At 55.5% G+C, this 114,491-nt stretch carries 109 protein-coding genes (1 of these 109 cut by a window edge); 52 read left to right on the forward strand and 57 right to left on the reverse strand.

What is annotated here, in order from left to right; all coding sequences use genetic code 11:
* The 13 genes from L1F30_RS10770 to L1F30_RS10830 all read left to right on the forward strand — a co-directional run.
* Positions 1-92 carry the final stretch of a hypothetical protein gene (locus L1F30_RS10770; protein WP_253356086.1) on the forward strand. 1,144 nt of this gene lie to the left of the window's left edge, so the window shows 92 of its 1,236 coding nt (coding positions 1,145-1,236); the start codon falls outside the window, past its left edge; its stop codon occupies positions 90-92.
* On the forward strand, positions 89-1,264 hold the full coding sequence (locus L1F30_RS10775) for a hypothetical protein (protein ID WP_253356087.1): 1,176 nt from the start codon (positions 89-91) through the stop codon (positions 1,262-1,264). The genes L1F30_RS10770 and L1F30_RS10775 overlap by 4 nt, the downstream gene beginning before the upstream one ends.
* A 108-nt stretch (positions 1,265-1,372) precedes the next feature.
* Complete coding sequence (locus tag L1F30_RS10780) at positions 1,373-2,818, forward strand: tetratricopeptide repeat protein (protein WP_253356088.1); 1,446 nt, start codon at positions 1,373-1,375, stop codon at positions 2,816-2,818.
* 23 nt (positions 2,819-2,841) lie between these two features.
* Entirely contained in the window at positions 2,842-4,959 is a 2,118-nt protein-coding gene (locus L1F30_RS10785; protein WP_253356089.1) for a PEGA domain-containing protein, read from the forward strand.
* Positions 4,959-5,252 (forward strand): hypothetical protein, encoded by a 294-nt coding sequence (locus L1F30_RS10790; RefSeq protein WP_253356090.1) that lies wholly within the window; start codon positions 4,959-4,961, stop codon positions 5,250-5,252. Before L1F30_RS10785 ends, L1F30_RS10790 begins: the two co-directional genes overlap by 1 nt.
* 15 nt (positions 5,253-5,267) lie before the next feature.
* Positions 5,268-6,065, forward strand: a complete 798-nt coding sequence (locus tag L1F30_RS10795; protein ID WP_253356091.1) for a MotA/TolQ/ExbB proton channel family protein — start codon at positions 5,268-5,270, stop codon at positions 6,063-6,065.
* A gap of 3 nt (positions 6,066-6,068) precedes the next feature.
* Entirely contained in the window at positions 6,069-7,358 is a 1,290-nt protein-coding gene (locus L1F30_RS10800) for a hypothetical protein (RefSeq protein WP_253356092.1), read from the forward strand.
* Positions 7,348-8,427, forward strand: coding sequence for a vWA domain-containing protein (locus tag L1F30_RS10805; RefSeq protein ID WP_253356093.1), 1,080 nt, complete (start codon positions 7,348-7,350; stop codon positions 8,425-8,427). The genes L1F30_RS10800 and L1F30_RS10805 overlap by 11 nt, the downstream gene beginning before the upstream one ends.
* Positions 8,427-9,434, forward strand: coding sequence for a vWA domain-containing protein (locus L1F30_RS10810; protein ID WP_253356094.1), 1,008 nt, complete (start codon positions 8,427-8,429; stop codon positions 9,432-9,434). The genes L1F30_RS10805 and L1F30_RS10810 overlap by 1 nt, the downstream gene beginning before the upstream one ends.
* A 77-nt stretch (positions 9,435-9,511) precedes the next feature.
* On the forward strand, positions 9,512-10,150 hold the full coding sequence (locus tag L1F30_RS10815; protein WP_253356095.1) for a hypothetical protein: 639 nt from the start codon (positions 9,512-9,514) through the stop codon (positions 10,148-10,150).
* Complete coding sequence (locus L1F30_RS10820) at positions 10,147-10,803, forward strand: hypothetical protein (RefSeq protein WP_253356096.1); 657 nt, start codon at positions 10,147-10,149, stop codon at positions 10,801-10,803. Before L1F30_RS10815 ends, L1F30_RS10820 begins: the two co-directional genes overlap by 4 nt.
* A 10-nt stretch (positions 10,804-10,813) precedes the next feature.
* A complete protein-coding gene (locus L1F30_RS10825; protein ID WP_253356097.1) occupies positions 10,814-12,256 on the forward strand; it encodes a M48 family metalloprotease in 1,443 nt (480 codons plus the stop codon).
* 216 nt (positions 12,257-12,472) lie between these two features.
* A complete protein-coding gene (locus L1F30_RS10830; protein ID WP_253356098.1) occupies positions 12,473-14,101 on the forward strand; it encodes a 3-(methylthio)propionyl-CoA ligase in 1,629 nt (542 codons plus the stop codon).
* A gap of 119 nt (positions 14,102-14,220) precedes the next feature.
* Here L1F30_RS10830 and L1F30_RS10835 read toward each other — a convergent pair whose 3' ends face one another.
* The 4 genes from L1F30_RS10835 to L1F30_RS17575 form a co-directional block, all read right to left on the reverse strand.
* Positions 14,221-14,664: a hypothetical protein gene (locus L1F30_RS10835; protein ID WP_253356099.1), complete on the reverse strand. Its 444-nt coding sequence runs from the start codon at positions 14,662-14,664 to the stop codon at positions 14,221-14,223.
* A gap of 177 nt (positions 14,665-14,841) precedes the next feature.
* On the reverse strand, positions 14,842-16,200 hold the full coding sequence (locus L1F30_RS10840; RefSeq protein WP_253356100.1) for a DUF4397 domain-containing protein: 1,359 nt from the start codon (positions 16,198-16,200) through the stop codon (positions 14,842-14,844).
* Positions 16,201-16,639: 439 nt separating this feature from the next.
* Positions 16,640-18,355, reverse strand: coding sequence for a lysophospholipid acyltransferase family protein (locus L1F30_RS10845; RefSeq protein ID WP_253356101.1), 1,716 nt, complete (start codon positions 18,353-18,355; stop codon positions 16,640-16,642).
* A 134-nt stretch (positions 18,356-18,489) separates the two neighbouring features.
* Positions 18,490-20,055: a S8 family serine peptidase gene (locus L1F30_RS17575; RefSeq protein ID WP_305879905.1), complete on the reverse strand. Its 1,566-nt coding sequence runs from the start codon at positions 20,053-20,055 to the stop codon at positions 18,490-18,492.
* 307 nt (positions 20,056-20,362) lie between these two features.
* On the opposite strand from L1F30_RS17575, the gene L1F30_RS10860 reads away from it, so the two are divergent.
* Positions 20,363-21,409: a methyltransferase domain-containing protein gene (locus L1F30_RS10860; protein ID WP_253356102.1), complete on the forward strand. Its 1,047-nt coding sequence runs from the start codon at positions 20,363-20,365 to the stop codon at positions 21,407-21,409.
* A gap of 88 nt (positions 21,410-21,497) precedes the next feature.
* Positions 21,498-22,004: a transcription elongation factor GreB gene (gene greB, locus L1F30_RS10865; protein ID WP_253356103.1), complete on the forward strand. Its 507-nt coding sequence runs from the start codon at positions 21,498-21,500 to the stop codon at positions 22,002-22,004.
* A 27-nt stretch (positions 22,005-22,031) separates the two neighbouring features.
* Here greB and L1F30_RS10870 read toward each other — a convergent pair whose 3' ends face one another.
* From L1F30_RS10870 to L1F30_RS10890, 5 genes are all read right to left on the reverse strand, one after another.
* The gene (locus tag L1F30_RS10870) at positions 22,032-22,802 is read right to left on the reverse strand and encodes an EAL domain-containing protein (RefSeq protein ID WP_253356104.1); all 771 of its coding nucleotides are present in this window, start codon (positions 22,800-22,802) and stop codon (positions 22,032-22,034) included.
* 157 nt (positions 22,803-22,959) lie between these two features.
* Positions 22,960-23,382 carry a hypothetical protein gene (locus L1F30_RS10875; protein WP_253356105.1) on the reverse strand — a complete coding sequence of 141 codons (423 nt, stop codon included), beginning with the start codon at positions 23,380-23,382 and terminating at the stop codon, positions 22,960-22,962.
* Positions 23,383-23,450: 68 nt separating this feature from the next.
* Positions 23,451-24,914, reverse strand: coding sequence for an NAD-dependent succinate-semialdehyde dehydrogenase (locus tag L1F30_RS10880; protein WP_253356106.1), 1,464 nt, complete (start codon positions 24,912-24,914; stop codon positions 23,451-23,453).
* 111 nt (positions 24,915-25,025) lie between these two features.
* Positions 25,026-26,528 (reverse strand): AMP-binding protein, encoded by a 1,503-nt coding sequence (locus L1F30_RS10885; protein WP_253356107.1) that lies wholly within the window; start codon positions 26,526-26,528, stop codon positions 25,026-25,028.
* A 27-nt stretch (positions 26,529-26,555) separates the two neighbouring features.
* The gene (locus tag L1F30_RS10890) at positions 26,556-27,455 is read right to left on the reverse strand and encodes a LysR family transcriptional regulator (protein ID WP_253356108.1); all 900 of its coding nucleotides are present in this window, start codon (positions 27,453-27,455) and stop codon (positions 26,556-26,558) included.
* A 173-nt stretch (positions 27,456-27,628) separates the two neighbouring features.
* On the opposite strand from L1F30_RS10890, the gene L1F30_RS10895 reads away from it, so the two are divergent.
* Both L1F30_RS10895 and L1F30_RS10900 read left to right on the forward strand, forming a co-directional pair.
* Positions 27,629-28,330, forward strand: coding sequence for a CoA transferase subunit A (locus L1F30_RS10895; protein ID WP_253356109.1), 702 nt, complete (start codon positions 27,629-27,631; stop codon positions 28,328-28,330).
* Between the two features lie 11 nt (positions 28,331-28,341).
* A complete protein-coding gene (locus L1F30_RS10900; protein WP_253356110.1) occupies positions 28,342-28,998 on the forward strand; it encodes a CoA transferase subunit B in 657 nt (218 codons plus the stop codon).
* A gap of 311 nt (positions 28,999-29,309) precedes the next feature.
* Here the strand turns inward: L1F30_RS10900 and L1F30_RS10905 are convergent, their stop codons facing one another.
* Positions 29,310-29,849: a dihydrofolate reductase family protein gene (locus L1F30_RS10905; protein WP_253356111.1), complete on the reverse strand. Its 540-nt coding sequence runs from the start codon at positions 29,847-29,849 to the stop codon at positions 29,310-29,312.
* A gap of 294 nt (positions 29,850-30,143) precedes the next feature.
* Here L1F30_RS10905 and L1F30_RS10910 point away from each other — a divergent pair, with 294 nt between their 5' ends.
* Positions 30,144-31,532: an L-serine ammonia-lyase gene (locus tag L1F30_RS10910; RefSeq protein WP_253356112.1), complete on the forward strand. Its 1,389-nt coding sequence runs from the start codon at positions 30,144-30,146 to the stop codon at positions 31,530-31,532.
* 4 nt (positions 31,533-31,536) lie between these two features.
* On the opposite strand, the gene L1F30_RS10915 is transcribed toward L1F30_RS10910, so the two are convergent.
* Entirely contained in the window at positions 31,537-32,943 is a 1,407-nt protein-coding gene (locus L1F30_RS10915) for a deoxyribodipyrimidine photo-lyase (protein WP_253356113.1), read from the reverse strand.
* A gap of 21 nt (positions 32,944-32,964) precedes the next feature.
* On the reverse strand, positions 32,965-33,927 hold the full coding sequence (locus tag L1F30_RS10920) for a DUF523 and DUF1722 domain-containing protein (RefSeq protein WP_253356114.1): 963 nt from the start codon (positions 33,925-33,927) through the stop codon (positions 32,965-32,967).
* Positions 33,928-34,016: 89 nt separating this feature from the next.
* Between L1F30_RS10920 and L1F30_RS10925 the strand changes: the two genes are divergently transcribed.
* Positions 34,017-34,391 carry a hypothetical protein gene (locus L1F30_RS10925; RefSeq protein WP_253356115.1) on the forward strand — a complete coding sequence of 125 codons (375 nt, stop codon included), beginning with the start codon at positions 34,017-34,019 and terminating at the stop codon, positions 34,389-34,391.
* Positions 34,392-34,405: 14 nt separating this feature from the next.
* Here L1F30_RS10925 and L1F30_RS10930 read toward each other — a convergent pair whose 3' ends face one another.
* Both L1F30_RS10930 and L1F30_RS10935 read right to left on the reverse strand, forming a co-directional pair.
* Complete coding sequence (locus L1F30_RS10930; protein ID WP_253356116.1) at positions 34,406-35,200, reverse strand: class I SAM-dependent methyltransferase; 795 nt, start codon at positions 35,198-35,200, stop codon at positions 34,406-34,408.
* 43 nt (positions 35,201-35,243) lie between these two features.
* Positions 35,244-36,458, reverse strand: a complete 1,215-nt coding sequence (locus tag L1F30_RS10935; RefSeq protein ID WP_253356117.1) for a Xaa-Pro peptidase family protein — start codon at positions 36,456-36,458, stop codon at positions 35,244-35,246.
* A gap of 183 nt (positions 36,459-36,641) precedes the next feature.
* On the opposite strand from L1F30_RS10935, the gene L1F30_RS10940 reads away from it, so the two are divergent.
* Complete coding sequence (locus L1F30_RS10940; protein WP_253356118.1) at positions 36,642-38,012, forward strand: substrate-binding domain-containing protein; 1,371 nt, start codon at positions 36,642-36,644, stop codon at positions 38,010-38,012.
* A gap of 98 nt (positions 38,013-38,110) precedes the next feature.
* Here L1F30_RS10940 and L1F30_RS10945 read toward each other — a convergent pair whose 3' ends face one another.
* Positions 38,111-38,527, reverse strand: a complete 417-nt coding sequence (locus tag L1F30_RS10945) for a hypothetical protein (RefSeq protein WP_253356119.1) — start codon at positions 38,525-38,527, stop codon at positions 38,111-38,113.
* 36 nt (positions 38,528-38,563) lie between these two features.
* Positions 38,564-39,217: an OmpA family protein gene (locus L1F30_RS10950; protein WP_253356120.1), complete on the reverse strand. Its 654-nt coding sequence runs from the start codon at positions 39,215-39,217 to the stop codon at positions 38,564-38,566.
* Positions 39,218-39,409: 192 nt separating this feature from the next.
* Here L1F30_RS10950 and L1F30_RS10955 point away from each other — a divergent pair, with 192 nt between their 5' ends.
* Positions 39,410-39,856 carry a protein phosphatase 1 regulatory subunit 42 gene (locus tag L1F30_RS10955; RefSeq protein ID WP_253356121.1) on the forward strand — a complete coding sequence of 149 codons (447 nt, stop codon included), beginning with the start codon at positions 39,410-39,412 and terminating at the stop codon, positions 39,854-39,856.
* Between the two features lie 34 nt (positions 39,857-39,890).
* Here L1F30_RS10955 and L1F30_RS10960 read toward each other — a convergent pair whose 3' ends face one another.
* On the reverse strand, positions 39,891-40,163 hold the full coding sequence (locus L1F30_RS10960; RefSeq protein ID WP_253356122.1) for a PilZ domain-containing protein: 273 nt from the start codon (positions 40,161-40,163) through the stop codon (positions 39,891-39,893).
* Between the two features lie 617 nt (positions 40,164-40,780).
* Positions 40,781-41,383, reverse strand: coding sequence for a peroxiredoxin (locus L1F30_RS10965; RefSeq protein WP_253356123.1), 603 nt, complete (start codon positions 41,381-41,383; stop codon positions 40,781-40,783).
* Positions 41,384-41,664: 281 nt separating this feature from the next.
* On the opposite strand from L1F30_RS10965, the gene L1F30_RS10970 reads away from it, so the two are divergent.
* Positions 41,665-41,871 carry a bacterioferritin-associated ferredoxin gene (locus tag L1F30_RS10970; RefSeq protein WP_253356124.1) on the forward strand — a complete coding sequence of 69 codons (207 nt, stop codon included), beginning with the start codon at positions 41,665-41,667 and terminating at the stop codon, positions 41,869-41,871.
* A gap of 163 nt (positions 41,872-42,034) precedes the next feature.
* Complete coding sequence (gene bfr / locus L1F30_RS10975) at positions 42,035-42,502, forward strand: bacterioferritin (RefSeq protein WP_253356125.1); 468 nt, start codon at positions 42,035-42,037, stop codon at positions 42,500-42,502.
* Between the two features lie 9 nt (positions 42,503-42,511).
* Here the strand turns inward: bfr and L1F30_RS10980 are convergent, their stop codons facing one another.
* Positions 42,512-42,937 carry an HIT family protein gene (locus tag L1F30_RS10980; protein WP_253356126.1) on the reverse strand — a complete coding sequence of 142 codons (426 nt, stop codon included), beginning with the start codon at positions 42,935-42,937 and terminating at the stop codon, positions 42,512-42,514.
* Positions 42,938-43,016: 79 nt separating this feature from the next.
* Between L1F30_RS10980 and L1F30_RS10985 the strand changes: the two genes are divergently transcribed.
* Positions 43,017-44,753, forward strand: a complete 1,737-nt coding sequence (locus tag L1F30_RS10985) for a proline--tRNA ligase (protein WP_253356127.1) — start codon at positions 43,017-43,019, stop codon at positions 44,751-44,753.
* 41 nt (positions 44,754-44,794) lie between these two features.
* Positions 44,795-45,340 (forward strand): lytic transglycosylase domain-containing protein, encoded by a 546-nt coding sequence (locus L1F30_RS10990; protein ID WP_371922631.1) that lies wholly within the window; start codon positions 44,795-44,797, stop codon positions 45,338-45,340.
* On the opposite strand, the gene L1F30_RS10995 is transcribed toward L1F30_RS10990, so the two are convergent.
* The 4 genes from L1F30_RS10995 to L1F30_RS11010 all read right to left on the reverse strand — a co-directional run bounded on the left by L1F30_RS10995 (position 45,337) and on the right by L1F30_RS11010 (position 49,459).
* Positions 45,337-45,795: a BLUF domain-containing protein gene (locus L1F30_RS10995; protein WP_253356129.1), complete on the reverse strand. Its 459-nt coding sequence runs from the start codon at positions 45,793-45,795 to the stop codon at positions 45,337-45,339. The two genes, L1F30_RS10990 and L1F30_RS10995, sit on opposite strands and share 4 nt — an antisense overlap.
* Before the next feature lie 113 nt (positions 45,796-45,908).
* Positions 45,909-47,195 carry an NAD(P)/FAD-dependent oxidoreductase gene (locus L1F30_RS11000; RefSeq protein WP_253356130.1) on the reverse strand — a complete coding sequence of 429 codons (1,287 nt, stop codon included), beginning with the start codon at positions 47,193-47,195 and terminating at the stop codon, positions 45,909-45,911.
* A gap of 83 nt (positions 47,196-47,278) precedes the next feature.
* Positions 47,279-48,535, reverse strand: coding sequence for a valine--pyruvate transaminase (locus tag L1F30_RS11005; protein ID WP_253356131.1), 1,257 nt, complete (start codon positions 48,533-48,535; stop codon positions 47,279-47,281).
* Positions 48,536-48,553: 18 nt separating this feature from the next.
* A complete protein-coding gene (locus L1F30_RS11010; RefSeq protein WP_253356132.1) occupies positions 48,554-49,459 on the reverse strand; it encodes a LysR family transcriptional regulator in 906 nt (301 codons plus the stop codon).
* A gap of 92 nt (positions 49,460-49,551) precedes the next feature.
* Between L1F30_RS11010 and L1F30_RS11015 the strand changes: the two genes are divergently transcribed.
* On the forward strand, positions 49,552-50,229 hold the full coding sequence (locus L1F30_RS11015) for a histidine phosphatase family protein (RefSeq protein WP_253356133.1): 678 nt from the start codon (positions 49,552-49,554) through the stop codon (positions 50,227-50,229).
* 32 nt (positions 50,230-50,261) lie between these two features.
* On the opposite strand, the gene L1F30_RS11020 is transcribed toward L1F30_RS11015, so the two are convergent.
* The 4 genes from L1F30_RS11020 to L1F30_RS11035 all read right to left on the reverse strand — a co-directional run bounded on the left by L1F30_RS11020 (position 50,262) and on the right by L1F30_RS11035 (position 53,084).
* Positions 50,262-50,873 (reverse strand): hypothetical protein, encoded by a 612-nt coding sequence (locus tag L1F30_RS11020; RefSeq protein ID WP_253356134.1) that lies wholly within the window; start codon positions 50,871-50,873, stop codon positions 50,262-50,264.
* Positions 50,870-51,235 carry a response regulator gene (locus L1F30_RS11025; RefSeq protein WP_253356135.1) on the reverse strand — a complete coding sequence of 122 codons (366 nt, stop codon included), beginning with the start codon at positions 51,233-51,235 and terminating at the stop codon, positions 50,870-50,872. The genes L1F30_RS11020 and L1F30_RS11025 overlap by 4 nt, the downstream gene beginning before the upstream one ends.
* Positions 51,236-51,339: 104 nt before the next feature.
* Positions 51,340-51,828 (reverse strand): TlpA disulfide reductase family protein, encoded by a 489-nt coding sequence (locus L1F30_RS11030; RefSeq protein WP_253356136.1) that lies wholly within the window; start codon positions 51,826-51,828, stop codon positions 51,340-51,342.
* Entirely contained in the window at positions 51,828-53,084 is a 1,257-nt protein-coding gene (locus tag L1F30_RS11035; RefSeq protein ID WP_253356137.1) for a YihY family inner membrane protein, read from the reverse strand. The genes L1F30_RS11030 and L1F30_RS11035 overlap by 1 nt, the downstream gene beginning before the upstream one ends.
* 210 nt (positions 53,085-53,294) lie before the next feature.
* Here L1F30_RS11035 and arsC point away from each other — a divergent pair, with 210 nt between their 5' ends.
* From arsC to L1F30_RS11065, 7 genes are all read left to right on the forward strand, one after another.
* Positions 53,295-53,639, forward strand: coding sequence for an arsenate reductase (glutaredoxin) (gene arsC, locus L1F30_RS11040; RefSeq protein WP_253356138.1), 345 nt, complete (start codon positions 53,295-53,297; stop codon positions 53,637-53,639).
* The gene (wrbA, locus tag L1F30_RS11045) at positions 53,639-54,229 is read left to right on the forward strand and encodes an NAD(P)H:quinone oxidoreductase (protein WP_253356139.1); all 591 of its coding nucleotides are present in this window, start codon (positions 53,639-53,641) and stop codon (positions 54,227-54,229) included. Before arsC ends, wrbA begins: the two co-directional genes overlap by 1 nt.
* On the forward strand, positions 54,226-54,597 hold the full coding sequence (locus L1F30_RS11050) for a DUF2069 domain-containing protein (RefSeq protein WP_253356140.1): 372 nt from the start codon (positions 54,226-54,228) through the stop codon (positions 54,595-54,597). The genes wrbA and L1F30_RS11050 overlap by 4 nt, the downstream gene beginning before the upstream one ends.
* A gap of 21 nt (positions 54,598-54,618) precedes the next feature.
* Positions 54,619-56,463: a signal peptide peptidase SppA gene (sppA, locus tag L1F30_RS11055; protein ID WP_253356141.1), complete on the forward strand. Its 1,845-nt coding sequence runs from the start codon at positions 54,619-54,621 to the stop codon at positions 56,461-56,463.
* 211 nt (positions 56,464-56,674) lie between these two features.
* On the forward strand, positions 56,675-56,806 hold the full coding sequence (locus L1F30_RS17535) for a hypothetical protein (RefSeq protein ID WP_256475971.1): 132 nt from the start codon (positions 56,675-56,677) through the stop codon (positions 56,804-56,806).
* 73 nt (positions 56,807-56,879) lie between these two features.
* Positions 56,880-57,458 (forward strand): TetR/AcrR family transcriptional regulator, encoded by a 579-nt coding sequence (locus L1F30_RS11060; protein WP_253356142.1) that lies wholly within the window; start codon positions 56,880-56,882, stop codon positions 57,456-57,458.
* An 18-nt stretch (positions 57,459-57,476) separates the two neighbouring features.
* Positions 57,477-58,577, forward strand: coding sequence for an NADH:flavin oxidoreductase (locus tag L1F30_RS11065; protein WP_253356143.1), 1,101 nt, complete (start codon positions 57,477-57,479; stop codon positions 58,575-58,577).
* A gap of 418 nt (positions 58,578-58,995) precedes the next feature.
* On the opposite strand, the gene L1F30_RS11070 is transcribed toward L1F30_RS11065, so the two are convergent.
* Complete coding sequence (locus tag L1F30_RS11070; RefSeq protein WP_253356144.1) at positions 58,996-61,332, reverse strand: S8 family serine peptidase; 2,337 nt, start codon at positions 61,330-61,332, stop codon at positions 58,996-58,998.
* 1,097 nt (positions 61,333-62,429) lie between these two features.
* Here L1F30_RS11070 and L1F30_RS11075 point away from each other — a divergent pair.
* Both L1F30_RS11075 and bluB read left to right on the forward strand, forming a co-directional pair.
* Positions 62,430-62,918, forward strand: coding sequence for a sterol desaturase family protein (locus L1F30_RS11075; protein ID WP_253356145.1), 489 nt, complete (start codon positions 62,430-62,432; stop codon positions 62,916-62,918).
* Between the two features lie 84 nt (positions 62,919-63,002).
* Positions 63,003-63,659, forward strand: a complete 657-nt coding sequence (gene bluB, locus L1F30_RS11080; RefSeq protein ID WP_253356146.1) for a 5,6-dimethylbenzimidazole synthase — start codon at positions 63,003-63,005, stop codon at positions 63,657-63,659.
* Between the two features lie 9 nt (positions 63,660-63,668).
* On the opposite strand, the gene L1F30_RS11085 is transcribed toward bluB, so the two are convergent.
* On the reverse strand, positions 63,669-64,046 hold the full coding sequence (locus L1F30_RS11085; RefSeq protein ID WP_253356147.1) for a DUF6768 family protein: 378 nt from the start codon (positions 64,044-64,046) through the stop codon (positions 63,669-63,671).
* A complete protein-coding gene (locus L1F30_RS11090) occupies positions 64,043-64,609 on the reverse strand; it encodes an RNA polymerase sigma factor (RefSeq protein WP_253356148.1) in 567 nt (188 codons plus the stop codon). The genes L1F30_RS11085 and L1F30_RS11090 overlap by 4 nt, the downstream gene beginning before the upstream one ends.
* A gap of 167 nt (positions 64,610-64,776) precedes the next feature.
* Here L1F30_RS11090 and L1F30_RS11095 point away from each other — a divergent pair, with 167 nt between their 5' ends.
* Positions 64,777-67,647, forward strand: coding sequence for an ImpA family metalloprotease (locus tag L1F30_RS11095; protein ID WP_253356149.1), 2,871 nt, complete (start codon positions 64,777-64,779; stop codon positions 67,645-67,647).
* A 155-nt stretch (positions 67,648-67,802) separates the two neighbouring features.
* Here L1F30_RS11095 and L1F30_RS11100 read toward each other — a convergent pair whose 3' ends face one another.
* The 4 genes from L1F30_RS11100 to L1F30_RS11115 all read right to left on the reverse strand — a co-directional run bounded on the left by L1F30_RS11100 (position 67,803) and on the right by L1F30_RS11115 (position 72,812).
* Positions 67,803-68,591 carry a DsbA family oxidoreductase gene (locus L1F30_RS11100; protein WP_253356150.1) on the reverse strand — a complete coding sequence of 263 codons (789 nt, stop codon included), beginning with the start codon at positions 68,589-68,591 and terminating at the stop codon, positions 67,803-67,805.
* A 93-nt stretch (positions 68,592-68,684) separates the two neighbouring features.
* Positions 68,685-70,271 (reverse strand): NAD(P)/FAD-dependent oxidoreductase, encoded by a 1,587-nt coding sequence (locus tag L1F30_RS11105; protein WP_253356151.1) that lies wholly within the window; start codon positions 70,269-70,271, stop codon positions 68,685-68,687.
* 52 nt (positions 70,272-70,323) lie between these two features.
* On the reverse strand, positions 70,324-71,583 hold the full coding sequence (locus L1F30_RS11110; RefSeq protein WP_253356152.1) for a bifunctional diguanylate cyclase/phosphodiesterase: 1,260 nt from the start codon (positions 71,581-71,583) through the stop codon (positions 70,324-70,326).
* Between the two features lie 2 nt (positions 71,584-71,585).
* Positions 71,586-72,812 (reverse strand): HD-GYP domain-containing protein, encoded by a 1,227-nt coding sequence (locus L1F30_RS11115; RefSeq protein ID WP_253356153.1) that lies wholly within the window; start codon positions 72,810-72,812, stop codon positions 71,586-71,588.
* A 102-nt stretch (positions 72,813-72,914) separates the two neighbouring features.
* Between L1F30_RS11115 and L1F30_RS11120 the strand changes: the two genes are divergently transcribed.
* The 6 genes from L1F30_RS11120 (at position 72,915) to L1F30_RS11145 (ending at position 78,848) form a co-directional block, all read left to right on the forward strand.
* Entirely contained in the window at positions 72,915-73,910 is a 996-nt protein-coding gene (locus tag L1F30_RS11120) for a DMT family transporter (RefSeq protein ID WP_253356154.1), read from the forward strand.
* Positions 73,911-73,998: 88 nt separating this feature from the next.
* Positions 73,999-74,673: a metal-dependent hydrolase gene (locus L1F30_RS11125; RefSeq protein WP_253356155.1), complete on the forward strand. Its 675-nt coding sequence runs from the start codon at positions 73,999-74,001 to the stop codon at positions 74,671-74,673.
* Positions 74,657-75,589, forward strand: coding sequence for a hypothetical protein (locus tag L1F30_RS11130; protein ID WP_253356156.1), 933 nt, complete (start codon positions 74,657-74,659; stop codon positions 75,587-75,589). The genes L1F30_RS11125 and L1F30_RS11130 overlap by 17 nt, the downstream gene beginning before the upstream one ends.
* A gap of 18 nt (positions 75,590-75,607) precedes the next feature.
* Complete coding sequence (locus tag L1F30_RS11135) at positions 75,608-75,886, forward strand: hypothetical protein (RefSeq protein ID WP_253356157.1); 279 nt, start codon at positions 75,608-75,610, stop codon at positions 75,884-75,886.
* A gap of 86 nt (positions 75,887-75,972) precedes the next feature.
* Positions 75,973-77,346 (forward strand): M28 family metallopeptidase, encoded by a 1,374-nt coding sequence (locus L1F30_RS11140; protein ID WP_253356158.1) that lies wholly within the window; start codon positions 75,973-75,975, stop codon positions 77,344-77,346.
* A gap of 227 nt (positions 77,347-77,573) precedes the next feature.
* On the forward strand, positions 77,574-78,848 hold the full coding sequence (locus tag L1F30_RS11145; protein ID WP_253356159.1) for a serine/threonine-protein kinase: 1,275 nt from the start codon (positions 77,574-77,576) through the stop codon (positions 78,846-78,848).
* 377 nt (positions 78,849-79,225) lie between these two features.
* On the opposite strand, the gene L1F30_RS11150 is transcribed toward L1F30_RS11145, so the two are convergent.
* Complete coding sequence (locus L1F30_RS11150; RefSeq protein WP_253356160.1) at positions 79,226-79,507, reverse strand: peptidylprolyl isomerase; 282 nt, start codon at positions 79,505-79,507, stop codon at positions 79,226-79,228.
* A 135-nt stretch (positions 79,508-79,642) separates the two neighbouring features.
* Between L1F30_RS11150 and L1F30_RS11155 the strand changes: the two genes are divergently transcribed.
* On the forward strand, positions 79,643-80,050 hold the full coding sequence (locus tag L1F30_RS11155; protein WP_253356161.1) for a glutathione S-transferase N-terminal domain-containing protein: 408 nt from the start codon (positions 79,643-79,645) through the stop codon (positions 80,048-80,050).
* A gap of 84 nt (positions 80,051-80,134) precedes the next feature.
* On the forward strand, positions 80,135-80,953 hold the full coding sequence (locus tag L1F30_RS11160; protein WP_253356162.1) for an ABC transporter substrate-binding protein: 819 nt from the start codon (positions 80,135-80,137) through the stop codon (positions 80,951-80,953).
* A 15-nt stretch (positions 80,954-80,968) separates the two neighbouring features.
* On the opposite strand, the gene L1F30_RS11165 is transcribed toward L1F30_RS11160, so the two are convergent.
* Together L1F30_RS11165 and L1F30_RS11170 are read right to left on the reverse strand one after the other, a co-directional pair.
* Entirely contained in the window at positions 80,969-81,625 is a 657-nt protein-coding gene (locus L1F30_RS11165; protein WP_253356163.1) for a vWA domain-containing protein, read from the reverse strand.
* Entirely contained in the window at positions 81,622-83,061 is a 1,440-nt protein-coding gene (locus L1F30_RS11170; RefSeq protein ID WP_253356164.1) for a hypothetical protein, read from the reverse strand. Before L1F30_RS11170 ends, L1F30_RS11165 begins: the two co-directional genes overlap by 4 nt.
* 147 nt (positions 83,062-83,208) lie before the next feature.
* Here L1F30_RS11170 and L1F30_RS11175 point away from each other — a divergent pair, with 147 nt between their 5' ends.
* Together L1F30_RS11175 and L1F30_RS11180 are read left to right on the forward strand one after the other, a co-directional pair.
* Positions 83,209-83,988 carry a response regulator transcription factor gene (locus L1F30_RS11175; RefSeq protein ID WP_253356165.1) on the forward strand — a complete coding sequence of 260 codons (780 nt, stop codon included), beginning with the start codon at positions 83,209-83,211 and terminating at the stop codon, positions 83,986-83,988.
* A 12-nt stretch (positions 83,989-84,000) separates the two neighbouring features.
* A complete protein-coding gene (locus L1F30_RS11180) occupies positions 84,001-85,671 on the forward strand; it encodes an ATP-binding protein (protein WP_253356166.1) in 1,671 nt (556 codons plus the stop codon).
* A 32-nt stretch (positions 85,672-85,703) separates the two neighbouring features.
* On the opposite strand, the gene L1F30_RS11185 is transcribed toward L1F30_RS11180, so the two are convergent.
* Complete coding sequence (locus tag L1F30_RS11185; protein WP_253356167.1) at positions 85,704-86,366, reverse strand: LysE family translocator; 663 nt, start codon at positions 86,364-86,366, stop codon at positions 85,704-85,706.
* Between the two features lie 26 nt (positions 86,367-86,392).
* On the opposite strand from L1F30_RS11185, the gene L1F30_RS11190 reads away from it, so the two are divergent.
* Positions 86,393-87,154: a transposase gene (locus L1F30_RS11190; protein WP_253356168.1), complete on the forward strand. Its 762-nt coding sequence runs from the start codon at positions 86,393-86,395 to the stop codon at positions 87,152-87,154.
* A 249-nt stretch (positions 87,155-87,403) separates the two neighbouring features.
* Positions 87,404-87,544 (forward strand): hypothetical protein, encoded by a 141-nt coding sequence (locus L1F30_RS11195; protein WP_253356169.1) that lies wholly within the window; start codon positions 87,404-87,406, stop codon positions 87,542-87,544.
* 722 nt (positions 87,545-88,266) lie between these two features.
* Here L1F30_RS11195 and L1F30_RS11200 read toward each other — a convergent pair.
* From L1F30_RS11200 to rnhB, 3 genes are all read right to left on the reverse strand, one after another.
* Positions 88,267-89,214: an acetyl-CoA carboxylase carboxyltransferase subunit alpha gene (locus L1F30_RS11200; RefSeq protein WP_253356170.1), complete on the reverse strand. Its 948-nt coding sequence runs from the start codon at positions 89,212-89,214 to the stop codon at positions 88,267-88,269.
* 218 nt (positions 89,215-89,432) lie between these two features.
* Positions 89,433-93,047, reverse strand: coding sequence for a DNA polymerase III subunit alpha (gene dnaE / locus L1F30_RS11205; RefSeq protein ID WP_253356171.1), 3,615 nt, complete (start codon positions 93,045-93,047; stop codon positions 89,433-89,435).
* 2 nt (positions 93,048-93,049) lie between these two features.
* Complete coding sequence (gene rnhB, locus L1F30_RS11210) at positions 93,050-93,670, reverse strand: ribonuclease HII (RefSeq protein WP_253356172.1); 621 nt, start codon at positions 93,668-93,670, stop codon at positions 93,050-93,052.
* A gap of 124 nt (positions 93,671-93,794) precedes the next feature.
* Between rnhB and L1F30_RS11215 the strand changes: the two genes are divergently transcribed.
* Genes L1F30_RS11215 through lpxB form a run of 3 tightly spaced genes read left to right on the forward strand, consistent with a single transcriptional unit; the run spans position 93,795 to position 97,010 of the window.
* The gene (locus tag L1F30_RS11215) at positions 93,795-94,733 is read left to right on the forward strand and encodes a Gfo/Idh/MocA family protein (protein ID WP_253356173.1); all 939 of its coding nucleotides are present in this window, start codon (positions 93,795-93,797) and stop codon (positions 94,731-94,733) included.
* Between the two features lie 34 nt (positions 94,734-94,767).
* Positions 94,768-95,862 (forward strand): DegT/DnrJ/EryC1/StrS aminotransferase family protein, encoded by a 1,095-nt coding sequence (locus tag L1F30_RS11220; RefSeq protein WP_253356174.1) that lies wholly within the window; start codon positions 94,768-94,770, stop codon positions 95,860-95,862.
* A complete protein-coding gene (lpxB, locus tag L1F30_RS11225; RefSeq protein WP_253356175.1) occupies positions 95,859-97,010 on the forward strand; it encodes a lipid-A-disaccharide synthase in 1,152 nt (383 codons plus the stop codon). The genes L1F30_RS11220 and lpxB overlap by 4 nt, the downstream gene beginning before the upstream one ends.
* 383 nt (positions 97,011-97,393) lie before the next feature.
* Here lpxB and L1F30_RS11230 read toward each other — a convergent pair whose 3' ends face one another.
* Entirely contained in the window at positions 97,394-98,845 is a 1,452-nt protein-coding gene (locus L1F30_RS11230; RefSeq protein ID WP_253356176.1) for an aminotransferase class V-fold PLP-dependent enzyme, read from the reverse strand.
* A 152-nt stretch (positions 98,846-98,997) separates the two neighbouring features.
* On the opposite strand from L1F30_RS11230, the gene L1F30_RS11235 reads away from it, so the two are divergent.
* A complete protein-coding gene (locus L1F30_RS11235) occupies positions 98,998-99,468 on the forward strand; it encodes an Lrp/AsnC family transcriptional regulator (protein WP_253356177.1) in 471 nt (156 codons plus the stop codon).
* Between the two features lie 30 nt (positions 99,469-99,498).
* Here the strand turns inward: L1F30_RS11235 and lpxL are convergent, their stop codons facing one another.
* The 15 genes from lpxL to rpsB all read right to left on the reverse strand — a co-directional run bounded on the left by lpxL (position 99,499) and on the right by rpsB (position 114,308).
* Complete coding sequence (gene lpxL, locus L1F30_RS11240; RefSeq protein WP_253356178.1) at positions 99,499-100,446, reverse strand: LpxL/LpxP family Kdo(2)-lipid IV(A) lauroyl/palmitoleoyl acyltransferase; 948 nt, start codon at positions 100,444-100,446, stop codon at positions 99,499-99,501.
* Positions 100,446-101,216, reverse strand: coding sequence for an acyl-ACP--UDP-N-acetylglucosamine O-acyltransferase (lpxA, locus tag L1F30_RS11245; protein WP_253356179.1), 771 nt, complete (start codon positions 101,214-101,216; stop codon positions 100,446-100,448). Before lpxA (L1F30_RS11245) ends, lpxL begins: the two co-directional genes overlap by 1 nt.
* Positions 101,217-101,223: 7 nt before the next feature.
* Entirely contained in the window at positions 101,224-101,994 is a 771-nt protein-coding gene (lpxA, locus tag L1F30_RS11250) for an acyl-ACP--UDP-N-acetylglucosamine O-acyltransferase (RefSeq protein WP_253356180.1), read from the reverse strand.
* A 96-nt stretch (positions 101,995-102,090) separates the two neighbouring features.
* Positions 102,091-102,528, reverse strand: coding sequence for a 3-hydroxyacyl-ACP dehydratase FabZ (fabZ, locus tag L1F30_RS11255; protein ID WP_253356181.1), 438 nt, complete (start codon positions 102,526-102,528; stop codon positions 102,091-102,093).
* A gap of 56 nt (positions 102,529-102,584) precedes the next feature.
* Entirely contained in the window at positions 102,585-103,613 is a 1,029-nt protein-coding gene (gene lpxD / locus L1F30_RS11260; protein WP_253356182.1) for a UDP-3-O-(3-hydroxymyristoyl)glucosamine N-acyltransferase, read from the reverse strand.
* Between the two features lie 123 nt (positions 103,614-103,736).
* Entirely contained in the window at positions 103,737-104,249 is a 513-nt protein-coding gene (locus L1F30_RS11265) for an OmpH family outer membrane protein (protein WP_253356183.1), read from the reverse strand.
* Positions 104,250-104,311: 62 nt separating this feature from the next.
* Entirely contained in the window at positions 104,312-106,984 is a 2,673-nt protein-coding gene (bamA, locus tag L1F30_RS11270) for an outer membrane protein assembly factor BamA (RefSeq protein WP_253356184.1), read from the reverse strand.
* A gap of 54 nt (positions 106,985-107,038) precedes the next feature.
* Positions 107,039-108,391, reverse strand: coding sequence for an RIP metalloprotease RseP (gene rseP / locus L1F30_RS11275; protein WP_253356185.1), 1,353 nt, complete (start codon positions 108,389-108,391; stop codon positions 107,039-107,041).
* A gap of 29 nt (positions 108,392-108,420) precedes the next feature.
* Positions 108,421-109,596 (reverse strand): 1-deoxy-D-xylulose-5-phosphate reductoisomerase, encoded by a 1,176-nt coding sequence (gene ispC / locus L1F30_RS11280; RefSeq protein ID WP_253356186.1) that lies wholly within the window; start codon positions 109,594-109,596, stop codon positions 108,421-108,423.
* A complete protein-coding gene (locus tag L1F30_RS11285) occupies positions 109,593-110,426 on the reverse strand; it encodes a phosphatidate cytidylyltransferase (protein WP_253356187.1) in 834 nt (277 codons plus the stop codon). The genes ispC and L1F30_RS11285 overlap by 4 nt, the downstream gene beginning before the upstream one ends.
* Positions 110,419-111,114, reverse strand: coding sequence for a polyprenyl diphosphate synthase (gene uppS, locus L1F30_RS11290; protein WP_253361819.1), 696 nt, complete (start codon positions 111,112-111,114; stop codon positions 110,419-110,421). The genes L1F30_RS11285 and uppS overlap by 8 nt, the downstream gene beginning before the upstream one ends.
* Before the next feature lie 52 nt (positions 111,115-111,166).
* Positions 111,167-111,724 (reverse strand): ribosome recycling factor, encoded by a 558-nt coding sequence (gene frr, locus L1F30_RS11295; protein ID WP_253356188.1) that lies wholly within the window; start codon positions 111,722-111,724, stop codon positions 111,167-111,169.
* A complete protein-coding gene (gene pyrH / locus L1F30_RS11300; RefSeq protein WP_253356189.1) occupies positions 111,721-112,467 on the reverse strand; it encodes a UMP kinase in 747 nt (248 codons plus the stop codon). Before pyrH ends, frr begins: the two co-directional genes overlap by 4 nt.
* A gap of 119 nt (positions 112,468-112,586) precedes the next feature.
* On the reverse strand, positions 112,587-113,462 hold the full coding sequence (gene tsf / locus L1F30_RS11305) for a translation elongation factor Ts (RefSeq protein ID WP_253356190.1): 876 nt from the start codon (positions 113,460-113,462) through the stop codon (positions 112,587-112,589).
* Positions 113,463-113,564: 102 nt separating this feature from the next.
* Positions 113,565-114,308: a 30S ribosomal protein S2 gene (rpsB, locus tag L1F30_RS11310; protein WP_253356191.1), complete on the reverse strand. Its 744-nt coding sequence runs from the start codon at positions 114,306-114,308 to the stop codon at positions 113,565-113,567.
* Positions 114,309-114,491: the final 183 nt, after the last annotated feature.

Below are 114,491 nucleotides of genomic sequence, written 5' to 3' on the forward strand. Positions count from 1 at the left end.
CCGCCATGCGCGAAACAGACCCGGCCCTGCGTGAAAAGCTTTGGGATGAATACCGCAAATATAAAAACCAAACCGCGAAGGGGTCGCAATGAAGCACCGTTACGCCCTGCAACTGGCCCTGTTCAGCCTGCTAATAGGCGCACTGGCCGCGTGCAGCATCCACAAGGTGAAGTCCACCAATCACGTGCCCGTTGAACGGGTATCACAAGAGATACCCGAGCATTTGCTGCTCGATGTGGGCATCCAGATTTTTGACCCGGGCATTGACGATGCCGCCGACTCGGATGACCTCGTGTTCCCCGAGGTGCGCCGGGCCGAATCGCGCTATATGCCGGTAATGCTGGCGGAAACCCTGCAGTCGTCGGCCGCATGGGGCGCCGTGCGGGTGGTACCTGCCGCCAATAAAAACAGCGATGTCACTGTGCGCGCAAAAATTGTGCAATCAGATGGCGAGCAGCTGGAGCTTGCGTTAGAAGTGCTGGATATCAGCGGCCGGGAATGGTTTGCGCGCACCTATCATGAAACCGCAAGTCACTACGCCTACAACAAGCGCCTGGTGAAAGATGTTGACCCGTTTCAGGGTATCTACAACCAGATTGCCAACGACATGCTGGCCTTCCAGCGCACCCTGACCGACACCGAAACCCGCAATTTGCGCACCATTGCCGAGCTGCGCTTTGCCCGCGATTTCTCGCCCCAGGCCTTTAGCGACCATCTGCAAGAAACCAAAGACGGCCGCTTTGCCGTGATGCGCCTGCCTGCCGCCGATGACCCGATGCTCAACCGCGTGAGACGCATCCGCGAACGCGACTACCTGTTTGTAGATACCCTGCAAGATTATTACGGCACCTTCGTGCGGGAAATGGATGGCCCCTACCAAACCTGGCGCGCCGAAAGCTACGATGCCGTCATCACCCAGCGGGAACTGGAGAGCCAAGCTACAACCCGCACCATTGCCGGTATTGCCGCCATCGTGGGCGGCATTGCCGCTGCCGGTAACAACAGCGGCTCCGGGCGGGTTGCAGGCCAGGTAGCGGTTGCCGCCGGTGGCTACATGGTAAAAAGCGGTTTCGATAAACGCGAAGAAGCCAAGATGCACAGCGACATGCTCATAGAACTCGGCGATTCACTGGAGGCCGCCATTGAGCCGCAGGTGATTGAGCTGGAAGATCGCACTATCACCCTCTCTGGCACCGTGGAAAACCAGTACGACCAGTGGCGTGAATTGCTAAAAGAAATCTATAAAGCTGAAACAGGCTTATAATAAAAAGCACAGATACATTAATCTGAATGCGGCCTTGGCGTATAAGGCCGCCTTGACAAGACCCAGCCTCGCGCATGGAGCACGGGGCCCTAATCAGTAAGTAACTGCATGAACGACCAACAAGCGCTGCCTTGGTGGCAGCAGTCGCGCCTTCAATATGCGGCAATCGGAATCCTGATTGCGCTAATGCTATTTGTCATTTTTATTCTGCCGAACTTCGTGGGGCCAGTGGCCATAGACGAGGCAGACATCACCGCCCCTGCGCCAAGCACAAAAGCCGCGCCCGCCGAGTCGCCCTTTGCCGACGCCCAACTCGCCCGCGAGCGCAAGCAGGCACAAGAAATTTTAAACAAGGTGTTACAACTGCAAGACCAGCTGGAGGGCCAGCAGGTAGAGCAATGGGGCGCAAAGCCCTATCAAGACGCCCTGGATACCGCCGCCAAAGCCGATGAATACTACCGCCAGCGGGAGTTTACTATCGCCCAGGAAAACTACCGCGCAACCCTCTCGCAATTACAAGCCTTGAAAGCACAGGCAAGCGAGGCGCTTAAAGAGCAGCTGGCAACGGGCCAAAGCGCGCTCGATGAAAAAGACGCAACCACTGCAACTCACGCGTTTAGCCTTGCGCTGGCCATTGCCCCAAACAATGAACAAGCGCAAACGGGTTTACGCAGCGCCGAATCCCTAGAGGCCGTGTTGGACCTGCTGCGCCGGGGTCGCCTTGAAGAAAAAACCGATCACTGGGAAAAGGCGCGCGCCAGCTACCGTGAAGCGCTGGCGCTAGATCCAAACTCGCCGCTCGCGCAAGCGGCTCTCACAAACATTGAAACCAAGCTGCGCGATCGCAACTTTACCCGCGCCATGTCTGCAGGCTTTAAGGCAATGGATGCAGGCGACTTCGCGGGGGCGCGCAAACATTTTCAGGCAGCAGGCGCCATCAAACCCAACGATGACGCCGTACCCGTAGCGCTGCAGCAGGTAAACAACCAAAGCCTGCAAACCAGCATCAACAACAAACTGGCCCAGGCCCGTGCCGCAGAAGCCGACGAAAAGTGGCTTGAGGCCAACAAGCTCTACCAGGCACTGCTGGTCCAAGACAGCACCCTGGTAGATGCCGTAGTGGGCAAACTGCGCACCGATGCCCGGGCAGATCTGGAAAAGCGTACCCTGCACGCGCTGGAAAATCCACTGGCCTTAAACAAACCTGAAAATTACGCCGCCGCCCAACAAACGCTCGCTGAACTCAATGCCCTGAATCAATCAGGCCCCAGGCTTGATGATCAACGCACTCAACTTGCCGAACTGCTGGCCAAGGTAGATCAACCCCGGCAGGTCATTCTGCAATCAGACAACCTCACCCAGGTCACTATTTTTCACGTGGGGCGCATCGGCAATTTTGAACAACACGTGATGGCACTTAAGCCAGGCACCTATGTGGCCGTGGGCTCACGGCCGGGCTATCGCGATGTGCGCGAAGAATTTGTGGTAGGGCTGAACGAAAATCAGGTGTCGGTGGAGATTCGCTGCACTGAAAAAATTGCTTTGGGCAGCTAGCCCCACAGGAACATGAGGACATCATGACGCAACGGGAAACACCGCCAGATAACAATAGCCAGGCAGCCCCACAAACTGAAATTATTGAACCCACACCTTTCGCCCCCAGTGCGGGTACACAACAACAAAAGCGCTGGCGCCCCAGCCGTCGGCAGCTCGCCATTGGCGTGCCGCTGGCCGTTGGGCTCATGGTTGTTGTGCTGCTTATGCTTTCGCGCTCAGTTACCTTTGTCACCCTGCCCGCCAATACACACATTCAATTGGCTGGCGGCCTGCACTTACAGCTGGCCAACACCTGGCTGCTGTTTCCCGGTGATTACCAGATCACCTTGCAAAGTGAAGGCTACTACGATCTTGAGCAAACACTCACTGTAGGCCGTGATGCCGAGCAACAATTTCGTTACGAGTTGGAAAAATTGCCGGGGCGCTTGCTGGTTACCAGCCAGCCTACAGGCCCGGACGTAGAAATACTGATTGATGACCAACCGGCAGGCTTTGCCGGCCAGGAAATTGGCGACATACCCCCGGGGCTGCACACGATTAAAGTGCTACACCCGCGCCATTTGCCCTTTGAACAAAACCTCGCCATTACCGGCAAAGATGAATTACAAACATTGGCCGTTACCCTAAGCCCGGCCTGGGCCGAGGTCGCCGTAACCACAGAGCCCGCCGGGGCCACCTTGCAAGTGGGTGGCGACACACTAGGGGTGACGCCGGGCAAATTTGAAATTCTGCAAGGTGAGCAACAACTGATGCTGGCCCTAGAGGGCTATAAAATCTGGCAGGATATGTTCGAGTTTAAAGCCGGAGAATCGCTGGCACTGCCTACCATCACCCTGCAAAAAGCCGACGGTAAGCTCAGCCTCAGCACCCAACCGGCCGGTGCAAGTGTCACGCTAAATGGCAACTTTTTAGGGCAAACCCCGCTCGACATCGCCTTGGTGCCGAAAACACCACACACCCTGAAGGTGTTCAAAGAGGGCTACGAAGAGGCCAGCCGGCAGGTAAGCATAGAATCGGGCAGCGAGAAATCCCTGAATCTCAAACTCACCCCGGCACTTGGCAAGGTGCATATCACCGCAAACTTTGACGATGCAGAGCTGTACGTTGATGGCCGCTTGTTTGGCCGCGCCAACCAAACCGTTTCATTGCCCGCACGCCCACACGCGTTGAGCGTTAAAAAGCAGGGCTATGAAACCTTTGAGGCAGAGGTAACGCCCAAACCTCTGCTCACGCAAAAAATTAACGTGCGCCTGCGCACCCTAGATCAAGCCAAGTGGGACAAAATCCCCAAACAAATACGCACCGCCACCGGCCAAATCCTCACCCTATTCCGCCCGAATGCCCAGTTCAACATGGGCTCATCGCGCCGCGAACAGGGGCGCCGCTCGAATGAAAATTTGCGCCAAATTTCACTAAGCCGTGCTTTTTACGTGTCGCCCTTACTGGTTACCAACGCAGACTTTGTAAAATTCGAGCGCTTTCACTCCTCCAACCACGTCAAAGGCAACAGCCTGTTCAGTGAGCAGCAGCCGGTGGTCAATATCACTTGGGCGCAGGCGGCTAAATTCTGCAATTGGTTGTCTGAAAATGCCAAGCTGCCGCCCTTTTACATTGAAGAAAAAGGCGCAATTACCGGCTTCAACCCGGATGCCACGGGCTTTAGATTGTTAACAGAGGCCGAGTGGTCATGGCTTGCCCGCGTACAAGACAAACAAGGCAATAAAAAATACCCCTGGGGCGATCAACTGCCGCCCACGCCCAACAGCGGCAACTACGGCGACCGAAGTGCCGCGCAGTTATTGGGGCTCATTTTGCTGGACTACAACGATGGCTACCCGGTTACCTCTCCGGTGGGTAAATTCCCGCCCAATGAAAAAGGCATGTACGACATAGGCGGCAACGCAGCCGAGTGGATTCACGACTTCTATGGTGTGGGCACAGGGCTTGCTTTAAAAACCGAGCGCGACCCTTTGGGCCCGGCCACCGGCGACTACCATGTGATTCGTGGCTCAAGCTGGGCCCACGGCGGCATTACAGAACTCCGCCTGGCCTACCGCGACTATGGCGACAGCAAGCGGCCAGACTTGGGCTTTCGCATTGCGCGCTTTGTTGAGCCGCGCAAACAGGAGGATAAATAATGCCAATAACCCGGCCAGGCTTTTACACTTTGGTGGCCGCGCCACTGCTGGTGCTCACCTTAATCACCCCCGCCGCGCTCGCTGTTGAGCCTGCAACAGATGCCCAAAAAGCACAGGCAAGCGATGCAAACGGCGCCGCCAATAACACGCCCGCGCAAGACACAGCCGCCACAGGCACTGAGGCCACACAACCAAAACAACCCGCCGCACCGCAGGCGGCAACCGCCCCTAACTACACGCCCACTGAAGAGATTTCAGAAGACCTTTCTGTTTCCTTCCCCGTGGACATCTAACCGAAAGGACCGGACATGAGACGACAAACAGGTTCCGATTTTATCTTCCAGGTATTTGCCCTGCTGCTCTCGGTGATCATTGTGCACGCCATTTATGTGTCGCTGATTCGGCCCACGGCCAACGCCATGCTTGAAGAGCAACTGGAGCGACAAGCAGCCGGTGAATCCTACGTGGTGCAGCGTTCTTTTTACGTGGTACTGCGCGATTACGAACAAGAGGCGTGTTTTGTGCTGATGCTGTGGGCCATGGCCATCATGGCGATGAAAGCACGCAACGGCGTACATGAACGCAGGCTGCTGGATAAAAGCCTACTGCCCATTGATAACGGCACCAGTGTCTTGCCCGAAGACACCCGTGCACTCTCGCGCAGCCTGGAAAATCTGCCAGATGCAGAAAGGGGCAGATTATTGCCCCGGGCCCTGAACGCCGCCCTGCAACGATTTGGCTCAACGCGCGATATTGGCGATACCGCGGCGGTTGTAAAAGAGGTGTGTGAATCAGAATCAGACCGGCTCGACAGTGAACTGGCCATGGTCAGGTACATTGCCTGGGCCATTCCCTCTATCGGGTTTATCGGTACCGTGCGCGGTATTGGTGAAGCATTGGGTCAGGCCCATCGCGCGGTTGAAGGCGACATTGCGGGTGTTACCGTGAGCCTGGGCGTGGCCTTTAACTCCACCTTTGTCGCGCTGGTGCTCAGCATCATCATCATGTTTTTCACACATCAGTTACAACTGCTTCAAGAGCGACTGGTGCTAGACACCCAAGGCTATTGCGATGAAAAGCTTCTCAAACAGTTAAAGGCAGATTAACCCATGACTGCCAGCCTGTTGTACCTCAATGATGTGCAAGTGCAGCTCGTAAGCCAAGGCGAGCCATTGGTATGCGAACCCGCGCAACTGGTATTTGAAGGCACACAAGTGCTCAGCGGTGAACAAGCGCTGGCGCGCCTACGCATTACTCCGCTGGCGGCTTACAACCAGCATTGGGCACAACTGCACCAGCAACCCTTAAAACTGCCAAACCCCGATTACCGCCATCACGCAGACCTCGCCTACTGGCAACTAAACCGCTGGCTTGCACCGCTGGCACAAGGCACGCCCCTGCTGGTTGCACCCAGTTACCGCTATCAGGCACAGCAATACTCGCTGCTTGCCGGCATGCTGCAGGCAGCAGGCGCCGAGCCTGCGGGATTTATTCACGCAGCGCTGTTGCACACTTTGGGGGCACTCACTCAGGGCCTCGGCAAAGGGCCCTTTTTGCACCTGGACCTTTGCCTGCACCAGGCGCACATTACCGAGCTAAGGGTTCACAATGGCCAGTTGGTTATTCAACAGGAGTGGGATTTCCCGGAACTTGGGCTCAACAAAATTAAAGAGGCCTGGCTGCAAAAAGTCGCCCGCCTTTGTATTGATCAAACCCGCTACGACCCACTGCACAGTGCCGAAAGCGAACAGCGCCTGTTCAACCAATGGGCTGACTGCATAGCACAATTGCAAAAAGGCCCAGCTGCAGGGCTCGATATCGACGGGCACGAAATTGAAATACAGCACCGTGATGTGAGTGATTTATACCGCGCACTGCACACCAAACTGCAAAGCTTGCAGGGCCAGGTATTGCTCACACCCATCGCACGCGCACTGCCGGGCCTTGAGGGCTACGCGCTGGATAAAAACCTGCTTGCCACGGCAGTAGACCAACTGCCCCAGGGCTTAATCAACAGCGGCAGCATTCAATTGCTGCAAAGCCTGCCGGTAAGCAACCTCCAAGGCTTTGCAGGCGGCACGCAACAAGAAGCGAACACCCGCGAATCACTCAATCACACAAGCCCCGTGACCCATCTTTTGGTCAACCACCGGGCGCACCGCTTACAACCAGGCCTGGCACTGACGGCCAGTGGCGAGCTCACAAGTTCACCTGCAGGCCCCATTACCGCACGCTTTGAATACCGCGCGCCCCACTGGCATTGCGTTGGTGAAGGCGCGCTTAAAATCAACGGCGAGGCCATTGAAAATACCCACCCACTCAAGCTTGGAGATCAGCTACACACAGGCCAGCAGAAAGCCACCTGCATTCACGTAAGCGGGAGTGAGCATGGCGCGTAAGCGGGGCTTTTCTACCTTTTCGCTCTCGTTTCTCGACATCATGTCCTGTGGCTTTGGTGCAGTGGCGCTGATTTTTTTAATTATTAAACACGATGTAGATACCCGCGCCGATGTCAGCACCGACTACCTGCGCGCTGAGGTAGAAAAGCTGCAAGAGGAAGTAAGCGAAGGTCAGCAAAACCTTGTGGCACTGCGCAATACGCTCTCCGCGCTAGACCAACAGCACGTAGAGGCCCAGGGGCTGGCCCGGCGTATACTCGAAGATATCAATCGCACCCAGGGCAAACTGGGCGAGTTTTCCAACCAGGATATTGAAGCGGAAATCCAGCGGTTAAAAGAAGAGCGTGAACGTTTGCAAACGGAAATTGAACGCTTGAAAGCCGAAGACCAACAGCGCGGCAAGGATGCGCTGCAGTTTCTTGGCCAGGGCGACCGGCAATACCTCACCGGCCTAAAGCTTGGCGGCGCGCGCATTCTGATTCTGGTAGATACCTCCGCCAGTATGCTCGATGAAAAGCTCATCAATATAATTCGCACGCGCAACATGAGCGATGAGTTAAAACGCGAAGCCCCAAAATGGCGCCGCAGCCTGGCCGCTGTGAAATGGTTGGCCGCGCAACTGCCGCAACAAAGCCAATACCAGATCTACGGCTTCAATACCCATGTCACCCCGGCCCTGGCCGACACCCAAGGCCAGTGGCTCAGGGTATCGGATCAAAAGCAGTTGGAATTGGCTATTGTTAATTTGAGAAAAACCACGCCCGCAGGTGGCACCAGCCTTGAGCGTGCCTTTCAGGCGGTTAACGCACTCAACCCGCGGCCCGACAACATCATATTGCTTACCGACGGCCTGCCCACCCAAGGCATGAACCGCCCCAGCCGTAATACCATTACCGGGCCCGAACGTGAAAAGCTGTTTCAGCGCGCCGCCAGCCTGCTGCCGCCCGGGGTGCCTGTGAATGTGATTTTGGCACCCATGGAGGGCGACCCAATGGCGGCGGCGCACTTTTGGTACTTGGCAATCGCAACTAACGGCTCGTTTATCAGCCCATCGAAGGATTGGCCCTAATGAAACGCAAGCAACGGCAAACCGATGAATTTAATGTGTCGTTTCTAGACGTCATCTGCTGCGGCTTTGGCGCGATTGTGCTGTTGCTGATGATCACCAAGACTGTGCCCATTGTGGTATTGGAAGAAACCCAAATAGACCGCGAAGGTCAAGTAGCCGATTTACAGCGGGCCCTGTTTGAAATACGCGGTGAAACCACCATTTTAAATCGCGACCTGAATGCCAAACACGAGCAGCTCGATAGCGAAACCGAACGCATTGCCATTTTGCGTGGCAAATTAACGGAATTGGAAGCGCGCTATGCTTCGCTTGCACGCCAGGCCAGTAGCGACGACAGCGAGCTTGGCAAACTGGCACGGGCAACCCAAAGCCTCACCGAAGAAATGCAGCGGCTGTTAGGCAATCAATTTGCGCGGCAAAACAACATCATTGGCGGCATTCCCGTAGACAGCGAATACATCATTTTCATTATTGATACCTCAGGCAGTATGTTTAATTTTGCCTGGCCACGCATGATGGATGAAATGATCGCCATTCTTGATATCTACCCCTCGGTAAAGGGTATTCAGGTGATGAACGACATGGGCCAGTACATGTTCACCTCATTGCGCGATGAATGGATAACCGACAGCCCCACCCGTCGCACTGCAATCATCAATCGGCTGCGCAACTGGAACCCATTCAGCAACTCAAGCCCTGTTGAAGGCATCCAGAAAGCCGTGCGTACCTTCTACGACCCGGGCAAGCGCGTGAGCATCTATGTAATGGGCGATGACTTTACCGGCAGATCCATTGGCCAGGTGGTAGACATAGTAGACAGGCTCAACCACAACAGTGCCAACAACAAACCGCGCGTACGCATTCACGCTGTGGGCTTTCCCGTACAGTTCGACCCGCGCGTACCCAACCGGCAAGGCGTCTACCGCTTTGCCGCACTTATGCGTGAACTTACCTACCGAAACGGCGGCACCTTTGTCGGCCTGAACGATTACAAGAGGCAGCGTTAATCATGATCACACAGCCATTTTTTTCGCACCTCACATGCCGCGGGCCCAATGGCAACCGCCGGGGCTTCCCTGTCTTCATGGCAGCCCTCGTGTTGCTGATCAGCGGCTGTGCAGGAAAAGTAGAAGTGCAAGGTGATGTACCAATGCCACTGGTAGACAAAAAACCGCTATCTGTAGGTGTGGTGGCCAATGAAAGATTTCAAACCTTCCAATACGAAGAGAAGAGTAAAGATCGCCTGAAATGGACCATTGGCACAGGGGGTGCCCAGCAAAAGCTGCTGGATAACCTCATGCACGCCATGTTTACCCGGGTAGAGACGCTTGAAAAGTTGCCCAAGGCCGATCAACCGGCACTGGTAGATTTGGTTATTCTGCCAAGGGTAAAAGAGTTCCAGTACGCCATGCCCCGGGAAACCAAAGTAAACATATTTGAGGTGTGGATTAAGTACAGCATTCAGGTGTACGACAACCAAGGCTCGCTGGTGGCAGACTGGATAATGCCCGCCTACGGCAAAACACCCACCGCGTTTTTAAAATCCGAAGACGATGCACTTAACCAGGCCGTGATGATGGCGTTGCGTGATGCTGGCGCAAGCTTTGTCACAGGGTTCGACCGTGTGCCCGAAATCAAAGCCTGGCTAGCGATCCCTCGCACACCTGTTGCCCCGCCCAAACACCCCGTACCCATAGCCCCCGATGATGAGGAGACGCTATGATGAAAACGCTATTCACATTGTTAACCTTCAGCCTGCTTTGTCTACTCGCAGGCTGCACCTCGGTCACTGTAGATGAATTCAAGCGCGGCAATGCCACACTGGATGCCACAGACAGCGTGGTAGTTCTCGGCAGGCGCCACTCCAGTGATTACGAAACAGAACCCGATCTGGTGTCTTGCATTGGCAGCGAAATTAGCCGCGGCGGCGATGTAACGGTAATTCCCGAAAACGAGTTTATCGACAGCGTCTACCCCTGGTTTGAACCACGCATTGCACCAATGTCTGTGCGCAGCCTGCATCGCTTGGCCCAGCGCGACGACGTGGCCCACGTGCTGCGTGAATATGATGTTCACTACATTATCTGGATTGATGGCCACACGGAAACCACAAGTAGCGCAGGCTCCATTGGCTGCTCGGTAGGGCCAGGCGGTGCCGGCTGTTTCGGCTTTGGCACCTGGGAGAAAGAATCGGCCTATGAAGCCACCATCTGGGATTTCGACCAGGGCAAGGTGGTAGGGAAAATCAGCGCAGACGCCTCAGGCACTTCCTATATGCCGGCCATTGTTGTGCCCATACCGCTTATCGCCCGCGTTCAGGCCGGCGCCTGTGAAGGGCTAGGCACACAACTTAGAAAATTTTTAAAACCCGAATGAGGAGCGCACCATGAACCTTCTTAAGGCGTTCGCCCTGAGTGCAATTGCCATAACCTGCGCGCTGTTGGGCGCCTGTGCTGTCAACCCCGCCACCGGCACGCCCGATTTCGTATTCATGAGCGAAGAAAGCGAAATCAAAAAAGGCAAAGAGCTGCATGAAAAAATAATTGCCTCAACACCTGTGTATCAAGATGAAAAACTCACCGAATACGTGAATAACATCGGCCAAAAACTCGTGAAAGTGAGTGATCGCCCGGACATCCCCTACACCTTTACCATCATAGACAGCCCGGATATCAACGCCTTTGCCCTGCCCGGCGGCTACATTTACATCAACCGCGGATTAATTGGCTACCTGAGCAATGAAGCCCAGTTGGCCGCGGTTATTGCCCACGAAATTGCCCACGTAACCGCACGCCACACGGTGCGACAGGATGCGGCCCGCAAAGGCGCCAGCGCGGTTTCTGTGGCCACCGTCATTACCACCGGCAGCATGGTAGCGGCAGATGCAGCAGACCTCTGGACGAGCGCGGCAGTCTCGGGCTACGGACGCGACATGGAACTTGAGGCAGACAGCTTTGGGGCCAAATATTTATACCGCGCCAAGTACGACCCGAACGCCATGATTGATGTAATTGGGGTACTGAAAGATCAAGAGCGCTACGCGCGCTATCGCGCCAAAGAGGCCGGTCAAAAGCCCAAAAGCTATCACGGTGTTTTTTCAACCCACCCACGCAATGATCAGCGCCTGCAAGAAGTTATTGCCACCGCCGGCACGCTGCCAAAAGATGCAGATGGCCAGCTCAATACCAAAGAGTTTCGCATGGCCACCAACGGTATGGTGGTAGGCATTAACTACGACATGGCCATGCCCGGCCAGGAAAACCGCTACATTCATCGCAAACTGGGCTTTACCTTTGTGCACCCGGCAGGCTGGAAGGTTGAAAACCAGCGCAGTAAATTGGTGGCGGTACCCGAAGATAAGCACACGCAACTTGAGCTTGGTATCGCCATGTTGCGCGTGCCCATGGAACCCAGCGCCTATTTGCGCGATGAGCTCAATATCGGTTTGTTGCAGCAGTCTGAACCGCTCAAACAATTTGGCCTGATTGGCCACACGGGCCTCGCACCCGCCGAAGCGGGCAAGCCTGGCCGGCGAGTGGCGGTGCTGTTTCAAGGCAATCGCGCCTACCAGTTCAGTGGTACCGTAACCAACGAGCAAGACGATGCCGACTTCATGGGAATGATCAACACCTTCCAGCCGGCCCAAGTGCCCCCCAAAGGCACATCGAAACGCATTCGCTATGTCATTGCCAACGAAAACACCCGCTATGAGGCACTTGCAAATCACGGGCGGCTCGGCCCGAATGGCGCAGACCAACTTCGTCTGTTAAATGGCGACTACCCGCGCGGTGAGCCCACACCGGGTGAATGGATTAAAATTGTTGAATAGCCAATCGGCAACTACAGCACTATTGCCAAGGGCAAAGAGCGGCGGTAAGTTAGAACAGAAATACAAAATCACGGTGAAACATGTTGGCGGCCAAGAGCTGCCAACACCCTTAGCGTCGCCAATTTAACACCACACCAAGGCCGCTTTTCTTAACCTAAAAAAACCTGCGGATGCAGGCCAAAAGCGAGCCACACAATAATAGCGAGAGGTGATTTAATGCTTGGCCAAATGATGAATACTCCACTCACCACCACCAGCATCATGCAGTTTGCTGAGCGGGTTTATGCATCCAGTGAAATTGTCAGCGTAACCGCCGACAACCCCGCCCACCGCTACACCTATAAAGATGCGTTCAAGCGGGTGAGGCAGCTGGCAAACGCGCTGAAGAAACTCGGTGTCAAGCAAGGCGATGTGATTGGCACACTCGCGTGGAATGACTACCGCCACCTGGAGTTGTATTACGCCATTTCCTGCTCGGGCATGGTGTGCCACACCATCAACCCGCGGCTGTTTCCCGAACAACTCAACTACATCATCAATCACGCTGAAGACAAGTATGTATTTATTGATGTGTTGTTTGTACCGCTGCTGGAAAAGCTGGCGCCAAGCTTACCGAAGGTAAAAGGCTACATTGTACTTACCTCCCAGGCCAAGATGCCTGCAGCAAGCAGCCTGGAAAATTTGCTATGTTATGAAAGCCTTATTGCCGATGAGGCCAATACCTTCGACTGGCCCGAACTTGACGAAAACGCCGCCAGCGCGCTGTGTTACACCTCCGGCACCACCGGCAACCCCAAGGGCGTACTCTACTCCCACCGCAGCACCGTGTTACACACCTACGCCACTGCCATGCCCGATGTGTTCGGTATTTCTGTGCGCGATGTGGTGCTTCCTATTGTGCCGATGTTTCACGTCAACGGTTGGGGGCTTGTGTATACCGTACCGATGATTGGCGCAAAGCTTGTGATGCCCGGCCCCAAAATGGGAGACGGCGAAACGCTTTGTGCGCTGATTAATCGCGAACAAGTAACCATTTCCGCCGGCGTACCAACCGTGTGGCTGGCGCTGTTGAACTACCTGGAACAACACCAGGCGAGCATTCCTTCGCTCACCCGTGTGGTTACCGGCGGTGCCGCTTGCCCACAGCCAATTTTCGATAATTTCCGCGAGCGGCACGGTGTGGAAGTACATCACGCCTGGGGCATGACAGAAATGAGCCCGCTTGGCACTTACAACACCTTAAAGCCACACATGCTCGGGTGGCCAGAAGAAGACAAAACCCGGGTTAGGCTAAAACAAGGGCGGCCGGCCTACGGCGTTGAATTAAAAATCGTAGACGATAAAAACAACGAGCTGCCTTGGGATGGCAAAGCCGCGGGTGCAGTCAAAGTGCGCGGCCCCTGGGTAATTCAGCGCTACTTCAAAGCCGAGCAAGACGCCTGTGATGCCGACGGTTGGTTTGAAACCGGCGATGTGGCCAGCATGGATCCAGAGGGCTACATGAACATTACCGATCGCACCAAAGATGTGATCAAATCCGGCGGCGAGTGGATTTCATCCATCGAGCTGGAAAACTGCGCCATGACCCATCCGGATGTTGCCGAGGCAGCAGTCATTGGTGTGAACCACCCTAAATGGACCGAGCGCCCACTGCTGGTTGTGGTGCCCAAGCCCGATAAAAAAATAGATACAAAAACGCTGCTTGCGCACTTCGAAGGCAAGGTGGCCAAGTGGTGGATACCGGAGGCCTGCGAGCTGGTCACAGAACTGCCACACACCGCCACCGGCAAGGTGAGCAAGAAAGATTTACGCGCGCAGTTTGACGGCTACCAATGGCCAGCTTGAAGGCGTATCAACCACCGACAAGATGACACACACCCACAAGGCTGCACCAAGGGAGCGCAACAGCAATAAACAAGCGCTTTTTTGGTGCAGCTTTTTCAGCAGACAGGCTACAAAAAAACCTAGCTGCCCTGCGCGAACAACTGCTGATAGCTGCGCGCCGATTTATCTACCATGCGCGTAAAATATTCAGGCGTAAAGCCCTGCATCTTTTCCAAGGTGCGATCGCACAACACGGCAATGTGGTCTGCCTCTGTCATGTCTGGCGCAGGCAAGGCAGACAACCCGGTTTTATAACTCGCCCGGGCATTCACCACATTGGCATTAGTTGACTGAGGTGCAAAATCTGCACGTAATCCTTGCAGAGATCTGTAGGCATCGTAGAGTTTTTGCATATTTTTGGCGCCAAGATTAGCACAATGTTCTATACCCACCTCGAACTTGATCAATAGCAGATCTGCCGCCAACGCCTTGGCATCAGCCTCGGACATGCCTGCTTTTGCCGCGGGTACGCCCGTGAGGCTCAACACAGTAACCAAACCGAGAACTTGCCTTAACTTTGCCATTTTTATCACCCTTCACCTCTTTATCTAACGCGGTTGCGAGATATTCAAACAAGTTATATTCAAAGATCAGACCAATTTCAGGTGCAGGTGATAAATACCGGTTATTCATCAACCAAAAAAGCCGCGGCACAGGCCGCGGCAACTAGGGAGACAACTCAGGCGCCAGGGCGCCACTTGTTAAGGGGCGAGGTCATCCAGGCCAATAACGCCCAAAGGAGTAGTAAGGCCTGCACCATCACGGGCAATGGCGGTGTAGATACCACCGGCCTCCAGCATTAGGGTGGCGCGAATGGCCTCACTGGTTGGCGCACCGGTGGGGGTAATCACCACATCATAGGTACCCGCATCAAGGCTTACGTAGCCGGTTTCAGCCTTGAATGGAATATCGCTGAAATTGGGCGTGGCACTGGTAATGTCTGCCGCTTCACCCACTACATAAATATCCACATTACCGGCCAGGGTTGAGCCGTGTATCAAACGTACCTTGGCCTCGGTTGCCACCCGGCGCTCGTTATCCACCAGTACCAGAGGCTCGATGGCGGCCAGCTCGTTGAGGGCAATAATGGTGTAAGAGCCACCATTGGCGAGCGCCACGCCTGGGGCGTCTATCACTGTGGTGGTGGTATTAGCGGCGTTCACGGCAATATCGTAGTCGCCGGCGGCCAGGTTCACATAACCCACAAAATCAGGGAAGGCGAGATCCTCAATGGCAGGCATTGCGGCGTCGTTTAAAATCACATCGACTGCCGGCGCGTCTGCAGAATTGTGCACCACTCGCACGTTGGCGCCATCACTTTGATCGTGCACCACCGCAACATCCGCACCATCCAGCACGGCGAGCTTGATTGGGGCATCACCCTCCCGGGTAGTGGGAATGGCGCCGATCAGCAAGTCTTGGCCGGCGGCAAGTGTGACGGTGCCGGAATCGAATACCAGTGTGTCGTCGGTTGTGGTAACCCGAATGCGGTAGTCACCGGCGTCAACTTCCACCGGGCCCAGTACGCCTTTAAACTCAAAGGTGCCGAGCGGGTCTGCGCCGGTAATGTCTGCCATGGGGTCAGTTACAAACACGTTGACCTCGGGCGCCTCGGCTGCCAGATGTGCTACCCGCACACGCACCAGCGCGCTGTCCGACAGGCTGCCGGTATCGGTAACTAACAGCGATTCGATGTTCGCAACGCTATTGACCGCAATCACGTCATAGCGGGTATCTGCGTCAAAGGTTAAATCAACAGGGCCGATAACGGTTGTGGTATCAGTAGGCAGAATGCCATCCACAGCGATGCTGTAGGTGCCTTCATCCAAGGTTAAAAAACCGGTGCTGGCTGCATAATCCAGCGAGGTGGCCACCTCGGTATCGTCCACCAAAATATTCACCGCAGGGGCATCGGGCGATGCATGAAAGACACGCACCTGGGTTTCAGCGGGCACCACTACTACCGGCTCTGGGCTGTCGTCGTCATCGTCGTCATCAAAGGGGCAGGCTGTCAGTGTCAGGGAAAGACCTGCGATTAAGCACAACTGTGAAAGTTTCATTAGCGCATCCTCATTGCAGTTAAAGATATTCAGCCATACATCGCCGAACAGCTACTGCCCATTACGCCACCGCTATAGCCACGGTTTGAAAAAAAATATTAAAAATCCCTATGAATCCAATAGCAGCAAGATCTGCGTACAACCACGGTTTAGCGTTTATTTAAGGCAGGTGTAATACCAACGCCCAAGGCACGCCGTAACATTGTTTGGATTGAAAGCGAGATATTTCAGTGGCTGCGCATCTTAGGGGCCGGGAACCTCAGTGACGCATACTACACAGGTTAATCAACAAACGTTGGAGCCGTATTTTGTGTACCAAAACCACAAAACACGCGAATAAAAACATTTTTTTATATGCTTAATTCTTTGTGATTACAAAGCGCTGAAAAATTCATGTGAAAAAAAAGGAGCCAAAGGCTCCCAAGGGTGCGGCAACCAGTCATTGCCCGCCAAGGTAACGCTTTCGTTTCGCAGCTTTAAGGCGCGTGAGGTCTGCTATGAACAAGCCATCTACACAGTGGCCGAACTCTCTATCCACTCCGAAATCCATTAATGTAAAACCGCCCTCTTCAAACAGTGCCGCATATTGCTTAAACAGTACCGGCATTTTGCAATTGGCACTGGCAAAGGCCGCCTGCAAGCGCCTGAAGCTTGTCTCTCTATCGCACTCACCCATTTCAAGATCCAGCGCTTCTTGAATATGCGGCTCCAGTACAAAGGGTGCCTTGCTTATGGCAAGGGTTTGGGGGCTTGCGTGAAAGGATTGGTAGTGGTGCACCAAGCGATCGCGCAGGGGTTTTTCAATGTCTGCGCTCATGGATACTGGCCCCACTAAATACCGGACATCCGGGCGATGCTGTAACAAGGCGCCCAAACCCTGCCATAAATAATCCAGGCTGTTTTTGCCCCAGTAATCGGGCGCCACGAAACTGCGGCCCAACTCCACGGCCTGGGCCAGAAGTGGCAGCGCGGCAGGCTGATAATTAAACAACTCGCTTGTGTAGAGCCCGTGCAGGCCTTGGGTTTGCATAATGGTTTTGCAATTGCCCAGCCGATAGGCACCGGCAATGGTGTAGCGCGTGTTATCCCAAAGCACCAGGTGTTGATAGACTCTGTCGTACCCATCCAGATCACGGCGTGAACCGGTGCCCTCGCCCACTTTGCGAAAAGTTTTTTCCCTGAGGCGCCCAAGCTCGCGCATCAAGGGGCTATCTTCCTCATAGTCACAAAGGTATATGGCCTTATCGTCACGGGTATTGCCGAGCCGCTGCGCCTGTTCAAGTTGGCGCTTGACCTCGGTGGCAGGCTCCGGGTGAGCGATGGTTTTCTCTGTTACGAACCCTTTGGATTTGCCGCGCCCCATTTTGTAGAGGTATTTTTTTATACGCTGGGCCAAGTGGCGATCGGCCACTTGCACACTGTCAAGCACCCGCACAGAAATCGGATCGCCCACGGTAAAGTGAATATCCGTGTGATTTTTATTGAACATTTCACGGGCAAGCCACAAGGTACTTAATGGCTTATAAAGCATGGAAAGGCTATAAAACAGTGCCGAGTTTTTCGCCTCTATATGCACCGGCAGCAAACTGGCTTTGGTTTTGCGAATAAAGTGCAAAAACCCCGTTTGCCAGCGGCCGTCACGAATGCCCAGGGGGCTTGCACGCGATACTTCCCCTGCAGGAAACACAATTACCGCACATTCTGCCTCAAGCGCCTGTACAACGGCTTTGTAGCTTTTCCGAAACGAGGCGCGCCCAAGGTTATCCAAGGGCAATAGCAGGTCTTCAATTTGGGTGAAGCTTGTGAGTAGATCATTGGCGACTATTTTTACATCGCGGCGAATCTCGCCCACCGCGCGCAATAGCGCCAAGCCGTCGAGCGAGCCTACCGGATGATTAGCCACAATCACCACACGGCCCTCAGCCGGAATATTGGCGCGGCTTTTGGCCGAAAGGCTGTAGCTGAAATTGAAGTAGTCGAATACCTTATCAATAAAGCTGAAGTTTTTTAGTGCCTGATGTTCGGCCAAAAAGGCGTTGATCTCCTCCTCGTGCACAAGTTTGCGCAGCAAACCGAAGGCGGGCTGCGTTACCAATTTAGGTTGTGCATCAAGCCAGGGCATACGGTTAACAACAGACTGCTCAATATTGATCATGGTGTTCTCATCCATAGGGTGATGAGAGATACCATAGGCGAGCTTGATGACACTTTTTGGGCAGTTTAATGAACACTCTATGACAAAAAACGGGGGCCGAAGCCCCCGCAGTAAACACTATTAAGCGCGCTTGGTTAGCCGCACTTTTTGGGGCCACCTTTGCAGGTGCCGCCGCCGTTGTCACCGCCACCATTGTCGCCACCGCCATTTCCTGCACAGCCGTAGGTGTCCAGGTAGTCTTTCGCGGCTTTTGCCTGAATCAGGCCATAACCGTAGGCGTTATCGCGCCCGGCCGCTCCCAGATCTTCAGCGGTTGCATTCATGGCAGCGCGAATCTGGCTATTGGTGCAGCTGGTGTGGTAACTCCACACCAATGCCGCCACACCCGCCACGTGCGGTGTAGCCATTGAAGTGCCGTCGTATTTGGCGTAGTCGCTCGCGGCAACAATGACGCTGCTGTTGCTGCCAACACTTGCTTTCATGGCTGCGCCGTCTGTGTCTGATACGCCCACAGAAGGAATGGAGGTTAGGGTTTCACCCAAGGTGCCGCTCAGCACACCTGGCTCATTGTTGTAAATGATGGCAGCAGCACCGCCGCCTGCTTCACAGGCCTGCACTTTCTCAGCAAAGCTGATTGAACCACGTTCAATCAAGCACACCTTGCCTGTAGCACCGGCGCAGGGTGTATTGCCAATACCGCAATCCATCAAGGTGCCACTCACGTTGCCTTCGGGCGAGCCATCCATGCCAAGGGCTTCGTAGCTCACACCGGCAACAGTGGCGCCGGCTTCCGAGCCTGCTTGATCAGGCACGGAAGACAACACGGCCACACCGGGAGCGGCCATTTCAACTTGATCGGTCTGCTGGGAGAAATCGGCCACTACCTTGTTTTCATCAATGGCGGCTACAGACACCACAGAGCTATAAGAGGCAGGGTAAGAGTGGCGGGTATTGCCATCGTTACCGGCCGCGGCAATATTCAGCACACCCCGGGCGTTAGACTGGTCAAAACCGCGCTCTTCCGTGCGCGATGCACGGGAACCGCCAAGGCTCATGTTAATTACATTGGCACCGGCTGCCTCACACTTGCTCACGGCATCAATCAGTGAGGAGGAGTAGGCCCAGCCGGCTGCATCAAACACCTTGACGATGTGCAGCTTAATGGCGCCATTGGGCAGCACACCCACCACACCTTCGTTGTTGTTCAGTGCCGCAATGGTGCCAGCCACGTGGGTACCGTGGTGGTTTTGATCTTCATACCAATTGCCTGCGCCGGCCGGGTCGTTATGGCCGGTTACCATGTTACTGGCTAAATCCGGGTGGCTGATGTCGTAACCGGAATCGATAATACACACAGTGCGATTGCCCGCCTGCATATCGCTAAGCTGGTCGGCCTGCACCATGGGGATGCCGTAAGGGGTGGTTTGAGCCAACGGGTAACGCTTTACGTCTTCTTCGATATACTCAATCAAGCCGCTGTTTTGCAGGCCCTTCATGGCCGCGGCCGGCAACACTGCAGCAAAGGCACCGTGGTTCGCCAGGTCTGCCTTTTTCTTGCCGCCCATTTTCTCGGCCAGCACGGCTGCAGCCTTGCCTTTGCCGTCTTTGAATTTAACAATGTAACGTTGATCGTCGCCGGCCTGCACTGCAGAGACCAGGCCAAGTGTACAAATAGCTGCTGCTAAAGGTTTAAGTAACATTTAACTCACCTCATTTATTATCATTAGTATTGGGCTTGCGTTGCTGTACCACTCACCGCTACCCAGCTTATGGTTGTAGCCGCCCCTTCAGATGATCGAGACGACACGCCTCTATTGAACGATTGGGTCAAAAAAGCCCACAATGCAACCTTTAGTATTTGTTAGACCAAACTGCTATATGTGAAATTTCGAAAAAAGCCGTTACCAAATTACGCACCCTGAGCAGAAAGTGCTACATGAATACGCAATGCAACGGCCAACAACACCCAGATTACCACTGATCATCCAGCCCCAATCAGGTAGCCCCATGCGCGAAGATGTGAAAACGTATTACGGCGAAACGCTGCAAAAGTCTGAAGATTTGCAAACCAACGCCTGCTGCACCGGTGAAATGCCACCGGAATATTTAAAACCCATTCTCGCCGCCATTCACCCGGAGGTGCACGCACGCTACTACGGCTGCGGGCTGATTGTGCCCGAGCACATAAATGGCACTACCGTACTAGATTTAGGTTCCGGCGCCGGCCTCGACTGCTACGCGCTCTCTGCGCTGGTGGGCGAACAGGGCCGCGTGATTGGCGTCGACATGACCGAGCAGCAGTTGGCCGTTGCCCGCGCGCACATCGATTACCACCGCGAAAAATTCGGCTTCAAAAAAGCCAATGTCAGCTTTTTGCAGGGCGAGCTTGAGCATTTAGACAAGCTCGACATACCCGACAACAGCATCGATGTGATCGTTTCAAATTGCGTGATCAATTTGTGTGAAGATAAAGCCCGCGTACTTCAGCAAGCCTATCGGCTGCTCAAACCCGGCGGTGAAATGTATTTCTCGGATGTGTATGCCGACCGGCGCATTCCCACGGCACTCGCAAAAGATCCGGTGTTGTATGGCGAGTGCTTATCGGGCGCTTTTTATTGGAACGATTTTCACAACACCGCCAAAGCTTGCGGCTTTCTAGACCCGCGCTTAGTAAAAGATGCGCCCATCACCATTGAAAACCCGGCACTGAAAAATAAGTGCGGCAACATCCGGTTTTTCTCGGCCACCTACCGGCTGTTCAAATTGCCCGAGCTTGAACCCTTCTGTGAAGACTACGGCCAGGCAGTTATTTACAAAGGCACCATAGCCGAACAACCGCACAGCTTTAGCCTTGACAAACACCATCACCTACCTACGGGCAAAGTGTTCCCAGTGTGTGGCAATACCTGGCGTATGCTCGCCGATACCCGCTTCAAGCCGCACTTCGAATTCATCGGCAACTGGGATACCCACTACGGCATATTCGATGGCTGCGGCACCGCCCTGCCCTATGACACCCAAACCGCCGGCGGCGAAGCCGGGGCATGTTGTTGATTACGGCATGTAACGGCCTGCAGCCCGTGGCAAAATGGCGCGCAAGGCAGGCACGCGCTGCCAAACCGCAACACCAAGAGAGCAACTTATGGGACGCTGGCGACCACCTCGCCGCCGAGGTTCGGCCTACATCACTCCGGCTGGCGCCAAGGCGTTAAAAGATGAACTCACGCAGCTGTGGAAAATTGAGCGCCCGCAGGTGACTCAAGTGGTACATGAGGCCGCCAAAAACGGCGACCGCTCTGAAAATGGTGACTACATCTATGGCAAGCGCAGGCTGCGGGAAATCGACAGCCGCGTACGCTTTCTCACCAAGCGGCTGGATGAACTCACCATTGTGGATCGCCTACCCGATGACAAAGAAAAGGTTTTTTTCGGCGCCTACGTCACACTTGAAGACGAACACGGCAACGAAAGCTGCTACCAGATTGTGGGGCCAGATGAGTTTGATGTGAGCGCCGGCAAGCTCAGTATGGATTCACCCCTCGCGCGCGCCATGCTCGGCAAGCGCCTAGACGATGAAATTACCGCAACCCTGGGTGAGCAGTTGAAAACCTATTACATTGTAGATGTAAGCTATCGCGCCTATGAGTAGAAAAAGCAGCACAAAAAGCGGGCTGCGCTAGTGAGGCCAGGCGGGCCAGTGAACGTCGGGCAAAGTTTCAAAGGCAGGCTTGGCAAACAAGTAACCCTGGTAAAGCTGAATCCCCAAGCCTGCCAAAAACTGGAATTCACCTTCGGTTTCAACCCCCTCTGCCACCACTGCAGACCCAAACTCCTCACACACATCATTAATTGCGCGCACAATGGTTTGGCGCTTGATGTCTGTATGGACATTTCGAATTAAATCCATATCCAGCTTGATGATGTCGGTTTGCATGTCTGCCAGCAAATTCAGGCCTGCATAGCCTGCGCCAAAATCATCAAGGGCCGTTAAAAATCCTTGCTCGCTGTAGTGCTTCACGATGTTGTGCAAGTGGGATCTGTCTTTTATCTGTTCGGCTTCTGTGATTTCAAAAATGATTTGCTCCAGGGGGAAGTTATAGGTTTTGGCGGCGGCAAGCGTAGTGCGAATACATAGCTCGGGGCGATACACCGCGTTGGGCATAAAGTTGATACTGAGCTTTGTTTTCATGCCAAGTGCCGCTGCAAGGCGAATGGCTTTTACGCGGCAAGCTTGATCGAACCGGTAAAGGTTATCGGCGTTAACGTGTTTAAACACCTCACCGGCAGGCTCGCCACCCAGGCCGCGTGCAAGCGCTTCATAGGCAAACACCGTCTGGTGTTTGGCATCAATAATTGGCTGGAACGCCATGGAAAAATCGAAACCCAGGGCTTGCCCCCCTAGGCATTGCGCACAGGAAAGCACCTGGTAATCTGTTGGGCCTGTCATCGCGAGTCCATTGGGTTAGATTAAACATTCATACAACCATGTATGAGTTTAGACGAACCCTGCACAAGCGCGAATTTGCAACCCATCGGCTTAAGAGTACACAACCCGCGTGCCACACCCTCGTAATAAACGCTTTTTGGCTAACGGCGAAATCAGCTCACCCGGTGTGCGAGCTTGGGATTTTTTGCCTCAATTGCCACAGTGGCAGCAATAACACCAGTGCGGCAAATGCATTAATCACGTAATGGCTTGTGAGCCCATACCAGGCAGAGAGGCCCGTATCGAACACCAGCCACACGCCAATGGCCAAAATCATACCTACCCACAATATTGAGGCGCGTATTAGCCAGTAACCCTGCAAAGCCGTACAAAACATCAACCCCCAGCTGGCAATGGTGGGGCCAAGAAATTGCAGTGCCGCCACTGTGGCCTGGGTATTCACACCCGTTTCGAAACGCAGCGCCCACTCGGCAACATAATGTGCCGAGGCAGGCGAGGCCATAAACCCGATAAACCCAAGCCCCAACAAGCCATGGCCCAGCCCACAGGCCATTAGCCACCGGTAACACCACTGCTGCATCACGCGCTCCTTGTTACACCCCAAACCCACACAAAAAAGGCTCCCGAAGGAGCCTTTTAAAGCAGCGGCTATTTGTCTATGCCGCCAATGCACATGTATTTGATTTCAAGGTAATCATCCATTCCGTACTTGGAGCCTTCGCGGCCGGAGCCGGATTCTTTTACGCCGCCAAAGGGCGCCATTTCGTTGGAGATAATGCCTTCGTTAATACCCACAATGCCGTACTCCAGCGCTTCACCCACCCGCCAAATACGCCCGATATCGCGCGAGTAAAAATAGGCGGCCAAACCGAACTCGGTATCGTTGGCCATTTTGATGGCTTCGGCCTCATCTTTAAACTTGAACACGGGCGCAACCGGGCCAAAAATTTCTTCACGGAAAACGCGCATGTCGTCAGACACGTTAGTGAGAATGGTGGGTTCAAAAAAGCAGGCACCCATGCTTGATATGTTGCCGCCAAGCGCCACCTTGGCACCTTTGCCAACGGCTTCATCTACCATGGCTTTTACATCGTTGGCGGCCTTGTTGTTAATCATCGGGCCGAGCGTGGTACCCGCTTGCTGGCCATCGCCCATTTTTAATTCTTTTACGGCCTGGGCGAGTTTTTCAGTGAAGGCATCGTACACGCCCTCTTGCACCAGCATGCGGTTAGAGCACACACAGGTTTGGCCTGCGTTGCGGTACTTGGAGGCCACAGCACCCTTAACGGCGGCGTCCAGGTCTGCGTCGTCAAACACAATAAACGGCGCATTGCCGCCAAGCTCCATGGAGGTTTTCTTCACGGTGGCAGCACACTGCTCCATCAACACTTTGCCCACGGGTGTGGAGCCTGTGAAGGTAAGCTTGCGCACTTTCGGGTTGCTGGTCATTTCACCGCCAATGGCGCGCGAGCTTTTACCGCACACCATGTTAAACACACCCGCGGGAATTCCGGCCTCTTCGGCCAATACCGCCAGGGCAATAGCAGAGAGCGGCGTTTCAGTGGCAGGCTTGCCCACAAAGGTACAACCGGCGGCCAACGCTGGCGCGGCCTTGCGGGTAATCATGGCATTGGGGAAGTTCCAGGGCGTAATGGAGGCCACCACACCAACGGGCTGCTTGATAACCACAATGCGCTTGTCGCCTGCGGGCGCGGGAATGATATCGCCGTACACCCGCTTGCCCTCTTCGGCAAACCATTCGATGTAATTGGCGCCATACACGATTTCACCGCGCGATTCGGCTAAAGGCTTGCCTTGTTCTGCGGTGAGAATGAGCGCCAGATCGTCGATATTTTCCAAAATCAGGTTGTACCAGGTGCGCAGCAGGCTCGCGCGCTCTTTTGCACTCTTGGCCGCCCAAGCCGGCATTGCGGCTTCGGCGGCATCGATGGCGCGGCGGGTTTCATCCACACCACAGCTGGCAATGTCGATAATTGTTTCGCCGTTGGCAGGGTTCAATACGGGTACGGATTCGCCACTGTCACTCTCGACCCACTGGCCGTTGATGTAAGACTGGCCGCGCAACAGCGACGGATTGTTCAGTTTCAGCATGGCGATTTTCCTCAATTCATTCAATAAGCCCACGATTGCCGTGAGACTGCCAAAGGGGAATGTTCAATAAAATCATTAATTACAGAATTATAGATTAGGCCATTTCAAACATTATGATTGGAATAAGCCTTGGTAGCGGCTGCGCAGGGCCGCTTTTTGCACTTTGCCCATGGTATTGCGCGGCAATTCATCCACATTGATGTAGCGTTTGGGCTGTTTGAACTTGGCAAGCAATGGCGCCATTGCAGCCTTAAGCGCGGCAGGGTCGGCCTTGCCCACCACCACCGCCACCACGGCTTCACCGAAATCCGGGTGTGGCACGCCAATCACAGCACTTTCTACCACATCGGGCTGCTCATCAATCAATAGTTCGATTTCTTTGGGGTACACATTTAAGCCGCCGGTGATAATCAGATCTTTGGCGCGCCCGATGATCGATAAATAGCCATCGGGCGAGAGCATGCCCTTATCGCCTGTGTTGAAAAAGCCATCACGGGTGAAATCTTCCGCGGTTTTTTCCGGCATGCGCCAATAGCCTTGAAATACGTTGGCCCCGGCCACTTGTATATCGCCCACCTCGCCGCTTGCAAGGGGCCGGTTGTGGCTGCCCACCACGCGCACCTGTACGCCCGGCAACGCCTGGCCCACGGTGCCTGGCCTACGCTCACCGTCAAGGGGGTTGGAGGTATTCATATTGGTTTCGGTCATGCCGTAGCGCTCGAGAATGCGGTGCCCGGTGGCGGCTTCAAAGTCTGCGAAGGTATCGGCCAACAGTGGCGCAGATCCGGAAATAAACACCCGCACCTTGGGGCAATGCCCTGCGCTGATGCCCGCACTCAACAGGCGCGTATAAAAGGTGGGCACGCCCATCATCACGGTGGCCTTGGGCAGCCAGGCCAGCGCTTCCCGGGCCTCAAATTTTGGCAGGTAGATCATCTGCGCCCCGCTCATAAGCACGCAGTGAATCGCCACAAACAGCCCGTGCACATGGAACACCGGCAACATGTGCAATAGGGTATCTTGCTCGCTGAAGGCCCAGGCCGCGTGCAGTGCGCGCGCACTGGCGGCCATATTGCCGTGCGACAACATAATGCCCTTCGGGCGCCCGGTGGTGCCCGAAGAATATAACAGTGCCGCCAGCTCATCAGGCGCCCGTGCAACGGTGGCAAACTCGGCTTCACACCCACCACTGGCCTCAGCCAAGCTGCCGGAATCATCGCTGTTGAGGGTCCAGCGCAGGCCAATACCCAGCCGCTCGCACAAGGGCGCCAGGGCACTTTCGTAGGTGGCCGAACAAATAACCGCGCGCGGCTCGGCATTTTCCAAAAAGTATTCAAGCTCGCCAGGCTGATAACCGGTATTTAACGGGTGGTACACCAGCCCCGCGCGTAGGCAGGCCAAATACAAGCACAAACCCAGCGGGCCCTTGTCTATTTGCACCGTTACTCTGTCGCCCGGTTGCAGGCCCTGCCCCACCAGAAAGTTGGCCAACCGCCCGCTTGCCTCTAGCACCTGCTTACGCGACCACTGGGTGCCGCAGCCCAAGGTGAGCAACGGGCGCTCGGCGGGGGCCGCCAGTTGCGGCAAAAATACATCGAAAATATTGGCAGACATGGATTCCCTCACTTCTATATACCCCCACTAGCGCTCGGCGTAGTGGCGTTTTAGCTCATCAATCATGGCGCTTGCCGCCTTCGAGAGCGGCCTGCGCCCGTGGGTCAGTACGCCCACCTGCCGCTCGATATCCGGTGCCACCAGCGCCCGGCAGCTTAGCCCCAGCTCATGCATTTGCGGCTCACACAACTTGGGCACCGCACTCACACCCAGGCCCGTGGCAACCATCCGGCCCACCGTGGCCAGTTGGTTGGCCTCCAGCACCACATTCAAACTCAAGGCCTGGGCCGATAGATGCCGATCAATCAGCGCGCGCAGGCTTGAGGGCCGCTGCAGGCCCACAAAGGGGTAGCTGCACAATTGTGCCCAGTCCAAAGGCCCGGTGCCCGCCTGTGCAAGCGCATGCCCTGCGGGAAATACCGCCACAAAATGATCACTGAATAACGGGGTAAAGGCTACATCTGGCTGGTTGCCGGGGTCGAAGGAAACCCCCAACTCAATGCGCCCCTCCTGAACTTGCTCAAGCAGTTGCTCGGCAATCACCTCTTGCACGGTAATGGAAATTTCCGAGAAACGGCTTCTAAAAGCCTGCAACACCGCCGGTAACGCCGTGCTGGCAAAGGATGGCATAGCGGCGATAGCCAGCCGCCCGCGCTTGAGAGAAAAGCGTTGATGGGCATCTGCCATCACGTTATCCCAATCGGCCAGCAGCCGCTGTACCTGGGGTAGCAGTTCTGCACCTTCCGGCGTTAGCGCCACAGCCCGGGTAGAGCGCGCAAACAGCTGCCCGCCCAGCTCTGCCTCCAGGTTTTTCATGGCAATGCTGAGCGCCGGCTGGCTCATATGCACAAGCGAAGCCGCCTCGGCAAAGCTTTGGGTTTGCGCCACAGCCAAAAAGGCACGCCATTGTTTGAGGGAGACATTCACTGTGGTATTCACCCGCCCATTAATTTAATTTTTTTAACAATGTGTAAATATTTTAAACTGGATAAATATATCTTAACCCTGCATCCTTGCCCAATACAACACTCCCACCGCCCCAGTAGGCGCTGGGTGCCGTCTACACTCACTCCACAAGGCACATAACACAGGAGTTTTACATGAGCGGATTTAACAAAGTGGTGCAGTCTTACGAAGCGGCCATGGCCGGGTTGGAAGATGGCATGACCATTATCGCCGGCGGCTTTGGGCTGTGTGGCATTCCCGAAAACCTGATTGCCCAAATTAAAAAAGCCGGCGTGAAAGATTTAACGGTGGTGTCGAATAATTGCGGCGTAGACGGCTTTGGCCTGGGCATTTTGCTGGAAGATCGCCAAATCAAAAAAATGGTGTCTTCCTATGTGGGTGAGAACGCCCTGTTTGAAAAACAACTATTGGCAGGCGAACTGGAAGTAGAGCTTACCCCCCAGGGCACACTGGCCGAAAAAATGCGCGCAGGCGGCGCGGGCATTCCTGCGTTTTACACCGCCACCGGCTACGGCACCCCCGTGGGTGAAGGCAAAGAGGTGCGTGAATTCAATGGCCGCAAATATATTCTGGAAGAATCTATCACGGGCGATTTCGCCATCGTAAAAGCCTGGAAGGCTGATCGCTACGGCAACCTGGTGTTTCGCCACACCGCACAAAACTTCAACCCCATGGCCGCCACCGCCGGCAAAATTACCGTAGTTGAAGTAGAGGAAATTGTTGAGCCCGGCGAGCTAGACCCGGCCCACATACATACCCCCGGCATCTACGTTGATCGCGTGATCAAAGGCACCTTTGAAAAACGCATTGAACAACGCACCGTACGCAGCGCTTAAGGAGAACCAACATGGCTTTAACTCGTGAACAACTCGCGCAGCGCGTAGCCCGTGAACTGCAAGATGGCTACTACGTAAATCTGGGTATTGGCATTCCTACGCTGGTAGCCAACTACGTGCCCGAAGGCATAGAGGTGATGCTGCAATCAGAAAATGGCCTGCTGGGTATGGGGCCCTTCCCCACCGAGGCCGAACTGGATGCAGACCTGATTAACGCCGGCAAGCAAACAGTGACCACCATCAAGGGTGCCTCTATTTTTAACAGTGCCGAATCTTTTGCCATGATTCGCGGCGGCCACGTAGACCTCACTGTGCTCGGCGCCTTTGAAGTGGATGTACAGGGCAACATTGCCAGCTGGATGATTCCCGGCAAACTGGTTAAAGGCATGGGCGGCGCCATGGATCTGGTGGCCGGTGCCGACAACATCATCGTCACCATGACGCACGCCAGCAAACACGGCGAATCCAAATTGCTAAAATCCTGCAGCCTGCCGCTGACTGGCGCAGGCTGCATCAAAAAAGTGGTAACCGATTTAGCCTACATCGAAATTGCCGACAACAAGTTCTGGCTTAAAGAACGCGCTCCGGGAGTGAGCGTTGATGAAATCATCAAACTCACCGCCGGTGAGCTGGTGGTTCCAGACGTGGTACCTGAAATGGAATTCTAACCGGCGGGCAACCGCCACCCTCACCTTTTTTAAAGGTAATCGTTTTTTCAGTTCCGCACATTGGCAGCCTTTTGGCTGCCTTTTTTATACGAGATGAAAAATCCGGACAAAAATTTATTCTGCCCTCACAATCAGATGCTCGCGAATAGCGGCCATTTTCTTAACTTGCTGATTGATCATAAAGTGTGAAAACACCCGGCCATAAAAAACGCGAGCCCGCTCGCGTTGCAATCATTTAAATTCAGGGCCAAGAGGTCAAGGACACTACACCGCCAGTAGGCAGCAACCCACAAGCAACCAAAGCCTTGCCGCTAACTTATAAATGCATAGTGGCTTTGCACCAAGCCGTTAGACCAGCTTAAGGTTTTTTGGTGACGCCAGCGCACAGTGGGCGCCTGGCCTGGCAAGGGGCCAAACAGACGCAGGCCGCTGCCAATCAATACCGGTACGTGGGTCACAATCAGGCGCTCTATCAAGCCATCGGCCAAAAATGCCTGAATGGTTTCTCCGCCATCCACATAGGCGTGCTTGAAGCCTTCGGCGGCCAGCGCTTCAAGTAACAACTGCGGCTCGCCACTCATAACCGAGACATTTTCCAAGGCCTGAGGCACCTGCACGCCACGCCGGCTCAACACCCGCACGGGCAGCTGGTAGGGCCAATCGCCGAATTCGAGCACCTTTTCAAAGGTGTGCCGGCCCATCACCAGCACGTCTACGCTGTTAATGAAGTCTGCATAGCCCATATCTTCGCGCTCATTGGCAGCGGGCAACCAATCCAGATCGCCGTTGGGCCTGGCAATAAAGCCATCGAGGCTGGTGGCAATAAATACGGCGGCTTTACACATAGACATACATCAGGCCCTTTAACGGTTGCAGAGCCTTCAGTGTAGGCAAAGTTAGCGCCCCCCAAACCCGGCTCGGTACAGGCGCGCAACACAAACCGCCATCAAGCCTCGCCCCTGGCTGCGACGTCCGCGGCGAACCGGGCGCTTAAATGCCACTTAACCATCAGTAGCTGCGCCAAATATGAACAAAAATTGCCTATTGGAAACACAAGTTGACTATTGGAAACAGCTCACCTAGCATCCGACCCGCCAGTCGCAACCCGCTAAACTGACATAACGCCACCCAGCGAAGGAGCCACCATGGCCATTTCTGTATTCGATCTGTTCAAAGTGGGAATAGGCCCATCCAGCTCACACACCGTGGGCCCCATGGTTGCCGCGCGCCGCTTTTTAATGGAGATGAACGCCCCCCTGGATAAGGTGGCACGGGTGAGCGTTGATTTATTTGGCTCTCTGGCCATGACCGGTGAAGGCCACGGCACAGACACTGCCGTGCTGCTTGGCCTGGCCGGCAAGGTGCCCGCCACCATAGCGGTGGAAGAGATAGCCCCTTTGCTTGCCACTATAAAAAATGATCAGCGCCTGACACTCATGGGCGAGCACCCGGTGGCCTTCGAGCAAGGCCGCGATTTAATTTTTAACAAGGGCGCGAGCCTCCCCCAACACCCCAACGGTATGACCTGCCGCGCCTTTGATAGCAACCACAACGAGCTGTTTCGCAAGAGTTACTTTTCCATTGGCGGTGGCTTTGTACTGGCCGAAGACGAATTTGCCGACGCAGAAAATTCGGGCTTTGAGGCCCCCTACGATTTCCAATCGGCCAAAGAACTACTCGCCATGGGCAAGCGCGATGGCCTGCGCATTGATCAAATGGCCATGGCCAATGAGTTGTCGCAAAAATCCGAGCAAGAAGTGCTAGACGGCGTATACCAAATCTGGAAAGTGATGGACGCCTGCATTCAACGAGGCTGCAACACCCGCGGCACACTGCCCGGCAGCCTGGGCGTGAAACGCCGCGCGGCAGAAATGCACGACGACCTGCAAGACCGGCTGGAAAACGGCGTGCCCGATGCCCTTGCAGTGATGGATTGGGTGAGCTTGTTTGCACTGGCAGTGAACGAAGAAAACGCCGCCGGTGGCAAAGTAGTTACCGCACCCACCAACGGTGCTGCGGGCGTTATTCCCGCCGTGCTCGCCTACTTCGTAAAATTTGTATACACCCCCGACATGGGCGGCCTGAAAAAACTGGTAGTGCGCTTTTTACTTTCAAGCGCTGCTATTGGCATGCTGTTTAAACGCAACGCCTCCATTTCAGCCGCCGAAGTGGGCTGCCAGGGTGAAATTGGCGTGGCCTGCTCTATGGCTGCCGCCGGGCTGACTTCGGTGATGGGCGGCACCAACGAGCAGGTGGAAAACGCCGCTGAAATTGGCATGGAACACAACCTTGGCCTCACCTGCGACCCTATTGGCGGGCTGGTACAAATCCCCTGCATTGAGCGCAACACCATGGGCGCCATTAAAGCCATTAATGCCTCACGCCTTGCCATGCGTGGCGATGGCACTCACCGGGTTTCGCTCGACTCGGTAATAGAAACCATGTTCCAAACCGGCAAAGACATGCAGGCCAAATATAAAGAAACCGCCGAAGGTGGCTTGGCCATCAACGCGGTTAATGTGGTGGAGTGCTAGCGCACTACAAATCGGCAAAGGCCTCAATGGCACGCTGGCGGCTAAACTTCAAATCCACCAGTGGTGGCGGGTAATCGCCACGCAGGTTCGAAGGCGGCATGTGAATGTGCTTTTTGCCAAGGCCTGCAAGCGTTGGCAACCACTGGCGAATGAAATCGCCCTCGGCGTCGAACCGGGTAGATTGGCTCACGGGGTTAAATACCCGAAAGTAAGGCGCGGCATCGGTGCCGGTTGAGGCACTCCACTGCCAGCCGCCATTGTTAGCGGCAAAATCGGCATCTACCAGATGCTGCATGAAAAACGCCTCTCCTTTACGCCAATCAATCAGCAAATTTTTGGTGAGAAACATCGCCACCACCATGCGCAAGCGGTTATGCATCCAGCCTGTTTGCAGCAGTTGCTGCATGGCGGCATCCACAATGGGAATGCCCGTTTCGCCCTTGCACCAGGCCTCAAAATCGCGGGGGGCATCGCGCCAGGCCACGGCGCGGGTTTTATCTACAAAGGGTTGATTGCGCGACACCTTCGGAAAGTGCCACATCACATAGTGATAAAAATCGCGCCAGGCAAGCTCGTTTAGCCAAACTTCAAGGGCCGGATTGTGCCAATCGCCCTCACTTTTATTAAGCCAGGCACCGGCACACTGGCGCGCACTGATGCTGCCAATGGATAAATACGGCGACAGCTGCGAGGTGCCCGCAAGGTTCGGGAAATCCCGCGCGCGCGCGTAATCGGCCACCCCCTCATCCATAAAATCGGCAAGCCGTTTGCGCGCGTGCTGCGCGCCTGCTGGCCAAAGTTTGGCAAGGTTTTCGGCGTGATTGCGGTCGTCTTCTGGCAAGTAGAAATCTGCAACCGCGCCAGAGAATTCAAGCACATCGCCTTGCTTGCGAATGGCCGCGCGCGGCGGCTGCCACTGCTCGGCAAGCCTTGCCAACCAGGTGCGCTTGAAGGCCGAAAACACCTTGTAGGGCGTACCACTGCCGGTTAATACCGACTCCGGCATCACCAGGCAACGATCTTCACACACCTCGGTTTCAATTTTTGCCTTGGCACAGGCCTTTTTCACCTGCAAATCCCGCTGGCGTTCATCCCAACCGTATTCGCGGTGCCAGAGTATGCGCCTGCAGCCAATGTGGTTGGCGTAGGCTAACAGGGCCTCGGGCAGCTCGCTGAAATCGGGCAGGGTTAAAATTTTAAGCGCTACGCCTTTTGCCGCAAGGGCCGAGCCCAGCGCATCCAAAGAGCGCGCCCAAAAATCGCGCTTGGCCAAGCCCAGGTTGTGGCTTTGCCACTGGGCGGGCGTCACCACAAACACCCCGTACACTGGCTCGCCGGTTTGGCGGGCCAGTGTCAGGGGTAGATGATCTTCAATACGGAGATCGGCGCGAAACCACACCAATTGCGCCATAGAAACCTCGAAAACTAAAAATTAAATGGCGCTGCGTAAACCCAGCTCGGGTGCGTGTGGCTGCCAGTATTTTTGCGCCTGCAAATAATCGTTGGGCAGCCTGCGCAAGTGGTGTTTGAACAAGGTAACCGGTGTCACTAATGGCACTGTGCCCTTGCGATAACTTTGAATCAGCGAGAGTACCTCTTGGCGGTCGTCTGCATCGAGATGCTTTTTAAAATAGCCCAACAAATGCATCAGCACATTGGTGTGGCCCTTGCGATCGGCGAGCACCTTCAGGCCATCCATAAAGGTGGTAATAAAGCGCTCTGCCACCTCGGCTATAGGGCGGCGCTCGTGATTGGCCAGCAACCGGCCCACTTGCTTGTAGGCCACTTGAGAATGGGCCATCAACAAATATTTATAGGGGCTGTAAAATTTGATTAACCGGCCGGCGGTCAGAGGTTGCGCGTTCAACTCGCGCCATGCGCGGTAGACGCCAATGCGCACCATGAAGTTCTCGCGAATGACTGCGTCATTCAGGCGGCCTGCATCTTCAACGGGCAGTAGCGGGTTGGCCGCTTTCACCGCCTGGGCAAAAAAACCCACGCCCTTTCGATCGGCCTGATAGCCATTGGTGCGGTAAGTTTTTACATTGGCAGGCCCGCAGCTGGGGGAATCATTCATGAATACGAAGCCATCCAGGTCCGGGTTGGCGGCCATATAGGACGCACCCACCTCTTTCAACGCCGGGCCGTAGTCAATATCACCCGGTTCGCCTTTACTGGGCACCACCCGCAGTTGATCGCCATCGTGCATCAGGCGAATGGCTTGGCGCGGTACTGGCAGGCCAATGGCCACCTCTGGGCAAACTGGCACAAGCTCTGCCTGCTGAGCCAGGGTTTCAGCGCAAAAGGCACTGCGCTTGTGGCCGGCATTAAACCGCACCTTTTGGCCCACCAAACAGGCACTGATACCCAACTTAAACAACTTGCCTTGCGCCATGCTGCACCTCACCAGATTGACCATGCTCAATGGCCTTTGTTACGCGCAGGCAGCGCTTGCGGATCATTGGCCGATGCTACACTTGGCCCATGATCTTACTTCGCTCTTGGCTAAAAGCCCTTAAACGCCACTATCAGGCACCGCTGCAGGCGGCATTTGCCCAATTCAAGCTGGGTGCCATGCTGTTTTTTGTGGGGTTGGTGCTGGTGTATATGGCCCAGCAGCTTATTGAGCCCTCCGTGCGCCAGGAGGCATTCACCCTGGCGGGCCTTGTAATTGCAGGGCTGGGGTTTGTGGTGGCCATGGCGGCCCATGTGCGCATGCTGATCAGCAGGCTGTGGGCGCTGTTTGAACCGCCCGCCCCTGCGCGCGCGAGCAGCGCCGGGGTTGATGCCGCCCACACCCAGGCTGCGGCAAAAGCGGCCAACCGCCCACAGGCTAGCCCGCAAAACCTGCCCGAATAAGCAAAGATGCAAGGCTAGGCTGGCACAAGGCCTTCTGGCATTTTCTTCAAGGGATAGATATCAAACCGGCTCGATTTTCCGGCTAGGCTCAAAGTGGGCTCGCGCCCGGCCAGCGCAGGCGCCTTGCGCGGGCGCTTAACCACCACGCGGTATTCGGCCTGTGCCAGGGCCAAATCCAACAGGGTTGCCTGATCGTCGTCCTCCCCCACCAGATTATGAAAGGCCGCCATCTCTTTTTTTACCGCTGCACTTTTTTCCCGGGCGGGAAACATCGGGTCCAGGTAAATAACCTGTGCGCGCGGCATGGTGCGGGTGGAATCTGCGCCGTGGGGCAGCAGTTGCATGCGCGCATGCACCGCCTGTAACTCCGCGCGAGCATCAGCGCCCAAGCGCGCCAGCCCGTCACCCAGGAGCGCGTGCACAATGGGGTTGCGCTCTTGCATAACAAGGCTTGCGCCCAGGCTTGCCAAGACAAAGGCATCACCCCCCAGGCCTGCAGTGGCATCTAACACTTGCGGGCGGATACCGGTTTTCAGCCCCACCGCTTTCGCGATCATCTGCCCGCGCCCACCACCGTACTGGCGCCGGTGATCGGCACTGCCGGCGTTAAAATCCACCCAAACCGGGCCATGGGCCTTGGCCCCGGTTTGCTGCAGCTGCAAGCCTGCCTCGGTGAGCGCCAGCACATAGGTGGCGGGCGCCACATCGCGCGCGGCCACCAGCCCCAGGCAGGGTTGCGCGAGCCTGGCGGCAAGGTTTGTGGCGGCCTCAGCCAGGGCCGGGTTGCTATAAATGACGGGGCACAGCAAGGTTGATCTCCAGCAATGTTAAGGTGCTGGCAACACCAATGCCCTAAGCGCCAAAGGGTGCGTCAATAGACGCCGAGGGCTCGGTAAACCAGCGCGGGCCATTGTCTGTCATGTAGAAGTGATCTTCCAGACGCACGCCAAATTCATTGGGCAACACCAGCATGGGCTCGTTGGAAAACACCATACCCGAAGCCAGCGGCATATCATTGCCCTTTACGAGATAGGGCCACTCGTGAATATCTAGCCCACAGCCGTGGCCGGTGCGATGCGGCAGGCCCGGCAAGGTGTAATCACCACTAAAGCCCTGCTCTGCCAAAACCTTGCGTGCAGCAGCATCTGGGGCACTGCAGGGCTTGCCCAGCTGTGCGGCGTCAAAGGCAGCCAACTGCGCCAGCCGCTCGGCTTCAAATGCGTGGCGCTGGCGCGCGCTAATTTCACCGAAAGCGTAGCTGCGGGTGATGTCGCTGTTGTAGCCCTCCAAGCGACAACCGGTATCAATGAGTACCCAGTCGTTGGCTTGCAATATTTGCGGGTCTTTTACGCCGTGGGGGAAACTTGTGGCCACGCCAAAAAGCACAATACAAAACGATGATCCCCCTGCACCTACCGCCTTGTGAGCCCGGTTTATAAATTGCTCTACTTCCACAGTACTGATGCCCGGTCGCAGCATGGCCGCCGTGGCCTTGTGCACTGCCATTGTCATATCCATGGCGCGCTGGATTAACGCAATTTCCGCATCAGATTTATGCATGCGGCAACCGCCACTGATGACATCGGCGTTAACATAGTGCGCCTTCGGGGCCGCCTGCTGAATGCCGTGGGTAATAAAAAACTGCGCAGCCTCATCAAGCCCGATGGTACCCTGCGCAAGGCCGCAATCTGCCAGCAATTGGGCGAATAATGCATAGGGGCTTTCATGCTCTTGCCAACCGTGAAACTCGCCTTCCACCAGCATATATTGGCGCAGGGTATTTTCTTCAAAGGCAGGCCCGATGAAATGCAATTCACCGGCGGCGGTGAGCAAGGCGCCCACCATTCGCTCGCTGGCATACCAGCGCATACCGGTAAAGTAATAAAGGTTGGTGCCGGCATTAAGGTAAATGGCATCAATGCCTTTGCTGGCCATCAGGCGCCGGGCCTCAACCAATCGCGCCTCATATTCTGCCAATGGCAGGGGCGCAATATCGGCGCACATGTTCGTCAAACCCGCCAAGGCCTGCTCTGCACTTTGCCCGCCTACACCCTGTGACTTCGCCATAACACACCTCCGGTAAAAAATGACATTCAAGAAGAACAAGACCGTTGAAACAGCCTTTGCCTCAAGTTTAGCGCCGCACGCCTGTCACATAAATGACACATCTCTGTCATAGATTAGCCACCCATGCACGACACACTGATTGTCTGCAATACCCTCCATTGATTATTGATTCAGGATGTTCCCATGGCCCATTTAATGCTGCTGTTTATGTTTAAATGCTGGTCGCGCAAATTTGCTTTGCTGATGTTGCCGGCGGTTTGCTTTGCCAATAACCCAAGCCTTGCGCCATTCAGTGAAGCTGAACAAGGCCTGCTGTTTACCGCCAAAGGCTCCAACACCGTAGGCGCACAACTGCTGCCGGGCCTTGCCGAAGATTTCCTGCGTGCCAAAGGCCTGGTTAACGTTGGCCGCATCCCTCTTGCGGTGGAAAACGAAGTACGGATTCAAGGTTTTTTAAGTACACGCCCTGCCACCCAACCACTGTTTGTTGATATTGCAGCGCACGGTTCTTCCACAGGTTTTGTAGGGCTGCAAGATGGCAGCGCGCAGCTGGCCATGGCCTCGCGCCCCATAAAAGCCGCCGAGGCCCAAACGCTTGGGCACCTGGGCGACATGACAGATTTTGCGGCAGAAAAAGTGGTTGCCATTGATGGCTTGGCCATTATCGTGCACCCCAAAAATCCGCTAGAGGCGCTCACCATTAAACAAGTAGCCGACATTTTTACGGGAAAAATTACCAACTGGCAGGCTTTAGGTGGCAGAAATGAACCCATTAAGGTGGCCGCGCGCGATGAAAACTCAGGCACCTGGGATACGTTCAAAACGCTGGTGCTGGCCAAGGGCGCAACACTTGCGCCGGGCACACAGCGGTTTGAATCCAACGACCAGTTAGCGGCACTGGTGAGCGCACAGCCCGGGGCTATCGGCTTTGTGGGCCTGGCGTCTGTTAATCGCGCTAAGGCGTTGCGGCTTAATGATGAAGGCACGGAGCCGCTCGCACCCAGCGCCTTGAGTGTTGCCACAGAAGACTACATATTGTCGCGCCGGCTGTTCTTATACAAAAGCCCCGCCGATTCTACCACGGTGATTGATGAGTTTATTCAGTTTGCACAAAGTGCAGCAGGTCAGGCGCGCGTAAAACAGGTGGGTTATGTGTCGCAACACCCCCGCGTGGTGGCGGCCGATTTGGAGGGGGTAATTCACCAAGACTATTTGGCCACGGTTCGCGATGCCGAGCGGCTATCGGTAAATATCCGCTTCAAAGCCGGCAGCGCCGAGCTGGATAACAAAGCCAAGCAAGATGTGCAGCGTTTGGCACAGGTATTAAAAGACCCGGCGTTCGCCGAGAAAACCCCGCTGCTGATCGGCTTTGGCGATGCCAAGGGCTCAGATAGCCGCGCTAAAGTACTTTCCAAATTGCGCGCCACGCGCGTGAAGGCCGCCCTCTATGAGCTAGGCGTAAGCACAGCGCCGGTGGCAGGTTTTGGTGCAATTATGCCCGTTGCCGCCACCGATAAAGTGCGCAACCAGCGCGTGGAAATCTGGCTTAAGTAATCACGCAGGCCGGCCAATGTTCATTCACCGGAATCGAACATTGGCCCAGGTCGATTATTTGGGTACCAGCAACAGAAAGAAGTGGGGAAAGCGATAGGCTAAAACGCGCTCGCCTGCATTTGCTGCTCGCGATTAAGCGCTTCAATTTGCGCCTGGGCTTTTGCCTCTGTGGGGGAATCGCAATCAGTGGCCCAGGTGACACCTGCGGCCTGTGCATCGGCGGCGGCCGGCACAAGCGCTAACAGGTAGCGCTCGCCCGGGCGCATGAGTAGTTCACAACTGCCGGGGGTCACCACATCAATCGCGGCCCCCGGTGCCAATTCCGAATGCCAGGCGCCGTGCACATCCACTTGGTAACGCACATGCACCACACCTATCACACCCGGCTCAGACAAACTCACATCAAACAAAAACCCGCGCTCACTGATGCTTGCCAACACCTTGGGGGGTGCGCTATCAGCCAAGAGCCACGGGCTCGTAAAGCAGCATGCGATCAGAAATACCTGCTTTAACATCTGTGTCACCTTTGCTGCTTCACTTATTGGTTGGCATTAGTTCATTGGGATGAGTTCAAGCTCAACCCGACGATTCTGCTCGCGGCCGGCGGCTGTGTTGTTATCTGCAACCGGGTAGCGCTCACCAAAACCGATTGCCTGCACACGGGCTGCTGCAATCTGCTGGCCACGCAGGTACTGGGCAACGCTTTCAGCGCGACGCTCACTCAACACCTGGTTGCTGCTGTCACTGCCCACGGAATCCGTATGGCCGGCCACCTTAATGGCGGTTTCGTCAAACTTCTTCAGTACCTTCGCCACGCTGTTTAACGTGGGGTAGAAATCGCCGCGAATTTCAAAGCGACCGGTAGCAAACGTGATGTTACCGGGCATGATCAGGTAGAGCTTGTCGCCATCACGACGCACGCGCACACCGGTGCCTTCCAGCTCCTGGCGCAATTCCATTTCCTGCTGATCCATGTAGTAGCCCACGCCCATACCGGCAATGCCACCAATGGCTGCACCGCGCGCGGCCGCTTTACCGCGATCTTTGCCTTTTTTGGCGGTAGCCGCACCCAGCACTGCACCTGCCACGGCACCAACGGCTGCACCGGTGGTGGCGTTACTGGTTTTTTGCTCGCCTGTGTAAGGGTCCATGGTTTGGCACGCGGCCAATGCCAATGCCGCAATCACAACTACAAACTTACGCATGACAACTCCTTAAATCATTAGGTGGCGTGGTGCCACTCGGGAATAAACGTGCAGCAGTATACTCTTCTTGCTGCCGCCTTATAAAGGCAATAACTGCAGCCTTGGTCGCAAAAAAACGGGGCGATTACTGGTTTACGGGGTTAAACGGCACTATGCTCGCCGCTTACTGGAATCGCTTTGGAAGATAATCCCATGTTGAACCTGAACCCAGCCTTACAACTGGCCATTACCGCCTGCTTTAGTGCGGCTCTTCTCATTGGCTGCCAGGGTTATGAAGTGAGCGTTAACGAGCGCAAGGTGTATACACCCGCCCCGCTATTTACAGATTTTAACCTGCCCGATCGCAACCTCCAGCGCTGCCTGGATCAAACCATTGCCGACCAAAAGGCCACAGCGGCGGTGCAGGTGAAAACGCTCAACTGCTCGAATGCAGGTATTGCGAGCCTTGCAGGCCTTGAGGTGTTCACGGGGCTTGAGTCTATTAATCTTGCCGACAACCGGCTCGGCCAAACGCCGGAGCTGTTGCAGTTAATGAAGTTAACCTATGTGGATGTACGCGGAAACCCGGCGCTGCAATGTGCGGAGGTCATGCAATTACCCGACGAGATTACGCGCAAACTGCCCGAACACTGCCGCTAGCTAAACACCAGCAAAAGCGCTTAGCCCTGCCGGGCTACCTCGGGCAGAACATCAATCCTACGGTGCTTTTGTTCTGGTGCATGATTTTCATGGCCACAGGCTCGTCGTTTACCTGGCCTGCGATTTTACGAAACACCACTAACACCTGGGTGCCCGGTGGCGGGACCAACTCGGTTTCCAGCTGCACAGACGCCCCACCATCGGATATATCGCGGGTATAGCCCACCAGCGTGCCAAAGGCCGGATGGGTCATTTCTACGCGAATGGAAGTGGCCTGGCGGGCATACCTGCGTCTATCTGCGTCCACGTGTTACTCCTTGGGATTCATTATTTACACACCGCACGTTCAGGGCGATCTGTCCTGAAGTATAGGCACAGCCCCAGGCCCAGCCGGCGAAATATTCCCTAAATCCAGGGCAATAAACGGACAAAAGTGCTAAAACGCCAATTTTTTGCCAGACCACCCTGTGCACAACTCCATTAATCCACAATTTCTGTGGATAACTCTGTGTATGAGATCTGAGAAACAGGCGCTATTGCCCATGTAATGGGGCACCTCTACAGATTGTTCAAAAAACAACCAAGCAAATAAATATCTATATTTTTCAACAAGTTAGATATGTCAATACAGAGCGCTGTGTTATTTTTCGACAGCCCCCATGGGCGCTGGCGCGAGACTTCGCAAGGGTGTGGAAACATCTGTCAGGTTAGACAGGTTCAATTTAAAAAGTGCGTTAAGGAAGCACTAACTTAAGGGCTAAAGGCCTATTTTTTACTACCAAGCTGCATAAAAATTCTGTTTTTCTATGAAAAACTTGTCTTAGCCGAAACAGGATTTGTCACAAAGCCTTTCTATACTCCGCGGGCTTTGCGGCAGGCATAAAAAAGCCGCGCTAGGCGCGGCTTTTTTATAGGGCTAAACGCTTACAGCTTGTCTGCGTTTTCTTTCAGGTAAGCCGCTACACCTTCAGGTGATGCAGTCATACCCTTGTCGCCGTCTTTCCAGCCGGCTGGGCACACTTCACCGTGCTCCTGGTGGAACGCCAGCGCGTCTACCATGCGGATCATTTCATCCACGTTACGGCCCAGTGGCAGATCGTTAACCACCTGGTGGCGCACCACACCTTCTTCATCGATCAGGAAAGAGCCGCGGAAAGCCACGCCGCCTTCGGATTCAACATCGTAATCTTTACAGATGCTGTGGGTGATGTCGGCCACCAGGGTGTAGCCCACAGGGCCAATACCGCCCTGATCTACCGGGGTGTTACGCCATGCGTTATGGCTGAAGTGTGAGTCGATAGACACACCAATCACTTCAACATTGCGCTTTTTGAACTCCGCGATGCGGTGGTCGAATGCCAACAGCTCTGATGGGCATACGAATGTGAAGTCCAGTGGGTAGAAGAATACAACGGCTTTCTTGCCTTTGATCGCTGCGGACAGGTTGTAGTCCTCAACAATTTCACCAGAGGCCAATACGGCGGCCGCGTTAAAGTCGGGGGCCTGCTTGCCTACTAATACACCCATGTCTATCTCCTTGCTTTGCAATTTAGGGTCGAGTTTTGTTTGGAAATGCCAAAGCCTGGGCGCTGGCATCTGTTGCGGGCTAAGGCCCACATTGATTCGGGGCACCATCTTACCCGCGCCGCCAAACCGATGTAATTGAATCTGTATATGGCACCAATAGCGTTCATTTCAATGGCGGCCGAACAAAAAGTTATAAATAAGAATTGTTCCCATGAAGTATTGACAATAATTCTCATTACCGTAAACTTCTTGCCTATCAAGTAAACACTCGCGGAAGCACCATGTACGTTTGTATTTGCAAAGGCATCACAGATTCTCAAATTACCGATGCAGTGGCCGAGGGCGCCACTAACCTGCGCCAGGTGCGCAAGGCATTGGGCGTGGCCAGCCAGTGTGGCAAATGCGGTGTATTGGCCCAGGAAATCATTGATGAAACCCTGCAGATGCACACCGCCTGCGACAACCCGCTGTTCTATACCGCCGCCTGAGGCCATAAAGCGTAGTGAAAATTGCTCACATTCGCTCTTAGCTTATCAACCGAAATCCATTTACCCCATTAAATTCAACAACTTACCGCACCTATCCCCTTGACACCCCAAAGCCTCGGGCACACACTTGTGGAACATCTAACCGCGAGCAAACGGAGCCCCTATGAAAGGCGACCCACAGGTAATTGCCCACCTAAACAAAGTTTTAGGAAACGAACTCATTGCCATTAACCAGTATTTTTTGCATGCGCGCATGTACAAAGACTGGGGCCTGACGGAGCTGGGTGAAAAGGAATATCACGAATCCATTGATGAAATGAAACACGCCGATCAGCTGATTGAGCGCATTTTATTTCTTGAAGGCATTCCCAACCTGCAAGACCTGGGCAAATTGCTGATTGGTGAGAACGTACAAGAAATGCTCAAATGCGACCTGAAGCTGGAGCTTAAGGCCATCCCGGATTTGAAGGCGGGCATCAAGTACTGCGAATCAGTGCAAGACTACATCAGCCGCGACCTCTTCAAAGAGATTCTGGAATCCGAGGAAGAGCACGTAGACTGGCTGGAAACCCAGCTCGGCCTGATCGACCGCATTGGCCTTGAAAACTACCAGCAATCGCAAATGTCTTAAGCCCGCGGGCTATTCGGCGGGGGTAAACCCCTCGCCTACCAACGCACTCACAAGCTTATCGCGCCGCTTGTTAAGGGCCGCATCCTCATAGCCCAGAGCAGGCACACGGCCCCAAATCGGGCCGGGCCAGGCGGCATCATCCTCAAAGCGCGCCACATGGTGCATATGCAGCTGGGGCACCATGTTGCCAAGGGCTGCCACGTTGATCTTTTTCGGGTCGAACACGCTTACCATCACCTCCGCCAGCCGGCAGGATTCATCCATTAGCAGATGCCGATCTTGCTCGCTTAGATGGTGGATTTCAGTGACATTGGCGCGCTCGGGGATCAGCAGGCACCAGGGGTAATTGGCGTCCAGCGACAGGCGCACCTGACATAAACGCATACGGCCCAGTAATAATGAATCCTGCGCCAACTGTGGATGAAGGGAAAACATAGCCAACCTCATTGTACCTACCTGCATTCGCCCCTTAGAATAGCCCGTTTGAACTTTTCGAGCTATTAAAGAGAGCAACATGCGCGCGAGCCGTTTCCTTATTGCCACCCTCAAAGAAACCCCCAATGATGCCGAGGTAATCAGCCATCAGCTGATGATGCGTGCGGGCATGATCCGCAAGTTGGCCTCGGGCCTTTATACCTGGCTGCCGCTGGGTTTGCGGGTACTGCGTAAAGTAGAGGCCATCGTGCGCGAAGAGATGAACAGCGCCGGCGCGCAAGAGTTGCTCATGCCCGTGGTGCAGCCTGCCGAGCTATGGGAAGAATCCGGCCGCTGGCAGCAGTACGGCCCGGAATTGCTGCGCGTGAAAGATCGCCACGATCGCGCCTTCTGCCTGGGCCCCACCCATGAAGAAGTGATCACCGACATGGTGCGCAACGAAATCAGCTCCTACAAGCAATTGCCCGCCAGCTACTACCAGATTCAAACCAAATTCCGCGACGAGATCCGCCCGCGCTTTGGTGTGATGCGCTCGCGCGAATTTATCATGAAAGATGCCTACTCCTTCCATGCCAGCGACGCCTGCCTGCAGGCCACTTACGATGTGATGCATCAGGCCTACTGCAATATTTTCGACCGCATTGGCCTTGAATACCGCCCGGTACTGGCAGATACGGGCTCCATAGGCGGCGCCTTTTCACACGAATTCCACGTGCTGGCCGCCAGCGGTGAAGATGCCATTGTTTTCAGTGATGGTTCAGATTACGCCGCCAATATGGAAAAGGCCGAAGCCCTTGCACCCGCCGGCGAACGGGCTCTGGCGGCCCAAACACTTACCAAAGTGGCCACCCCGGGCGTGGGCACCATTGAAGAGGTGTGCGCCCAGCTTGGGCTGCCCGCCGCCGGCACTGTTAAAACCTTGATCGTGCTGGGTGAAGCACCCGAGGAAGGCGCGGCCCAACCACTGGTGGCACTGGTGGTGCGCGGTGATCACGAGCTCAATGAAATCAAAGCGGAAAAACTTGAGGGCGTCGCCAGCCCGCTCACCTTTGCGCCCGAAGAGCGCATTAAAGCCGAGCTTGGCGCATCTGTGGGTTCACTGGGCCCGGTGAACCTGGCCATTACTACCATTGTAGACAGAAGCGCCGCCCACCTAGCCGACTTCGCTTGCGGCGCCAATGAAGATGGCCACCACTTTACCGGTGCCAACTGGGAGCGCGACGCCAAAATTACCCGCGTGGAAGATATCCGCAACGTGGTAGCCGGCGACCCAAGCCCAGACGGCAAAGGCACCCTTGGTATCAAACGCGGCATCGAAGTGGGCCATATTTTCCAGTTGGGCACCAAATATTCCAAAGCACTGAACGCCACTGTACTGAATGAAAACGGCAAGGCCGAAGTGATGACCATGGGCTGCTACGGCATTGGTATTACCCGCGTGGTGGCCGCCGCCATTGAGCAAAATCACGACGACAACGGCATCATCTGGCCCAATGCCATTGCGCCCTTCCAGGTGGCACTGATCCCTATCAACATCAACAAATCAGATGCCGTGCGCCTGGCGTCTGAGCAATTGTATGCAGACCTTTTAAACGCAGGCATTGATGTTTTGTACATGGATGAAGACAAAGCCCGCCTGGGCGTGATGCTTGCCAACGCTGAACTGATGGGCATTCCGCACCGGGTCGTTGTGGGTGATCGCGGCCTTGAAAACGGCGAGGTGGAATACAAGGGGCGCACCGACACCGAAAGCCGCCAGATCCCCTTGGCAGGCACCATTACCCACCTGCAAAGCGTATTGACACACCTGGGTTAACCCACAGAGTGAACAGGCATTTTTCGCACAGGTTTTGTTGGTTGTTGTTGGCGTGGGCCCTTTGGCCTGCGCTGGCATTTGCACAACCCAAACCTGCTGAAGTGGATGATGAGCTGCGCAAGCTGTTGCTCAACGCCGTGCAAGCGGCCGACAGCTTTACAGATCGCTTCGATGCAGAAGCCTGGCTAATGCTCCAATCTGGCCGGCTTAAACGTTTCGTAAAAGAGCCCGAAAAGCGCCTGCACATTTTGCGCGCCGTACACAGCGAGGCCAAGCGCGCGGGCTTGCAACCTGAGCTGGTACTTGCAGTAATAGAGGTTGAAAGTGCGTTTAACCGCTTTGCGGTTTCGCGGGTGGGCGCCCAGGGGATGATGCAAATCATGCCCTTCTGGAAACTGGAAATCGGCCGCCCGGACGACAATCTCATCGATATGCACACCAACCTGCGCTACGGCTGCACCATTCTCAAGCACTACCTCAAGCGTTCAGACGGCCACTGGGCCGATGCCTTGGCACGCTACAACGGCTCATACGGCCAGTATTGGTACCCCGAGCGGGTAATGAATGCGTGGGAGCGCTGGCGCTAGGCAGAAACCTCGCCAAAACGGATTTCCGGATGTTTGATTAACCGGCGCACCCAGTTGGCCACTTCGAGGGCGTTGGGCTTTTCATTGGCAAGGTAACAGTCGCGAAAGCGGTGTAAATCTTCGCTTTTAAGCTCAGGCTTTACATCCAGTGTGAAAATATCCATGTTCCATTCGCCAAAGGCACGCTTACTGATGGGTTCATCCATCAAAATAGACACATTGGTGTGGCGCGCATCGCGACTAATTGAGGCCAGCAGCGTGTCCAGATCTTCGCGGTAACCTTCAAGTAACTGAATAAAATGACCGCCGTCTACCAGCAGCACGCCAGTGATATTCAAGTGGCGGTTGCGCTGCTTGGCGGTGCGCTCTATATCAATCAGCCCCTGTACCATCTGCTCGTTGTCTTGCGCCATGGGCGCACACACATCGCTTACGTACATCACAAAATTCAACACGGGCACTCCCCCATTACAGGCCTTTTCGTGCCCTCAGAGCTCACAGGCAGCTAGCTGACACTTGGGCACACACTGCTACCAGAATAGCAAAGCCTGGGGGTGTGCCCGGGTTTTTAGTGAAGCTTTAACCTGGGCCGCACTACCCGGCCGATTTTTTCACTGAGCGACAACAGACCGGTGCGCAACCAACCGTGTAAGGCAATTTGGTGCATGCGGTAGAGCGAAATGTACATCAGCCGCGCCAGCCGCCCTTCAATCATCATGCTGCCGCGGGTGAGATTACCCATCAGGCTGCCCACCGTTGAATAGCGGCTCAGCGATACCAGCGAGCCGTGATCTTTATACACAAAGGCTTTCAAGGGCCGGCTTGCCATAATGGCAAGGAGGTTGTCGTACACGCAGCTCGCCATCTGGTGCGCCGATTGCGCGCGCGGCGGCACATTTTTGCCATCGGCCATTGTACAGGCGGCACAATCGCCCATAGCAAAAATGCGGAAGTCCTCGGTGGTTTGCAGGGTGGGCTTTACCACCAACTGGTTGATGCGATTGGTTTCAAGGCCTGCAATATTTGCGAGGAAATCCGGCGCCTTAATGCCCGCGGCCCACACCATCAGGTCGGCCTCCAGCAGCTCGCCCTCCGACGTGCGCAGCCCCTCGGCCTCAGCGGCCGCCACCCGCGTGGCCACACGCACATTCACGCCTAGCTTCACAAGCTCGCGGTGGGCCTTGCCCGACAACCGCTCGGGCAGCGCCGGTAAAATGCGGGGGCCGGCCTCTACCAAACATACCTGCAAGCGCTCGCGGCTGATATTCGGCAAGCCGTAGGCGGATAACCATTGGGCTGCGTTATGAAGCTCCGCGGAGAGTTCCACCCCTGTGGCACCGGCGCCCACAATGGCAATGCGCAACAACGAGGCATCGCGGCTGGCATCCAGGCGCACAAAGCCATTTAACATGCGCTGGTGAAAGCGCTCGGCCTGGGCCGGGGCATCCAGAAAAATGCAGTGCTCGGCCACACCCGGTGTGCCGAAATCGTTGGTGGATGAGCCCAGCGCCAGCACCAGATAATCGTATTCAATGGTGCGCTCACCCACCACTTCACGCCCGCGATCATCATTGATGGCCGCCAGGGTAATGGTGCGCGCTTGCCGGTTAACATCGGCCATGGCGCCTTGCTGAAACTGAAAGCCGTGGCGCCGGGCATGGGCGCGATAGCTTACCGCGTCTATGCCGGCATCGAGTACGCCGGTTGCCACTTCATGCAGCAGGGGCTTCCAGATATGGGTGGCGTTTTTATCCACCAGGGTAATGTTTGCGCGCTCAGGGCGACCCAATTTGCGGCCAAGGCGGGTAGCTAATTCCAGCCCACCCGCGCCACCGCCTACGATGACAATGTGCATGTTGAAAAACTCCAAAGGTGATATAAATCCGTTGGCCGCCGCGACTGCAACAAGCCTGAATTGGGTAGCATGGCAAGCCGGGATTAGCCATGACTGTAGGCACGCTTCACTTCATCGCCGATGATGGCAAAGCCACGGGCGACGGTGTCGGCATCCTGGCCGTAATTCACGCGAATGCACTCGTGCTGGTGCTGCCACTGGGCGCTCAGCCCCGGGAAAAAATGGTGGCCCGATACCACCAACACACCGCGCGCCTTCAAGCGCCTGTATAGCTCATCGCTGGAAATGGGAAGCTCTGGAAACCACAACCATAAAAACAACGCGCCCTCGGGCTTGTGGATTCGGGCAGGCGTGCCGGCCAGCGCGCTGCGACACACCGCCAGCGCCTCGTTGACTTTTTGCTGGTAGTGCGGGCGCACATACCGCTCACAGAGGCTTATCAGCTCACCTGATTCAACCCACGGCTGCACCAGCGCCGGGCCGATATTGCCCGAGGCCAAATTCAACACGGCATTGGCATTGCTGAAGGCTTTAATCACTTCCTCGCGCGCCACCACAATGCCGGTACGCGCGCCGGGCAAGCCCAACTTGGAGAGGCTTAACAACAAAATGGTGTTGGGGTTCCAAAGCGGTGTGGCCTCGGTAAACAAAATATTGGGAAAGGGCGTACCGTAGGCATTGTCGATAATCAGCGGCACATTGGCTGCGCGTGCCAGTGCGTCGAGCTTGGCAAGCTCTGCGTCACTAATTACATTGCCGGTGGGATTTGTGGGCCGCGATACACACAAAGCCGCAGTATGTTCCGAAAGGCTGAGGGCTTCAAAATCCACATGGTATTTAAACAGGGCGCCATCCAGAAGCTCAATGGTAGGCCGGTTGCTGTGAAAAAAATCACCGCTTAAACCACTGTCGGCATAGCCTAAATACTCGGGCGCCATGGGCAGCTGAATGTGGCGCTGGCTGCCATCGGGCATGCGGCCTGCAAACAAATTAAACAGCACAAAAAAGGCCGATTGGCTGCCGTTGGAGATGGCCAGATTATGGCGGCTAATGGGCCAGCCGCAGGTGTTGCTTAGCATTTCTGCCAAGGCATCCAAAAAGCGCGAATCGCCCTGAGGGGATTTATACACCCCGAGCGCACCAAAGGTTTGGTGCGGATCTTGTGCCATGGCCGCCAAGCGCTCGGCAAACAGTGCCTCCATGGCCGGAATACGGCTCGGATTTCCGCCGCCCATAAACAGCATGTCTGGGTTATCGTTCAACGCATTGCCCAGATCATCCATCAAGGATGACGCGCCGGTTTGACCGGCAAATTTTTCCCCAAAGGCCGAGAGTTTCATAGCACCTCACTTATCGCGCTAATGATGCCCGAGTTTCACCTGGGCTTCATCTAATAGTAACGTTCGCAACCAACGGCTAGCGCCGCTTTCCTGATTGCGCCTGTGCCAAATCAAATGCAACTGCAAGGGCAATAACTCAAAGGGCAAGGGCCGCGTGGCCAAACCAAAGCGTTGCGCCAACGCCGCTGGCAGCGTCCATACCAGGTCTGTTTCGCGCACAATATCGGGGGCCACCAAATAGTGCTGAACGCGCAGCTGGACGTTGCGCATCTCACCCAATAAATTCAACGCATGATCCACGTACCCCAGGCCCGAGCGTCGGCTGGATACATGAATGTGGCTTAGGGCCAAATAATGCGGCAACTGCCAGTCGCCACCGAGTGCCGGGTGGCCCGGGCGCATGGCGCACACATAGGGTTCTTGCATCAGCGGCTGGTGGCACAGGTCATCCATGCTCATCACCGGCACATCCACGGCGAAATCCAAGCGCCCGCTGGCGAGCTCTGCCAATACCTCCCGGCGCGAAACATTAAAGCTTGTGATGGTCATGTGCGGGGCCTCGCGGCTCACCTGCTTGAGCAGCGGCCCCAGCACCAACGACTCGGCCAAATCGTTCATGGCAAATGCCACGGTTTTGCGGCTCTGTGCCGGCTCAAACAGCGCCGGCGCTTCAATGCTGCGCTGCAAACACGCCAAGCCCTCGCGCACGCCGGCAATCATGTCGTCGGCCACGGGCGTGGGCACCATGTGTTGGTGCGCCCGTTCAAATAGCCGGTCATTCAGGCGCTCGCGCAAACGATTGAGTGCATTACTCACCGCAGGCTGTGTAATATTGAGCTGCTGCGCCACCCGCGTGAGGTTGCGCTCGCGGTATATGGCTTCAAAAATCACTAACAGATTTAAATCCAGCTGCTGTAGTCGCATGCTTCACTCCGGCAACAATCAGCCAGCATTATAGATCTGCGCATGAACAATAAACATTGGTAATAGGCCCTGCGGCCGCGAAGGATTCGCCCATGACCGACATACTGCTCATTCGCCACGGCCAGGCAAGCCTGGGCGGCGATAACTACGATCAACTCTCACCCTTGGGAGAAATGCAGGCGCTGTGGCTGGCCGAGCATCTGGGCACCAGGGCACTGGCAGGCCCGGTTGCCCTTTGGTCTGGCGCCATGGCCCGCCAACACCAAACCGCCGCCCCCATTTTGGAGCGGCTGGCCCTGGGCCGGCCAGCTGAGGATGCAGGCTTTAACGAATACGATTTTGAAGCGGTAGTGATGGCCTACCTGACCATCACACCCGGCTACCCCTTGCCGGCCAAACCCAGCGCCGAGGATCTCTACACCCTGCTGCGCCTGGCGGTAGAAGCCTGGGCTGCCAACCAACTACCACTCGGTGAAGGCCAGGAGAGCTGGGCCGACTTTCACGGGCGTGTGCGCAAGGCTTGGCAAAACCTGGCAAGTAGCGCCACCGGCACCACGCTGGTAGTAACCTCTGGCGGTGTGATTGCCTCTGTTGTGCGCCACTTGCAAGGCCTTGATAACGCAGCCACCATCGATTTGAATTTGCGAATCCGCAATGGCAGCCTAACCCGCATTCGCCGCAGCGCTACCGGCACCTTTGAAGTGGCGGAATTTAACGGGCTTGCATACCTGGAGCAGGAAGATCGCGCGCACGCGATAACCTTCGCCTGATCCGGCTGTGTGAAATTAACAATCAAGAAAGGCTACTGCGCCAGAATTTGATCGAGCAAATCCAGCAGCGGCTGGTTGAGGGTTTCCGGGAACAACAGCATTAAATCGCAGGCGATGGGGCTGTTTTCGAGGGTGTAGGCAATTTCTACGCTGGTCACGTAATCCAGGCTCACCAGATCATCCAGGTGCAGATTGGTTAGCGGTTCGTGCATACCCGCAATGAATAGTGGCTCGTAGGTGAAGCTGCGCCCGCTCAACTCTGCCAGCATCGCAAGGCAGGTTTCGGTAACGGTGGCGGTAAGCGCGCACACCAGATTCTGTTCACTTTCGCTATCGGTCAGCTCAAGTTTTCTGGCAACCGCCAGCGCCTTTAGGGCTTCATCGCTAATCACCACCATGGCATAGGCGGTGCCGGTATCGCCCGCGAAAGACTGCACCGCCGCCGACACATTGCATTGGCCGTGTTGCTCCATCAACCCTTCGTATAAATGCTTGGGCGCCAGGTAGCGGATGACTGGAATGGGCAACTCCACAAAGCCACCGGCGTACTCTGCCAGTGATTCACCAGCCGCCCCCATGGCCACGTTGGCCACTTCCTGCAAACAGTCGCGGTGGGTTTCCGAGAAGGGTAAGGGGTAGCTCATAGCAATCCGTACCTGTGCAGTACTTCGGCAAGTTTTTCTTTATTAATGGGCTTTTTAATAAACTCCAACGCTCCCAAGGCCATCACACGATCGCGGGCTTCGGGCTGAATATCGCCCGAAATCACAATCACAATGGCCTTGTGCCCCTCGGTCTTTATCAGCTCAAGCACTTCATAGCCGTCCATTTCCGGCATGGTGAGATCCAGAAACACCATCTCCGCCTTGCCCTCGCGAATGGCCTCTATGCCTTCCACGCCGTTTACTGCATAGGTAATGTCTACATCCCAATCGGCTGGCAGCGAGCGGGTGACCTGCTTGCGGGCCATGTTGGAATCGTCACAAATCAAAAGCGGAATGGGCATGGAGTAGAAATTCTCAGTGCTAACACAAGGTCTAGTTATTATAGACAGGCATCAGCGCTGTGCTGACGATCTTGTGGCCGCAGCCCCACCGGCAACACTGGCCACTAAAAGCCCAGCTTTACTAGGGCAGCCTGCAGGCTCGCCTTGGTTTGCGGGCCCGTAAGTGTTGCCACCCTTTCCCCTTTAGCGTTAAGGATGTAACTTGTGGGCAGTACTGTGGGCCTGGGCAGCGCCAGCGAGCCCGGGTGCGAAACCAGCAGCGCAAACTCAATGCCAAGCTTTTCAGATTGGCGAATTAGCTCAGCTTTGGCGGGTTGATCGTAGTTAATGCCCACCACTTGCAATGTGGGCTCTGCGGCCGCCAAGGCGTTGAGTTCGGGAATTTCCTTCACGCAGGGCTTGCACCACACCGCCCAGTAATTCACCAATGCCCACTGCGCCTCTGCCATGGGTTGCTCAGCACCGGCATGCCACAGCATGGGCACTTCCGAGCGCGGCCCCCCCGCCCCGCCCGGCTCGCAGGCCGCCAGCAATACAGCCGCTATAAACGCCAGCAAGCGATGCACACTGGCCTGTGTAACACCTTGCCGCATTATGGATTCGCCTCCGGGCGGGCGCTGTCGTCGAAATTTGGCAGCGCAGTATCTGAATCAGACAGCTCGCTTTGCAACATTTCAAGGCCCTCGCCTTCATCCGGGTAGTCGGGGCGTTCGAGGAAGGTATCGAAGATTTCAGCCAGGGTGACATCCAATTGTTGCTCCATATGCTGATCGATACTCAACAACCTGGGTGCCACGGCGCTGAACCAGTCGAATTGCTGCAGGTAGTCGGATTCGCCCGGCATCTGCGCTTCAACGCCCACGGTATCGGCCAGCTGGCGCAAGGTGAGGCGTGAGAGGTCGCGGCAGAGCACGTAATCGCCACCGCCGGTTACGGTGATAACCTGGTTCTCAAGCAATGCATCACGCAGCCGCTGCCATTGCTCGGAGCCCACGCCTGCGGCCAGTAAATCCCCGTCGGCCAGGCTATTGCCAGACACTAAGCGCCGGCGAAACTCCCACAGCACTATCAGCGCTGCCACTAAATCCGGGTATTTCACGCTCAGGGTCACGCGGTTGTCGGTGCTGAGTACGCGCACTAAAATGGCGCCGCTTAATATGAGCATCCAGGTGATGTTTACCCATATGAGAAACAGGGGTAAAAAGGCAAAGGCGCCGTAAATCATGGCGATGGAGGTTTGCCCCATAATGGCGCCGAAGGCGCGCTTTAGCAGCTCAAACAACACAGCCACCACCACCCCGCCAATGGCGGCCTTGCGCAGCGGCACCCGGCAATTGGGCACGGCGGCAAACAACAATGTGAAGGCCAAAGCCGTTAATAACAGCGGCAAATAGCTGTACAACCACGCCGCCAGCCCCAAACTGGACTCGCCCTCTGTAAAAAACTCCATGGACAACAAATAGGTGCTCATCACCAGGCCCGCACCCAACAACAAGGGGCCCAGGCTCAACACCGCCCAGTAAATCAAAAAGTTCAGCAGCCCATGGCGCCCACGCTTCACGCCCCAAATGCGGTTAAAGGTTTTCTCGATGTTTTTTAACATCAAGTAGGCCGTGATGATCAACAGCGGCACACTCGCCAGATTGAGCTTGCGCGCCTGCTGGGAGAAGTTGGCCAAATGCTCCGACACCTCAGACCCGGCCTCCGGCAAGAGATTGGAGAAAATCAACGCATTGAGCTGCTGATCTAACCCCTGAAATGCGGGGAACAGCGAAAACATGGAATAGGTAACCGTCATCATGGGCACCAGCGCAAACATTGTCATAAAGGTGAGCGCCCCGGCGCTCATTTGGCAATGCTTGTCTTGAAACTGGTACGCCAACTCTGGAATCAGCCGCCTCATAGTCCGAATAAAATTCACAATCATGCCTGCTCCCGAATAATCGCGGCGGTGCGAGTCGCTTGGGCCGCGCCTGTGTTGCGTTTACAATAGCTGTTTTTTGCGACGAATCATAACCGACCAGTCACAGCTTAAACACAGCACAGGATGCAAGCCCCAATGACCACCATCTACCACAACCCGCGCTGCTCAAAATCGCGCCAAACCCTGGCCCTGTTGGAAGAAAACGGCATAGCCGCCGAGGTGGTGCTCTACCTGGATACGCCACCGAGCGCCAAAGCGCTTAAGGCCATACTGAAAAAACTGGGCATCAGCGCCCGGGAGCTGTTGCGCAAAGGCGAAGAGGCCTATAAAACCGAAGGCCTGGCCGATACCGGCCTATCCGAACAAGCGCTGATTGATGCCATGGTGGCCCACCCCAAACTCATCGAACGCCCCATTGTCATTCACGGCGAGCGCGCCGCCATCGGCCGGCCACCTGAATCTGTTTTGGAGCTGTTTTAATGGCAGAGCCCTACGTTCTGGTGCTCTATTACTCGCGCTCGGGAGCCACGGCCACTATGGCCAAGCAAATTGCGCGCGGCATTGAAAGTGCCGGCATGAGCGCGCGGCTGCGCACAGTGCCACCTGTGTCACCGGATACCGAGGCAAGCTTGCCGGCGGTGCCCGATACCGGCGCCATCTATTGCAGCCAGGAAGATCTGGCCCAGTGTGCAGGCCTGGTGCTCGGCAGCCCAACGCGCTTTGGCAACATGGCAGCCCCCTTGAAATACTTCCTCGATGGCACCTCAGACCTCTGGCTGAGCGGTGCGCTCATCGATAAACCGGCAGCAGCCTTTACCTCAACGGGCAGCCTGCACGGCGGCCAGGAAACCACCTTGCTCTCTATGTTGCTGCCACTGCTGCACCACGGCATGGTGTTTGCCGGCCTGCCCTACAGCGAGGCTGCCCTGCACCACACCCGCACCGGCGGCACGCCTTACGGCGCCAGCCATTGGGCCGGGCAAAATAACTCCCCCCTGTCAGACGACGAAGCTGCCCTGTGCCAGGCACTGGGCAAGCGGCTGGCATCACTTGCGAAAAAACTCTCATGAACCCACCCACGAATGTGAACCAAAAAGCCCTTTGGGGCCAACGCCTGAGCGCAGGCGCCATGGCCTTACTGGTATTAAACGCCTTGGCCCAGCAATTCGCCCCGGAGGCGCGCCTGTCTACCCTGATTATTCAGCTGGTGCCGCTGCTGATATTTGTGCCCGGCATGCTCGCCAAACACTACCGCACCTATAGTTGGCTCTGTTTTGTCGTACTGTTTTACTTTATCGTTGGTGTCACCAACGTCATGTCGCCCCTGGCTGATGTGTACGGTTGGGTTACCCTGCTGGCGAGTGTTGTGTTGTTTAACGCCGCCATGATGACCAGCCGCTGGCTGCAATATGCAGGCAAGGCCCTAACCCAGGAATAGAAACCCCTAAGGAAGCGTTACATGTCTCAAGCTCAACCCGGTTTTATCCGCCGCTTTTTCGGCGCCATTTGGGGCGCGATTACCTGGCTGCGTGTTGCACTGCTGAATATTATTTTTCTGGTGATAGTGCTGGCCATTATTGGTGCTATCAGCGGCCACGAACCCTTCGTTATGCCAGATAAAACCGCAGTGCGGGTGGCTCCCCAGGGCTTTTTGGTAGATCAGCTCACCTATGTAGACCCAATGTCGAAAATTCTGAGCGACGACAGCGGCCCCACAGAAACCCGGGTAAAAGTGCTGGTAGATGCCATTAACCGCGCAGCCAAAGACGACCGCGTGACCACCCTGGTGCTGGATTTAAACTACCTGCTCGGTGGTGGTATCAGCAAAATGGAGGAAGTGGGCCAGGCGCTGGATAACTTCCGCGAGCGCGAAAAACCCATCATTGCCTACGCAGACAGCTTCAACCAAAACACCTACTACCTGGCAAGCTTTGCCGATGAAATTTACATCAACCCCCTGGGCGCCGTGTTTTTAACGGGCTATGGCAGCTACCGCAATTACTTCAAAGATGCCATCGACAAGCTCGAGCTGGATTTCCACGTGTTCCGCGTGGGCGAGTACAAAGATTTCATCGAGCCATACACCCGCAACGACATGTCTGCCGCCTCGCGCGAGCACAACAGCCAGTGGCTGCACGAGCTGTGGAGCACCTACACAAGCCACGTGGAAGAGCGCCGCAACCTGCCCGTAGGCGCCATTAATAACTACATCAACAACGCCGATGCCCTGCTGGCCGATGCCCAGGGCAATGGTGCAGAGCTGGCCCTGACCAGCGGCCTGATCGACCGGAAGCTCACTCGAGTAGCGTTGAAAAACATGCTTATCGAGCGCTTCGGCTACGATGAAGACCAAAACGATTACCGCGCCCTGGATGCCGAACACTACCTGGCTGCCACCGAGAAAGAGATCACCCCCTTCCAGGATCAGGTGGGCTTGATTGTGGCCAGCGGCACCATTGTTGATGGCGAGCAACCCGCGGGTACTATTGGTGGCGATTCCACGGCCAAGCTGTTGGAAATGGCCCGCCAGGATGACGCTATTAAAGCGGTGGTATTGCGCGTAGACAGCGGCGGCGGCAGCGCTTTTGCCTCTGAGGTGATTCGCCAGCAAGTGGTTGCACTGCGTGAAGCGGGCAAGCCTGTGGTGATCTCTATGGGATCTGTGGCCGCCTCAGGTGGCTACTGGATTACCGCCGGCGCCGATCAGGTGTGGGCCACACCCACCACTATCACAGGCTCCATTGGCGTCTTCGGCGCCTTTGCCACGGCCCAGAAAACCCTGAATAAACTCGGCATCCACACAGACGGCGTGGGCACCACGGAATTGGCAGGTGCCATCCGCATAGATCGCCCGCTGCCAGAGAAGGCGGCACAGGTTATTCAGATGAGTATCGATCACATCTATCAAGAGTTTCTGGAGCTTGTGGCCAATGCCCGCGGCACCACCGCCGATGCCATCCATCAGGTGGCCCAGGGGCGCGTATGGACCGGTGCCACCGCCCAGGAAATTGGCCTGGTAGATCAGCTGGGCTACCTCAATGATGCCATCAAGGCCGCTGCCGAACTTGCACAGCTTTCAGATTACGGCGTGCAGGAAGTGGTGCAACCCCTGAGCCCTGGCGAGCAATTTATGCAAAGCCTGCTGCAGGATGTGCGCATTGGGCCATCGCACTTGGCCAACAGCCTGGTGCCCTCTTCCCTGCGCGCTACCTTAGCGCCGCTGGTGCAGCCTTTTGCACTGCTTGATCAAATGAACGACCCGCGTGGCTTGTATGTACGCTGCAACGAGTGCATAGCCCCTTAACACTGAGCCCGCGCCCGGCAGGGCGCGGCATTGCCCCCCTCCTACGTCTTCACCCCCCAAGTATTACATGTGGCTGCTGCGGCCAAAAAAAACCCGCCATCGGGCGGGTTGATATGTGAGCAGAAGCTTTCTTCGCGCTGTGAGGGTCTATCACAGCAGGTGGCAACTGGTCAGAGATCACAAGAAAACCAAGTCCATCTAAAGGAGACACATGACTAGCATTAGCGCTGCAGAGGCCACATTTCAGGCCGCCCAAACCGCTAATCCTGTATTTATTTATAGCAGCCAAGGGCGAAGTTTCCAGCCAAAATTTGCAGCAGCAGGCCTGAATGTGACCGGCTAGCCAGTTACAGCCGTTGTAACTTACCTACCAGTAGGTTAATTTGGTGCCAACTTACCAACTAGATGGTTAGCCAATGGTTCAAACCCGCTCGAAAAACCGCAAGGATGAAATCCTTGCCTACGCCATTCAGCTTGTGCAAACCCAAGGTTTCGAAAATTTCAGCTACCAGGATTTATCCAGAGAGCTGGGCATCACCAAGGCGAGCATTCACCACCACTTCCCCCGCAAGGAAGATTTAGGCGTAGCCCTATGCCAACTCATAAAGGCCTGGCATGAACGCCGCTTCGCTGAAGCCCGACACGCCACCCAAGACCCATGGGCGCGCCTGGATATTTATTTGCAATGGTCGCTGGAATACGCCCGCGGTGAAAACAAAATCTGCCCGCTAAGCTCGCTGCAATCAGACATCAACTTGCTACCAGAGAGCATGTGCAAAGCCATTGCCGAGCTCGATGAGCACGAGATCGCATTTATTGCAGAGCTGTTGGAGCTGGGCCGCCAGCAGGCGGTTATGGCATTCACCGGCGACGCCCGCCACCAAGCCATGCTGTTAGTGCTGGCGTGCAAAGGCGCCCTGCAATATTCCCGCATTCACGGTTTGGCACTGTTTGATCAAGTGATGAACCAATACAAACACACGCTTGCCCCCTGATTTGTTAAAGAGGTATTTATGAGTCAACTCGATACATTGTTCTCCCCTATTACGCTTGGCCCACTAACCCTTACCAATCGTATTGTCATGGCACCCATGACTCGCCAATTTTCACCGGGCAACATCCCCAACGACCTGGTGGTTGAGTACTACAAGCGCCGCGCCGAAGGCGGCGTGGGCCTGATCATTACCGAGGGCACCTGCATTGGCCACAAGGCGGCCAGCGGCTATGACAACGTGCCCTATTTTTACGGTGAAAAAGCGCTGGCTGGCTGGAAAAAAGTGGTAGAGGCCGTACACGGCGCCGGCGGCAAAATTATGCCCCAGCTTTGGCACGTGGGCGCAGTGCGCCGCGAAGGCATGGAACCGGATCCATCGGTACCGGGCTTTGGCCCATCGGGCCTGGTGGCACCGGGCAAGAAAAAATGCCACGAAATGACCCGTGAAGATATTCAGGAGGTTATTGATGCCTACGCCCAGGCCGCCAAAGACGCCATGACGCTCGGCTTCGACGGGGTAGAAATTCACGGCGCCCACGGCTATTTAATCGATCAGTTCTTCTGGGCGGGCTTAAACGAGCGCACCGATGAATACGGCGGCGACCTGGTAGGCCGCACACGTTTTGCACAAGAGGTCATTAAAGCCGTGCGCGCGGCTACCGCACCAGACTTCCCCATTGTGTTTCGCTTTTCCCAGTGGAAAATGCAAGATTACACCGCGCGCCTGGCACAAACCCCGGAGGAACTGGCGGCATTCTTGGCACCGCTGGCCGAGGCCGGCGTGGATATTTTTCACTGCTCTACGCGCCGCTTCTGGGAAACAGAGTTTGAAGGCTCTGAATTAAACCTGGCCGGCTGGACGCGCAAGCTCACCGGCAAACCCGCCATCACTGTGGGCAGCGTTGGCTTGAACAAAGCGTTTGTGGATGAAGAGAAAAAAGGCTTTTCTGGCGGCGAACCCGCATCACTTGATCAGCTGTTGGAGAAACTCAACCGCGAGGAGTTTGATCTGGTAGCCGTAGGCCGCGCGCTTATCTCCAACCCCGACTGGCCAAAACGCTTGAAAAATGGCCAACCCATGGCAGCCTACGATTTGGATCAGCTTAAACAACTGGTGTAATTCGGTACCGGATGCGAGGCTTTGGTAAAAGTAACTCGCATCAAACCAAAGCCCCGCATGCGGCACTGTTGTCCCATAGTTTAAGTTTCCATAGAAGGCAGACGTTGATACTACCTATTTCTCAGAGTTTCTAAGCGATATCTGGACATGATATCTGGGGCGAAGTTTGTGACACGACGTAAATACATCCATGTAGTCTCGACACCCGCGTCCATGCGGGTGACGGTCACAAACTCAGCCCCATATTCCATGCCTGTAGATTTGTGGGACAGCAGTGCCGCATGCGGGGATTTTTTGATTTTTCCAACCATCCTGCCTTGAAAAACACGAACGAATCAGCCATAAAAAAACCGGGGCCAGGCCCCGGTTTAATCAAATGCGTGAAGTTACTCACGCGGTTTCACAGCCAATCAGCTAACTAGTTCCACTCAACATTCAGATCAACGCCCGAGTAGGCACGGTAACCGTAAATGCTGATGTACCAGGTGCCGGCGGCCGGGCTGTTTTGCGTGCACGACTCGGTGTTACCACTCTCGTAGGGGCGGCAATCGTAGGCGCTGGATGTTGGCTGGGCACCGTAGCGTACATACAAATCCGCATCGCCACTGCCGCCAGACATGTTTACATTCATGATGCTCATACCCGCTGGAATTTCAACGGTGTAGTGGCTCCACGAACGGCGCGCACCGGACAAATCGGTAGCGTTAGCACTGCCTGCACCACTGCCGCCGCCTGTGGAAGGCTCGGTGTATGAACCGGTAAGGCTAACGTTGGCAAAACTTGAGTAAGCTTTTACGCGCACGTAGTAGGTACCCGCTTGCGCTGTGGCGATCGGGCAAGACTCCGCATTGCCGGATTTGTACGGGCGGCAATCGTAGGTGCTGTCTGTGGGTGCTGCACCAAAACGCACATACAAATCGGCATCGCCTGAGCCACCGGCCATATCGAAGGTGAGGTTGGTGGCACCCGCTGGCACCTCCATGGTGTAGTTAAGCTCGCTGCCAGTGCTGGCAGACAAACCGGTTTGGGCCACGCCATTTACCAACTCGCTGCCACCGCCTGTGCCGCCGCCGGTATCACCGGAACAGCCAAAGGTGGTGAGGTAATCGCTGGCCGCTTTTGCCTTCACAATACCGTTGCCGAAGTACACATCGTGGCCGTTAGTGCCCGCATCTTCAGCGGTTGCTTTCAGCGCGTTGCGAATGTCGGTACCGGTACAGGCCGGGTGGTTAGACCACACCAGCGCCGCCACACCGGCAACGGCAGGCGTAGCCATGGAAGTACCGCTCATGTAACCGTAGTCGCCGGCTTCAATGGCAATGGAGGCAGTGCCTGCACCCATTAAGGCGCTGCGATCTTCCAGTGCTGCACCTACCGCAGGAATGCTGGTGGTGTTGGTATCGCCCAAGGTGCCAGAAAGTACACCGGCCACATTGTTCACAATAATTGCGCCAATGCCGCCACTGTTTTGGCAGTTTTTAACTTTATCGTGGAAGGAGATATTGCCGCGATCAATCAAACACACTTTGCCACTGGCGCCACCGTCAGTTGCTTCAGCGGTGCCCATAAAATACAGCGAACCGGAAACAGAGCCGAGGTTTTCAAAGGCAGATGCCGCGTAGCCTGTGCCACCGGCGGTCAGTGATGGCAGCGTTGCGCCACCCGACGGGTAGGTAGACAAGGTATTAACGCCACCGGCGGTAACTTCAACACAGTTGGTTTGTGTGCCGTTGCACGAAGGGTGCTGGGAAAAATCGGCAATCACGTTGTCTGCATCGTTGGCACCCACCATCATTACAGAATCGTAACCGGCGGGGTATGAACGCACAGTATTGCCATCGTTACCGGCGGCCGCCAATACCAAACCACCGTTGTTGGTGAAGTTTTTAAAGGCGTTTTCTTCGGTTGTGTTGGCCGCACCACCGCCAAGGCTCATGGTGATGATATTTGCACCGGCTGCGGCACATAAGTTTGCAGCTTGTGCCAGGTCTGATGAGTAGCCCCAGCCTGCATCGTTGAACACTTTAATAATGTGCATGGGCACACCGGGCGCCATACCCACTACACCAAAGCCGTTATCCATTGCACCTACAGTGCCGGCAACGTGGGTACCGTGTGGGCCGCCATCGGCGTACCAGTTACCGGTGCCGGAATCGTTATCCCCGGTAATGGAATTCCAATCAAAATCGTTATTAATACCACCGGTTTCACCGGTAGAGCCGGCAATACCGGAATCGATTACACACACCTTCTGGCCAGACTGCAGCGACAGCTGGTTGGCCTGAGACTGATACACAGCATAGGGCGTAAGTTGCGTTTGGGCGGGGTTGCCCACGTCATCGTTATACAAACCCATCAAGCGGCGCGGCACGTCTTCTTCAACGTATTCAACCGTAGGGTCCATACGCAGCTCTGTTACTGCGCGCTCGCTAAGCTCGGCTGCAATGGCGTGGTTGTGTTTCATGTTCAAGCGCACCTTGGCACCACGCGCTTCTAGCTTCTGGCGAGCTTTCGCCATATCACGCTCGCTGAACACGCTAAAGCCGGCACCGGCCATGGCGGTGTTGGTGGTTGTTTGCTTGTACTTGACGATGTAGCGCTTGGGCAGGTGCGAACCGTCAGCGGCAACGGCTGCATTGGCGCTACCAAGTGCCATGGGTTGTGCGTCAGCCTGGGCGCCCACATGGGCAGACAAGGCCAAACCGAATACGCTTGCAGTCACTGCAGAGGCTAATTTCTTAACGGGGAAGTTCATACTTTCTCAATCCTACTTAAGTGTGTCTTTTATAATTATCAGGCGCGAAAAGAGGACACCTTGCCATTCCGTGGCGAACAAAGCAGAGAGAATAAAACAACCACAACAGAAAACCCGGCCACGCGTGACACGCGCAGAAATAGGACATAGGTTCAATGAAAGGCCTGCCAGCTTATGCTGAAAATTATTCTGATTTCCCTAGCCTTGCGACAATGCGCGAAGGCCATGCAACTCTTTTTGCACCTCGAATATAGGCAAGTTCATGAACCAGGAGAAGTGGGCCGGAACAATCGGGAATCATTAATACTTTTTTTAATAAACTTTGATCTTTTATAGCTCAAACAACAATAAACACCGCAATTAGGGCAAAGATGAACCACAAGTCAGACTTAAAAGTCACAATAATTATTTTTCAGAACACGGATTTTTACCCCTTTTGTTGAAAACATACTGAAAAATTGTGAAAGCAATATGACTTTTACACACACATCGCCCCCTGCCCGCGCGCGAAACCGCGCGCAAAAAAGAACAGATGTACCAACTGAAACCGAAAAAATTCATACTAAAGCATGTACCAGTCAGCAAGACCAACCTGCTTACACTAGCCTGCTCGCATCCGATGAAACGAATAATTATTCAGTTACACCTTCGCAAATTTCGCACGACCAAATCGCTACCCCCCTCCCAACCCCATGTAGCCAATATAAAACACCGGCAACTAACAATAAAAACTAGAAACTAGAAACTAGAAACTAGAAACTAGAAACTAGAAACTAGAAACTAGAAACTAGAAACTAGAAACTAGCCACTTTCCTCCTAGACATTAACCAACACCAACACATTTTTTATACGAGATACCCGTGCAGTATTTTTCAATATTTAATGACCTGCTGATTTTTTGGGTGCAGGCTCCTTGGCCACTCGCACTGGCCATCGCCTTTGCCGCCAACAGCGCCGCATTTCTTCTTGCATGCACAGCCATTAGCGCACTACTTGAATTTGCCCCGGCGGCCCTTGGCCTAAAACCATTAAACACACGAAAACTGAAGCCTGGGCAAATTAGCTACGAGCGCAAGTGGGGGCTGATTGCGTGTTTCATGTTTGCATTACTAAGCCTGCTCACCCGCACCTTGGCTGATGCCCTGTGGCCCACAAGTGTTGGTATGGCGGCATTGCAAGCGCTGGGCTTTATATTATTTTATGAAGTCTATTCGTTTGTCGTGCACAGGCTTTTGCACACGCCCTTGTTTCGGCGCATACACCGAGTCCATCACCGCTCCGTTGTGACAACACCCTGGAGCGCTTACAGCGTGCACCCGGTAGAGGCAGCCCTGATTGGGCTAAGCGCACCGCTCTACATGCTGGCATTGCCTTTGAGCTTAGGCGTGGCATTCGTGCTGCATTTTGCCGGCATACTGCTCACCATAGGTTTACACGCCAATATTACACACAGGCGCCAGCACACCTGGGGGTTGCCTGCCATTGCCCGGCACGGCGCACATCACACGCGTGGCAATGTGAACTACGGCTTTACCCAGCCGCTGCTGGATAAAGCTTTAAAAACTCACGCAACAGGCACAGAGTAAATCCCTTTAACCTGCGAGGTACTGCTGGCTGGGATCAAGAGCCGCTTTGTTTTAGAATCGCAATTTTATTTAGGCCGCGCCCTCATGGATAACCAATCGTTCAACGCCGATCATCAACAGGCTTTGTTTGACATCATGCGTCACCGGCGCGACGTGCGCGGCAATAACTTTACCTCCACGCCTATTCCGCAAGATGTCATCAACACCATCCTGGAGGCGGCAACACTTGCACCTTCTGTGGGCTTTTCCCAACCTTGGGAGTTCGTAATGGTGACCGACCCACACATAAAAACCCAAATCCGCGACAGCTTTAACAAAGCCAATGCCCAAGGCCAAGCGCAATTTTTGGATGCAAAGCAAGAGCAGTACAAACAGCTCAAACTGGAAGGCATTATGGAGGCACCGGTAAACATTGCAGTGTTCTACAAGCCTTCTTCTAAACCTGTGCTTGGCCAGAACACCATGAAAGAAATGGGGGAATACAGCGTGGTATGCGCCATTCAAAATATGTGGTTATCCGCCCGCAGCCTGAATGTGGGCATGGGCTGGGTGAGCATTTTATGCCCCCACACAGTCAAGCGCCTATTAAAGGCGCCCGAGGAATGTAAACTGGTGGGCTATTTGTGCCTGGGCTATGTGAAAACATTTTACGATTCCCCCGAGCTTGAACGCCTGCGCTGGGAAAAGCGCAAGCACCTGGAACAGGCCGTGCACACAAACGCCTTTCCCACAGCCGATTAACAACCCGGATTACTTGCCTTCAAGCTTTGCGCCCAGCTGCAGCACGGCTACTTCAATGCGTTTTAACTCCCGCATTAACGAGCTGCGGTTCATCTCCTGCATGACCCACTGTTTGCAGGCAATTTGCACCATTGCGGCCAGCAATAAGCACACACCCCAAAATACCTGGCCTTCCAGATTAATAGCGGTAAAAAACTCATAGCCCGTCCAGAACATCACGCCGGTGACCAGCAAAGTAATCACATGCAATAACACCACCCAGCGCCCAAGGCCCGCGTTAAATGCGCCCATTGCCATCTCGAACATGCCTTCGCGCTCATTCACAGCCGCTTTAATGGCCGCGGCCTCGCTTTCAAGTGCAGTTTTAATCCGATCATCAATACTCATTTGCAGCTCCTTTGGGGAGTTTGTGGTTCAAATTTTTGCTTTAGCCTGGCCCTTGCGCGGGCCAAGCGTGACTTCACAGTGCCGGTTGGTATATCCAACACAACGGCCAGTTCCGCCACGCTTAATTCATCAAGGTAAAACAGCTGAATAATCTGCCGCTCGATTACCGGCAAACGCTTTAACGACGCACGCACATCCAGGCAGTCTTCCAGTTGGGCAATGGCCTCCACTTGCCCTTCTGCTACGTCACCTGCATCTACCTGAGTGCCCCTACGCCTGAGTGCATCCAGCAACTGCCAGCGCACACGGGTATACATCCAGGCGCGAAAGGCACCGGCAAACTTGAGCCTACGCACCTGCTTGGCCATTTTCACCCAGGCCTCCTGCACGGCATCTTGCGCGAGCGCGTGGTCCTGACAGATGCCATAGGCAAAATGCAGCAAGGGCTGATTTAGCCTCTCATACAGGCGTGCATAGGCTTTTTTACTGCCCTGCTGTGCTTCAAGCACCAGCAATTCAAGCTCGGCATGGTTTACGCTCAAGGGCTCATTTCCAAGGTTCATTCATAAAAATGCTTTATTCATAGACGGGTAAGCAGCCCTAGCGGTTCATTTATTTGCGCCCCCACTTAACCCACCCGGCCTAGGCCAACCTGCCCATCAGGCCAATACCGCCATTGCCCCCAGCGCCTTAGCATAGCCTCATCATTACTTCTGGGTTTAACGCCGTTATGTCTGCCAAACAGTTTCTGCTCTTTTCGCTGCTCATTACCTGCCTCACCGCTTGTGGTGGCGGCAAAGGCTCAAGCGGCAGCGACCTGCCCTCAACCGCAGCCATAGATAACAGCACCACCGGTGCCGGGAGTGACGATAGCGGTAGCGACAACACCGGCATAGAGGGAGCAAGTGACACTGAGACACCCGCAGCCGAGGCTGAAACAGGCCACAACAATGGCGCAGGCGAGCCCCCTCAGGAAGGCCAAGCCAATAGCCCCTATGCCCAAGACGTGGCCATGGCATTAGCCACAGGCGACGCCCGCTTTGTGGTGGAACCCGAGGCCTTTCTGGCAGCGGCGCTCGAAACCTTTGAGCGCGATGCACAAGCGGCCACAGCGGTGCAGCGGGCGCTCTTTGAAGGCCAAACCGCTGTAGAGACCATCAGCTGGAACCCCACCCCCGATGCCGCATTACTGGCGGCAAGCTTTGGGGTAAATGCAGAGATTCTGGTAAGCAATCGCAACAAACAGGGAGAGGCCCTCTCCCAAAAGCACGCCTTGGCCGTAGCCGGCACCAAAGCGCAGGGCCGCTACGCCGTATTTGGTAGCAACCCGGTGCGCCACACCGAACACTTGAATGACGCCATGCACCAATTGCTGCGCAACACCATTGCCTGGCTTACGGGCAAACCCGACCTCAAGCATGTGGTGCTGGCCCAATTAGGTGACAGCTATTGGTTCAGAGATGAACCCCGTATGCGCGCCTGGCTGCAAGAAAACTACGGTGAGCAACTGCACATCAATACGCAAAACACGTGCAACGGCAGCGCTTTGGCCAATTGCTTAACAACCGATACGGATCTGCTGGTTATCTCACAAGTTAGCGAAGACGACGCCACCACGCCCCAAATATTAGACGCCATAAAATGGGCCAACAGCCAGGGTATTGGCGTGCTTTATGTGCATCACGATGGCAACCTCACGGCCTTGGGCGCTGCAATTTTCAACCATTTGAACGTGCACTACGTTAAAGACAACTACTGGCCCAAAGAGCAGGTTGAAAGCTTTGAGCCCACAAGCCTTTATGGCCAGCTGCCAGACAACATCAACGCCATTAAAACCACTATTTCGCATTTACTGGCAGACGACTTCACCTTTAACATTCAAGATTGCGAAGCAAGCTGCAGCAACATCTTGGCCTATGAGCGCGAGTTTGCCCAAGGCGCAGCCGCCATGCGCACCTTGGTAAACAGTTTTGATACCCGCAATGAAAACCTTTTTCACTCCTACACGAGCGATGCCATAAAACTTGCCGTGCTGTTTGCCGATGCCCAGCGCCTGAACATTCGCTACCCGCTCACACCGGGAGAAGTAAGCACACGCACCTGGCTTGCCAGCTACTTTGCCGATCACGCGGTACACATTGCCCGTGACCTGGTGCCCGCGCAGCAGGATCTTGGCAATTTCTCGCGCAGTAATTTTGATCACATAACCCCAACGCAAAAGCAGGTTCGCCTGAACTCCAAACAAGGATTTCGCGCGGCCGGCGTTTATGCGCTACCCGGGCACGCAGTTAAGGTTACGCGCACCGACACCCACGCGGTAACCACCTACGTGCGCGTAAACAGCCTGCGTGCAAGCTCAACACACGAGTGGACCCGCGGCGGCTACAAACGCCCGAAATTTCTTACTTCCGAATGGTTACCGCTGCCTGCCGGTGAAGAAGTGATATTTACCTCGCCCTACGGGGGCCCAGTGCAGGTGCAGTTTTCTGCAGAAGACGGCGAGGTTGAACTCAATTTCAACGGTGTGGGCCTACACCCATACTGGGCAAGCCAGGCAGACGATGATCGCTTTGAAAATGCGCTCGCCCTGGGCCACTTCGACTGGGCCGAACTTTCCACACCCGCATTTGAAGTGCACTCAAAGCTCGACAAAATGCGTAAATCCGCATCACAAACGCACTTCCCCAATGCCACAGCACTTGCCGCCGGGGCCATGCAATACTCCCACAATTACGCCCTCTTACTGGCAGGCTTCAAGGGACCCGGCATTGATGTGGTTGATGAGATACACAACTTCGCAGCCAGCAACGGGCTGGAAATTAAAACCAGTAATTCCATCAAACACATGAACGCCGATCAGCCCACCTGCGGCGCCGGTTGCTCCGGCAACCCCTACGATGCCAGCTGGAGCTACTCACCCACAGGTCACGGCGATCTGCATGAAATTGGCCATGGTTTAGAGCGTGGCCGCTTTCGTTTCCCGGATTGGGAAGTACACACCACCACCAACCCCTACTCCTACTACGCTAAATCCCAATTTCATAAATCCACAGGCCATAGCCCCGACTGCCAGAAACTGCCCTTCAAATCTCTGTTCGAAACTCTCACAGCCGCAGAAAATTCAGCAGACCCAATAGCCTATATGCGCGAACAATCACTCGGCGTATGGAACAAAGGCGTGGCTATTTACATTCAAATGATGATGGGCGCGCAGGCCTACGGCGAGCTTGAAAACGGTTGGCACCAATGGGCACGGCTACACATTATTGAACGCGCCTTCGGTGAGGCACTTAGAAGCGAAGCACTGTGGGCTGAAAGCTCACAGGGGCTGGGGTTTGGCAACTACACTTTCGCGCAAGCACAGCAGATCAGCAATACAGATTTTATGCTGGTGGCCATGTCGCACGCAGGCGGGCTTGATTACCGCAACTACTTCACCCTGTGGGGTTTTGAAACCTCTGAAATGGCACAACGTCAAGTTGCCCACATGCAGCACCCGGAAATGCCCAAGGTATTTTTTGCAGCCAATGAACGGGACTATTGTGAAAACTTCAGCCCCACGCCAATAAGCGTTACGGCCAACGCCCGCTGGCCTGAGTAGTAACAGCCCATAAGCGGGCACTTAACCCCATGCGGGTGACGGTTACAAACTCCGCCCCAAAATCCATGCCTGTAGATTGGCAAGACGGCAGTCGCACCTGTGCGGGCCTTGGTTATGCTACTGCTGCCCTTCAATTAAAATTTGCCTTGCTGTTGTTACTTACCTTGGTTTGAGGGTTCATCACAGCCGTCAATATCACAAGCACCACTGCCCGCCCCGGCACTGGCTGTTGGCGGCTCATCGGCCTTTGCCGTTAACGCCGCTGCCTGCTCTGCGCGCACGGTATTAAGCACTTCAAGCAGTTGGGCCGATTCCTGCGCGCCGGAAATACCGTAGCGCCCAATAACAAAAAACGGCACACCGCTAATGCCATAGTGTTGTGCCAGCGCTTCATCTTCGCGCACCTTGTCGGCAAAATCGTCGCCGGCCAATACCGCTTGCGCCGCCGCCTGATCCAAACCGGCAGCCTCCACTACTGCTAGCATCTGCGCCTGGCTTGAGAGATCCAGGCCTTCGCCCAAATAGCCACGCATGAAGGCATCCGTCAACCGGTGCTGGGCAGAATCTGTTGCACCCTCTGCATCGAGGGTTGCCGCCCACTGGATCAACCGGTGGGCATCAAAGGTGTTGGCAACCACAATGCGATTGAAATCAGCTTGTCCCCCTTCCCGCGCAATATTGGTGGCCATGGTATCTATCATTTGCTGGGCGTCAGCCACGGAGCGGCCGTATTTCTGTGCCAGCCGTTCGGCATAGGGGCGTGAATCTGGGCTGCGGGGGCGTGGGTCTAACTCAAAGGCGCGCCAGTTTATGGTTACCTGATCAGAAGCCTCCCCTCCCCCGTGCTGGCGCGCAAACTCTGCAGCTGCCCGCTCAAAGCGCTGCTTGCCCACAAAGCACCAGGGGCAGGCGATGTCTGACCAGATTGAAACGGAAATTGTCATTGGCTTTTACCTCTAAGCTTACAAATGAAAACGCCCGCAACAAATTCCGTTACAGGCGTGAGCACCGCAGTATATATAGCGCCTTGCGCCTGGCTAGCAGTGATTTTTCAAAATTTCTTTGGCGGCATTGTGGCCGGGTATACCCGTTACACCACCGCCCGGGTGCGTGCCCGAGCCACACATAAACAAGCCGGAAACGGGGGTGGTGTAATCGGCATAGCCCATAAAGGGCCGGTTAGACCACAGCTGATCCAGCGTGAGTGCACCGTGAAAAATGTCGCCCCCCATTAAACCAAACTTGCGCTCCAGATCCAGCGGCGAATGAATTTGCGTGCCTAAAATGCTGGTTTTGAAGTTGGGTGCATATTGGGTCACCGTATCAATAACCGTGGCGGCTGCAGCCTCGCGGTGATCATCCCACGAATCACCCGATGGCAGCTCCGGTGCGAATTGCTGGCAGAATAAGCTGGCCACATGCTTGCCTTCGGGTGCCAGGCTGTCATCTACAGTTGAGGGAATCAGCATTTCAATAATGGGCGCCCGCGCCCAGCCCTGTTGCCTGGCATCAAGATAGGCCTGTTCAAGGTAGGCCATTGAAGGGCCTATGATAATACCCGATTGATGGTGGGGCTGGCAGTGGGTACCCGGTGCTGCAATAAAATCCGGCAGCTCAGAGAGCGCCACATTCATACGAAATGTGCCCGAGCCCACCTTAAAACCTTTCACGCGGCGCTGAAATTCCACGGGTAAATGCGCCTTGGGCACTAGCCGCGTAAATAGCAGCTTGGGGCCTACATTGGCCACCACGTGATCTGCCTTGAACTCGCGACCATCGGCAAGCTGCACACCCTCAGCGCGATTGCCATTGATTATCACCTGGGATACCTCGGCCCCGGTTTCAATGTGCACGCCACGGGCGAGGGCTTCTTTTGTCATGGCCTGGGTGATGGCGCCCATGCCGCCTACGGCGTGGCCCCAGGCGCCCGGCACACCATTGGCTTCGCCAAATACATGGTGCAACAACACATAGGCAGACCCGGGCGTACTGGGGGCACCGTAGGCGCCCACTATACTGTCAAAGGCAAAGGCCGCTTTCACTACATCATGCTCAAACCAGCTATCCAATACATCTTGCGCACTTTTGGTAAACATATCGAGGGCATCGCGACGCTCATGCATGGCCAGTGAGCGCAAACCCAGTGCAAATTTACCCAAATGCAGCATGTCGGTTATGCCGCCGCCCACGTTGGGCGGTGTGCGCAGCAATTCAGATTTTAATAGCGAAGCCTGGGTTTCAAGCATGGTGTAGAAATCGCTCAGCACTTCGGCATCGTGCGCAGAAAATCGGGCCACCTCATTGCGGGTGGCCTCAAAATCTGCCATTAGTGAAAAGCTTTCACCTGAAGGTAGCGGAAAAAAGTTTGACTGCGGCCTGAGCCTTACTTCCAGGCCATGGGCTTTTAAGTGCAGGTCGTGAATAATTTTGGGGTTGAGTAAACTCACCGTGTAACTGGCAGTGGAATTTTTAAAACCCGGGTGAAACTCTTCGGTAACGGCCGCACCACCGGTTATTTCGCGGCGCTCAAGCACTGTGACCGAATGCCCGGCCTCAGCCAAGTAACAGGCACATACCAACCCGTTATGGCCGCCACCTATAATCACAAACTGCAGCTTACGCATTCTCCCCCCGTTATTATTTTTTTAGTAGCGCACACTTGAAATTTAACAAGCGTTAACCCGCGTTATGTTTAATCCATATTTCAAAATCCGCTACAGATAATGGTTTGGCAATAAAGTAGCCCTGCGCGTAGTCGCAGCCGAGCTCGGCCAGGTATTGCAAGGTTTCGCCATCCTCTACGCCCTCTGCCACCACTTGCAGGCCAAAAAGCTGGGCGATATCAATAATAATCTTAACGATGTGCTTGTCTTGCTCGTTAACCAGCATATCTCTTACAAAGCAGCGATCAATCTTTAATTCGCTGGCAGGAATATTTTTAAAATAGGAAAGCGAAGAGTAGCCAGTGCCGAAGTCATCTATAGATAACGCAATGCCGGCCTGCTTTAAGCGCATTAAATTTTCAAGGCCCGAGTGCATGTCTTCAATAATTGCAGATTCGGTAATTTCAAGGGTGAGGTATTCGCTGTCAAGGCCCCAGATACTCAGCGCATCCTGCACCAGGTGGGTGAGGTTTGGGTCGTTCACAAGGCCTGCCTGAATATTTACCGCCACTCCCAAATTCCACTGGCCAAGCCACTGGCGCATTTGTCGCACCGCAGTGCCAACCACCCATTTGGTTAATGTGTAGCTTTCGCCCAACTGTTCAGCCAGTAACACAACTTGATCGGGGGCTATAAATCCACGGCCTTTTAGCTCCCAGCGCAGCAGTGCCTCTACCCTATCTACCTTGCCGGTTTTAAGGTTTTTTTTCGGCTGATAGTAGAGTTCAAATTCATTGCCAAACAGTGCCTTTTTAAAGGCCTTGGCCAGCAAGGTTTGATCTTCTGATTCTTTTTGATCGTCGATCACATCAAACCGGTAGGGCTTGCCGCGGCGCGAATCAATTAACGAACGCTCTGCACGCTTTAGCAACAAATAGGCGTTGGCCGCCTCTGGCGGGCCAAAGGCCAGCCCCACCTGCACATCGGGCTGCACCTGGTCTTTACCCACAGCCACCGGCTCGCCCAGTTGCTGTTTGATTTTGTGAATGGCAAGCGACATGAGCGACGGATTGGAAATACGCGGCACAATAAACGCAAAGTGATGGCTGCCAATGCGAAAAAACGTATTCGGCATTTTGGAGAGTGCCTGTAAGCGCGCAAGGCAGGCGTGAATAACAGCATCGCCTGCTGCGTATCCGGTTTGCAGGTTGATATCGGTCAGATTATTTAAATCCACCAACAACACACCGGTTTGCAGCGCCTCTTGACTAATAAACTCTTCAAGGGCGGCAATAAAGGCCTGGCGGTTGATGGCAGGAACCGGGTGCGCCATGGCTATAACTCGATTGACGAGAGATCTATCCCGAAGGCGCCTGCCTCCAGGCTGCCAAGAATTTCCAGCGGCTTGCCATCAGCGGTGTGGGTCTGCTGCATTAAATCGAGAATTTTCAGCTCAATCAGCGCCTCTTTATTTTCATCCAGCACCACAATCACCTGTGGCCGCAGCCGCCGCGACCGGTACTCGGCCACCACTACCGCTACCTCGCCTGACGACAATTCCACCAGCGAGCCGGCCGGGTATATACCCACGGCCTGAATAAACTCTTCAACCAGTTCAGGCTGAAAGGCTTTGCCTTTTTCGTCGTAGAGAACTTTAATGGCCTCAGCCGGGGTTTTGGCTTGGGCATAGGGGCGTTGGCTTATGAGGGCATCGTAGCAATCGGCGATGGCTGCAATACGGGCAAATACCGGAATGCTGTTACCGGCCAATTTAAAGGGGTAGCCCTCACCATCCACCCGCTCGTGGTGATAGGCGGCCATCTCCAGTACATCTTGATTGATCACCCCACTTTTACGCATGATTTTTACGCTTTCTTGCACATGCTTTTGCATAAGCGGCCGCTCGGCCTCTGTGAGCGCCCGGGGCGCCAACAGCAGCGAGCGATCAATCTTGAGTTTGCCTGCATCAAACAGCAAACCGCCCACGGCCAGGCTTCTGAGGTCACTCTTGGGCAGGCCCAGTTGCCGGCCCAGCGCCACACACCAGATGGCGCACCCGAGCGAATGCTGGTAGGTGTAGTTATCGAGCTTACGCATACGCCCAAGCCACAGGCAGGCATCTGGGTTACGGCTAACGCTTTCTATCATGGGCTCTACCGCTTTTTTAATGCGCGGTAAATCAAGCACCACCTTTTCACGAAACTCCAACAGCGATTTTACCGTATCGGCCAGGGTATCCAGTGCGGCTTTCGCGCGCGGCAACTCCACATGCCAGCCGCCACTATCACTGTAGCCGTGCAGGCTTTTGCCCGGAAACAACGCCGCCACGGCCTCGGCTTGCGATTTCACCATCAGTGTGCGCGCCTGGCCCTCTGAACGCGGGCGCACGCTGTGATCAACATACACATACTCGCAATATTGGCCGAGGCTTGCGATGTCGTCGGCAGTTTGAATAAAAAAGCCCTGGATCAGGAAGGGGGTTTCAAGCCAGGGCCTATCAAGCGCTGAAACGAACATACCCACCTTCAGGTGCGGTATGGCAACTTTTTCTGTTTTGAGCATGCGGGGCCTCGTATACTGCCGGCCTCGAAATTGCCGACTTACTAAGTGTAGTGGCCAGCCGTGGCGCTGCCAGTTCGGCCCTCGCAGTTGTCAGGTTTGTACATGAATATTCAATCTCGCCCTGTTGCCACGCTCTTGCTTGTGCTGGTGTGCGCCATTTGGGGCATCGGCTTTGTGGTTACCGAGCATGCGCTGGGCAAGCTCACCACCCAATCGCTCAATGCACTGCGCTTTGCATTGGCCGCGCTGAGCCTGGTGCCTTTGTGGCTGGCCACGCGCAAGGCCCGGCCCAGATCAAGCCTTGAGGGCTATGGCGCGCTGTGGCGTGCGGGGCTTGGCCTGGGGCTTGTGTTGTTTGTGGCCTTTTACGCCCAAACCGAAGGTTTGCGCTTTACCAGTGTCTCGAACGCGGGCTTTATTACCGGCCTGTGCGTGCCGCTGGTGCCCTTGCTTGCGTGGCTGGTGTTTAAAGCCAAAATGACGCGCGCCATATGGATGGCGGTATCCCTTTCTACCCTGGGGCTCTACCTGCTTACCGGCGGCACCGCATCTGCCCCCAATAAGGGCGACCTGCTGGTGCTACTGGGTGCCGCAGGCTTTGCCACCCACATTGTGCTCACCGGCCACTATGCCCGCACCCTGCCCGCCATTACCCTGAGCCTGGTGCAAATGCTGGCGGTGTCGGCCTATAGCCTGCTGGCCTCTTATCTACTGGATGTAGACCAGAGCAAAACCCTGTTTAGCACGCAGGCTGAGCACTGGCAGTCGCTCTTGAGCCTGGACATAGTGCTGGCGTTTTTCTGGATGGCCAGCCTGTCAACGGCGTTTGGCTTTTGGGTGCAAACCAGCTGCCAGCGCACCCTGCCCGCCCACCAGGTGGCGCTGGTGTTTGCCCTTGAACCCATATTTGCCCACCTGGCCGGCGCCCTTTGGTTGGGCGAACGATTAGACGGCTGGGGGTTTGCGGGCGCCGCGGCCATTATTGCAGGCATGCTGGTGGCAGAGCTGGGCGACCGTCGCTCGGCACAATTACACCCGGCGGATTTGGTAGCCGCCCCCGCCCCACCCGGCAATTGCGACGAGGCCAGCAAGACCTGAGGCTGGCCGCAGGGGCGTTTAAGGCCTGTGGTATAGTGGCCCATTAACACACGCATTACGCTTAACTTTGCACTCACAAGGATGTCCGATGCTCATTGGTCACTACAGTGCAGCCTTGGCGGCCAAGGCTGTAAAACCGCAACTGCCCCTGTGGCAACTGTTCATTGCCGCACAACTGGTAGACATTGTTTGGGTCTTACTCTGTGCGTTTAATATCGAACGCTTCACCATCAACCCAAGCCTTAACTCCAACCCTTTAGAGTTGATCTTCCAACCCTTTACCCACAGTTTGCTGGCCAGTGGTTTATGGTCGCTGGCCGCGGCCCTGCTGGTAGTGGGCCTCTACAGGCTTTACCGGCCCGCTGCATGGCTCTTGGGCGCGGTGGTGGCCTCGCACTGGTTGTTGGATTTCTTCGTACACAGGCCAGACCTACCTATTTGGCCTGGCGTGAAGGTGGGCCTGGCCCTGTGGGATTACTCCCTTGTGGCAATGAGCCTGGAAATGGCCTTAATCGCCCTGGCCGGCGGCTATTTATGGCGCAATCAAACGCACGGCAAAGGCTGGTATGCAGGCCTTACGGTTGTTTTGCTGGCGCTGGTGGCCGTTAACTATGTGCTGCCCCCACCACTGGATAAAACCGGCATTTTATTAGGCGCTATGGCCGTCTACCTGATTGCACCTGTGGTGGCATGGTGGCTGGAGCGCCGGGTGCGCAAACCCTGCATACACGCAATGGAAAATAGCTATGCCCAACAAAGCTAAGCCGAATAAAGCTAATAGCCACACAGCATGCAGCGCGCCGGGCTTTTGCCTTGCAATAGGCTTAATGCTGCTTGCCGGGTTCGGGAGTCAAGCCCACGCACTCAGCCTTTCCGATTGCCTGGCCAGCGCCAAGGGCTACTACCAGCAAACCTATTGCGAATTGGTGGCCCAAGGTGAAGGCCGCCAATTGCCGGCGTTTTTCGAGTTCACGCAAAACAACGAGCAAACCCAATGGCTGCTGTTAAAGCGCCCGGCCGAGCGCGCGGGAATTAACCTTTGCAAACCCAAACCAAGCTCGCCCCGCAAATCCCTTGCCCTGCAAAACAATGCACCTGCCCAAGCAGGCAATAGCGCGCGTACACCCGACGCTCGCGAGGCCGTGCCACAAGCCACGCCGCGCCCGCCACAAAAGCACGCCGCCACGGCATCAATACCAGCAAGCTTTGAAGGCAATAATTGTGCGCTTGCCGCCAACACCATTGTGTGTGGCGCCCAGCATTTCAGCTTGCAGCGCAACCTGCACAACCGGCACTTGAGCGCCGGCGCACTTGGGCCGGAAAACACCCTTGCCCTGCCCCCCTTTAACGGCAACCTGCAAGACGAGCAAGCCGTGCGTGCATACCTGTATCAGGCCTATGCCACCTACCTCACCAAAATGCGCAGCATTGGCCTGGGTGGCATTACCACAAGCTTTGGCAATTTCAGCTATCTGTTTTACGATTACCACGCCAAGGGCCTTGATTTCAGCCAGCGCTTCGCCAAGCTGTTTCACTATTTGAAAAAAGATAAGGCAAGCTTGCCCGTTTCAGAGCGCGCGGCCGATATCAGCCAGCTCAGCCTGGCCGATTGCTCGGCCCTCAACAGCGAATTTTTTGTGTGTGAACACCGCGGTAAAAATTTATTGTTCGCCCGCTAACCAACAAGAGCTAACACCATGAGCGGTTTTACCAAGCAGGATTTGGAGCGCGAAAGCCAGTCGGAACTCGGCCAGGGGCACATGTGCACCAACAACATTCACCCCCATCACCTGAAAATTTACCGGGTGAAAAAAATCGGTGGCAAGCCGCAAAAACATTGGGAATTGTTCAGCCTTTGGCTGGCCACCGCCGAAGACGTAGCCGCCGGCGACGCCAGCCGCGAAGACGAGGTTCTTAATCTGAGTTCCATTGAAATTGAATTCTGCCCCTTTTGCGGCACCCAGCTTACCCAATAGCCCGCTGCGGAAACACGCGCCCCATTCGTCACCACTAGGGCGCGGGATAGAGCTTCCCGCAACCGTAAACCGACGCAGGAGCGCTTATGTTTCGCACCCTTAGCCTTACGGGCCTTGGCCTTTTAAGCCTGATCAGCACCCAGCACAGCCACGCCGAGTGGCAGGCGCCACCGGCAGAAAAACACGCGCTCTACACCATTGGGCAGGCCGCCCAGCCCGCGCGCATAGAAGCCGACATCACCCGCCTTGTGGGCTTCGGCACCCGCCACACCCTGTCGGATACTCAATCGCAACAGCGCGGCATTGGCGCCAGCCGGCGCTGGATAGAGGCCGAGTTCAAACGCATCAGCAAAGCCTGTGGCAACTGCCTGGAAGTTATCACCGTGGCAGACACAGTAAGCGGGCCACGTATTCCCGAGCCCACCGAGGTGGTGAACGTCATTGCCATTCAACGGGGCACGTCAGACCCAAACCGCGTGGTGCTCATGGCCGGCGATATTGATTCACGGGTGAGCGACGTGCTGGACGCCGAAAGCGACTCCCCGGGCGCCAACGATAACGCCTCAGGCGTGGCTGGCACCCTTGAGGCCGCGCGCATTCTAAGCCAGTACACCTTTAACGGCACCCTGGTATACGCCGCGCTTTCCGGTGAAGAACAAGGCCTGTATGGCGGTAAAATTCTGGCCGAATACGCAAAGCTTCAGCAGTGGCACATTACCGCCGTGTTAAATAACGACATGATTGGCAACATCAGCGGCATTAATGGCGTAATAGACAACCGCACCGCGCGGGTATTTTCCGAGGGCACGCGCGCAACCGAAACCGAAGCCGAGGCAAAGCTGCGCCGTTTTACCGGCGGCGAAGTGGATTCACCCTCGCGCAACCTCGCGCGCTACATCAAGAAAGTGGGCGAGCAATATGTGCCTAATTTAAGTGTAATGATGATTTACAGGCTCGATCGCTTCGGCCGCGGCGGCCATCACCGCCCCTTTAACGAGGCAGGCTTCCCCGGCGTTCGCATCATGGAAGCCTGGGAGCACTACGATCGCCAGCACCAGGATTTACGCACCGAAAACGGCACCGCATACGGCGATACCTTAAGCGGCGTGAACTTCCCCTATGCCGCCAAGCTCACCAACCTCAATGCCGTCACCCTGGCAGCCCTGGCCTGGGCTCCGGCGCCACCGGCTGAGGTTAAAATCAGCGGCCAGGTGAGCGCCCACACCCACTTGAGCTGGGCGCAGCCCAAAGGTAGGGCTGCCAAAGCACTTGCCGGCTACAAGGTGTACTGGCGGCTCACCACCGATGCCGAGTGGCGCCACAGCCGTTATGTGGGCAAGGTAAATGAATTTACGTTGAACAACATTGTGATAGATAACTACTACTTCGGCGTGGCCGCCGTGGGCAAAGACGGCACCGAAAGCCCTGTGGTATTTCCGGGCCCGGCAGGCGCTTTTTAACCCCACAGATTGGCGGCCCGCCATACCTGCGCGGGCCCAGCACACTAAACCAGAGCCCTAAACCAAAGCCATAAACCAAAGCCATAAACAAGGGCCCGAAACCACAGCCCTCAAAAGCACCGGCAAACCGAAGCAATGCACATGCAGACAGAGCCTGCGGGGCCGTGCCCGCAGGCCTTATGCTCTGGTAAACTGCACACCCGCAACCACCAAGCCTTAATTCACCCATGCCCGCGCAACCGTCCTACGCCAAACACGCCGCCATCACCCTCGCCCGGGGCTTTCGCCTTTTGCCCGGCGCACTCGGCAACTGGCCCCTGTGCAAGGCCTGGCTCTTAAAGGCCCGCGCAGCGCAGGTTGCAGCTGTGCTGGTGGCTGCCTATTTGCTGTTTGCCAATGGCTGGCTCGCGGGCCAACTGGCCGACTGGCACTACCCGCCACCGAAAGAATCTCTGGGCAAGCGCATTGTGCAGGTATTCAACCCCAACGTAAGCCACAAACACCCCCGTCGCGACGCCCAACAGCGTACCTACAAGCAGCTTGGTTACTTAAGCCTCGCCCTGCCCCTGCTGCTGTTGATTGGCGCCTTACCACGTACTGTGCGCGAGCGCGAAACCACAGTTGCCCCGCACACGCCCGCAGATGCATTGGCGCGCACCCAGGTACGTGGGCCAGAGGCACAAGCCACACTGGCACCCGAGCCTTTGGGCACAATTGGCGGGCGCTACCGGCTGGATAAGCTCTTGGCCTCGGGCGGGGCGGGCATGGTGTACCAAGGGTTCGACCTGCGCCTGGAGCGCGCCGTGGCCATTAAAAAATTACTGGGGCACCTGGAGCAAGACGCCGCCATGCTTGCGCGCTTTAAAATTGAAGCCACAAGTTTGGCCCAGCTAAACCACCCCAATATTTTGCAGGTCTACGACCTCATTGAAGACCGCGGCAACCACTGGCTGATTGTAGAGTGGATGACCGGCGGCACCCTGGCGCACAAAATTCACGCAAGCGGCAAGCTGCCGCTGACTCAGGCCCTTGGCATTGCCCGGCAAATCGCCGAGGGGCTGCAACAGGCCCATGCAAAGGGCATAGTGCACCGCGATATCAAACCGGAAAACATTTTGTTTAACCCCGGCGGCCAGGCAAAAATTTCAGACTTCGGCATTGCCCGCATTGGCGATAACAGCAAACACACCCAGGTGGGCATGGTGATTGGCTCGCCCGGCTACATGAGCCCGGAGCAGGCCGCCGGTGAAAATGTCAGCCGGCTAAGCGATGTGTATTCACTGGGTGTCACCCTCTATGAAATGCTCTCGGGCAACCTGCCCTTCACCGGCGACACCACCCAGGTGTTGCTCAAGCACATCAGCCAAGCGCCGCCCAGCCTTAAAACACTGGAGCCCGCGCTGCCGGAGGCTGTAACCACACTGGTTGATAACATGCTGGCCAAGCAGCCCTCGGCGCGCCCGGCCAACCCGGCCCAAGCGCTGGCGGCACTGGATCTATAAGGCGTAAACACAATTATTTTTGCCGCCAAAAATATTTTCATTGCCCGCTAGACAAGCGCCTAATAAAGGCCTAACTTCAGCCACAGGTACACGCGGATACGGCAACGGCGCCGGCTCCCTGTACCCCCCCTACGTCTTCCGTTGATGGGCCAGGCCCTAGGAGTCGAACATGAGTAAAGAGTTAAAAAGCACTAAGAACGCCAAGAAAAAGCCATTGTTAACGCCCAAAGAGAAAAAGGCGGCAAAAGTGGCCAAGAAACAAGGTAAAAGCTTTTTAGAAATCTAACGCTCAACGCGCAGCCCACACCCTTGGGCTGCCAGCTTCACAGCCTTTAAACCATTTATCTAGCGATGGCCCCAGGTGGCGCAGACGATACTCAGTCATCGCGATAAATGGTTTCAATCAAATGAAAACCGAACTGGGTTTTCACCGGGCCATGCACCACCAGCACCGGCTTTTTAAACACCACCTGATCAAACGCCTTCACCATTTGCCCGGGCCTGAACTCACCCAGGTCGCCCCCATTTTTGCCCGAGGGGCAAGTTGAGTGTTTTTTAGCCAGTTGACCGAAATCGGCCCCTTGGGCAAGTTGCTGTTTCAGGCGCTCGGCTTCGGCTTTGGTCTTTACCAGGATGTGCCTGGCACAGGCTTTAGGCATTACAGCCCCCTATGTGTGAAATTCCGATGAATATTTAACCAAACAGGCGCAGATTAAGCGTTAATTCTTGCGCCACAATGGCCTATAATGCGCGCCATTTTACCCCATGCCTCAACGACAAAGCTAAGCGAGACTATGCGAATTATTCTGAAATTGCTCCGTGAAGGCCTAGGCCGCATCATCATTCTTGTCGACTACCTCACCCGCCCCACCCCGCTCAAGCGCTCTAAACCCGAGCAAACCAAGGTGAACGCCCAACTGGCACACATGGCGCTCTACCAGTTTTACGCCTGCCCGTTTTGCATAAAAACCCGCCGGGCCCTGCGCCGGCTGAACCTGCCCATGCAAACGCGCAATATCAACGAGGGCTCACCCTTTCGCGCCGAGCTTGAAAAGGCCACAGGGCGCGTAAAAGCCCCTTGCCTGCGCGTGCAAGAGGGCGAACAGGTGCGTTGGCTGTTTGAATCTAACGACATTATCGAATACCTCGAAAAACGCTTCGACCAGCGCCCACCCGCGGCCTGCATCAAGAGCGCCGCCTAAACGCGGCTCGCGAGCCCGCTGCTATACTGAAAGCTCCTGCCAGCTACCCCACGGGGCAGCCCGGCGCTACCGGGGCTTTCGTTGATGCGCACGCTGTTACTGCTTATCACCCTGCTGCCAACGCTGGCACTGGCTGCTCGCCCGACGGCCAACCCCAACCCCTATGCCACACCCTTGGCGCCGCTAGTACTTGTGTATGGCGGCCACGTGGTGGAACCCTATGTGTTTCTGCAAGAGGGCCAGGTGGTGGGCGGGGTTTACTATGATTTGGGCCAACTCATCAGCAGCGAGCTAAAACGGCCGGTCAGCTACCTGCGCGTGCCGCGCCGGCGCATGGAGCTCTTCCTCGCCCAGGGCAAGGGCCATGTAATGCCTCTGGCGCACCCAAGCTGGGTGGCAAACCCCAGCGCATTGCACTGGACAAGCCCACTCATTACCGAGTACGACCTGCTGGTACAACGTCGCCAGGCCACCTTTGCCGTTCACTCGCTGGATGATTTAGTGGGTAAGCGCATTGGCACCATTCTTGGCTACTACTACCCGGGCCTTTCCGATGCGCCCTACAATGAAACGATCCTCAGAGACGATGCCAAAGACATAGAGGCCAATTTCAAGCGCTTGGCGCAAGGCCGCATAGATGCCCTGCTGGGCTCGAATATTTTGATTGAGTATTTCCTGCAGAAACAAGGCGTGGCCAATCGCTTTCACCTGGTTACCAGCTGGGGCATTGAATACCAGGTGGTGAGCGCAGTCTCACCCAAGTCGCCGGTAAGTGCCGCGCAGCTTTCCCAGGCGTATCAGGCCCTGCACGCGCGCGGCGCCATTGGGGAGGTGATTAACCGCTACGCTCCCCACCGGGTTAACCTCAAGCCTGCAGCCACACACTCAGAACAAAACCCATAAACTTTTGCCGCGCAATTACCGGCTGGCAATGAGTTGATCCAAACGCTCAAGATCATTAATCACCTGCCAGTGGCCACCACCGGTAACCACCCGCTCCTGCCAGCGCGCCAGGCGCTTTAAATAATCCCGTGGGTCCAGGTTATCGCTGCCCAACTTGGTGACGTTTAAGGCCACCACATTGATACCCGCAAGCGCGATGGGAAAATTGCGAATATGACCCTTGGCCAGGTCTTCCTCAAGATCTGAAAAAATCAGCACATACTGCTCGGCTGCACCGGTTTCGTTTAAATACTCACTGGCTTGAATCAGCCCGCCGGTGATATCGGTATTGCGGCTTCCGCGCGTCACGCTTTTCACATACTCATCCATACGCTGCTTGAAGGCGCGCTTTTGCTGATTGGCCTGGCTCGGGCGCTCATCGAGTGTGACTTTTGCAATAATGTCTTTTTCACTGAAGCTTCCGCTATCAATGCGCGCCACCGCGAGGGAATCGCCGCTGTCTAAGGTGGCGAGCAGGTAGTTCAAAATATTCTGCGCTTTGTTGAGCTCTTCTGTGTAGGTACCTGAGGTATCCAGCAGTAGGTACACAGCCCGTTGTTCGGCCACTTTTTGCGAACAACCACCGGCTATCAATGCGCAACAACACACAAGGCACAGCGTTAAATGTTTCATGAGTGAGTCTCCTCTTTTTGCCAGGCAAGTTCAGGGGTGGCCACCGGTTTTTGCGGCGCGGGTTTTACCATTCGCTCTATGCTCAAGGGCACCATAATGATCAAGTCATAGGCGTGCACCAGCACCCGAAAGCTGTGTTGCACAAGCGCGCCCACCAATCGCGCGCACACTGCCAATACCGACAACACGCCCTGGGCAAATAACCCCAGCACCGTGCGCAAAGCATGAATGAAAGACTCCAGCGGAATCGCCACGAACGCCAGGGCAAAGGGCAAGATAAACCCCATCACCATTTGGCCAAGGGAAGGTATCCAACGGAAATTGGCCTCCACCACGCTCGCACCGGCAAGGGTTTGGGTAAGGGCTTCTCGATCCAGGGCCAGCAAATCACGCATATAGGCCAAAGACGCTTCAACCGTGGCTAGAATGGTAAGGATGATCAAGGTCACCCACACCATGCGGCATCGCACACGATCGTCCATGGCCCCAATAATGGGAAACATGTGGGTAATACGCAGCGATTCCAATAGAAATAAACCCATGGCAATTTCCACCAGAATAATTACCAGCGCGGCAATGTCTGAGGTTTTCATGGCGCCGATATAACTGGTGCCACCCACCATTTCCGACATAGGCATGGCGATCAACTGAAAGTTAATCAGCCCACCCATCACGGCGATGATCAGCACCAGCCCGGAAATGAAAAATTGCGTGAGCGACGAGCTTGTCAGCTTGGACATAGCCGCCTCACTGGAGTTGCGAATGGCTTGATACTCGGCCATATGTGCATCAATCACTGCCGCGCGCGCATCCAGGCTTTCTACGTTGTGCTTAACCTGATTGAGGTTTTCACTCACCGAGCGCCACTGGGGCTGCATGGCACCCAGTAGCTTGTGCGATTTGCGGCTGGCCTTTACATAGGCATCCAGGGTTTCGCGGTGTGCGCCCTCCAGCGTGCGTTGTATTTGATCCAGAATTTTAATGGCCGCCGGGTCGCCGTTGCGGGGAATGGCCGCCACCGTGCTCACCACCTCCAGCCAGGCCGGCGGTGATGGCGGCGTATCGATGGCGCGATTGTAATCTTGCTCTAGCCGGGTCACGGTATCGCTCACCTGCCGGTGCAAGGTGGGGTAATGGCCCAGGTCGCGCGCAATGATGTCGTTAACGCGCACAAATTCGCGCTCAATCACCCGGCGCAGCTCTGCCTCGCCCGCGCTTTGCAATATGGCCTGGTTGCGGGCCTTAAGCGTTTGCGCCCAACCGCGCAAACCGCACGCCGCCAGCCGCATAGCCCGGTACACCGCCCGCCCCGTTTGATTTAACAGTTGATGTGACGCATCGCGCCCCAAGTACATGAGAACCACCACAATCACCAGCCACAGGGCCAGGTTCAATGCCGGTTCGCCGGGCCAGATCACAAACAAGTCGCTCGCCATTTGCTGTCTCCCACAAAGTGTTATACAAAACCTATTGCCTGCATAAACAGGCGCCTTGTAACGGTTATAAAAAGGCGCTGTGAAAAATCCGTGAGAAAAAACCAAGGCCCAGGCCTTGCACTCACAAACTGAGACACGCATCACACTATGGCGCGCATATTCTGGATTGAAGATCAAAGTCACTGGGTTGAGCGATTTTTGCCCGTACTCAAGGCGGCCGAGCTCGATGGCTCCATTAACGAGGTGGCGGTATTTCACCTGGCCGATGCCGCCAAGCAATACATCGCCCAAACCCCCACCGCGCCCGACATTGCCTTGCTTGATGCCAACATGAACGGCAACGATAACGCGGGCGTGAATGTGGCCCAGGCGCTTGCCAGAAAGTGGCCAAGCCTGCCCGTGATTTATTTATCTGAACACGCGGGCACCAACATTGAGGCGGCAGCCTTCGAACACACAGGCGCGCTCGATTTCATTGCCAAACACCAACGCAACGTAGAAGAGGTATTGTGCTGGCGCATCAAAGCCATCTTGCGCCAACGCAATCTCACCCATGCACGCGCCCAAAACGCCTTAACACGCGGGCCACTCACCATCGACCTGCACACCTGGGAGGTGTACTGGCACGGCCAAAAACTCATGAACCCCGCCAACCCCAAGCGTGCACTGCCCCCCACGCCCAGAAAAATCCTGAAGCACCTGGCCGAGGTAAGCCCGCGCGCGGTTTCAACGCTCGCCATGGCTGAAGCCCTAGATGCAGACCCGGAAAAGTTTTCCGCCGCCAATTACCGCCAACATATCCGCACTTTGCGCGCAGCCTTTGAACATGCCGAGGCCAACAACGGCCAATTCACGGCACTGTGCAAAGCGGGCAAAGGCATTGTCACCACCGGTGATCAAGGCGCCTATGCCTGGATTACACCCTAAGGAGGTTCGCCCGTGACAGACTCCCACATACCCCAAAACCCGCGCCTAAAAGCACCGGGCGTTGGCGCAAGCCTGTTAGTTTTGGCAGGGCTTTTTACGCTGGCCGCGCTTTATCAGCCTGAGCTTAGTGCCGCGGGCATTCGCACGGCGGCCCTTGCCCACCCCTGGCCTGCCGCTGCGCTGGCAATTGCGGCCTTAGTTTGGTTGATAGAGCGCCACCACTTCAGCCGCCGTTGCAACAAGGTAAACGCACAACTGAGCCAGCTCGCACAACAGCTTGTGCAGCTAAAGCAAAGCAAGCGGCAGTTACAGCAAAAGGCGCAGCGCCACTCAAGCCAAACGGACAAGCTCAAAGCGTTTATTGGCGACCGCTTACTGGAATACATTGAATACGATGAAAAATATTTACACTTTAAAGGCATTGCCGCAGAAGTGCGCCATAACGGCATAATCAGTTACGACAAAATTCAACAAGCGCTGGTAGCTGGCACACGGCAACACCCCAATAACACCCAGTACACCGAAGCCCTGGCAAGCCTGGGCTACCTTTGGGATTTACTGGATTTATCCACCGCAGACAACATGGCCCTGCACATCAACAATCACCTGTGCGACTGCGAAGAGTACTACTACCAAAAGCAGCTAAACCCCACGGGCGAGCTGCCCATTGAGCCCACGTTTTTTGCACACAATGCCGTATTCCGCGCCCTGCACACCCATCTGCATGGCGCATTTTGTGAACTCAACTCCCACAAGTCACACATTTACTTTGGCAACAATAGTTTTCAGGTGTTTGCTGAGCCCGAATGCGAGCTGCTAGGCAATGAAAACCATCTGGTATTGGCACTGGAAAACCTTGTAAAAAACGCGCTCTACTTCCAACAGCGTGCAGCGCAAGCAGATGCAGATTCAAGTGAGCACGCACAGGCACCACAAAAAATATTGCTGAGGCTAAGTAAACTTAATAACCGTGCCGAGCTGACGGTATACAACAGCGGCCCGCACATTCCCGAACAGCATGCGTTGCAAATTTACCAGTTGGGGTTTAGCACGCGCACAGAAGATCAGGTACACGGCAAGGGGTTAGGCCTGTATTTTGTGAAACAAATTGTGGCAGGCTTTGAAGGCGAGATTCACCACCGTAACATTGCCAATGGTGCAGACCAATATTCCCTCAGAATAGAAGTGCAAGGCGCGGGCCTTGAAGGCAATGAAATACAAACAGAAGTGGTTGCGGTAAATTGCACCAACGGCCAGCTCACTTGCGCCAGCAAATCGGAGGCTGCCAATGAAACCGATGCCCTGCCCATTCAACCGCACCTGCGCTGGGCATTTATGCGGCCGGTAATCAGTGTAGAAGTTACCGCCCTCAGCAATGGCCAAACCCACAGCATGTCATATAAGGCTGGCGATACGCCGAGTGCATTTTACGAGCCGGCTTTGCGCCACCCGCCGCGCTGGTTACTGCGCTATCAACCACAAGCCAACGGCCGCTGCAGCCTGGCATTCACCCCGCTCGACGTTAGCGGCGTGGAATTTACCATCACCCTGCCGCTGGCAGACGCCCACCTACAGGCAGGTGAAGAAACTGCCCCGCTAGATGCAGCCCAAGAAGACGCCTACATAGAAACCATTGCCGAACGCTTTAAACCTATAGATGCCACGAACGAAAAAGATGCCTAGCGCGCCTGCCCTGCGTGCACTTGCAGGGCAGGTTATTTAGCCAGGCTCACGGCTTCATTGCCCGCAATGGCAACGCCCATGGTCACCAGAATTGAGCCGGAAACCCGCGCCTGAATACGCGGCGCATGGCGGTGCGTTAACAACCAGTCAGACACTTTACTGGCAGACACCGCCACCAAAATATCGCAAGGCACGGCAGACGCTGTCACAATTAACCCCAGCACCAACAGCTGCGTCCACACAGGCCCCGCCTCTGGCGCCACAAATTGCGGCAACAAGGCCAGAAAAAACAGCGCCGTTTTCGGGTTGGTCACCTCCACCAAAATACTTTCTTTAAATACGGCAATTAAAGGTTTACCGCCAGCGGAGGCCTCAGCACCAGGTTGCGGCTGGGCAATATTTTCAGCCCTTGCCGCACGCCAATAATTGATGCCCAAATACACCAAATAGCCCGCGCCCGCCAATTTCACCAATGTATAAAGCGTGGGCGAATGCGTGAATATCGCCGACAAACCTGCCACCGCTGCCAGCACATGCACCAGCCCGCCCACCGCCAAACCAGCCGTGGCCGCCAGACCACCGCGCACCCCCTGGCCAATAGCCCGCGCCATCACATACAAATTCGAGGGGCCTGGCGACAAGTTCATCACCAGTGCAGCCAGAGTAAAGGCAATTAACATTTCAAGCGGTGGCATCTGCATTCCTTTTTAAAGGGGTCGGAGTGAATTACAAGGCCAAAGGCTATGCTACCATACCCCCACTAGCCAAAGACCAAGGATGGACAATGCCTAGAAAACCCCGATTTTATGCGCCCAACATCCCCTATCATATCGTCCAAAGAGGCAACAACCGTTCAGCCTGCTTCTTCGCGTCTGATGACTTCGGCCACTACATCAATACCTTGCACACCGCGCTCGATGAATTCAACGTAAGGCTGCATGCCTATGTTTTGATGACCAACCACGTACACCTACTCATGACTCCGGCAGATGCCCAAGGCATCTCAAAGGTAATGCAGGCGGTTGGCCGAACCTATGTCAAAACCATCAATCAAAGGTATCGCCGTACCGGCACTCTTTGGGAGGGCCGCCACAAATCCAGCGCCATTTGCAGCGAACGCTATCTATTAACTTGCCAACGCTATATCGAACTTAACCCAGTAAGAGCCGGCATGGTAAAACACCCAGGGGACCACCGCTGGTCTAGCTTTCACGCCAACGGTGGCAACAAGAAAATTGCCTGCATTCAGCCCCACCCTGCATATTTGGCTCTGGGCAAGACCTGCAGCGAAAGGCAACACAACTACCGCGAATTATTCAAACACCAAATCCCGGCAGACCAACTCCACAGCCTCAGAGATTGCATTCAACACAACTACCCCATGGGGGACGATCGCTTTAAAGCTGAACTTGAAGCAGCTACAAATCAAAAGGTAGGCCAACTGAAACCGGGGCGGCCTTGGCCTGCGAAGGGTAAAGCGTAATCACAGAGACGGGCTAGCAGGCCTTAGGCAAGGGGTAATTCACTCCGGCCCCTTTATCACCTTTATCAGGAGACTATGTGCGCTACAAGACGGAGACAGGAGGCAGATCCTGTCAGTATGGTAGTTGAGCTCAGTTGAACTGAACTGGGTTCAAATCTCCCCCAGGTCATTGCATGTCTCTGGAGGCTATTAAAGGTATAGGGATTTACTTTTTATAGTACATGGATGTACTCCCCAACAGGTATAAACATGAAAACTGAAACGAAACAGCAACCCAAGCCGCAGCAGGATGCGAAGCTCACCAAAGAGCAAAAAGAAGCGCAGTTACTGAAGCAGCAATCTGAAATAAGGGACGCGAAACCTGCCAAGGAAGGCGAAAAACGCCGATAACCAAGCGGCGTAAACTTGGCAGCCACTCTTGTGTCTGCCTGCCCCAAAAGGAGTTAGCCGTCAGTTAAATTTACCCGGCAAATCCTGCAAGCATCTGCAAGCCTGAACTTCTATAAATAGTACCTCCAGGTCATTTATCTGGAGGTTTCTGTAGTTGGCAACAGGTCTACTATCCTCTGGCATCTTTACATCCCACATCCCACTGTAGCGCCACCTTCAACCAACCTTCTTGCGCCGAAGGTCTTGAACTAGATAGGTGTTATTGGGACCTCGCTTTAGATTGAACAGAGGTAATTCACTCCGGCCCCTTTATCGGCCCCTTTATCGACCCTTCGGGTTCGCTCACTCCAGCCCAATTAACCAGGTCGCGACAACCGCCATCCTTGGCGGACGCCGCTCAAATGGCCTTCCATGGCCATTTGCCGTGCTTAACTAGGCTTCCGTTCACCGCTGCGCAAGGGGGTGCCATAGCCGCAGAATTGGTAGCTACAAGTAATATTTCCTTGTTGCGAAATTTATTGCTCATTAGGGAATTAAATTAGGCTCCAACCCTTTCGTATAAAAAGAAAATGAACAAGCGAATTCAAGGATCCAAACCAGACAAAGAGATACAGCGGGGAAAGATGCGGCGTGAATTAATCGATCGAGCACAACATCCTAATCCAGTCCCCAAAAACAACAAAGGCCGCATTCGCGGCCTTTTTCACAAACTAACTAACGCATTAATTCCCGTAACTCATCAAGCGCTTGTAGCGCTTCTCCAGCAACTCATCAATGGAGAGGGCGCTCAGGCGATCTACCTGTTCCATCAGTTTGCCCTGCAGGTTCATGCACATTTCATCGATGTTGCGGTGCGCGCCGCCTAATGGCTCGGGGATGGTTTCATCCACTATGCCCAACTCTTCCAGTACCGTTGAGGTAACACCCATGGCCTTGGCGGCATCGGGCGCTTTTTCTACGGTTTTCCAGATGATGTTGGCGCAGCCTTCGGGGCTGATCACAAAATAGGTGGAGTATTGCAGCATGTTGAGCTGATCGCCCACACCAATGGCCAGCGCGCCACCGGAAGAACCCTCACCAATCACGGTGCAGATGATGGGCGTGCGCAGGCGCGACATAACCGCCAGGTTTTGGGCGATGGCTTCACTGATGCCGCGCTCTTCACTGTCGATACCCGGGTAGGCACCGGGGGTATCTATCAAGGTGAGTACCGGCATTTTGAAGCGCTCGGCCATTTCCATCAGGCGCAAGGCTTTGCGGTAGCCTTCGGGCTTTGGCATACCGAAGTTGCGCATTACCTTTTCAGGCACAGAGCGGCCCTTCTCTTCGCCAATTACCATTACCGGCTTGCCGTCTAAACGGGCGACACCGCCGATGATGGCGTGGTCGTCGCCGAAGTGACGATCGCCGTGCAGTTCGTCCCAATCGGTGAAGATGCGCTTGATGTAATCAGAGCTGTAGGGGCGCTGTGGATGGCGGGCAACCTGCACTACCTGCCAGGGGCTTAAATCCGAATAAATGCTGGCAGTGAGCTTTTTGCTCTTGTCTTGCAGCTTGCTGATTTCTTCAGTGATGTTGAGGTCGTTATCAGAGCCCACAAGGCGCAGCTCTTCTATTTTGGCCTCTAACACCGCGATGGGCTGTTCAAAATCCAGATAATTCAGGTTCATGTTCGCCAATTCTTGGTTTTGGGGGCTTGCGCCCGCGCTGGTTACCCCTGCAAAAGGGGGCGTAAAAATGCCGCTAAAGATACGCGAAAGGCGATGCGGAGTCACCCTTCATGCGCACATTTTCGGCTTGAATCCATAGGTGTTTTGTCAGAAATGCCTAGGGTTACAGCCAATAAAAATTAAACATCCGTTTGAAAAATACCCGTTTGCGCTTGCCATTAGTACACCATGCGCACGCGCTCTGTGCCAAACATATCGCGCAACTCGCTCAACAGCGCCTCAGAGGCATTCACCTGCCACTCCGGGCCAAGGTGTACGCGCCCGCGGCCCTGCTCAGTGCGGAAATCCACTGTTACCGGGCAATTGCCGCCGCGGTGCTGATTGAGCAGCTGTTCAAGCTGTGCCAGCTGGCGCTCGTGTACCTCACCCGGGTGCCATTCCATGTGCACGCCCTTGGCCATGTTCGCGCGCGCCTCAGCGAGATCGTGCACGGCATCGGCGCGCACCTTCAGCTGGCCTGAGTAGTCGTCGTGGCTTACCTGGCCCTCAATCACGAGCAGCGCATCTTTTACGACTTTGTCGCGGTAGTTGGCGTAGGTGTCGGCAAACAGCGCCACTTCAATGCGCCCGGAGCGGTCATCGAGCGACACAAAGGCCATGGTGTCGCCGCGTTTGGTTTTCATGGCGCGCATGGCAACCACCAGGCCTGCAATGCGCTGGTTGGATTTCTCGGGCTTTAAATCGGCAATGCGGTTTGATACCAGGTACTTAAGCTCGCGGTGGTATTCATCAATGGGGTGGCCGGTGAGGTACAGGCCCAGGGTATCGCGCTCGCCATCGAGCCGCTCGCGCATGGTGAGGCTTCTGACCTGGCTGAATTCGCTGTACACATCGCCATTGGCCTCGGTGGCGGTGGGCACCACTTCGCCGAATAAATCCATCATACCGGCGCTGGCATTGGCGTGGCTTTGCTCGGCGGCTTTTACGGCCTCGCCAATGGCGGCCATGAGCACCGCGCGGTCGTAATCCAGATTCTGGTTCGGGCCAATGGAGTCGAAGGCGCCCGAGCGCACCAGCGCTTCCAGTGCGCGCTTGTTCACCTTGCGCGGATCGATGCGGGCACAGAAATCGAACAGGCTGGTAAAGGGCCCACCCTCGTTGCGCGCGGCAATGATGTTATCAACCGGGCCTTCGCCCAACCCTTTGATGGCGCCCAAACCGTACACAATGTGGCCTTCCGGGTTCACGTTAAACATGAATTCGCCGCTGTTAACATCGGGCGGCAAGAGCGTGAGGCCCATCTCGCGGCACTCTTCAATGAAGGTTACCACCTTGTCGGTTTTATCCATGTCTGACGACATGGTGGCGGCCATAAAGTGCGCCGGGTAGTGGGCTTTTAGCCATGCAGTCTGGTAAGACACCAGCGCGTAGGCGGCCGAGTGGGATTTGTTAAAACCGTAACCGGCGAACTTTTCCACCAGGTCGAAAATTTTCATGGCCAAGTCTGGATCTATGCCCTGGCTTGCGGCCCCCTGCTCAAAGGTTGAGCGCTGCTTGGCCATTTCTTCAGGCTTTTTCTTACCCATGGCCCGGCGCAACATGTCGGCGCCGCCGAGGGTATAACCGGCCAGCACCTGGGCGATTTGCATTACCTGTTCCTGGTAAACAATTACCCCGTAGGTGGGCTCCAAAATCGGCTTGAGAGATTCGTGCTGGTAGGTGGCATCCGGGTAGGCCACCTTGGCGCGCCCGTGCTTACGGTTGATGAAGTCGTCTACCATGCCAGATTGCAGAGGCCCCGGCCGGAACAGGGCCACCAGTGCGATCATGTCTTCCAGATTATCCGGCTGCAGGCGCTTGATCAGATCTTTCATGCCGCGCGATTCCAGCTGGAACACCGCGGTGGTTTCGGCGCGCTTAAGCAGCTTGAAGGTGGGCTCGTCATCCAGCGGCAGGGCTGAAATATCGAGCGGCGGCTCACCGGTTAACTTGCGATCGCGGTCGATCATTTTAACCGCCCAATCGATGATGGTGAGCGTGCGCAAACCCAGGAAGTCGAACTTCACAAGCCCTGCCGATTCCACATCGTTTTTATCGAACTGGGTAACCAGGCCGCCGCCTTCTTCATCGCAATACAATGGCGCAAAATCGGTGAGCTTGGTGGGCGCGATAACCACGCCACCTGCGTGCTTGCCCACGTTGCGGGTGAGGCCTTCAAGCTTCACCGCCATCTCCCAGATTTCCTGGCCCTCGGCATCGCTGCTTAAAAACTCTGTAAGCAGCGGCTCTTCTTCAAGGGCTTGCTTCAAGGTCATACCCGGTGTGGGCGGAATCATTTTTGAAAGTTTATCGGCCAGGCCATAACTTTTACCCAGCACGCGCGCCACATCGCGCACCACGGCCTTGGCCGCCATAGTACCGAAGGTGATGATCTGGCTTACGGCGTCGCGGCCGTATTTATCGGCCACATAGCTGATCACCTTATCGCGGTTTTCCATGCAGAAATCCACGTCGAAGTCGGGCATGGAAACCCGCTCCGGGTTCAAAAATCGCTCGAACAGCAAATCGTATTCAAGTGGGTCGAGATCGGTAATTTTTTGCGCGTAGGCCACCAGCGAACCGGCACCAGAACCGCGCCCGGGCCCTACGGGAATGCCGTTATCTTTGGCCCACTGGATGAAGTCCATCACAATCAGGAAGTAGCCCGGGAACCCCATTTGCATGATGATATCCAGCTCAAATTTGAGCCTGTCTACAAACAGTTGCTTCTTGTTGGCGTACTGGGGATCTGCTTGATCGAGTATGCGCGCAAGGCGCCACTCCAAGCCCTCGTAGGTAATTTTTTGAAAGAAGAAATTTACCCGCAAGGCCTCGGCATACTCGGGGGTATCTTCTTTGCCGGCCCATTTTTCGGCCATGGCATTTACCGCTTCACTGCGCATAAATTCGCGCGAGTAAAGCTCGAATATTTCGCCCTGCTCAAAGTCTTCTGGGATGGGGTAGTCTGGCAGGAAGTAGGTGCCTAGCTGAATATCCACGTTGCAGCGCTTGGCGATTTCAACGGAGTTGGCCAGCGCTTCGGGAATATCTGCAAACAGCTCTGCCATCTCTTCGCCCGAGCGCAGGTATTGCTCATCACTGTAGCGGCGCTCGCGGCGCGGATCATCCAGGGCGCGGCCCTCGCCGATGCACACGCGGGCCTCGTGCACTTCAAATTCGTCGCTGTGTAAAAAGCGCACATCGTTGGTGGCTACTACCGGGCACTGGTACTGGGTGGCAAGAGCCACGGCCTGGTGCAGGTAATCTTCCTCGTTTTCACGGCCGGTACGCGTAAGCTCCAAATAGAATCGGTTGGGAAAATCCCGCTGCCAAGCCTGCAACAACTGTGCAGCCTGTGCCGCGCGCCCACCCAGCAACGCTTTGCCCACATCGCCCAGGCGCCCGCCGGAAAGCGCAATGGTGCCGCCTGCATGCGCGCTCACCCAGGCGCGCTGAACTTTCGCCACGCCGTGATGCTGGCCATGCTGCCATGCCTTGGATATCAGCTCGGTGATGTTTTTGTAGCCTTCACCGTTCATTGCCAGCAGCGTGAGCAAAGTGGTGTTGCCCTCGTCATCGGCCAGATGAAAATCGGCCCCCACAATGGGTTTGATGCCCGCGCCCTCGCACTTGCTGTAGAACTTGATCAGGCCATAGAAGTTGGTGAGATCGGTAATACCGCAAGCGGGCATGCCCAGCTCTTTTAGCCGGCCAATCAGGCCGCCAATGCGCACTACACTGTCTGATAATGAAAACTCTGTGTGCAGGCGCAGATGTACGAAAGACGCATTCATGCTTAAAACAAATCCAATTGTTCAAGTTGCTTTTTAACGGGCCCGAAGGACTGCCGGTGGTGTGGCGTGATGCCGTGCTGTTCTATAGCGGCCAAGTGCGCCGCGGTGGGGTAGCCCTTGTGATCGGCAAAGCCGTAATCGGGGTATTGGGCGTGCAGGGCCACCAGCTCACGATCGCGGGTCACCTTGGCCAGAATAGAGGCCGCACTGATAGCCGCCACACGGCTATCGCCTTTCACCACGGCCTCGGCCGGGTAGTGCCAGCGCGGGATCTTATTGCCGTCTACCCACACGTGCTCGGGCTGGGTGGGCAGGCCCTGCACTGCGCGAGTCATGGCCAGCAGGCTGGCCTGCAAGATGTTGATTTTATCAATCTCTGCAACACTTGCGCGCGCAATACAAAAGGCCAGGGCCTTTTCCTGAATCTCAACAAACAGCTGCTCGCGCTTTTTTTCAGTCAGTTTTTTAGAGTCGGCCAGGCCTTCGATGGGGGCATTTGGGTCCAGTATTACCGCCGCGGCCACCACGTCTCCGGCAAGGGGCCCACGGCCCACTTCATCAACGCCCGCCCCCAGAGCGCCCCGGTAGCTGCTGACGAAGGGTTCCAGCGGTTTTTTGCTCATTATTTAACCAACAGATATTGCGAAATGAAGCGCCGATGATACCACCGGCGCCAAGCATTTGCCCAAACCTTGGGCTACAATAGCGCCCCTGTCTTACACCCAGCACACAGAGGTTCCCGGCCCCATGAATAAGCTCAATACTGCCGTTATCGGCGTAGGCTACCTGGGCAAATTTCACGCACAAAAATACGCCAGCCTGCCCAACAGTAATCTGGTGGCTGTGGTGGATGCCAACCCCGAAAACAGCCAGGCCATCAGCCGCGAACACGGCTGTGAGGCGCTCACCGATTACCGCGAGCTGTTTGGCCGGGTAGATGCCGTGAGCATTGCAGCGCCCACCGTGTATCACTACCAAATCGCCAAAGATTGCCTGGAACACGGTATTCACGTGCTCATTGAAAAGCCCATTACCGTCACGGTGGCCGAGGCCGATGAGCTGATTGAGCTTGCGCGCGCGCGCGGGCTGTTGATTCAGGTGGGCCACCTAGAGCGCTTTAACGCCGCCCTGCTGGCACTGGGGGATCGCCTGGGGGCGCCCAAGTTTATTGAATCGCACCGTTTGGCACCCTTTAACCCGCGCGCGAACGATGTGAATGTGGTGCTCGATTTAATGATTCACGACATCGACATCATTCAGAACATGGTGGGCGCGCCCGTTAAAACCATTGCCGCCTCTGGCACCAAGGTGTTAACCCACTCTACCGACATCGCCAATGCCCGCATTGAATTTGAAAACGGCTGCGTGGCCAATGTCACCGCCAGCCGGGTAAGCCTGAAAACCGAGCGCAAGATGCGCATTTTTCAGGAGGAATCCTGTATTACTATCGACTTTCAAAACCGCGCGCTGAAACTTTACAGCAAAGGCGAAAAGGAAATGTTCCCCGGCATTCCCGAAATTGAAAGTGAAGAAAGCCTGTTTGATAACAACGACGCCCTGAAAGTTGAAATCATCGCCTTCCTGGAAAGCATCCAACAGGGCAAGCCCACGCAAGTTACCGGCGAAGACGGCCGGCGCGCATTGGCCACGGCCCAAGAGATTTCGCGCTTGATGCAAGATCTCTGATAAGCACATCAAAATCACGAACACGGACACCCCTATGAAAATCCCAATGGTTGATCTAACCCAACAGTACCATCGCCTGAAAGATCAAATTGATGCAGGCATGCGTGAAGCCATGGAAACCGGCGCCTTTATTCTGGGCCCGAATGTGCAGGCCTTTGAAAAAGAAGCCGCCGATTATCTGGGCGTAAAACACGCCATTGGCGTGGGCTCTGGCACCGATGCCCTGCACCTGGCACTGTTGGCACTGGGCATTAAGCCCGGCGATGAAGTGATCACCACGCCGTTCACCTTTATTGCCACGGCCGAGGCCATTAAATACGTGGGGGCCACACCGGTATTTGTAGACATCAACCCAAACACCTTTAACCTGGATTTGGACGCAGTGGCGCGCGCCATTACCGATAAAACCCGCGCAGTGATCCCCGTGCACTTATTTGGCCAGCCCGTTGATATGGCCTCACTGAAGGCCCTGTGTGACGCGCACAAACTACACATTGTGGAAGACTGCGCGCAATCGTTTGGCGCACACATTCAAGGCCAGCAAACCGGCAGCTTTGGCAACCTGGGTGCGTTCAGTTTTTTCCCCTCTAAAAATTTGGGTTGCTATGGCGATGGCGGATTGGTATCTACCAATTGTGATGACCTGGCAGCCCTTGTGCGCCAATACCGCAACCACGGCAGCAAAGTGCAATACCACCACAGCCTTGTGGGCTACACCTCGCGGCTTGATGAACTGCAAGCAGTAGTGCTGCGTGCAAAACTGCCGTTAATCGATGAATTTAACGATAACCGCCGCCGGGTAGACAGCCTCTACCGCAAACACCTTGCAGGCACCGGCATTCAAACGCCCGCCCAAGACGGCATTGGCAAGCATGTGTTCCACCAGTATTGCTGCCTGCACCCGGCGCGCGACAAAATCTTACAAGCCCTGCGCGATGCGCAAATTGCCTGCGCCATTTACTACCCAGTACCCCTGCACAAGCAGGAAGTGTTTGCAGAAGATTGTAAAAACGTGTCGCTGCCAATCACAGAATCTATTATGCAACAGTGCTTTGCGCTGCCGGTGTACCCCGAGCTTAGCGAAGAAAAAATTGAACACATTGCCTCTGTGATTAAAGCCGCCCTATGAGCCACACCTACACCGTTATGATCAGCGCCGGGGAAGCCTCCGGCGACTTACACGCAGCCAATTTGGTTAAGGCCATGCACAAGCTGGCACCAGATACCCGTTTTACCGGCATGGGTTCAGACCAGTTGCGTGAGGCCGGCTGTGAATTATTGGTTGATTGCGCAGACATCGCCGTGGTGGGCCTGTGGGAAGTGGTAAAACACTACGGCAAAATCAAGCAGGCCCTCAATCAACTGATAGACGCACTGCGGCAATCGCCACCGGATTTACTGATACTTGTAGACTACCAGGAGTTTAACTTTCGCCTGGCTGAAAAAGCCAAGGCCCGCGGCATTAAAGTGCTGTTTTACATCAGCCCGCAGGTGTGGGCCTGGCGGCCACACAGGGTGCACACCATGGCCAAAAAAATAGACCACATGGCAGTGCTGTTTCCCTTTGAAGAACAGTTTTATGAAAACGCAGGTGTACCCTGCACCTTTGTTGGCCACCCACTGGTAGATGAAGTAAAACCCGATCGCAGCGCGGCCGAGTGCTACGCGCGCTACCAGTTAAACGCCGAACAGCCGGTGGTGGGTTTATTTCCCGGCTCACGCAAGAGTGAAGTCGCCAGGGTACTGCCAATACTGCTGGAAAGCGCAAAGCTTATTCAGCAAGCAAAACCTGATGCCCAGTTTATTTTGCCGCTGGCAAGCACCATTGCCTTAACAGACATTCAGGGCCTACTGGCGGAATACCCGAGCCTGCAGGTGCGTGCCATTCGCGATCGCTCTTACAATGTGATGCAGGTGTGCAACGCCATCATGACAGCCTCCGGCACTGCCACGCTGGAAATTGCGCTAATGGGAATCCCCAACACCATCGTTTACAAAATTGCGCCACTGTCTTATTGGATTTTAAAGCGCATGGTAAAGATTGCGGACATTGGCCTTGAAAACATCGTGGCCGAAAAGCGCATTGTGCAGGAATTCATTCAAGCAGATGCCAAGCCTGCCGCCATTGCCGCGGAAATTTGCCGCCTGTTAGACGACACCCAATACCGCAGCACACAAATAGCAGAGTTAAACAAAGTGCGCGGCAAACTTGGCAAGGAAGGCGGTTCAGCCAATGTAGCCAAACTGGCGCTCGATATGATTGAAGGCCGCGTCTAAGCCGAAAAAGGTGGCTCCGGCCCATTGCTGTCCCATAGTTCAAGTCTCCACGGAAGGCAGGCGTTGAAACTACCTATATCGCAGAGTTTCTAAGCGATGTCTGGACATGAAATCTGGGGCGCAGTTTGTGACACGACGTAAATACATCCATGTAGCCTCGACACCCGCCCTTCGGGGCCTGCCTACAAGCACAGCATGTAGGCGTTCAAGCACCCGCAAAGCCTTACTTTGCCAGCGGGCGCTTAAACCCATGCGGGTGACGGTCACAAACTCCGCCCCACATTCCATGCCTGTAGTTTTGTGGGACAGCAGTGGGCTCCGGCCACCCTTTCTACACCAAACTTTTTACACCAAATTCAGTTACGCCCGCCACACCCGCTGCACTAAACCAGGCTCGCCCACAAATCTTCTACCACCTGTAACCCCGTGATTTCATCTTGCGGTTGCATATTGGCAACGGCCGCCACGGCATCGGCAATGGCGTCTACTTCTGCCAGGGTTTGACTCGGGTGAAAGCTGATGCGCACCCAGCCGGGCTTGTCGGCGCTGGCATTTTTATCCAGCTCGTTGGTAATGGCCTTGGATGCACAGCGGTCTATCCCCAATAGAATGTGGCCGTAGGTACCCGCACAGGCACAGCCGCCACGCGCTTGCACACCAAAGTGCTGGCTTAACAAACGCACCGCCGTTTTGTAGTGCAATTTGGTAAACACCAAGGAAAACACGCTCAGGCGATGGGTATGCTCCGGCGCCAAAAGCTGCACATTTTTCATGGGTGCCAGCCGCTCAAAAAACCGTGCGTTAAGGCGTGCCTCAGCGCGCTGGATACGCGCGCTACCCATGGTCTCTTTTAATTCGATGGCAAGCGCGGTTTTCAGGGTTTGCAATATGCCGGGCGTGCCGCCGTTTTCGCGGCTTTGGATATCGCTCACAAACCGGTGTTCACCCCAGGGGTTAGTCCAGATAACCGTGCCGCCGCCGGGCTGCTCGGGCACGCGGTTGTTGTAGAGTTTGGCGGCAAATACAAGCACCCCTTGGCTGCCGGGGCCACCCAGAAACTTGTGCGGTGAAAAGAAAATGGCATCGAGCGATTCGCGCTCGCTTGGGTGCATGTCAATCACATCGTAGGGGGCGGAGGCGGCAAAATCCACAAAGCAAAGGCCGCCGTGATCGTGCATCAGGCCCGCGATTTTCCCGTAGGGTGTGCGCACACCGGTGACGTTGCTGGCGGCGGTAACAGAGGCCATTTTTACCCGCCCGCGCGGTTCGCGCGCCAGATCTTCCGCCAGCCAGGCAAGGTCTATTTCATCGCGCCCCTGCACGGGAATCATGCGCACTTCCGCCAGGCTTTCCAGCCACATGGTGTGATTGCTGTGGTGCTCGCGGTGGGTAATGTACACCAGTGGCCGGGCCACACCCGCTGCACGCCAGTGCGCCAGCACCTGCGGTTTGTGGTGCTCGTGCGCCCACCATCCCATCATGCGGATCAACTTGCCCAGCGCACCGGTCATGCCGCTGCCGGTGGAAATCAGCACGTCATTCGGGCCCGCATTCACATGGGCCTTGATGCGCGCTTCGGCCTGTTGCAGCCACTCGGTCATGGTGCGCCCGGTGAGGCTGTCTTCGGTGTGGGTATTGGCCATGTAGGGGCCTGCGATGTTGGTAAGGCGCTCCTCAATAGGGCGAAACAATCGGCCGCTGGCGGTCCAATCAGCATAAATGAAGGGCGCCGCTCGCAGATTAATTACCTGCGCCCGGATGCGCCACCAAAAGGCGGCATCTTCGGCGGCCTCAAGGGTTTCATGGCTGGGTGTAGCTGAGGTTCCTGTGAGCATGGGTGCAGTCTCTTTGGTGGCGTGGCAGCAGGTGTGCCCTGATCAATACCCCCATTGTATGCCGCATTCAGGCATGAAAATTTCCAACACATGCCCTAAAATAGGCACATAAAGAAATATTCTTCTAGCCAATTTCTTAATAATGGTAATTTATGCCCACCAACGAAAACACCTTAGATGCCATAGACAGGCACATTCTCACCCTGCTGCAGCGCGACAGCACGCTGTCGGTACAGGCCATTGCCGAGCGGGTAAACCTCACCACCAGCCCCTGCTGGCGACGCATTCAGCAACTGGAGGCGCAGGGGTTTATTCAAAGCCGGGTGGCGCTGCTTTCGCGCGAGCGGTTGAACTTGGGTGTGGATGTGTTTGTGTTTATTCGCACAGACCAGCACAACGATGCCTGGCTTAACGAATTCGCCGAGGCGCTGCACGCCATGCCCGAGGTGATGGAGGCCTACCGCATGAGCGGCGATGTGGATTACCTGCTGCGAGTGGTGGTATCAGACATCAAAGCTTACGACGGCTTCTACAAACGCCTGGTAAGCAAGGTGAAACTCGCCGATGTAAGCTCAAGCTTTGCCATGGAAAGCATGAAATACACCACCGCCCTGCCCCTGTAGCAAGCAGTGCTTGAGCCTTCAGGCAATAAATTAGCGGCGGCGTTTGCGCTTTTTACCGTAGGGTTTTGGCTCGCCCGCAGGGCGGGTTTTAAAGCGCCGGTGCACCCAAAGGTAGGTTTCAGGCGCGCGCCTTACCTGCGCTTCAAAGATATCGTTCAGGCGCTGCACATCGGCAGTTTCATCATCACTTGGGAAGTCTGCAAGTGGCGCCTCGAATACCAGCCGGTAGCCACGACCCTCAGGCAGGCGCTCAAAATCCATCACCAGCACTTTGGCCCGGCCGAGTTTGGCAAAGCGCGATGTGGCCGTTACCGTGGCCGCAGGTACACCAAAAAAGCGCGCCCACACGCCCTGCTTAATGCCGTAATCCTGATCGGGCGCGTAAAGCACTTTGGCGCCCTGGCGCAAAAAGCGCAGCATGGTGCGAACTTCTTTGCGCTCAAAGGCCACCACACGGCATGGGTCCATGCGTTGGCGCGCGCGGCGCTGCACATATTCCAGCACCGGGTTTTTATGGCGCCGGTACATGCCGGCAAAGGGGTGATACATGGTGGCCAGAATCACCGAGAGCTGCACGCTGCAGGTATGACGGGTGACCACAATGGCACCCTGCTCGCCCAGTGCCTGGATGTGCTCCAGGCCCTCTACTGTCAACAGATTTTCAAGGCGCGCACGGGGGCGAAACCAGGCCATCAAGAGCTCGATAAAACCCACACCCATTTCGCGCATATTGCGCCGCAACAACTGGCTGCGCTCAGCCTCTGAAAGCGCCGGGAAGCACATTTGCAGGTTAATAGCGGCAATGCGTTTGCGCTCTTTGGCAAAGGCCTGAAACAACGCACCCACACCGCGCCCCAGCGCCATTAACCAAGGGTAAGGCATGCGCGCTATCAACCAGCACACGCCCAGCGCCAGCCACAGCAACCAATAGCGCGGGTGTAACATCACCGCGCTGAACTGTGGTTGATCCTGGCCCATTACTTAACGATTCCGCGGTTGCTTGTGCGCACAAATTCCATGAACTGGGCCACGGCGTCAAACTCGCTTGCCAGGGGTGCCAACAACGCCTCGGCCTCGGCCTGCGATGTGCGCTGGCGCACCAATACTTTATAGGCTTTTAAAATAGCGGCTATGCATTCGGCACTGAAACCCTTGCGCTTTAAACCCACCTTGTTAATGCCGTAGGAGCGCGCGTAATTGCCAGACACAATTACAAACGGCGGCACGTCGCGGTTAATGGCCGCGCCCATGCTGGTAAAGGCGTGGGAGCCGATGCTGGTGAATTGGTGCACCAGGGTAAAGCCGCCCAGAATACATTGGTCGCCCACGGTCACGTGGCCTGCCAACGAGGCCGAATTGGCGAATACATTTTTGTTGCCCACCGCGCTGTCGTGCCCTATGTGACAGTAGGCCATAAACAGGTTGTCGCTGCCGATTTTGGTGAGCCCGCCGCCCTTGGGCGTGCCGCGGTTGAACGACACATATTCGCGAATGGTGTTGCGATCGCCAATTTCCAGGCGGGTAGCCTCGCCCTTGTAGCTTAAGTCCTGGGGCTCTTCGCCAATGGAGGCAAACTGGAAAATGCGGTTGTCGCGGCCGATGTGTACCGGCCCGTTTATGGCCACGTGTGAACCAACGCGGGTACCGCTTTCAATGCGTACATGTGCACCCACCACCGTATAGGGGCCGATGGTTACGCCCTCGGCGATGTGTGCGGTTGGATCGATAATTGCGGTGGGGTGAATCATAAAAGGCTCAGCGTACGATGCCCCGCTCAGAGCTACGCAGTGAATCGATCAAGGCCGTGAGCGCGGCTTCATTTGCGGCCATTTCATCAAGGCTTGCCAGCGCCTCTTCCAAACGCAGCCCGCGCCGGTAAATTAACTTGAACGCCTTGTTCAACACCGCCAGTTGCTCTTTGCTAAAGCCACGCCTGCGCAGGCCTTCGGTGTTGATACTTTTGGCCTCGGCGGGATTGCCTGAAACGGTTACATAGGCGGGCACGTCTTTGCCAATGGCAGACCCCATGGCGGTGAAGGCATGGGCGCCGATTTTGCAAAACTGGTGCACCAGGGTAAAGCCACCCAGAATCGCCCAATCGCCAATGTGTACATGGCCTGCCAGGGCTGCATTGTTCACCAGCACACAGTGATTGCCCACAATGCTGTCGTGCCCTACGTGTACGTAGGCCATCAACAAATTGTGGTTACCTATGGTGGTTTCAGAGCGGTCTTGCACAGTACCGCGGTGCAGAGTCACACCTTCGCGAATCACATTGTGATCGCCAATCACCAGGCGCGTGGGTTCGCCTTTGTATTTCAAATCGGGGGTAGATTCGCCCACACTGGCAAATTGAAAAATGTGGTTGTGCTTGCCTATGCGCGTGGGGCCTTTAATCACCACGTGGGATTCAACAATGGTGCCGCTGTCTATTTCAACACCTGGCCCGATTACCGAGAAGGGCCCCACCTGCACATCGGGTGCAAGCCTGGCGGATGGGTCAATGATGGCGCGGGGATCGATCAATCCTACGTCCTTAACTGGGCAGTGGTGAACAAGCCTGCCAACCAGTGAGGCCTGGCGGGCTTGTGTAAAACGCAATTATAGGTTTTTTCAGGCCAATTACACCTGGCGATCAGCACATAAAATGGTGGCCGAGGCCGCCAGCTGGCCATCAACGGTGGCCTTGCAATCAAACTTCCAGATGCCGCGCTTGGCAGACACCACGCGCGACTCCAGGCGCAACTGATCGCCCGGCACCACCTGGCGCTTGAAACGCACATCATCAATGCCGGCAAACAGGTAAATTGAGCCGTCGGCCGGGCGTTTATCCAGAGTTTTGAAACCCAAAATGCCAGAGGCCTGGGCCAGCGCTTCGATGATCATCACACCGGGAAAAATGGGCGCCTGTGGGAAGTGGCCGTTAAACACATCTTCATTGGCAGACACATTTTTAATGGCCACTATGTGCTCACCCTCAACCAGCTCCAGCACCCGGTCAACCAATAGAAAGGGGTAGCGATGCGGCAGGTATTCCTTTATTTCTTTGATGTCCATCATGTCTTTACCTTAACGTGTGCTGGTGCAACCGCCACAGACGATTACCGGATTTTGTCTTAGTCGCCCGAAGGCTCGCGCTTTTCCAATTCACGCACGCGCTTAGACAGCTTGTCTAGCTGGCCAAACCGGGCGGCCTGGCGGCGCCAATCTGACGTGGACAACATGGGCGTACCCGAAGACCAGGAGCTGCCGGCCTCGGTGATAGATTTGGTAACCACTGTGCCACCAGAGACGTGTACGCCATCGGCAATAGTGATATGCCCGGTAACGGCTACGCAACCGGCAATGGTGCAGCGCTCGCCAATGCGGGTTGAACCCGCAACTGCCGTGTGTGCCGCAATGGCCGTGTGATCACCAATAACCACGTTGTGCCCGATCTGAATGAGATTATCGAGCTTCACATCATTGCCGATAATGGTATCTTCCAGCGCACCACAATCGATACAGGTATTTGCGCCAATCTCTACCTTATTCCCGATGCGCACCCCACCCAACTGATGCACTTTCACCCACCCGTCTTGCGTGGGGGCAAAGCCGAAACCATCGGCACCAATCACGGCGCCACCGTGCACAATGCAATCTTCGCCCAACGTGACCTGCGGGTACAAGGTTACATTGGCAGCCAGGCGCGTGCGTGCGCCCACAACCGAGCCCTCGCCCACCACACTGGCTGCGCCCACACTGGCGCCCGCCAAAATGCGCGCACCGGCTTCAATCACCGCGCGCGCACCAATACGTGCGGTGGGGTCTATAAACGCGCTTTCAGCAACTTCCGCACTGGGGTGAATCTCGCCACTGCTGTTGGCTTGCGGGGCAAACAGGGCGGTAATTTTGGCGTAACACTGGTAAGGGTCAGGATGTAACAGCGCATGGCCTGCAAATTGATCGGCCATGGAGGGGTGCATAACCACCACACCTGCGCGGGTTTCTGTGAGGTATTTGGCGTAGCGCGGATTGGCCAGAAAACTCAAATCTGCGGGGCCGGCCAGAGCCAGTGTTGCCAAGCCTTGCACAGCGTATGCCGGGTCGCCGCGCAATTGCGCGCCCGTGTGTGCCACCAAGTCTGCCAGAGTGTATGTGGTCACCTATCCCGCCTTTTGCAATTTCAGGTCTTCGTGGGGTTCTGTGGCTTTAAAAGCCGGAAAAGGCGAACCCCTGGGGGGTATCGCCTTTTCATCAGGTAACGCAGGTGTGCCCTGCACTACAACTTATTTTGCTTTGTTCAGCTTCTCGGTCACTTTCGCGGTGATATCCAGCGAAGGTTCCGCGTAGTAAGCGGTTTGCGTGCTCAACACAATGCCAATGCCTTCGGCGCTGATCACATCTTTCAAGGCAACCTGGGCCTTGGGGTTCAGCTCTTCCATTACGCGCTGGGCGGTGGCGTTGCGCTCGGCTTGCAGCTTTTTAACAACCAGCTCCAGATCCGCGCGGGCGTATTCCATTTTCTTACGGTGCTCGGCGGATTGCTCCTGGTTCCAGGTTACGCCGTTTTTCTCGGCCTCTTTGGCCATTTTCTGAAGCTCTGCACGCAGCGACTCGAACTTGGCCTGCATAGAGGCAAATTCAGAGTTGCTTTGCATGTCTTGCATGCGCTTTTTAGCCATGTCGGTATTTAAAATGGCAGACTGTAAATCAAACACAACCACTTTATCGGCAGCCATGGCCATAGGGGCTGCAATCAGCGCGACAGTCAACAACAAAATCGAATTCAGTTTAGACACTTTTATTCTCCGTTCTACTAATGTGTGCCACGCAAACGCGTAGCGCTAAATTTGTTCTGAATTTAAAAGGCGGTACCCAGTGAGAACTGGAAGGTTTCGCGCTCATCTTCAGGATTATATTGGAAAGGCTGCGACAAACTAAAGGTCAGCGGGCCAAATCCGCTGATCCAGGTAAGGCCCAGGCCATAAGACGCAGACATACGGCTCATATCAACATCAAAACAGTTTTGCTGATAGAAGCCACACTGGGTATTAAACACATTACCGGCATCTACGAAAAAGGCCGCCTGCAGCATACGCTGATCTTCAATAAACGGCAGCGGGAACAGCAATTCAACACTGCCTTCGATCAACACGTTACCACCGAAGGGCAGATCATCGCGGCCGATTACACTGGCGCGCAATTTATCCTGAATACAAACATCAGCACCCTGTTTATAGATAACGTCCCGGGTTTGGTCACACAAAATGTAGCCACCCTGGAATGTATCGTAACGGCCATCGCCATCGGTATCTTCTGCACCTACGCCGGGGCCCTGGGCACCAAAATAGGGGCCAACCACATCGTAAGTAGCCGCTGGCGTACTGCGCGGGCCAAGAGTGTTGCGCTTAAAGCCCCGCACCGAGCCGAAGCCACCGGCATAGAAGTGCTCAAAGAACGGCAGAATGCTGGTTTTGCCGTAGGAATCTGCGTAGCCAAGATCACCCCTGAAACGCAGGGTAAAATCGCCATAAATTGGCTGGAAGTATTGGCCCGAGTAGCGGAGCTTATAAAACTCCATGTCGCTGCCGGGTACTGAAAACTCCAACGACAAATTGTGCGACGAACCACGGGTTGCCAGCTGGCCACGGTTTAATGTGGACTTGGCCCAAGACAGCGTAAACGGGAAGCTGTCGAAGCGGTCGCCATTGGCATCAATAAAGCCTTCCGGGTTGTTCAGTGTGTTGACAACCTCGTCAATGGGGCTACTGAAATCCAGTGCAGGTGCGCCACCTGAGATGGGGTTTGTATTTGCGGCATTCACTTCATCAATGAGCGTTTGCAGGTCTGATTCGGTGATGAAATTGCTATCAATACCTTCAATCAGGTTCGGGCTGCGCTTGATTTCCTGCACCGCCGATCGGCCGGTTTTGATAAACATATTGGTATAGCCGATACCAAAACCGATGCGTTCAACCTCTGAAATGGGGTAGCCGAAGTTGAGGTTGGCGCCGTAGGTGTTGGTTGAATAGCTGGCAATGTTAATCTGGCTGAAGTCTGTCGCGCGATAGAAGACGCTGAAGCCTCGGCTTACGCCATCTACAGTGAAGTATGGGTCCATGTAGTTAAAGCTGTACACCTGTTGGTATTTACTGGTGTTAACAGAAATACCCACGCGTTTGCCGGAGCCCATCCAGTTGTTTTGCTGGATGTTGGCGCCCAACACCAAGCCCGTGCCCTGGGCGTAACCCACACTTGCACCAATGGAGCCCGAGGGCTGCTCTTCTACAGTGTATTCAACATCAACCAAATCGGCCGTGCCTGGGACTTCGTTGGTTTCAACCTGCACCTCTTTAAAGAAGCCCAAGCGCTCAAGTTTGAGCTTTGAGTATTCGATGTCGGAGTTTTTCGCGGAAGCGCCTTCCATCTGGCGCATTTCACGGCGCAACACTTCGTCTTTGGTTTTGGTGTTGCCGCGGAACTCTACCCGGCGCACATAGGCGCGCTTACCCGGGTCGATAAAGAAGGTGACATCCACAAGGCCGGTTTCGGCGTTTAGCTCGGGAATACCGCGCACTTCGGCAAAGGTATAGCCCTCGTTGCCCAGGCGCTTGGTGATGTAATCGGAGGTGGTGGTCATCAATACTTGCGAGAAGGTCTCACCTTCGCGCACCAGTATCAGGCGGCGGATGTAAGCCTCTGGCAAAATCGGGTCGCCGGCGAGATCCACCTTGCCGATTTTATAAACCTCACCCTCTTCAATATTGATGGTGATATACACCGATTCTTTATCGGGGCTTACGGAAACCTGGGTGGATGGCATGCGGAATTTCAAATAGCCGCGATCCATATAGTGAGATTCTAGCCGCTCTATATCGCCGGTGAGCTTTTCGCGGGCGTATTTGTTATCGCTGGTAATCCAGCTCAACCAACCGGTGGTTTTAAGTTCAAACAACTCCAGCAACTCTTCATCGCTAAAGGCGTGATTACCCACGAGGTTGATGTGCTCAATGGAGGCAACCTTGCCTTCATCGATGGTGATCTGCAGTTTTACCTGGTTGCGCGGCAAATCGATCACTTCGGTTTTTACACTGGCGCTGTAGCGACCCTGGGCCACGTACTGGCGCTGCAGCTCTTGGCCCAGGCCCTCCAGGGTTACGCGCTTGAAAATCTGCCCTTCAGACAGGCCGTTTTCACGCAGGCCTTTCATCAAATCTTCAGTTTTGATGGCCTTATTGCCTTCCAGCACTATCTCGCTGATGGCCGGGCGCTCTTTTACGGTGATAACCAGCACACCTTCGTCGCGGCCGATTTCAATATCGGCGAAGTGGCCGGTGGCAAACAGGGAGCGGGTAGCGTCCTGAATTTCAACGGTATCCATAAAGTCGCCGATGCGCACGGGCAGCGCTGCGAAGACGGAACCGGCAGACACACGCTGCAGGCCTTCAACTCGAATATCGGTAACTCGGAAACTTTCGGCATAAACCGCTGATGTGAAAACCAGGGAGGCAATTAATAAGACAAGACGCTGCATAATTTCTGTTCTAATTTATAAATTCAGTGCTGCAATGTGGATGCTCGTGGCCATTCAAAGGCGCATGATGTCGTTGTACACAGCCAACATCATCACACCTAATACCACCAGCAAGCCCAGTTGATAGCCAACCATTTGAACCTTTTCCGGTACCGGGCTGCCTTTTACCAGCTCGACCAGGTAATACATCAAATGACCGCCATCCAATACCGGAATGGGCAAGAGATTAAACACGCCCAGACTGACGCTGAGCAGGGCCAGAAAGCCGATGTAAAACTCCCAACCGGCCTTTGCCGAAGCGCCCGCCACTTTAGCAATGGTTATGGGGCCGCTCAAGTTTTTAGTGGATATTTCACCAACTAACAACTTCTTGACAGAAAGCAAGACAAAACCCGAGGTTTCCCACGTTTTTTCAACGCCTCGCCACAAACCCTGCGCCAAGTTGTAATCTTTATGGCGCAGGTAGCCCTCTGGCCACTCGGGCACTTTCGGAATAACCCCCACCTGCCCCACGGTTTTACCGTTTTGCTCAATCGCCTTCGGGGTCACGAACACGCTCAGGCGTTCGACACCGCGCTCAAGGGTTAGTTCAACTTCCTGCCCCGGGCGCGCCTGCACCTTGCTGGTAAAGGCCTCCCAATCGGCCACAGGCTCTGCATCTACGGCAATTACCCAATCACCGGCCTGAAGCCCGGCGCGCGCTGCCGGTGAATCGGGCTGCACCTCGGCCACTTCTGCCTCATACACAGGCCGAAACGGCGTCAAGCCCAAGCCCTTCAGCACATCGGGCTCTTCATCGCCGGCCAGCCAATCGGTGAGCTCGGCCTCGGATATGTATTCAAGGCTGGAGTTGGGGTAGCGCACGGTAAAGGTAATGCGGCCGGTTTCACCCAAGCGGTTCAGCAATTGCTGGTGCACGGCCTGCCAGGAATCGGTGGGCTCACCGTCTACGGCCACGATTTCCTGGCCTTCCTCAATACCGGCAAACGCCGCGATTGAATTGGGCGCAACCGCCCCAATCACCGGCGCCACCTGGGTGACACCGGGCATGACCATGATCCAGAACAGCACTATGGCCAATAAAAAGTTAGCCACAGGCCCGGCCGCCACTACGGCAATGCGCTGGCCCACGGTTTTCTGGGTAAAGGCCTGGCTGAGCAAATGCTCCGGCACATCGCCCTCGCGTTCGTCGAGCATTTTGACGTAGCCACCCAAAGGGATTGCGGCAATGCAAAACTCGGTGCCGTGTTTGTCGTACCAGCTGGCCAGCGGCTTGCCAAAGCCCACAGAAAAGCGCAGTACTTTAATGCCGCATTTGCGCGCCACCCAAAAGTGGCCGTATTCGTGAATGGTGACCAACAAGCCCAGTGCCACCACGAACCAAATAATCGTCTCTACGTGTGCCATTCGATACTCCAGGGCCCAGGGCCGATTCTTTACCGGGGCTGTGTGCCCAGTGCGTGATTGGCCGCCTCGCGGGCCAGCGCATCCACCGCCAACACGGCATCTATGGTGCTTGGTACTGGCGCTTGAACCGCCTGCATCACCTGTTCATTGATATGGGCGATGCGATCAAAGGGCAAGCGCCCGTCTAAAAAGGCAGCCACGGCCACCTCATTGGCGGCATTCAATACCGTGGCGGCCGCACCGGTTTGGGCGGCTTCATAGGCCAGGCGCAGGCAGGGAAAGCGCCCCAGATCCGGCGCCTCAAAATCCAGCCGCGCCGCGGCAATCAAATCCAGCGGTGCAACACCCGATGCTATCCGCTCGGGCCAAGCCAGTGCGTGCGCGATGGGTGTGCGCATATCCGGGTTACCCAATTGCGCCAACACCGAGCCATCCACATATTGCACCATGGAATGAATAACGCTCTGCGGGTGTATCACCACGTCGATTTGATCACTGTTTGCATTAAACAGCCAGCAGGCCTCAATGAGCTCCAAGCCCTTGTTCATCATGGTGGCAGAATCCACCGATATTTTGCGCCCCATAGACCAATTGGGGTGGGCGCAGGCCTGCTCGGGCGTCACAGCCGCCAAGGCATCGGGCGACCAGGTGCGGAACGGGCCGCCGGAGGCGGTGAGCAAAATCTTGCTGACCCCGGCCGCTTGCGGCGCGCGATAGCCCACAGGCAGGCACTGGAAAATGGCGTTGTGCTCGGAATCTATGGGCAGCAGCGTGGCGCCGTGGGCGGCCACGGCCTCCATGAACAAATGGCCGGCCATCACCAGCGCCTCTTTGTTGGCCAGCAACACTTTTTTGCCTGCGCGCGCGGCGGCGAGCGTTGGCAACAAGCCGGCAGCACCCACAATGGCCGCCATCACCACCTGCACCGCATCGGCCTGGGCCACCTCGGCAAGCGCACTTGGGCCTGCCAGAACCTGGGTGTCGGTATCGCAGAGCGCCGCGGCCAGCGGCTCGGCATATTGTTCATCGGCAATTACGGCGTAGCGCGCGCCGTGGGCGCGGGCCTGCTCGGCCAAGGCCTGCCACTGTTGGGCCGCCGTTACGGCGTAAACGCGGTACTTATCCGGGTGGCGGGCAATCACATCGAGCGTGCTGACACCAATGGAGCCCGTTGCCCCCAGCACTGTGATGTTCTGTAGGCTCATAGGAGCTCGAAGCCGGTCATCAATACGCCCAGCGCCATCACTGGCGCGGCTGCGGTAATGCTGTCTATACGATCGAGCACACCGCCGTGGCCCGGCAACAATTGGCTACTGTCTTTAATGCCGCGGTGGCGTTTGAGCATGCTTTCCACCAGGTCACCCAACACAGACACCAGGCTTGCAGGCACCACAATGGCCAACAGCAACGGCAGGCGACCCTCGCCTAACCACAGCCCCAAGGCCGTGGCCCACAAGACGTTGGTAGCGAGCCCGCCCCAGAAACCTTCCCAGGTTTTGCCGGGGCTTACCTGAGGCGCCAGCTTGTGCTTGCCAAAGCGCCTGCCCACGAAGTAGCCACCGATGTCGGCACCGGCCACCACGCACACCACCATCAGCATCAACCAGGCGCCGCCCGGCAGCTCGCGCAGGTAACACAGCGCGAGCCAAGCAGGCACCAGCACCAGCCAGCCAATGGCCAGGCGTGCAATGGGCGCGCCCCACAAGATAGAGCTGGACGGATAGCCCTGCACCCACAAGAGGCTCAAGGCCCACCAGAGGCTGCCCACAAGCAGAAGGTTGCGCAGCCACTCTAGGTCCAGCGCACTGCTGAGGCCTGTTACCACACCCGCCAGCGCCAGCATGGCTGCAGTGGCCGCCACATAGGCGCCGCGCAACCAGTAATTGGCAACACCCGATAAATTAGACCACTCCCAAGCGGCAATCAGCACCGCCGTGCCCAGCAGCAGCTGGAACAATGGGGTTGGCAAATAATGGAGCGCTGCAAGCAGCACCGCCATCAACAGCACTGCAGTAATTATGCGCTGTTTAAGCACGCGCAACCTCCTCGACCTGGTCGCCACTGAGGCCGAATCGGCGTTGGCGACGGTAGTAATCCTGGGCCGCATCCAGCAGCGACTGCTCGTTAAAATCGGGCCAATATTGATCGCTGAAATACAGCTCGGCATAGGCCGCCTGCCACAACAAAAAGTTGCTGATGCGGTATTCACCGCCGGTGCGAATCAATAAATCCAAGGGCGGTGCATCGGCCAACTGGGTGTGGGCGTGCAGGGCCTGATCATCAATGGTTTCAAGCGCGCGGTTGCCTGCGGCCACCTCCAAGGCCAGCGCCTTGGCGGCGTTGGCGATATCCCACTGGCCGCCGTAGTCGGCAGCGATCACCAGGCGTGTGCGGCCCGCTGCGGTAAGTGCTTCGGCATCTTCAATGGCTTGCAAAATTTTAGGGGAGAAACGGTCGCGGCGACCAATCACCTGCAGGCGCACGCCCTCATCGTGCAGCTTGCGGGCTTCGCGCTGCAGATAGAGCTGAAACAAACTCATCAGCGCCTCTACCTCTTTGGCCGGGCGCTGCCAGTTCTCGCTGCTAAAGGCGAACAGGGTCAGAACCTCAACCCCCTCTTTTTGGCAGGCGCGCATCACATCCCTGATGCGCTCAACGCCGGCCTTGTGGCCGGCAGGTCCGGGCAGCTTGCGCTGTTTAGCCCAGCGGTTGTTGCCATCCATAATGATGCCAACATGGCGTAAACGATTGCTTGTCACACAAGTCTCCAGGCAATTAAATTGCCATCAGATCCTGTTCTTTCGCCGCCAACGCTTTATCGACTTCAGCAACATACTTATCGGTGATTTTCTGAATTTCGTCGGCCGCACGACGCTCGTCGTCTTCACCGATTTCCTTATCATTCACCAGGCCTTTTACCTGCGCCAGCGCATCGCGGCGCACGTTGCGAATAGACACACGGGCGTTTTCCGCTTCGGCCTTGGCCTGCTTGGTGAAGCCCTTGCGGGTTTCCTCGGTCAGTGCGGGCATTGGCAGGCGAATCACGCTGCCGGCGGTAGACGGGTTCAGGCCCAGATCCGATTTCATGATGGCACGCTCGATCTCGGGCACCATGTTTGGCTCCCAGGGCGATACCGACAAGGTGCGACCATCTTCAACAGAGATGTTGGCCACTTGGCTCAGCGGCGTTTTGGAGCCGTAGTAATCAACCTGAATGGAATCCAGCAGGCTTGGGTGCGCACGGCCTGTGCGAATTTTATTGAAGTTGTTGCCCAGCGCTTCAATGGCTTTGTGCATGCGGCTGTCGGCATCTTTTTTAATATCTTCAATCATTGTTCTTCCCCTTTTTTCGTTTCTTCTATGAGGGTGCCTTCGTCATTACCCACGGCGATATTCAATAGCGCCCCCGCCTTGTTCATTTTGAAAACCCGCACCGGCATGTCGTGCTCGCGGCACAGGCAAATGGCGGTGAGGTCCATAACCTGAAGTTTTTTATCCAGCACTTCGTCGTAGCTGAGCTGGCTGTATTTGGTGGCGCTGGAGTCTTTCATTGGGTCGGCTGTGTAGACGCCATCCACTTTGGTGGCCTTAAGCACGATATCGGCCTCTACTTCAATACCGCGCAAACAGGCTGCAGAATCGGTGGTGAAGAAGGGGTTGCCGGTGCCGGCCGCGAAAATCACCACCTCGCCGCCTTTCAGGAAGCGGATAGCGCGGCGGCGATCATAGTGCTCAACAATGCCGCTCATGGGAATGGCAGACATCACGCGCGAGGAAATATTGCTGCGCTCCAAGGCGTCGCGCATGGCCAGGGCGTTCATCACAGTGGCCAACATGCCCATGTGATCACCGGTGACCCTATCCAGGCCCGCCGCCGAGAGCGCCGCGCCGCGAAACAGGTTGCCGCCGCCAATCACCAGGCCTACCTGCACGCCAATCCCTACCAACTGACCAATTTCCAGCGCCATTTTGTCCAGCACTTTAGGGTCGATACCGAACCCTTCCTGCCCCATCAGCTCTTCACCGCTGAGTTTCAACAAAATGCGTTTGTACTTTTTGTCCCGACTACTGGCCATGGTCTGCTCCGCGCTCAAAAAATTCGTGGCAGTTTAACAGCAAAAAGAGGCTGGGTGCGACACCCAACCTCTTCTTTTACAACGCCCTCAGCCCACGGGAGCCGAGGGTTTCACAGGGTTTAGCCTTTTGAAGCTTGAACCTGTGCGGCAACTTCGGCAGCGAAGTCTACTTCGGCCTTCTCGATACCCTCACCCACTTCAAAGCGCGTGAAAGAAACCACCTCGGCGCCGGCGTCTTTCACCAGCTTGCCAACGGTCACCTCAGGGTTCTTAACGAATGCCTGCTCGGTCAAGCTCACTTCTTTCAGGAACTTGTTGATACGGCCAACCATCATCTTCTCTACGATTTCAGCAGGCTTGCCGGCCATGTCTGGCTGGGCCTTGATGATGTCTTTTTCTTTCTCAACCACTTCGGGCGCAACCTGATCGGGGTTGACTACCTGCGGGTTAACAGCGGCCACGTGCATAGACACGTCTTTGGCAAGCTCCACATCACCGCCTTTGAGCTCGGTGATTACCGCAATGCGGTTGTTGGAGTGAACGTAAGCGCCTACAACGCCTGCGGCGGCTTCGATTACAACAATGCGACGCACGCCGATGTTTTCACCGATTTTCTGTACCAGTGCCGAGCGGGCATCTTCCAGCTCACCTGCCATCAGGGCTGCAACATCAGACTGCTTTTCAGCGAAGGCCTTATCAACCACCTTGCCAACAAACGCCAGGAAGTTTTCGTCGCGGGCAACGAAGTCGGTTTCAGAGTTAACTTCAACCAACACGCCGTAGCTGCCGTCTTCTGCAACTTTAACGGTAACCACACCATCAGCTGCGGTACGGTCGGCTTTCTTGGCGGCTTTCAGGCCTGAGGCCTTGCGCAGGTTATCGATGGCAAGCTCGATGTCGCCCTCAGACTCAACCAGTGCCTTTTTGCACTCCATCATGCCCAAACCGGTGCGCTCGCGCAGTTCTTTTACCATTGAAGCGGAGATAGCTGACATAAACCTATCCTCTTAAATTAAATAACTGTTCATGGGAAAAAGGGGGCCAAGCCCCCTTTTCATGGTGCACACCCAAGGTGTGCACAGCGACAAGACGCGAAATTACTTAGCCGCAGCTTCGTTTGCTTCTACGTACTCGTCTTTGTTTACAACAGCAGCACCGCTCGCAGCGATGCCTTCCAGGCAGGAATCGGCAGCCGCAGTTACGTACAGTTTGATCGCACGAATGGCGTCGTCGTTACCGGGGATAACAAAGTCAACACCGTCTGGGTTGCTGTTGGTATCAACGATACCGAACACAGGAATACCCAGGTTGTTGGCTTCCTGAATGGCGATGCGCTCGTGGTCTACGTCGATCACAAACAGTGCATCAGGCAGGCCGCCCATTTCCTTGATACCACCAATGGAGTTTTCAAGCTTTTCCATCAAACGGGTGCGCATCAGAGCTTCTTTCTTGGTCAACTTGTCAAAGGTGCCGTCTTGGCTCTGGCCTTCGAGATCACGCAGACGCTTGATTGACTGGCGAATGGTCTTGTAGTTGGTCAGCATACCGCCCAACCAGCGGTGGCTAACATAGGGCTGGCCAGCGCGCTGAGCCTGCTCCTTGATCACCTTTTGCGCCGCGCGCTTGGTGCCCACAAACAGAATTTTCTTCTTTTGGGCAGCCATGGTCTTCAGTGCGTCTAGGGCGCTGTTGAAGGCCGGCACAGTGTGCTCGAGGTTGATGATGTGAATTTTGTTGCGGGCACCAAAGATGTATTTGCCCATCTTCGGGTTCCAGTAGCGGGTTTGGTGGCCAAAGTGCACACCAGCCTGCAGCATTTCGCGCATGCTTACTTGAGACATAACAGTTTCCTTTCGGGTTGAGCCTCCATGACCCCCACTGACCAACCCCAAAGCCTTGCAAATCAAGGCTTTAAGGCACCCAGGTCAAGCGTGACGGACCATGTGTGACGTTAAAGTAATTTCGCCAGATCGTTCCAGCGGCGCGCTTTATACCACACTCGCGTGCAAAGGCAAAGAAAAAGC

This window comes from Simiduia sp. 21SJ11W-1, from assembly GCF_024138675.1.
In the GTDB taxonomy this organism is placed as follows: domain Bacteria; phylum Pseudomonadota; class Gammaproteobacteria; order Pseudomonadales; family Cellvibrionaceae; genus Simiduia.

Bases quoted from the DNA above. Each gene is read 5' to 3' on its own strand.
- greB (WP_253356103.1), top strand. From the start codon at position 21,498: ATGGGACGCTGGCGACCACCTCGCCGCCGAGGTTCGGCCTACATCACT.
- L1F30_RS11145 (WP_253356159.1), top strand. From the start codon at position 77,574: ATGCCCGCGCAACCGTCCTACGCCAAACACGCCGCCATCACCCTCGCC.
- L1F30_RS10915 (WP_253356113.1), bottom strand. From the start codon at position 32,943: ATGGCGCAATTGGTGTGGTTTCGCGCCGATCTCCGTATTGAAGATCAT.
- L1F30_RS10880 (WP_253356106.1), bottom strand. From the start codon at position 24,914: ATGCTGAAACTGAACAATCCGTCGCTGTTGCGCGGCCAGTCTTACATC.
- L1F30_RS10875 (WP_253356105.1), bottom strand. From the start codon at position 23,382: ATGCAGCAGTGGTGTTACCGGTGGCTAATGGCCTGTGGGCTGGGCCAT.
- L1F30_RS10985 (WP_253356127.1), top strand. From the start codon at position 43,017: ATGCGCGCGAGCCGTTTCCTTATTGCCACCCTCAAAGAAACCCCCAAT.
- L1F30_RS10795 (WP_253356091.1), top strand. From the start codon at position 5,268: ATGAGACGACAAACAGGTTCCGATTTTATCTTCCAGGTATTTGCCCTG.
- L1F30_RS10870 (WP_253356104.1), bottom strand. From the start codon at position 22,802: ATGACAGGCCCAACAGATTACCAGGTGCTTTCCTGTGCGCAATGCCTA.
- L1F30_RS10950 (WP_253356120.1), bottom strand. From the start codon at position 39,217: ATGCGTAAGTTTGTAGTTGTGATTGCGGCATTGGCATTGGCCGCGTGC.
- L1F30_RS11140 (WP_253356158.1), top strand. From the start codon at position 75,973: ATGTTTCGCACCCTTAGCCTTACGGGCCTTGGCCTTTTAAGCCTGATC.
- arsC (WP_253356138.1), top strand. From the start codon at position 53,295: ATGACCACCATCTACCACAACCCGCGCTGCTCAAAATCGCGCCAAACC.
- rnhB (WP_253356172.1), bottom strand. From the start codon at position 93,670: ATGAGCAAAAAACCGCTGGAACCCTTCGTCAGCAGCTACCGGGGCGCT.
- dnaE (WP_253356171.1), bottom strand. From the start codon at position 93,047: ATGAATGCGTCTTTCGTACATCTGCGCCTGCACACAGAGTTTTCATTA.
- ispC (WP_253356186.1), bottom strand. From the start codon at position 109,596: ATGAGCCTACAGAACATCACAGTGCTGGGGGCAACGGGCTCCATTGGT.
- L1F30_RS10805 (WP_253356093.1), top strand. From the start codon at position 7,348: ATGGCGCGTAAGCGGGGCTTTTCTACCTTTTCGCTCTCGTTTCTCGAC.
- L1F30_RS11235 (WP_253356177.1), top strand. From the start codon at position 98,998: ATGCCCACCAACGAAAACACCTTAGATGCCATAGACAGGCACATTCTC.
- L1F30_RS10790 (WP_253356090.1), top strand. From the start codon at position 4,959: ATGCCAATAACCCGGCCAGGCTTTTACACTTTGGTGGCCGCGCCACTG.
- L1F30_RS11035 (WP_253356137.1), bottom strand. From the start codon at position 53,084: ATGAGCGCCGGGGCGCTCACCTTTATGACAATGTTTGCGCTGGTGCCC.
- L1F30_RS10940 (WP_253356118.1), top strand. From the start codon at position 36,642: ATGGCCCATTTAATGCTGCTGTTTATGTTTAAATGCTGGTCGCGCAAA.
- L1F30_RS11060 (WP_253356142.1), top strand. From the start codon at position 56,880: ATGGTTCAAACCCGCTCGAAAAACCGCAAGGATGAAATCCTTGCCTAC.
- L1F30_RS10825 (WP_253356097.1), top strand. From the start codon at position 10,814: ATGAACCTTCTTAAGGCGTTCGCCCTGAGTGCAATTGCCATAACCTGC.
- pyrH (WP_253356189.1), bottom strand. From the start codon at position 112,467: ATGGCCAGTAGTCGGGACAAAAAGTACAAACGCATTTTGTTGAAACTC.
- rpsB (WP_253356191.1), bottom strand. From the start codon at position 114,308: ATGTCTCAAGTAAGCATGCGCGAAATGCTGCAGGCTGGTGTGCACTTT.
- L1F30_RS11070 (WP_253356144.1), bottom strand. From the start codon at position 61,332: ATGAACTTCCCCGTTAAGAAATTAGCCTCTGCAGTGACTGCAAGCGTA.
- L1F30_RS11100 (WP_253356150.1), bottom strand. From the start codon at position 68,591: ATGACAATTTCCGTTTCAATCTGGTCAGACATCGCCTGCCCCTGGTGC.
- L1F30_RS10815 (WP_253356095.1), top strand. From the start codon at position 9,512: ATGGCAGCCCTCGTGTTGCTGATCAGCGGCTGTGCAGGAAAAGTAGAA.
- L1F30_RS11050 (WP_253356140.1), top strand. From the start codon at position 54,226: ATGAACCCACCCACGAATGTGAACCAAAAAGCCCTTTGGGGCCAACGC.
- L1F30_RS10965 (WP_253356123.1), bottom strand. From the start codon at position 41,383: ATGGGTGTATTAGTAGGCAAGCAGGCCCCCGACTTTAACGCGGCCGCC.
- L1F30_RS11085 (WP_253356147.1), bottom strand. From the start codon at position 64,046: ATGAGTATTGATGATCGGATTAAAACTGCACTTGAAAGCGAGGCCGCG.
- L1F30_RS10780 (WP_253356088.1), top strand. From the start codon at position 1,373: ATGAACGACCAACAAGCGCTGCCTTGGTGGCAGCAGTCGCGCCTTCAA.
- L1F30_RS11185 (WP_253356167.1), bottom strand. From the start codon at position 86,366: ATGCCACCGCTTGAAATGTTAATTGCCTTTACTCTGGCTGCACTGGTG.
- L1F30_RS11000 (WP_253356130.1), bottom strand. From the start codon at position 47,195: ATGCACATTGTCATCGTAGGCGGTGGCGCGGGTGGGCTGGAATTAGCT.
- L1F30_RS17575 (WP_305879905.1), bottom strand. From the start codon at position 20,055: ATGTTACTTAAACCTTTAGCAGCAGCTATTTGTACACTTGGCCTGGTC.
- L1F30_RS11215 (WP_253356173.1), top strand. From the start codon at position 93,795: ATGAATAAGCTCAATACTGCCGTTATCGGCGTAGGCTACCTGGGCAAA.
- L1F30_RS10980 (WP_253356126.1), bottom strand. From the start codon at position 42,937: ATGTTTTCCCTTCATCCACAGTTGGCGCAGGATTCATTATTACTGGGC.
- L1F30_RS11130 (WP_253356156.1), top strand. From the start codon at position 74,657: ATGCCCAACAAAGCTAAGCCGAATAAAGCTAATAGCCACACAGCATGC.
- L1F30_RS11195 (WP_253356169.1), top strand. From the start codon at position 87,404: ATGAAAACTGAAACGAAACAGCAACCCAAGCCGCAGCAGGATGCGAAG.
- L1F30_RS11090 (WP_253356148.1), bottom strand. From the start codon at position 64,609: ATGAACCTTGGAAATGAGCCCTTGAGCGTAAACCATGCCGAGCTTGAA.
- L1F30_RS17535 (WP_256475971.1), top strand. From the start codon at position 56,675: ATGACTAGCATTAGCGCTGCAGAGGCCACATTTCAGGCCGCCCAAACC.
- L1F30_RS11025 (WP_253356135.1), bottom strand. From the start codon at position 51,235: ATGCCCATTCCGCTTTTGATTTGTGACGATTCCAACATGGCCCGCAAG.
- frr (WP_253356188.1), bottom strand. From the start codon at position 111,724: ATGATTGAAGATATTAAAAAAGATGCCGACAGCCGCATGCACAAAGCC.
- L1F30_RS10840 (WP_253356100.1), bottom strand. From the start codon at position 16,200: ATGAAACTTTCACAGTTGTGCTTAATCGCAGGTCTTTCCCTGACACTG.
- L1F30_RS10800 (WP_253356092.1), top strand. From the start codon at position 6,069: ATGACTGCCAGCCTGTTGTACCTCAATGATGTGCAAGTGCAGCTCGTA.
- L1F30_RS11110 (WP_253356152.1), bottom strand. From the start codon at position 71,583: ATGGCGCACCCGGTTCCTGCCATCAACCGCCAGGCCTTTATTGCCGCC.
- lpxA (WP_253356179.1), bottom strand. From the start codon at position 101,216: ATGATTCACCCCACCGCAATTATCGATCCAACCGCACACATCGCCGAG.
- L1F30_RS10905 (WP_253356111.1), bottom strand. From the start codon at position 29,849: ATGTCTATGTGTAAAGCCGCCGTATTTATTGCCACCAGCCTCGATGGC.
- L1F30_RS10810 (WP_253356094.1), top strand. From the start codon at position 8,427: ATGAAACGCAAGCAACGGCAAACCGATGAATTTAATGTGTCGTTTCTA.
- uppS (WP_253361819.1), bottom strand. From the start codon at position 111,114: ATGGATGGCAACAACCGCTGGGCTAAACAGCGCAAGCTGCCCGGACCT.
- L1F30_RS10945 (WP_253356119.1), bottom strand. From the start codon at position 38,527: ATGTTAAAGCAGGTATTTCTGATCGCATGCTGCTTTACGAGCCCGTGG.
- L1F30_RS11015 (WP_253356133.1), top strand. From the start codon at position 49,552: ATGACCGACATACTGCTCATTCGCCACGGCCAGGCAAGCCTGGGCGGC.
- L1F30_RS11160 (WP_253356162.1), top strand. From the start codon at position 80,135: ATGCGCACGCTGTTACTGCTTATCACCCTGCTGCCAACGCTGGCACTG.
- L1F30_RS11220 (WP_253356174.1), top strand. From the start codon at position 94,768: ATGAAAATCCCAATGGTTGATCTAACCCAACAGTACCATCGCCTGAAA.
- lpxB (WP_253356175.1), top strand. From the start codon at position 95,859: ATGAGCCACACCTACACCGTTATGATCAGCGCCGGGGAAGCCTCCGGC.
- L1F30_RS10775 (WP_253356087.1), top strand. From the start codon at position 89: ATGAAGCACCGTTACGCCCTGCAACTGGCCCTGTTCAGCCTGCTAATA.
- L1F30_RS11020 (WP_253356134.1), bottom strand. From the start codon at position 50,873: ATGAGCTACCCCTTACCCTTCTCGGAAACCCACCGCGACTGTTTGCAG.
- L1F30_RS11120 (WP_253356154.1), top strand. From the start codon at position 72,915: ATGAATATTCAATCTCGCCCTGTTGCCACGCTCTTGCTTGTGCTGGTG.
- L1F30_RS11005 (WP_253356131.1), bottom strand. From the start codon at position 48,535: ATGAAACTCTCGGCCTTTGGGGAAAAATTTGCCGGTCAAACCGGCGCG.
- L1F30_RS10885 (WP_253356107.1), bottom strand. From the start codon at position 26,528: ATGTCTGCCAATATTTTCGATGTATTTTTGCCGCAACTGGCGGCCCCC.
- L1F30_RS10955 (WP_253356121.1), top strand. From the start codon at position 39,410: ATGTTGAACCTGAACCCAGCCTTACAACTGGCCATTACCGCCTGCTTT.
- L1F30_RS11065 (WP_253356143.1), top strand. From the start codon at position 57,477: ATGAGTCAACTCGATACATTGTTCTCCCCTATTACGCTTGGCCCACTA.
- L1F30_RS10970 (WP_253356124.1), top strand. From the start codon at position 41,665: ATGTACGTTTGTATTTGCAAAGGCATCACAGATTCTCAAATTACCGAT.
- L1F30_RS10920 (WP_253356114.1), bottom strand. From the start codon at position 33,927: ATGGCGCAAGGCAAGTTGTTTAAGTTGGGTATCAGTGCCTGTTTGGTG.
- L1F30_RS11135 (WP_253356157.1), top strand. From the start codon at position 75,608: ATGAGCGGTTTTACCAAGCAGGATTTGGAGCGCGAAAGCCAGTCGGAA.
- L1F30_RS11165 (WP_253356163.1), bottom strand. From the start codon at position 81,625: ATGAAACATTTAACGCTGTGCCTTGTGTGTTGTTGCGCATTGATAGCC.
- lpxL (WP_253356178.1), bottom strand. From the start codon at position 100,446: ATGGGCCAGGATCAACCACAGTTCAGCGCGGTGATGTTACACCCGCGC.
- L1F30_RS11105 (WP_253356151.1), bottom strand. From the start codon at position 70,271: ATGCGTAAGCTGCAGTTTGTGATTATAGGTGGCGGCCATAACGGGTTG.
- bluB (WP_253356146.1), top strand. From the start codon at position 63,003: ATGGATAACCAATCGTTCAACGCCGATCATCAACAGGCTTTGTTTGAC.
- wrbA (WP_253356139.1), top strand. From the start codon at position 53,639: ATGGCAGAGCCCTACGTTCTGGTGCTCTATTACTCGCGCTCGGGAGCC.
- bamA (WP_253356184.1), bottom strand. From the start codon at position 106,984: ATGCAGCGTCTTGTCTTATTAATTGCCTCCCTGGTTTTCACATCAGCG.
- L1F30_RS11095 (WP_253356149.1), top strand. From the start codon at position 64,777: ATGTCTGCCAAACAGTTTCTGCTCTTTTCGCTGCTCATTACCTGCCTC.
- tsf (WP_253356190.1), bottom strand. From the start codon at position 113,462: ATGTCAGCTATCTCCGCTTCAATGGTAAAAGAACTGCGCGAGCGCACC.
- L1F30_RS10910 (WP_253356112.1), top strand. From the start codon at position 30,144: ATGGCCATTTCTGTATTCGATCTGTTCAAAGTGGGAATAGGCCCATCC.
- L1F30_RS11115 (WP_253356153.1), bottom strand. From the start codon at position 72,812: ATGCTCAAAACAGAAAAAGTTGCCATACCGCACCTGAAGGTGGGTATG.
- L1F30_RS11030 (WP_253356136.1), bottom strand. From the start codon at position 51,828: ATGCGGCAAGGTGTTACACAGGCCAGTGTGCATCGCTTGCTGGCGTTT.
- L1F30_RS11170 (WP_253356164.1), bottom strand. From the start codon at position 83,061: ATGGCGAGCGACTTGTTTGTGATCTGGCCCGGCGAACCGGCATTGAAC.
- L1F30_RS11150 (WP_253356160.1), bottom strand. From the start codon at position 79,507: ATGCCTAAAGCCTGTGCCAGGCACATCCTGGTAAAGACCAAAGCCGAA.
- sppA (WP_253356141.1), top strand. From the start codon at position 54,619: ATGTCTCAAGCTCAACCCGGTTTTATCCGCCGCTTTTTCGGCGCCATT.
- L1F30_RS10835 (WP_253356099.1), bottom strand. From the start codon at position 14,664: ATGGCAAAGTTAAGGCAAGTTCTCGGTTTGGTTACTGTGTTGAGCCTC.
- L1F30_RS11010 (WP_253356132.1), bottom strand. From the start codon at position 49,459: ATGCGACTACAGCAGCTGGATTTAAATCTGTTAGTGATTTTTGAAGCC.
- L1F30_RS10935 (WP_253356117.1), bottom strand. From the start codon at position 36,458: ATGGCGAAGTCACAGGGTGTAGGCGGGCAAAGTGCAGAGCAGGCCTTG.
- L1F30_RS10830 (WP_253356098.1), top strand. From the start codon at position 12,473: ATGCTTGGCCAAATGATGAATACTCCACTCACCACCACCAGCATCATG.
- L1F30_RS10895 (WP_253356109.1), top strand. From the start codon at position 27,629: ATGAGCGGATTTAACAAAGTGGTGCAGTCTTACGAAGCGGCCATGGCC.
- L1F30_RS11175 (WP_253356165.1), top strand. From the start codon at position 83,209: ATGGCGCGCATATTCTGGATTGAAGATCAAAGTCACTGGGTTGAGCGA.
- L1F30_RS10925 (WP_253356115.1), top strand. From the start codon at position 34,017: ATGATCTTACTTCGCTCTTGGCTAAAAGCCCTTAAACGCCACTATCAG.
- bfr (WP_253356125.1), top strand. From the start codon at position 42,035: ATGAAAGGCGACCCACAGGTAATTGCCCACCTAAACAAAGTTTTAGGA.
- L1F30_RS11125 (WP_253356155.1), top strand. From the start codon at position 73,999: ATGCTCATTGGTCACTACAGTGCAGCCTTGGCGGCCAAGGCTGTAAAA.
- L1F30_RS11075 (WP_253356145.1), top strand. From the start codon at position 62,430: ATGTTTGCATTACTAAGCCTGCTCACCCGCACCTTGGCTGATGCCCTG.
- L1F30_RS10845 (WP_253356101.1), bottom strand. From the start codon at position 18,355: ATGATCAATATTGAGCAGTCTGTTGTTAACCGTATGCCCTGGCTTGAT.
- fabZ (WP_253356181.1), bottom strand. From the start codon at position 102,528: ATGATGGACATCAAAGAAATAAAGGAATACCTGCCGCATCGCTACCCC.
- L1F30_RS11230 (WP_253356176.1), bottom strand. From the start codon at position 98,845: ATGCTCACAGGAACCTCAGCTACACCCAGCCATGAAACCCTTGAGGCC.
- L1F30_RS10820 (WP_253356096.1), top strand. From the start codon at position 10,147: ATGATGAAAACGCTATTCACATTGTTAACCTTCAGCCTGCTTTGTCTA.
- L1F30_RS10860 (WP_253356102.1), top strand. From the start codon at position 20,363: ATGCGCGAAGATGTGAAAACGTATTACGGCGAAACGCTGCAAAAGTCT.
- L1F30_RS11200 (WP_253356170.1), bottom strand. From the start codon at position 89,214: ATGAACCTGAATTATCTGGATTTTGAACAGCCCATCGCGGTGTTAGAG.
- L1F30_RS10785 (WP_253356089.1), top strand. From the start codon at position 2,842: ATGACGCAACGGGAAACACCGCCAGATAACAATAGCCAGGCAGCCCCA.
- L1F30_RS11155 (WP_253356161.1), top strand. From the start codon at position 79,643: ATGCGAATTATTCTGAAATTGCTCCGTGAAGGCCTAGGCCGCATCATC.
- L1F30_RS10900 (WP_253356110.1), top strand. From the start codon at position 28,342: ATGGCTTTAACTCGTGAACAACTCGCGCAGCGCGTAGCCCGTGAACTG.
- rseP (WP_253356185.1), bottom strand. From the start codon at position 108,391: ATGGCACACGTAGAGACGATTATTTGGTTCGTGGTGGCACTGGGCTTG.